Source organism: Streptomyces sp. NPDC059582 (genome assembly GCF_042735715.1).
GTDB lineage: Bacteria > Actinomycetota > Actinomycetes > Streptomycetales > Streptomycetaceae > Streptomyces.
This window is the reverse complement of record NZ_JBHWCC010000022.1, coordinates 1-114426: the sequence shown is the minus strand read 5'-3', so window position 1 is coordinate 114426 and position 114426 is coordinate 1. Positions and strand designations below refer to the sequence as shown.

Annotated in this window: 98 protein-coding genes and 4 pseudogenes (1 of these 102 only partly in view); 46 read left to right on the top strand and 56 right to left on the bottom strand. The window is 70.3% G+C overall.

Features of this window, described 5'->3' with window-relative positions; genetic code table 11:
- On the bottom strand, positions 1-286 hold the 5' end (the start) of the coding sequence (locus ACFV0T_RS20435; RefSeq protein ID WP_385780758.1) for a helix-turn-helix domain-containing protein. Its footprint begins 725 nt before the window's first position; only the first 286 of its 1011 coding nucleotides appear in the window; it begins with the start codon at positions 284-286; the stop codon falls past the left edge of the window.
- A gap of 104 nt (positions 287-390) precedes the next feature.
- Between ACFV0T_RS20435 and ACFV0T_RS20430 the strand changes: the two genes are divergently transcribed.
- Positions 391-1422 carry a saccharopine dehydrogenase family protein gene (locus ACFV0T_RS20430; RefSeq protein ID WP_385780755.1) on the top strand — a complete coding sequence of 344 codons (1032 nt, stop codon included), beginning with the start codon at positions 391-393 and terminating at the stop codon, positions 1420-1422.
- Between the two features lie 190 nt (positions 1423-1612).
- Here ACFV0T_RS20430 and ACFV0T_RS20425 read toward each other — a convergent pair whose 3' ends face one another.
- Complete coding sequence (locus ACFV0T_RS20425; RefSeq protein WP_385780752.1) at positions 1613-2044, bottom strand: response regulator; 432 nt, start codon at positions 2042-2044, stop codon at positions 1613-1615.
- 308 nt (positions 2045-2352) lie between these two features.
- Between ACFV0T_RS20425 and ACFV0T_RS20420 the strand changes: the two genes are divergently transcribed.
- The 8 genes from ACFV0T_RS20420 (at position 2353) to ACFV0T_RS20385 (ending at position 9846) form a co-directional block, all read left to right on the top strand.
- Positions 2353-3897 (top strand): ATP-binding protein, encoded by a 1545-nt coding sequence (locus ACFV0T_RS20420; protein WP_385780819.1) that lies wholly within the window; start codon positions 2353-2355, stop codon positions 3895-3897.
- The gene (locus tag ACFV0T_RS20415; protein WP_385780749.1) at positions 3894-5147 is read left to right on the top strand and encodes a PP2C family protein-serine/threonine phosphatase; all 1254 of its coding nucleotides are present in this window, start codon (positions 3894-3896) and stop codon (positions 5145-5147) included. Before ACFV0T_RS20420 ends, ACFV0T_RS20415 begins: the two co-directional genes overlap by 4 nt.
- Before the next feature lie 76 nt (positions 5148-5223).
- Positions 5224-5571 (top strand): methionine biosynthesis protein MetW, encoded by a 348-nt coding sequence (locus ACFV0T_RS20410; RefSeq protein ID WP_385780746.1) that lies wholly within the window; start codon positions 5224-5226, stop codon positions 5569-5571.
- Between the two features lie 316 nt (positions 5572-5887).
- A complete protein-coding gene (locus tag ACFV0T_RS20405) occupies positions 5888-6859 on the top strand; it encodes an NAD(P)H-dependent flavin oxidoreductase (protein WP_385780744.1) in 972 nt (323 codons plus the stop codon).
- 144 nt (positions 6860-7003) lie between these two features.
- Positions 7004-7663 (top strand): hypothetical protein, encoded by a 660-nt coding sequence (locus ACFV0T_RS20400; RefSeq protein ID WP_385780742.1) that lies wholly within the window; start codon positions 7004-7006, stop codon positions 7661-7663.
- A gap of 337 nt (positions 7664-8000) precedes the next feature.
- Complete coding sequence (locus ACFV0T_RS20395; protein ID WP_385780739.1) at positions 8001-8900, top strand: phosphotransferase family protein; 900 nt, start codon at positions 8001-8003, stop codon at positions 8898-8900.
- Positions 8901-9030: 130 nt separating this feature from the next.
- Positions 9031-9306 (top strand): hypothetical protein, encoded by a 276-nt coding sequence (locus tag ACFV0T_RS20390; protein WP_385780736.1) that lies wholly within the window; start codon positions 9031-9033, stop codon positions 9304-9306.
- 255 nt (positions 9307-9561) lie between these two features.
- Positions 9562-9846, top strand: a complete 285-nt coding sequence (locus ACFV0T_RS20385) for a hypothetical protein (RefSeq protein ID WP_385780733.1) — start codon at positions 9562-9564, stop codon at positions 9844-9846.
- A gap of 648 nt (positions 9847-10494) precedes the next feature.
- On the opposite strand, the gene ACFV0T_RS20380 is transcribed toward ACFV0T_RS20385, so the two are convergent.
- The 7 genes from ACFV0T_RS20380 to ACFV0T_RS20350 form a co-directional block, all read right to left on the bottom strand.
- Positions 10495-11118 carry a hypothetical protein gene (locus ACFV0T_RS20380; RefSeq protein ID WP_385780730.1) on the bottom strand — a complete coding sequence of 208 codons (624 nt, stop codon included), beginning with the start codon at positions 11116-11118 and terminating at the stop codon, positions 10495-10497.
- Positions 11119-11295: 177 nt separating this feature from the next.
- Positions 11296-12366 carry a M48 family metallopeptidase gene (locus ACFV0T_RS20375; RefSeq protein WP_385780727.1) on the bottom strand — a complete coding sequence of 357 codons (1071 nt, stop codon included), beginning with the start codon at positions 12364-12366 and terminating at the stop codon, positions 11296-11298.
- A gap of 343 nt (positions 12367-12709) precedes the next feature.
- On the bottom strand, positions 12710-13093 hold the full coding sequence (locus ACFV0T_RS20370; RefSeq protein ID WP_385780724.1) for a hypothetical protein: 384 nt from the start codon (positions 13091-13093) through the stop codon (positions 12710-12712).
- A 42-nt stretch (positions 13094-13135) separates the two neighbouring features.
- A complete protein-coding gene (locus tag ACFV0T_RS20365; protein WP_385780816.1) occupies positions 13136-13867 on the bottom strand; it encodes a LuxR C-terminal-related transcriptional regulator in 732 nt (243 codons plus the stop codon).
- A gap of 253 nt (positions 13868-14120) precedes the next feature.
- Positions 14121-15005 carry a glyoxalase III HchA gene (gene hchA, locus ACFV0T_RS20360; protein WP_385780721.1) on the bottom strand — a complete coding sequence of 295 codons (885 nt, stop codon included), beginning with the start codon at positions 15003-15005 and terminating at the stop codon, positions 14121-14123.
- Between the two features lie 233 nt (positions 15006-15238).
- Positions 15239-16006, bottom strand: coding sequence for a PIG-L deacetylase family protein (locus ACFV0T_RS20355; RefSeq protein WP_385780813.1), 768 nt, complete (start codon positions 16004-16006; stop codon positions 15239-15241).
- Positions 16007-16177: 171 nt separating this feature from the next.
- A complete protein-coding gene (locus tag ACFV0T_RS20350; RefSeq protein WP_385780719.1) occupies positions 16178-16675 on the bottom strand; it encodes a GNAT family N-acetyltransferase in 498 nt (165 codons plus the stop codon).
- Positions 16676-17225: 550 nt separating this feature from the next.
- Between ACFV0T_RS20350 and ACFV0T_RS20345 the strand changes: the two genes are divergently transcribed.
- From ACFV0T_RS20345 to ACFV0T_RS20335, 3 genes are all read left to right on the top strand, one after another.
- A complete protein-coding gene (locus ACFV0T_RS20345) occupies positions 17226-17459 on the top strand; it encodes a hypothetical protein (RefSeq protein WP_385780717.1) in 234 nt (77 codons plus the stop codon).
- Positions 17460-17620: 161 nt separating this feature from the next.
- Positions 17621-18310, top strand: coding sequence for an alpha/beta hydrolase (locus ACFV0T_RS20340; protein WP_385780715.1), 690 nt, complete (start codon positions 17621-17623; stop codon positions 18308-18310).
- 319 nt (positions 18311-18629) lie between these two features.
- Positions 18630-19496 (top strand): alpha/beta hydrolase, encoded by an 867-nt coding sequence (locus ACFV0T_RS20335; RefSeq protein ID WP_385780712.1) that lies wholly within the window; start codon positions 18630-18632, stop codon positions 19494-19496.
- A 35-nt stretch (positions 19497-19531) separates the two neighbouring features.
- On the opposite strand, the gene ACFV0T_RS20330 is transcribed toward ACFV0T_RS20335, so the two are convergent.
- Both ACFV0T_RS20330 and ACFV0T_RS20325 read right to left on the bottom strand, forming a co-directional pair.
- Positions 19532-20164, bottom strand: a complete 633-nt coding sequence (locus ACFV0T_RS20330) for a DUF1275 family protein (RefSeq protein ID WP_385780709.1) — start codon at positions 20162-20164, stop codon at positions 19532-19534.
- A gap of 349 nt (positions 20165-20513) precedes the next feature.
- The gene (locus ACFV0T_RS20325; RefSeq protein ID WP_385780707.1) at positions 20514-22217 is read right to left on the bottom strand and encodes an NAD-dependent malic enzyme; all 1704 of its coding nucleotides are present in this window, start codon (positions 22215-22217) and stop codon (positions 20514-20516) included.
- A 443-nt stretch (positions 22218-22660) separates the two neighbouring features.
- On the opposite strand from ACFV0T_RS20325, the gene ACFV0T_RS20320 reads away from it, so the two are divergent.
- Positions 22661-23200 (top strand): EF-hand domain-containing protein, encoded by a 540-nt coding sequence (locus ACFV0T_RS20320; protein WP_385780704.1) that lies wholly within the window; start codon positions 22661-22663, stop codon positions 23198-23200.
- 93 nt (positions 23201-23293) lie between these two features.
- On the opposite strand, the gene ACFV0T_RS20315 is transcribed toward ACFV0T_RS20320, so the two are convergent.
- Positions 23294-25066, bottom strand: coding sequence for a coagulation factor 5/8 type domain-containing protein (locus tag ACFV0T_RS20315; protein ID WP_385780701.1), 1773 nt, complete (start codon positions 25064-25066; stop codon positions 23294-23296).
- 294 nt (positions 25067-25360) lie between these two features.
- On the opposite strand from ACFV0T_RS20315, the gene ACFV0T_RS20310 reads away from it, so the two are divergent.
- The 4 genes from ACFV0T_RS20310 (at position 25361) to ACFV0T_RS20295 (ending at position 32065) form a co-directional block, all read left to right on the top strand.
- On the top strand, positions 25361-26506 hold the full coding sequence (locus ACFV0T_RS20310) for a DUF1996 domain-containing protein (protein ID WP_385780698.1): 1146 nt from the start codon (positions 25361-25363) through the stop codon (positions 26504-26506).
- A 242-nt stretch (positions 26507-26748) separates the two neighbouring features.
- A complete protein-coding gene (locus tag ACFV0T_RS20305; protein WP_385780696.1) occupies positions 26749-28503 on the top strand; it encodes a discoidin domain-containing protein in 1755 nt (584 codons plus the stop codon).
- A gap of 26 nt (positions 28504-28529) precedes the next feature.
- On the top strand, positions 28530-30962 hold the full coding sequence (locus ACFV0T_RS20300; RefSeq protein WP_385780693.1) for a glycoside hydrolase family 3 C-terminal domain-containing protein: 2433 nt from the start codon (positions 28530-28532) through the stop codon (positions 30960-30962).
- Between the two features lie 62 nt (positions 30963-31024).
- Entirely contained in the window at positions 31025-32065 is a 1041-nt protein-coding gene (locus ACFV0T_RS20295) for a LacI family DNA-binding transcriptional regulator (RefSeq protein WP_385780691.1), read from the top strand.
- Between the two features lie 18 nt (positions 32066-32083).
- Here ACFV0T_RS20295 and ACFV0T_RS20290 read toward each other — a convergent pair whose 3' ends face one another.
- On the bottom strand, positions 32084-32578 hold the full coding sequence (locus ACFV0T_RS20290) for a hypothetical protein (protein WP_385780689.1): 495 nt from the start codon (positions 32576-32578) through the stop codon (positions 32084-32086).
- 268 nt (positions 32579-32846) lie between these two features.
- On the opposite strand from ACFV0T_RS20290, the gene ACFV0T_RS20285 reads away from it, so the two are divergent.
- On the top strand, positions 32847-34319 hold the full coding sequence (locus ACFV0T_RS20285; protein WP_385780686.1) for an MFS transporter: 1473 nt from the start codon (positions 32847-32849) through the stop codon (positions 34317-34319).
- A gap of 214 nt (positions 34320-34533) precedes the next feature.
- Here the strand turns inward: ACFV0T_RS20285 and ACFV0T_RS20280 are convergent, their stop codons facing one another.
- From ACFV0T_RS20280 to ACFV0T_RS20260, 5 genes are all read right to left on the bottom strand, one after another.
- A complete protein-coding gene (locus tag ACFV0T_RS20280) occupies positions 34534-35478 on the bottom strand; it encodes a DMT family transporter (protein ID WP_385780683.1) in 945 nt (314 codons plus the stop codon).
- A gap of 174 nt (positions 35479-35652) precedes the next feature.
- Complete coding sequence (locus ACFV0T_RS20275) at positions 35653-36207, bottom strand: hypothetical protein (protein ID WP_385780679.1); 555 nt, start codon at positions 36205-36207, stop codon at positions 35653-35655.
- A gap of 810 nt (positions 36208-37017) precedes the next feature.
- Positions 37018-37515 carry a winged helix-turn-helix transcriptional regulator gene (locus ACFV0T_RS20270; RefSeq protein WP_385780676.1) on the bottom strand — a complete coding sequence of 166 codons (498 nt, stop codon included), beginning with the start codon at positions 37513-37515 and terminating at the stop codon, positions 37018-37020.
- Positions 37516-37766: 251 nt separating this feature from the next.
- On the bottom strand, positions 37767-38798 hold the full coding sequence (locus ACFV0T_RS20265) for a DMT family transporter (protein WP_385780673.1): 1032 nt from the start codon (positions 38796-38798) through the stop codon (positions 37767-37769).
- A gap of 68 nt (positions 38799-38866) precedes the next feature.
- Positions 38867-39904, bottom strand: coding sequence for a LysR family transcriptional regulator (locus tag ACFV0T_RS20260; RefSeq protein WP_385780670.1), 1038 nt, complete (start codon positions 39902-39904; stop codon positions 38867-38869).
- Positions 39905-40094: 190 nt separating this feature from the next.
- Between ACFV0T_RS20260 and ACFV0T_RS20255 the strand changes: the two genes are divergently transcribed.
- The 3 genes and pseudogenes from ACFV0T_RS20255 to ACFV0T_RS20245 form a co-directional block, all read left to right on the top strand.
- On the top strand, positions 40095-40763 hold the full coding sequence (locus tag ACFV0T_RS20255; RefSeq protein ID WP_385780667.1) for a class I SAM-dependent methyltransferase: 669 nt from the start codon (positions 40095-40097) through the stop codon (positions 40761-40763).
- Between the two features lie 217 nt (positions 40764-40980).
- Positions 40981-41715: a DsbA family protein gene (locus ACFV0T_RS20250; protein ID WP_385780664.1), complete on the top strand. Its 735-nt coding sequence runs from the start codon at positions 40981-40983 to the stop codon at positions 41713-41715.
- Between the two features lie 38 nt (positions 41716-41753).
- Positions 41754-41909 (top strand): annotated as a pseudogene (locus ACFV0T_RS20245) (MFS transporter); the annotation flags it as partial.
- A 70-nt stretch (positions 41910-41979) separates the two neighbouring features.
- Here ACFV0T_RS20245 and ACFV0T_RS20240 read toward each other — a convergent pair.
- Both ACFV0T_RS20240 and fdhA read right to left on the bottom strand, forming a co-directional pair.
- Positions 41980-42612, bottom strand: coding sequence for a hypothetical protein (locus ACFV0T_RS20240; protein ID WP_385780661.1), 633 nt, complete (start codon positions 42610-42612; stop codon positions 41980-41982).
- Positions 42613-42842: 230 nt separating this feature from the next.
- On the bottom strand, positions 42843-44075 hold the full coding sequence (gene fdhA / locus ACFV0T_RS20235) for a formaldehyde dehydrogenase, glutathione-independent (protein ID WP_385780658.1): 1233 nt from the start codon (positions 44073-44075) through the stop codon (positions 42843-42845).
- A gap of 880 nt (positions 44076-44955) precedes the next feature.
- Between fdhA and ACFV0T_RS20230 the strand changes: the two genes are divergently transcribed.
- Positions 44956-45234 (top strand): hypothetical protein, encoded by a 279-nt coding sequence (locus ACFV0T_RS20230; RefSeq protein WP_385780655.1) that lies wholly within the window; start codon positions 44956-44958, stop codon positions 45232-45234.
- 129 nt (positions 45235-45363) lie between these two features.
- Here ACFV0T_RS20230 and ACFV0T_RS20225 read toward each other — a convergent pair whose 3' ends face one another.
- The 6 genes from ACFV0T_RS20225 to mgrA form a co-directional block, all read right to left on the bottom strand.
- Complete coding sequence (locus ACFV0T_RS20225) at positions 45364-45591, bottom strand: hypothetical protein (protein WP_385780653.1); 228 nt, start codon at positions 45589-45591, stop codon at positions 45364-45366.
- The gene (gene amcB / locus ACFV0T_RS20220) at positions 45575-46669 is read right to left on the bottom strand and encodes a cyclophane-forming radical SAM peptide maturase AmcB (RefSeq protein WP_385780650.1); all 1095 of its coding nucleotides are present in this window, start codon (positions 46667-46669) and stop codon (positions 45575-45577) included. Before amcB ends, ACFV0T_RS20225 begins: the two co-directional genes overlap by 17 nt.
- Positions 46662-49106 (bottom strand): tetratricopeptide repeat protein, encoded by a 2445-nt coding sequence (locus ACFV0T_RS20215; protein ID WP_385780647.1) that lies wholly within the window; start codon positions 49104-49106, stop codon positions 46662-46664. Before ACFV0T_RS20215 ends, amcB begins: the two co-directional genes overlap by 8 nt.
- A 91-nt stretch (positions 49107-49197) precedes the next feature.
- Positions 49198-50757 carry a mucoidy inhibitor MuiA family protein gene (locus tag ACFV0T_RS20210; protein WP_385780644.1) on the bottom strand — a complete coding sequence of 520 codons (1560 nt, stop codon included), beginning with the start codon at positions 50755-50757 and terminating at the stop codon, positions 49198-49200.
- 6 nt (positions 50758-50763) lie between these two features.
- The gene (locus ACFV0T_RS20205) at positions 50764-52863 is read right to left on the bottom strand and encodes a DUF4139 domain-containing protein (protein WP_385780641.1); all 2100 of its coding nucleotides are present in this window, start codon (positions 52861-52863) and stop codon (positions 50764-50766) included.
- Between the two features lie 130 nt (positions 52864-52993).
- Complete coding sequence (gene mgrA / locus ACFV0T_RS20200) at positions 52994-54040, bottom strand: L-glyceraldehyde 3-phosphate reductase (RefSeq protein WP_385780638.1); 1047 nt, start codon at positions 54038-54040, stop codon at positions 52994-52996.
- 353 nt (positions 54041-54393) lie between these two features.
- On the opposite strand from mgrA, the gene ACFV0T_RS20195 reads away from it, so the two are divergent.
- The gene (locus ACFV0T_RS20195; protein ID WP_385780635.1) at positions 54394-54771 is read left to right on the top strand and encodes a formate/nitrite transporter family protein; all 378 of its coding nucleotides are present in this window, start codon (positions 54394-54396) and stop codon (positions 54769-54771) included.
- A 223-nt stretch (positions 54772-54994) separates the two neighbouring features.
- On the opposite strand, the gene ACFV0T_RS20190 is transcribed toward ACFV0T_RS20195, so the two are convergent.
- The 3 genes from ACFV0T_RS20190 to ACFV0T_RS20180 all read right to left on the bottom strand — a co-directional run bounded on the left by ACFV0T_RS20190 (position 54995) and on the right by ACFV0T_RS20180 (position 56804).
- A complete protein-coding gene (locus ACFV0T_RS20190) occupies positions 54995-55717 on the bottom strand; it encodes a Type 1 glutamine amidotransferase-like domain-containing protein (RefSeq protein WP_385780632.1) in 723 nt (240 codons plus the stop codon).
- Positions 55718-55911: 194 nt separating this feature from the next.
- Entirely contained in the window at positions 55912-56172 is a 261-nt protein-coding gene (locus tag ACFV0T_RS20185; protein ID WP_385780629.1) for a hypothetical protein, read from the bottom strand.
- The gene (locus ACFV0T_RS20180) at positions 56169-56804 is read right to left on the bottom strand and encodes an AAA family ATPase (protein ID WP_385780626.1); all 636 of its coding nucleotides are present in this window, start codon (positions 56802-56804) and stop codon (positions 56169-56171) included. Before ACFV0T_RS20180 ends, ACFV0T_RS20185 begins: the two co-directional genes overlap by 4 nt.
- Positions 56805-57033: 229 nt before the next feature.
- Between ACFV0T_RS20180 and ACFV0T_RS20175 the strand changes: the two genes are divergently transcribed.
- Positions 57034-57486: a VOC family protein gene (locus ACFV0T_RS20175; RefSeq protein ID WP_385780623.1), complete on the top strand. Its 453-nt coding sequence runs from the start codon at positions 57034-57036 to the stop codon at positions 57484-57486.
- A 156-nt stretch (positions 57487-57642) separates the two neighbouring features.
- Here ACFV0T_RS20175 and ACFV0T_RS20170 read toward each other — a convergent pair whose 3' ends face one another.
- The gene (locus ACFV0T_RS20170) at positions 57643-58605 is read right to left on the bottom strand and encodes a DUF5996 family protein (RefSeq protein WP_385780621.1); all 963 of its coding nucleotides are present in this window, start codon (positions 58603-58605) and stop codon (positions 57643-57645) included.
- 222 nt (positions 58606-58827) lie between these two features.
- On the opposite strand from ACFV0T_RS20170, the gene ACFV0T_RS20165 reads away from it, so the two are divergent.
- The 5 genes from ACFV0T_RS20165 to ACFV0T_RS20145 all read left to right on the top strand — a co-directional run bounded on the left by ACFV0T_RS20165 (position 58828) and on the right by ACFV0T_RS20145 (position 65424).
- Complete coding sequence (locus ACFV0T_RS20165; RefSeq protein WP_385780618.1) at positions 58828-59055, top strand: hypothetical protein; 228 nt, start codon at positions 58828-58830, stop codon at positions 59053-59055.
- Between the two features lie 55 nt (positions 59056-59110).
- Positions 59111-59869 (top strand): pirin family protein, encoded by a 759-nt coding sequence (locus tag ACFV0T_RS20160; RefSeq protein WP_385780810.1) that lies wholly within the window; start codon positions 59111-59113, stop codon positions 59867-59869.
- A 201-nt stretch (positions 59870-60070) separates the two neighbouring features.
- Positions 60071-60829: a carbonic anhydrase gene (locus ACFV0T_RS20155; protein ID WP_385780616.1), complete on the top strand. Its 759-nt coding sequence runs from the start codon at positions 60071-60073 to the stop codon at positions 60827-60829.
- Between the two features lie 200 nt (positions 60830-61029).
- Positions 61030-61632, top strand: a complete 603-nt coding sequence (gene wrbA, locus ACFV0T_RS20150; RefSeq protein WP_385780613.1) for an NAD(P)H:quinone oxidoreductase — start codon at positions 61030-61032, stop codon at positions 61630-61632.
- A 333-nt stretch (positions 61633-61965) separates the two neighbouring features.
- Complete coding sequence (locus ACFV0T_RS20145) at positions 61966-65424, top strand: phosphodiester glycosidase family protein (RefSeq protein ID WP_385780610.1); 3459 nt, start codon at positions 61966-61968, stop codon at positions 65422-65424.
- Positions 65425-65557: 133 nt separating this feature from the next.
- On the opposite strand, the gene ACFV0T_RS20140 is transcribed toward ACFV0T_RS20145, so the two are convergent.
- From ACFV0T_RS20140 to ACFV0T_RS20130, 3 genes are all read right to left on the bottom strand, one after another.
- The gene (locus ACFV0T_RS20140; RefSeq protein WP_385780607.1) at positions 65558-66505 is read right to left on the bottom strand and encodes a YihY/virulence factor BrkB family protein; all 948 of its coding nucleotides are present in this window, start codon (positions 66503-66505) and stop codon (positions 65558-65560) included.
- Positions 66495-66662: a hypothetical protein gene (locus ACFV0T_RS20135; RefSeq protein ID WP_385780604.1), complete on the bottom strand. Its 168-nt coding sequence runs from the start codon at positions 66660-66662 to the stop codon at positions 66495-66497. Before ACFV0T_RS20135 ends, ACFV0T_RS20140 begins: the two co-directional genes overlap by 11 nt.
- A gap of 171 nt (positions 66663-66833) precedes the next feature.
- On the bottom strand, positions 66834-67013 hold the full coding sequence (locus tag ACFV0T_RS20130; RefSeq protein WP_385780602.1) for a DUF6480 family protein: 180 nt from the start codon (positions 67011-67013) through the stop codon (positions 66834-66836).
- 411 nt (positions 67014-67424) lie between these two features.
- On the opposite strand from ACFV0T_RS20130, the gene ACFV0T_RS20125 reads away from it, so the two are divergent.
- The 4 genes and pseudogenes from ACFV0T_RS20125 to ACFV0T_RS20110 all read left to right on the top strand — a co-directional run bounded on the left by ACFV0T_RS20125 (position 67425) and on the right by ACFV0T_RS20110 (position 70388).
- Positions 67425-68066, top strand: a complete 642-nt coding sequence (locus tag ACFV0T_RS20125) for a superoxide dismutase (RefSeq protein ID WP_385780600.1) — start codon at positions 67425-67427, stop codon at positions 68064-68066.
- Positions 68067-68333: 267 nt separating this feature from the next.
- Positions 68334-68996, top strand: a pseudogene (locus ACFV0T_RS20120) (cytochrome c biogenesis protein CcdA); the annotation flags it as partial.
- 77 nt (positions 68997-69073) lie between these two features.
- Positions 69074-69322: pseudogene (locus ACFV0T_RS20115) on the top strand (cytochrome c biogenesis protein DipZ); the annotation flags it as partial.
- A 322-nt stretch (positions 69323-69644) separates the two neighbouring features.
- Positions 69645-70388, top strand: coding sequence for an alpha/beta family hydrolase (locus ACFV0T_RS20110; protein WP_385780597.1), 744 nt, complete (start codon positions 69645-69647; stop codon positions 70386-70388).
- A gap of 58 nt (positions 70389-70446) precedes the next feature.
- Here the strand turns inward: ACFV0T_RS20110 and ACFV0T_RS20105 are convergent, their stop codons facing one another.
- Entirely contained in the window at positions 70447-71439 is a 993-nt protein-coding gene (locus tag ACFV0T_RS20105) for a LacI family DNA-binding transcriptional regulator (RefSeq protein WP_385780594.1), read from the bottom strand.
- A 123-nt stretch (positions 71440-71562) separates the two neighbouring features.
- On the opposite strand from ACFV0T_RS20105, the gene ACFV0T_RS20100 reads away from it, so the two are divergent.
- A complete protein-coding gene (locus tag ACFV0T_RS20100; protein WP_385780591.1) occupies positions 71563-72387 on the top strand; it encodes a transglutaminase in 825 nt (274 codons plus the stop codon).
- A 263-nt stretch (positions 72388-72650) separates the two neighbouring features.
- On the opposite strand, the gene ACFV0T_RS20095 is transcribed toward ACFV0T_RS20100, so the two are convergent.
- The 7 genes and pseudogenes from ACFV0T_RS20095 to ACFV0T_RS20065 form a co-directional block, all read right to left on the bottom strand.
- The gene (locus ACFV0T_RS20095) at positions 72651-74090 is read right to left on the bottom strand and encodes a 3-hydroxybutyrate oligomer hydrolase family protein (protein WP_385780588.1); all 1440 of its coding nucleotides are present in this window, start codon (positions 74088-74090) and stop codon (positions 72651-72653) included.
- A gap of 268 nt (positions 74091-74358) precedes the next feature.
- The gene (locus ACFV0T_RS20090) at positions 74359-75831 is read right to left on the bottom strand and encodes a PHB depolymerase family esterase (protein WP_385780585.1); all 1473 of its coding nucleotides are present in this window, start codon (positions 75829-75831) and stop codon (positions 74359-74361) included.
- A 332-nt stretch (positions 75832-76163) separates the two neighbouring features.
- A complete protein-coding gene (locus ACFV0T_RS20085; protein ID WP_385780582.1) occupies positions 76164-76688 on the bottom strand; it encodes a MarR family winged helix-turn-helix transcriptional regulator in 525 nt (174 codons plus the stop codon).
- Positions 76689-76955: 267 nt separating this feature from the next.
- Positions 76956-77103, bottom strand: a pseudogene (locus ACFV0T_RS20080) (response regulator transcription factor); the annotation flags it as partial.
- A gap of 83 nt (positions 77104-77186) precedes the next feature.
- Positions 77187-77720 (bottom strand): hypothetical protein, encoded by a 534-nt coding sequence (locus ACFV0T_RS20075; protein ID WP_385780579.1) that lies wholly within the window; start codon positions 77718-77720, stop codon positions 77187-77189.
- Between the two features lie 512 nt (positions 77721-78232).
- On the bottom strand, positions 78233-78643 hold the full coding sequence (locus ACFV0T_RS20070) for an HGxxPAAW family protein (protein WP_385780576.1): 411 nt from the start codon (positions 78641-78643) through the stop codon (positions 78233-78235).
- 854 nt (positions 78644-79497) lie between these two features.
- Entirely contained in the window at positions 79498-79941 is a 444-nt protein-coding gene (locus tag ACFV0T_RS20065; RefSeq protein WP_385780574.1) for a hypothetical protein, read from the bottom strand.
- A gap of 494 nt (positions 79942-80435) precedes the next feature.
- On the opposite strand from ACFV0T_RS20065, the gene ACFV0T_RS20060 reads away from it, so the two are divergent.
- A complete protein-coding gene (locus ACFV0T_RS20060) occupies positions 80436-84188 on the top strand; it encodes a family 78 glycoside hydrolase catalytic domain (RefSeq protein WP_385780572.1) in 3753 nt (1250 codons plus the stop codon).
- 395 nt (positions 84189-84583) lie between these two features.
- Here ACFV0T_RS20060 and ACFV0T_RS20055 read toward each other — a convergent pair whose 3' ends face one another.
- Both ACFV0T_RS20055 and ACFV0T_RS20050 read right to left on the bottom strand, forming a co-directional pair.
- A complete protein-coding gene (locus tag ACFV0T_RS20055; protein ID WP_385780569.1) occupies positions 84584-85258 on the bottom strand; it encodes an alpha/beta fold hydrolase in 675 nt (224 codons plus the stop codon).
- 126 nt (positions 85259-85384) lie between these two features.
- Positions 85385-86386: an NADP-dependent oxidoreductase gene (locus tag ACFV0T_RS20050; RefSeq protein ID WP_385780566.1), complete on the bottom strand. Its 1002-nt coding sequence runs from the start codon at positions 86384-86386 to the stop codon at positions 85385-85387.
- A 100-nt stretch (positions 86387-86486) separates the two neighbouring features.
- Here ACFV0T_RS20050 and ACFV0T_RS20045 point away from each other — a divergent pair, with 100 nt between their 5' ends.
- Positions 86487-87455 (top strand): LysR family transcriptional regulator, encoded by a 969-nt coding sequence (locus ACFV0T_RS20045; RefSeq protein ID WP_385780565.1) that lies wholly within the window; start codon positions 86487-86489, stop codon positions 87453-87455.
- Positions 87456-87693: 238 nt separating this feature from the next.
- Positions 87694-89805, top strand: coding sequence for an N-acetylmuramoyl-L-alanine amidase (locus ACFV0T_RS20040; protein ID WP_385780562.1), 2112 nt, complete (start codon positions 87694-87696; stop codon positions 89803-89805).
- A gap of 230 nt (positions 89806-90035) precedes the next feature.
- On the opposite strand, the gene ACFV0T_RS20035 is transcribed toward ACFV0T_RS20040, so the two are convergent.
- From ACFV0T_RS20035 to ACFV0T_RS20025, 3 genes are all read right to left on the bottom strand, one after another.
- On the bottom strand, positions 90036-90992 hold the full coding sequence (locus tag ACFV0T_RS20035; RefSeq protein ID WP_385780560.1) for an alpha/beta fold hydrolase: 957 nt from the start codon (positions 90990-90992) through the stop codon (positions 90036-90038).
- A gap of 95 nt (positions 90993-91087) precedes the next feature.
- Positions 91088-91495, bottom strand: coding sequence for a hypothetical protein (locus tag ACFV0T_RS20030; RefSeq protein ID WP_385780557.1), 408 nt, complete (start codon positions 91493-91495; stop codon positions 91088-91090).
- 205 nt (positions 91496-91700) lie between these two features.
- Positions 91701-92720 carry a hypothetical protein gene (locus ACFV0T_RS20025; protein WP_385780554.1) on the bottom strand — a complete coding sequence of 340 codons (1020 nt, stop codon included), beginning with the start codon at positions 92718-92720 and terminating at the stop codon, positions 91701-91703.
- Between the two features lie 390 nt (positions 92721-93110).
- Here ACFV0T_RS20025 and ACFV0T_RS20020 point away from each other — a divergent pair, with 390 nt between their 5' ends.
- Positions 93111-93281, top strand: a complete 171-nt coding sequence (locus ACFV0T_RS20020; RefSeq protein ID WP_385780551.1) for a hypothetical protein — start codon at positions 93111-93113, stop codon at positions 93279-93281.
- A gap of 456 nt (positions 93282-93737) precedes the next feature.
- On the opposite strand, the gene ACFV0T_RS20015 is transcribed toward ACFV0T_RS20020, so the two are convergent.
- The 4 genes from ACFV0T_RS20015 to ACFV0T_RS20000 form a co-directional block, all read right to left on the bottom strand.
- Positions 93738-94109: a VOC family protein gene (locus ACFV0T_RS20015; RefSeq protein ID WP_385780549.1), complete on the bottom strand. Its 372-nt coding sequence runs from the start codon at positions 94107-94109 to the stop codon at positions 93738-93740.
- Between the two features lie 615 nt (positions 94110-94724).
- Positions 94725-95447: a hypothetical protein gene (locus ACFV0T_RS20010; RefSeq protein WP_385780546.1), complete on the bottom strand. Its 723-nt coding sequence runs from the start codon at positions 95445-95447 to the stop codon at positions 94725-94727.
- Positions 95448-95890: 443 nt separating this feature from the next.
- A complete protein-coding gene (locus ACFV0T_RS20005) occupies positions 95891-96475 on the bottom strand; it encodes a GNAT family N-acetyltransferase (protein WP_385780543.1) in 585 nt (194 codons plus the stop codon).
- 72 nt (positions 96476-96547) lie between these two features.
- Positions 96548-97243 (bottom strand): metal-dependent phosphohydrolase, encoded by a 696-nt coding sequence (locus tag ACFV0T_RS20000; RefSeq protein ID WP_385780540.1) that lies wholly within the window; start codon positions 97241-97243, stop codon positions 96548-96550.
- Positions 97244-97643: 400 nt separating this feature from the next.
- On the opposite strand from ACFV0T_RS20000, the gene ACFV0T_RS19995 reads away from it, so the two are divergent.
- From ACFV0T_RS19995 to ACFV0T_RS19970, 6 genes are all read left to right on the top strand, one after another.
- Entirely contained in the window at positions 97644-98177 is a 534-nt protein-coding gene (locus tag ACFV0T_RS19995) for a hypothetical protein (protein ID WP_385780538.1), read from the top strand.
- A gap of 136 nt (positions 98178-98313) precedes the next feature.
- On the top strand, positions 98314-99741 hold the full coding sequence (gene rox, locus ACFV0T_RS19990) for a rifampin monooxygenase (RefSeq protein WP_385780535.1): 1428 nt from the start codon (positions 98314-98316) through the stop codon (positions 99739-99741).
- Positions 99742-99882: 141 nt separating this feature from the next.
- Positions 99883-100416, top strand: a complete 534-nt coding sequence (locus tag ACFV0T_RS19985; RefSeq protein WP_385780532.1) for a hypothetical protein — start codon at positions 99883-99885, stop codon at positions 100414-100416.
- Positions 100417-100508: 92 nt separating this feature from the next.
- Complete coding sequence (locus tag ACFV0T_RS19980; protein ID WP_385780529.1) at positions 100509-100964, top strand: MarR family winged helix-turn-helix transcriptional regulator; 456 nt, start codon at positions 100509-100511, stop codon at positions 100962-100964.
- A 62-nt stretch (positions 100965-101026) separates the two neighbouring features.
- Positions 101027-102427: an MFS transporter gene (locus ACFV0T_RS19975; RefSeq protein ID WP_385780807.1), complete on the top strand. Its 1401-nt coding sequence runs from the start codon at positions 101027-101029 to the stop codon at positions 102425-102427.
- Positions 102428-102521: 94 nt separating this feature from the next.
- Entirely contained in the window at positions 102522-103067 is a 546-nt protein-coding gene (locus tag ACFV0T_RS19970; protein ID WP_385780526.1) for a cysteine hydrolase family protein, read from the top strand.
- A gap of 167 nt (positions 103068-103234) precedes the next feature.
- Here ACFV0T_RS19970 and ACFV0T_RS19965 read toward each other — a convergent pair whose 3' ends face one another.
- The 6 genes from ACFV0T_RS19965 to ACFV0T_RS19940 all read right to left on the bottom strand — a co-directional run bounded on the left by ACFV0T_RS19965 (position 103235) and on the right by ACFV0T_RS19940 (position 112300).
- A complete protein-coding gene (locus tag ACFV0T_RS19965) occupies positions 103235-105469 on the bottom strand; it encodes an ABC transporter substrate-binding protein (protein ID WP_385780524.1) in 2235 nt (744 codons plus the stop codon).
- 17 nt (positions 105470-105486) lie between these two features.
- Positions 105487-107637 (bottom strand): bifunctional serine/threonine-protein kinase/ABC transporter substrate-binding protein, encoded by a 2151-nt coding sequence (locus ACFV0T_RS19960; protein WP_385780522.1) that lies wholly within the window; start codon positions 107635-107637, stop codon positions 105487-105489.
- The gene (locus tag ACFV0T_RS19955) at positions 107637-108569 is read right to left on the bottom strand and encodes a hypothetical protein (protein ID WP_385780519.1); all 933 of its coding nucleotides are present in this window, start codon (positions 108567-108569) and stop codon (positions 107637-107639) included. Before ACFV0T_RS19955 ends, ACFV0T_RS19960 begins: the two co-directional genes overlap by 1 nt.
- Positions 108570-109107: 538 nt before the next feature.
- A complete protein-coding gene (locus tag ACFV0T_RS19950) occupies positions 109108-110193 on the bottom strand; it encodes a hypothetical protein (protein WP_385780517.1) in 1086 nt (361 codons plus the stop codon).
- Positions 110194-110517: 324 nt separating this feature from the next.
- Positions 110518-110982, bottom strand: coding sequence for a DUF6924 domain-containing protein (locus tag ACFV0T_RS19945; RefSeq protein ID WP_385780804.1), 465 nt, complete (start codon positions 110980-110982; stop codon positions 110518-110520).
- A 115-nt stretch (positions 110983-111097) separates the two neighbouring features.
- Positions 111098-112300, bottom strand: a complete 1203-nt coding sequence (locus ACFV0T_RS19940; RefSeq protein ID WP_385780514.1) for a PP2C family protein-serine/threonine phosphatase — start codon at positions 112298-112300, stop codon at positions 111098-111100.
- Between the two features lie 381 nt (positions 112301-112681).
- Between ACFV0T_RS19940 and ACFV0T_RS19935 the strand changes: the two genes are divergently transcribed.
- Both ACFV0T_RS19935 and ACFV0T_RS19930 read left to right on the top strand, forming a co-directional pair.
- On the top strand, positions 112682-113431 hold the full coding sequence (locus ACFV0T_RS19935) for an SDR family oxidoreductase (protein ID WP_385780512.1): 750 nt from the start codon (positions 112682-112684) through the stop codon (positions 113429-113431).
- A 156-nt stretch (positions 113432-113587) separates the two neighbouring features.
- A complete protein-coding gene (locus ACFV0T_RS19930) occupies positions 113588-114088 on the top strand; it encodes a DUF937 domain-containing protein (protein ID WP_385780510.1) in 501 nt (166 codons plus the stop codon).
- The last annotated feature ends 338 nt before the right edge of the window (positions 114089-114426 follow it).

Here is a 114426-nt window from a genome sequence, read left to right as displayed (position 1 = left end):
CGCCCCGCTCGTGCGCCGCGCGCACCGCGTCGACCAGGTCGGCGGGCGGTTCCTCGTCGATGTCCGCCCAGGCGGGGACGATCACGGTGTCGGCGTGCCGGAGCCGGTCGAACCCGTCGTCGGGCTCCAGCCGGAACCGGCCGACCCGCACGGCTCCCGTCCCGCAGACCGCGACGTCGTACCAGGGTTCGGCCACGCCGTCGGGAGCGGCGCCGAACACCTCGTACGCCACGGACAGTTCGAAGTGCAGCATGCCGTCGGTGACGGCCAGCGCGACAGTGCTCACGTCCGGAATTGTACGTGGCATGTCGTTCCGGACACTCACGGCGGCGCGTCCGCCCTCGCGAGGATGTCCTCGACGGATCAACCGAAGGCACGGGGAGAGCACTCATGGGATCGGCACACACGGTGGCGGTGTACGGCGCGTACGGACACACCGGGCGGTTCGTGGTGGCACACCTGCTGGAGCGCGGGTTCCGCCCGGTGATCTCCGGCCGTGACGCGGGCAAGCTGGCGGGGCTGGCGGCGTCCCGTCCCGGGCTGGAGGCCCGCCCGGCACCGGTCGGCGATCCGGACGCGCTCGACCGCGCGCTGGCCGGTACGGCGGCCGTGATCAACTGCGCCGGGCCCTTCGCGACCACCGCCGACCCGGTGATCGAGGCCGCCCTGCGCGCGGGGATCCCGTATGTGGACGTGGCGGCCGAGATCGAGGCCGTCCTCGACACGTTCGCGCACCACGCGGACCGCGCCCGCGCCGCGGGGTCGGTGATCGTTCCCGCGATGGCCTTCTACGGCGGCCTCGGCGACCTGTTGGTCACCGCGGCGATGGGCGACTGGACGGCGGCCGACGAGGCGCATATCGCGTACGGGCTGAACAGCTGGCACCCCACGGCCGGAACGCGCGCCGCGGGCCAGGTCTCCCGGGAGCGGCGCAACGGGCGACGCGTCCGCTACACGGGCGGCCGCCTCGAATACCGCGACGACACCCCGCCCACCCTGAAGTGGCCCTTTCCCGAACCGATGGGAACCCGGGCGGTCATCGGCGAGTTCACGATGGCCGACGCCGTCACCGTCCCGAGCCACCTGCGCGTTCCCGAGGTGTGCACGTACATGACCGTCGAGGCGGCCGGCGACGTGTCGACCCCGGACACCCCGGCGCCGACCCCGGCCGACGACCGTGGGAGGTCCGCGCAGACCTTCCTCGTCGACGCCGTCGTGCGTGCCGACGGCACCGAACGGCGTGCCGTCGCGAGCGGGCGGGACATCTACGCCGTCACCGCGCCGCTCGCGGTGGAAGCGGTCGCCCGCATCCTCACGGGCCGGACCAGGACGACCGGCGTCGCCTCCGCGGGCGAGATGTTCGACGCGGCCGACTTCCTGCGCGCGCTGTCCCCACACGTCTCCCTCGACCTGCGGCAGTAAGGGGACGCGCCGTCGGCCTTCGCCGGGTCTCCCGCCGTCGGCCTCCGCCGTGCGTCCCCGCCGCCTCCGCCGTGCGTCCCCGCCGCCTCCGCCGTGTGCCCCCGTGCCGGGTCTTGGCCGGGTCTCCCGCCCGCGCCCGAGCCGCTACGCCGGCGCGTCGCGGCTCACCGGCAGGTCCCCGGGACCCCGCTCACGGGCGCGGCTTGACGGCGACGTCCAGGTAGAAGGCGTCGATGCTGCGTACGGCTTCCTCGAACTGGTCCAGGTTGACTGGCTTGGTCACGTAGGCGTTCGCATGCTGCTGGTACGCCCCCGAGACGTCGTCGGGCGCCGCCGAGGTGGTGAGCACGACCACCGGAATGGTGCGCAGCTGCTCGTCCTCCTTGACGATCGCGAGGAACTCGCGGCCGTTCATGCGCGGCATGTTCAGATCCAGGACGATGAGGTCGGGCCGCGTGTGGGCCGGATCACGCAGGTACTCCAGCGCCTGGACACCGTCGGAGACCTGGGTGAGGTTGCGGGCACCCCGTTCGGTCAGGGCGTCCTGGATCAGCAACGCGTCGGCCACGTCGTCTTCGACCAGCAGGACGTCATAGGGACGGGCGAGGGCGGCGGCTGCCATGTTAAGAGCTCCTGGTCGGCTGGTGAGAGGCGGAAGAATCTGAGGCCGGGGCGGTGGCCGCTCCGGGCCATCGCCATCGAGCTCCCTGGCGGTTCAGTCGCATCTCGAACGCGGCGCGGTCCGGGCGTGCGGGGCGAAGACGGGGCCAGGCATGTCCTCAGCCTAGATGTCGGTCGGAGGAGTCGACAACAGCGGTTGTCCGGCCAGGCTAAAGTGTGCCTGCCGCGCACCCGGTTCGGCTGAGTGTTCGGATCGAGAAGGAGTGCTACCTCGTGCAGAACGCCGCGTCCGCCGACGGGGCCGGCCCGATGGCCGGCTGGACCACCCGGCGTTGGCTGCGCACGGGGGTGGCCGTGACCCTGGCGGTCCTGGCCGTGCTCGGATCGGTGGGGGTGTGGGCAATGCTCCGATCCACCCGCATTTCCGACGAACTGGTCGAAACTCGCAGCCCGGCACTGGTGAACGCGGTGCGCCTGGAAGCGGCGCTCGTCAACCAGGAGACCGGTATCCGGGGGTACGGACTGACCGGACGCACGGAGTTCCTCACGCCGTACACCGACGGCGTGGCGGCGGAGAAGGCCGCCCAGGAGCGGCTGGAGCTCCTGCTGCGCGGCGACGACGAGGACTGGGCCGACCTCACAGCCGTACTGAAGGCCGCGGACACCTGGCAGGACAGGATCGCCCGCCCCGTCTCCGGCGCGTCCGCGCAGGAGGCCCTGGCGCTCTCGACGGAGCGCGCTGAAGAGGGCAAGACCGAGTTCGACGCCGTGCGCAAAGCGCTGCACAGCCAGCAGGCGCGGCTTCAGGACGAGCGCGCCGCCGCCGCCGCCGCGCTGGGCCGCGCCACGACCCTGCGCAACTGGACCCTCGCCGTGGACGCCCTCGTCATCGTGGTGGTTGCGGCCTTCGTCTTCGAGGGACTGCGCCGGGGCGTCACCGGTCCGCTGGAACAGGTGAGTGCCGGAGCGCGCGAGGTGGCACGCGGCAGGTTCGACCAGCGCATCCCGGCCACCGGCCCCTCGGACATCAGGCAACTCGCCGTCGACGTCGACGGGATGCGCACCCGCCTGGTCGAGGAACTCGCCTTCAGCGAGGAATCCCGCCGTCTGCTCGACGAGCAGACGGCCGAACTGAAGCGTTCCAACGCCGAACTCGAACAGTTCGCCTACGTCGCCTCGCACGATCTCCAGGAACCGTTGCGGAAGGTGTCCAGTTTCACCCAGCTGCTGCAACGACGGTACGGCGGCCGGCTGGACGAACGGGCCGACCAGTACATCGGCTTCGCCGTCGACGGCGCCAACCGCATGCAGATCCTCATCAACGACCTCCTCGCCTTCTCCCGCGTGGGTCGTGTGCACAACGACCACGCCCGGGTGGACCTGGAGGAGATCCTGAACCGTACGCTGGAGACGCTCAGCGTGCCGATCGAGGAGACCGGCGCCGAGATCACCCACGACCCCCTGCCCGAGGTGGTCGGCGACGCGACCCAACTCGGCATGCTGTGGCAGAACCTGTTGTCGAACTCCCTGAAGTTCCGCGACCCCGACCGGCGGCCGGTGATCCACATCGGCGTGACGCGCGAGGCCGACGGCTGGGAGTTCGCCGTCAGCGACAACGGCATAGGCATCGGCGCCGAGTTCGCGGACAAGGTCTTCGTCATCTTCCAGCGGCTGCACACCCGCGAGTCCTATCCGGGTACCGGCATCGGCCTGGCCATGTGCAAGAAGGTCGTGGAGTTCCACGACGGTACGATCCGGATCGACCTCGACCACACCCCGGGCACCCGGGTCGTGTTCACCCTTCCCGTTGCGGACATCCCCGACGAGTCTCCCGCGAGAGAGTCGCAGTCATGACGCAACCGGCCCCGCGTGACGAGATGAGTTACGGCATCCTTCTGGTCGAGGACGACGAAGGGGACGCGCTGCTCGTCGAGGAACTGCTCTACGACACCGGTCTGCCGCACTCCCTCCTGCGCAGCAGGACGATGGCCGAGGCGCGCCGGGAGCTGGGCGAGCGGAGTTTCGACTGCGTCCTGCTCGATCTGCACCTGCCCGACATGTCCGGTATGGGAAGCGTCGAGGCCATTCGACAGGTGGATCCGCACGCCGCGGTGATCGTGCTGACGGGTATGGCGGAGTCCCGCGCCGGCGTCGACGCGCTCGCCGCGGGCGCGCAGGACTACCTCGTCAAGGGCAAGGTCGACCATGAACTGCTCCAGCGTGCCGTGCGGTACGCGGTGCAGCGCAAGCAGTCCGAACGGGCCAGCGCCGCCCTCCAGGTCGGGCGCGTGCGGGCGGAGGAGAACGCCCGTCTGGAGCGGGGCCTGCTGCCCGAGCCGATACTCGCCTCGCCGTCGGTGACGGTCACCAGTCGCTACTTTCCCGGTCGGGAGCAGGCGCTGCTGGGCGGTGACTTCCTCGATGTCGTACAGACCGAGGACGGTCAGGTGCACGCGATCGTCGGAGACGTCAGCGGACACGGCCCGGACGCCGCCGCGCTCGGTGTCTGCCTGCGCATCGCGTGGCGCGCGCTGACGCTCGGCGGTCACCGCGGCGCCCAACTCCTTGACCTGCTGGAGCGGATGCACACCGCCGAGCGAACCGGCAGTGACCTCTTCACCACGTGCACGCTCATCACCCTGGAGCCGGCCCGCGGTGTGCTCACACTCCACCTCGTCGGCCATCACGAGCCGCTGATCGTGACCTCCGGCGGCCCACGGGTCCTGGAGTCCGCCCACGGCATCGCGCTCGGCATCATCCCCGGCCTGGGCAACTGGCCCGCCACCACCGTCCCGCTGCCGCCGAGCGGCAGTCTGATCGTGTACACGGACGGCCTGATCGAGGGTTACGCGGGCGGCGACGACTCACGCCTCGGCGTCGAAGGAGTGCTCGCCATCCTCAGCGATACGCACTCCCACGACACCGGCGAACAACTCGACCACCTCATCGCCGAGGCGCGCTCACTCAACGCCGACCGGCACACGGACGACCTGGCCATCCTCCGCCTCGACTGGTCCGACGTGCGTCGCCCCGGAAACGGCACCCGGGTACCCGACCAGAAGAGCACGGAGCCGAGACCCCGCTCGAAGACGGCCGACCGATAGACCCTGACCGCTGGGGCGTCGGCCCGTTCACCGGCGGGGCAGGACGGGCGGAGGGCGCTCGCCGTAGGTTCGGCGGATGACGACCACCGCATCGCAGGAGGCATTCCTGCACGCCTTCCACGCTGAGCATCCGGCGGTGACCGCGCAGGCGTTCGGTGCCGGCCGGGCTCCGGACGGCCGGTCCAGTTACGAGATCCTGTGCGACCGGGTGGCAGGAAGCAGCCGTGTGCTGGACCTCGGTTGCGGCGACGGCCTGCTGCTGGAGTTCCTGGCGCGAAGCGACGGGAGCGTGCGTGCTGGGCGGCGGGGCCAAGGGTGGCGAGGCATACGACCGCTTCATCGGGCTGTTGCGCTCCACGATCGAGGAGTTGCCCGCCTCGCATCGCATTCCGTCGCTGGGGGACCGACGGACCCGCAGCCGTGACGGACTCGACGAGATCCTGGTCCCGGCAGGCTTCGAGGCGGTGGACTGGGAGACGATTCCCATCGATCTGAGAGACCCCGGACGGGCAAGTTCCATGCGCCGTCAAGGTCCACGTTGCGACGACGCGACTGCGCTAGAAGGTCTCGCCGACTCTAGTGGACGGGTGGACGGGTGGACGGGTGGACGGGTGGACGGGTGGACGGGTGGACGGGTGGACGGGTGGACGGGTGGACGGCTGGACGGCTGGACTGGTGGGGGACCGATTGCCTTGTACGCTCCCGTTCCTTCGGCGCGCGGGGGAGAGATGATGTCCACCATGGCATGGGCAACGTCGTTCACCAGGTTGTTCGGGGTGCGGTATCCGATTGCGCTGGCGCCCATGGGCGGTTCGGCCGGCGGTGCGCTGGCCGCGGCTGTCTCGCGCGGCGGCGGGCTGGGGATGCTGGGCGCGGGCGGCGGCGACCCGGAGTGGCTGGCCCGAGAACTGCCGCTTCTCGCGGAGAGCGCGCGGAGTGCAGGCAAGCCGTGGGGTGTCGGCTTCCTGACCTGGGCGATCGATACGAACACCGTCGACCGTGTGCTGGAGCACGAGCCCCGGGCGGTGATGCTGTCCTTCGGTGATCCGAGCCCGTTCGCCGAGCGCATCCGCGCAGCGGGCGCGGCACTGATCATTCAGGTCACCGACCTGGAGGAGGCCCGGCAGGCGGTGGACCTGGGCGCCGATGTCATCGTGGCGCAGGGCACGGAGAGCGGAGGGCACGGTGCCCGCAGCGGGCGGTCCACCTTGCCGTTCGTACCGGTCGTAGTCGACCTGGCTGCCGGGGTACCCGTGCTGGCGGCCGGCGGGATCGCCGACGGGCGCGGTGTGGCCGCGGTCCTGGCCCTGGGGGCCGCCGGGGCGCTCCTCGGCACTCGCTTCCAGGCCACGACCGAGGCACTCGTCGATCCCTCGGTCACCAAGGCGATCCTGACGGGACGTGCGCAGGACACCGAACGCAGCCGGGTGCTGGACATCGCCCGAAGCTCCCGATGGCCGTCGCGCTGGACCGCGCGCACCCTCGGCCACCCCTTCCTCGACCAGTGGCGGGGCCGAGAGGCCGAACTCGCCGCCGACCCCCAGGCTCAGCGGGACTATCGCGATGCCGTGGCCCGCGGCGACGTCCCTCCGCTGCCGGTGTGGGCCGGCGAGGCCGTCGACCTCATCGACGACCTGCCCTCAGCCGCCGATCTCGTCGCCGCCCTGGCCGAGCAGGCGGAGAGGGCCCTGGCCGGAGCCGGCAGGATGTAGACGCGGCTGGGCGCCGGTTCGTGGGACGGGGACGGATGACGTGGATCGTCAAGCAGCGTTCACAGACCGCATTCACCTGTGCCTGCGCGGTGGACCGAGGTCTTCTTCGGGGCGGCTGGTCGAGGCGAGGATCATGGTCTCGTGATGAAGTGGACGAAGGAGACGCCCCCGGCCGGCCGGCCCGAGCATGAGCCGGAACTCTCGGCCCACCAGCGGGCGATGCGCAACCGGCTTCTCGCGGCCCCTGTGGTGCCCGCGTCCGAACCCTGGCGGCCCGTCTTCGAGTACGACTACGGCGTCCCTGTCGGCGGACTGCTCGGCATCGGCTTCGCGACGGACCCCGATACCGACCACGATCTGGTGATGGTCGTCTCGCACGACGGGCACGGTCTCTTCGACGCCCTCACCGGCGAGAAGATCGTCAGGGACCGCGACCCCGCTCCCGAGGACAGCACCCCCGACGCAGTCGCCGACCTGTCCTGCCCCGGGCTGGGGCCGATCACCGGAAGCCGCGTACGCATCGCCGGGCTCTTCGGCGGCGGGCTGCACACCACCACCGAAGACGGCTGGACCCTGGACGTCGTCCCCCCGGCCTGGCCGAACGATCGGGTCCTGCTGTCCAGCGACGGCGGGCTCCCGCATTCCGGCCCGCACGGAGAGGAGTGGTGGCACATCTTCCACTCGAACTACTCCACATTCCGCGCAGCCGGCTTCTCCCCCTCCGGCCGAACGATCGCCGTAGCGACCAGCAGCGACCTCTCCCTGTGGACCCGCAGTACGGACGACCGCCACGCCGACGGCTGAGACATGATCCGCCACACCGCCCGTACGGGCCATGGGGCAGCCGGCCAAGTCCGCTGGTACTGACGTGGCCGCACACCGCACGTACCCCGACGCGGTGTGCCCGCCGGAATGGGACAGACACCACGAAGCCCTGTGCACAGGTTCCGCCACCTCGCGGGAAAGGTCTGTGAACACGGTCTGTGAACACGGCTTGAGGTGGGCCATCAAGCCGTGTTCACAGCCCCTTCTCCGTCCCTGAAGGGAGGCGACCGCGCCTTTGTGGGTCTGGCAGGCGACGGCGCGGCCACCACCCGATGAACACCGCCGGCCTCATGGGATCGATTGATAAGGTCGACACATGACCCGTCGCAGCCGCGACCGCGTCGCAGACGTCCGCAGCGTCGTGGTTACGCACATGCCCGACTATCGGATCGTGTCCGTTGTGCCGCTTGGCGAGGGCCTGGACAACCTGGCGTACGAGGTCAACGGTGAGCTGATCGTGCGCTTCAGCAAGGAGCCCGACCTGGCGCGGCGGACCGCCCTGGTGGTCCAGGAGGCCCGCGTGCTCGCCGCCGTCGCCGACATCTCGCCGCTGCCCGTCCCGGAACCGACGTTCACGGCCGCGGAGCAGGGATGTCTGGCCTACCACAAGCTACCCGGCGCGCCACTGTTGGATATGCCGCGGCATCAGCGATCGGCCCACGGCACGTCGATCGCCGCCACGCTCGGCGAGCTGCTCACTGCGCTGCATGCTGTTCCGATCGATCGGGTGGCCGATCTGGTGGACGCGGACCACGAGCCGCTGGCCGAGTGGCGACATCAGACCGCGGCGAACTATGCGACGGTAGCCGGGCAGGTACCGGCGGAGTGCCGCCGGGCGGTCGAGGCGTTCTTGGATGCCGCACCACCGCACGATGGATGCACCCCGACGTTCTCCCACAACGATCTGGGGATCGAACACGTTCTCATCGACCCGGTCACATGGACGGTGACCGGCATCATCGACTGGAGCGATGCAGCCGTCGTCGACCCGGCCTACGACTTCGGGCTGCTCTACCGCGATCTCGGCCCTGCCGCCACCCGCGCCGCCATCCGCAGCTATCGAACCGACGCCGACGACCTCGCCGCTCTCAGCGAGCGCGCCGTGTTCTACGCCAGGTGCAGTGTCTTCGAGGACCTCGCACACGGCATCGAGACGGAACAAGGCAAGTACGTCGACAAGAGCCTTGCCGCGATGGAATGGCTGTTTCGGCCATAGCCGCCTCATCTCGGCCGAGCGGCTGTGGACATCAACCCCCGTGCGGGTACCGGCGCCCGTCATGCAGCCCCATTGGAGCGCATTCCTTACCCCGTGTGAGAGTGAGGCGCATGGGTTTCAACGAGGCACCGTGGAGGACCGGTTCGTGCGAGCCGTGGGGAAGGGAATGGCCTCGATCGGCCTGCACGGCAGACGGCCGGACGACGCAGAGACGGATTCGTACGGCGCTGCCAAGTACGACGGCGTGGAGGTCGTCTTCCACGGCGACGACGTCAACGGGTCGCAGCCGACCGACCACGACACCGACTTCGTTCACGTAGACAAGTGGGGCGATCTTCCGCGGGCAGCGAAACTCGCTGCCCACCTCGGCGGCACCGTGCTGGGAGACGCTCAGCTCGGCTGGTGAAGGGCGCGGCTCTGCCCGGTGGCGGCCCGGTATGCGGAGACGAAGAAGTCGCCCTTGTCCCTTGGGCTGTTCTCCACGTCGATGCCTCCTCGTGGCAGGCGGGCCAGGGCCGTGTGTCCGGGCCGGCGGCCGCCGTTCGGATCACCCGAGGCGGCCCTTCAGGTGATTGCCGGACGCCTCATGAGCCAGGCAGCCGTCGCAGGGGTACGACGTCTCGGCAGAGGACGAATCCAGAAAGCCGTAAGGAGCTTGGCGATGTACGCAGCAGTGCGGCGGTACGAAGGGGTGACCGATCCGGCCGAGGCCGCACGTCTCGTGAACGAGGGGTTCGTGCCGCTCATGCGCCAGGTCTCCGGCTTCGTGGCCTACTACTGGATCGATACCGGGGACGGAGCGCTGGTCTCGACCAGCGTCTTCCAGGACCAGGCCGGTGCCGAGGAATCGATCTCAAGGGCTGCGGACTTCGTGCGGGACAACCTTGCGTCACTGCTCCCCAACCCTCCCCAGGTCATGGTCGGTGAGGTGGTGGCTTCCGCATGACAGCGTTCGGACCGGCCACATGAGACGGCCTCCAAGGCTGTACCGGTCCGCAGTGCCCACGTGGTCACCCGTCCACAGCCGCTGAGGGCGCGGGCGGAGGTCTCCGGATTTCCGCAGCTTGCGAGGATGAGATCGACCGGCGGCGCGGGGTGCGCGGCCGCCACGGCACGTACACCGTCGTCGGGGTCGGCGAGCAACCTGCAACACCACATCGCCGTCGACGGTCGGTTGGTTCTCGCACGGCAGGAGTCGTACGGGGTGGTCGTCGTCCTTCGAGAGCAGGTCGATGACGTCCGCAGGCAGGTGCGGGCTGTCGGCGGCGCTGCGTCGTAGCCGGATCACGTCCCCCCTGTGGAAGGGGCCGCCTACTGTGTCGAGAAGGAGGTCCGTGTACGCCGGGTCCTCGCGACAGGCCTCCACCCTGGCCACTTGACGGACTTGTCGTCAGCGTCGTGGCGCAGTCGGCTGCGGGTGCCCTCGGAAAGCAAGGCCCACTGACGGCAGGCGGCCCGAAGAAGGTCCGCGTCCGGGTCGTCGGCCGCTTTGGCTTCCTCGCAGAGCAGCCTGGTCAGTACCTCGACCGGCGCCGCGGGATTCCGCCCGATCGCGGAAATGGTCTGTGCACCGCGACACGGCGGCCGTGTGCGGTCATTCGAACGCTACGACAAGGCGGACGCCGTCATCACCGAAGCGGCCTGCCAGAGCCTTCATCACCGCGAAGACATGTGACCAGTGAGTCTCAGGCCCCAGGACGGCGCCGACCGTCAACGGCTCGTACATACAGGTCAGTTCGCCGGTGGTCCACTCCACGCGCCCCGTCGCGTCGTGCAAGTCCGTCGGCGGCTCGCCCACGGCGGAAAAGGCTTCCGACGGCCACGGCTCGGATACGAGGCGTTGATGCAGTAGCGAGGGGAGCGATTTCGTGTGCCAGGTGAGGCGTCCGATGAAGTGGTCAGGTGCGGTCGTGAGGTCGAGTGACGCAACCTCCGCCCACGTGATCCAGCTTGGGCTGTGCAGGTCGCCCGCTTCGACCCAGGGAGCCAGCTGCGAGCGCATTCCGCTCGACAGATCGGCGGGCAGGCCACGGCCCGGTGCGAGCGGTCGAAAGCCCGCGTGGTTGCGTACTCCGAAGAGACAGCCGAAGGCCGCGTAGTCGGTCTCGGCATACAGCGGCCAGAGATCCATGGCGGCCGTCCACGGCTCGCCGTCGTAGTAGTCGCTACCGGCGCCGGGGTGACGAAACTCGATGCCGCCATGAATGTCCGTACTCACGGCGCCGCACCCTAGCAGTGCTCTCCAGGACTGGGAGCCGCACACCTGCGCCGGCTGTGTCCCCGAAGGCGCCGGGCAGGTGCCTGGACAGAACGCGCTGAAGGCCTTCTCGACCGTGCATTGCTCGCTCGCACCATGGCGACCTGCCTGATCAGCCCTTCTGCGCACTGCGGCCGTTCAGCGTGCCAGAGGGACGCAATCCTGTATCACCTTGCGTGCCACTGCCTGCTTGGGAAGCCGGAGTTCCTCTTCGATGCGGTTTCGGTCGGGCTCTTCGAGGGTGATCGTCGCGTGGTGGATCGGGGCGCGGGACAGTCGAGCGACGCGCAGGGTGTCGGAAGGGATGTCGGCAGTGCCGCCGACGGCCCCGGAGTTCTCGGGTTCGGACGTCTGTCCACTGCCCCGCTGTTCGCGCAGAGTCTCGACGAAGCGGGCGACCTCGTCCCAGAGTTCCTCCTGCGCGGCTGTCACGGAGCGCTTGCCTGTCAACGACCGTGCCTTGATGGCCAGGCGATGTACTTCCCGGGTCACCGCGTCTGCCAGGTGCCGGTCCCGCAGCGCGGCGATGGCTGCCTCGGTGGAAGCCGTACGGGCGGCCACGTCGTCCGCCTCGAACACCGCGTGCCGAGTGACCGGACGGGTGAGCCGCAGCAGCAGGCGGGCGGTCGCGGCCGTGGTCACCCTCGAGATCCACAGCACCCACTGACCCCTCCGGGTACGGGCGTTGAAGCACCGTGCGCCCGTGATCACGGCATCCGCGTGCGGGTTGTGAGCAGAGGCATTCGCCGTGATGTAGGTGTCGCTTCTGGCTCGCAGCGTCCAGGATCCTGCGGTCAGCGACTTGAGTGCGGTACCGACGAAGGCGTCGTTACGAAGGTCGTGGCCGCCGAGGTGCCCCATGGCGTGGGCGACGGCAGCAAGGGGCTGCCGGCCGGGCTGGGCCGCCCAGAGCGGGAGACCGAGGACAAGGCACCGCTTCCGGCGTACCCCGTAGTGGGTGACGGTCACGGAGAATTCCGGACTGAGCTGGATCGCGTCGAAACGTCGTACTCCGGCCGCGTCCGCCACGCGGTCGAGCAGCGCGAAAAGGACCGGCGCGTCCGCGTGCCGAAGCGTGGGCAGGTCAGGGTCCAACCTGCCGGGGCGCGGGCGCAGCGGAAGAGCCAGGGCCAGAAGCGCCACACCCAACAGGGGCTGTATGACCGTGCGAAGCCCGAGCACGATCAGCAGCACGGCCCCGATCGACATTCCCGCCGTAACGAGATGGACCGTGCCGGCGACGGCGTACGCGGCTACTGTCGCGCATCTGAGCAGGGCAGGGCTTTCGGGTGGAGTCTGACGGTCACTGTCCATGGGTCCCCCATTTTTTACGTTGGGCGCTCGGTGTCGCCCAGCGTGCGTCGAGTTGACCAGTACGGCGGACGACCGACAAGCCGGTTGAGCAACATCTGAGCTCTGCCCGGGCACCCGCGTGCGCCTTCCCCTGAGATCTCTCACAGGGATACGAACTGATCGCGACAGCACACCGGTTGAAGTCCGGAACACGGATCCGCCATCGCCAGTCGGCGCCCGGCGACCCGGCTCCATCCGGTCAGCGATCGACCACCCAGGTCGTGTCCGTCGGCCAGGATCCTTCGCCGACGATGTCCGCGACGATCCGGAACGCCTCGTCGAGCGGCACGGTGTCCTCGTCCGGATACTCGTCGCGCTGTCCGTTGGAAAGGACGAATCCCGTACTCACGCCTTCGGTGCCAGGGCCAGGGTCCACGGCATGTTCGCCCGCGTCGCCTTCGCCTTCGAGCAACGACACCGCCGCGCGCTCGGTGTCGGTCACGAAGGTCGGCCAACGGCCGGAAGAACTGGACAGCCACGTCTCACATCGGCCGGCGGAGATTCTCGCCCGCAGGGTCTCCACCACCGTCCCGGGCGACATCGGCTCCCCGTTGCCGTCATCGGTCACCCACGACTCGATCACGACGACCTCATGGCCGAGTCCAGGTTCTCCCCGTCCCCCACGTCACGCTGCGGGCCGGATGAGGCCGGACTCGTAGGCGAAGGTCACCGCCTGCACGCGGGCGCGGGCGCCGATCTTGGCGAGGACGTTGCTGACGTGGGTCTTGACGGTGGTCGTGGCGATGGACAGCCACTCGGCGATCTCGGCGTTGGACCAACCGGAGGCGACCGCGATGAGGACGTCGCGTTCGCGTCCGGTGAGGTTGTCGAGCCCGGTGTCTCGACGAGGAGGCCGGGTGGCGCGTTCTTGGCGGACCGTGTCGATGAGCGCGCGCGTCAGAGCGGGAGTGATGACCGCGTCCCCGGCGGCCACGACGCGGAGGGCGGCGGTCAGCTCGTTCGGGGCGGCGTCGTCGAGGAGGAACCCGTCGGCTCCGGCGCGCAGGGTGGCGTAGGCGTGCGCTTCTTGACCGGCCGGAGTCAGAACCAGTACGCGCGGAGTGGAACTGTCCGCTTTTGCCGGTGCCGGTGCCGGTGCCGGTGCGAATGCGACTGCGGGGGAGTGAGGGAGGCGTGAGGGTCGTGCGATGCGCCGGATGGTGTCGAGGGTGTCCGTCCCGGACAGGTGGCCATCGTCCAGGAGGACGACGTCGGGGCGGAGCAGGGTGCTCGCACGGACCGCTTCGCCCCCACCCGCCACTTCTCCGACGACGGTCAGATCGGGCTCGGCCGACAGGAGCATGCGCAGGGCGAGGCGTTGGAGGGATTGGTCGTTGACGACGAGTACGGAGACCATGCCTGTCTTCTCCATGCTGATCGGGGTGCCGAGGGAGAGGAGCGGAGGTGCTGAGTGAACGAAACTGTTTCGTTCACATCGTAGTCGCAGCACTCCGGCAACGCTGCACCTTTGTGGACCGCATGGCGCGCCGCCGTGCCCGCCGGACCCGCGGCGCGCCGGACTGGTGACGGGCGGAGCCGTGACCCGGTAGTTCCGTGACCCGTCACACCCGTCGGATCCGGCCGGACAGGCCCTGTCCGCAGCCCTATCCCTATCCGCGAGCGGTCCGGACCGCTTCGATGAGCGCGTCGGCCGCCAGCAGGCCGAGACTGTTGGAGGCGAGGGGGCTGTCGCCCGTGAGGAGCTTCCGGTCCCGGTGCGTCCTGCCGGTCATGTCATCGTTGACGACGTTCAATCCCTGTTCTGTCAACAGACCGGCGACGAGCCACGGCAGGCGGCCGGGGAGATAGCCGATCTCGAGGTTGGGTCCCTCGTCGAGTGAGTCCGGGAAGACGCATACCGAGTACCCCTTGAACGGCGACTCCTCCTTGCCCAGCGAGGCGGCGAGCAGTGAGGCCGGGCCATGGCACAAGGTGATGACGAACTTGTCGTTCGACAGGGCCCAGTCGAGCGTCTCACTGACAGCCTGGCTGGTGGGCAGGCCTACGACCGCCCCGTGTCCGCCGGGAATGAAGACGGCGATGTACTCCGAATCGTCCCCCAGGCGGTTGGCGACGACATCGGCAAGGTCCATGGGGTTCTTCAGCTTCGGCCTGATGGACGCGAAGGTCGCCTGAACTGCCTCGTCCTCTTCCGGCATGGCCCACATCTCGAGCTTCGCGGGGTAGCCCCCCACGGTGGCGACATCGACGTCGAAGCCCGCTTCCATCAGGTGGTGAAGCGGAAGCAGCATCTCGACCGGATGGTTTCCGGTGGAGAACATGGTGCCGTTCTCCACCAGTACGTAGCGCTCCGCGGCCGCGATCATGAGCACCTTCCACCGTCCCCCGGCGTAGGCGCCCTTGTGCTGCACCCCGTCGAAATCGGTCCTCGGGGAGGTGTACTGGCTGAGCGAATACGGTGACGGGAAGAACGCGTTGTCCTCGGCCGGATCCGGCGTGGGGTCCCTGCTCAAACCTTCTGCGGCAGATGGCATGCCGACGACCTGCTTTCGTCACCGACTGAAAGTCTCGAAGTCTCGCTCAGTGGTCATGAGCCGGGTCATGAGCCGGCTCATGAGCCGGGTGTGCGGGCTGGAAGAGGGCGCAGCACGCGGCCACTCTGGGGTGATTCATGACGATGCTATCGCGGCCGGCTCGACCCGGCAGGTGGACCAGGAGCGGACCCCACCCTCCGCCATGCCGAAGAAGACGCCGGATCGTGGGATCTTCACCGCAGCCCACCCGGCGTGGGTCTGGGGTCGAGGTGAGTGAAGTACTCGATCGAGATGACCCGGTCTCGTCGATCGGCCGGGAGGCGGGAGAGGATGCCGGGCAAGGACCGTTCCCTGGCCGTTTCGCTGCGGTGGGCCAGGATGGCGTCCCACTTCTGCTGGATCCAGGCACTCACGTCGACCGTCGCGGTGACGAAGTCGTCCGGCACGCTGAGCACCCGCTTGCCGACCTGGGCCAGCAGGGGAGCCAGCTCGCCGATGCCGGAATGCGGATGCGTGGCCAGGTACAGAGCCGTGGACTGCCAGGGGTCGCCCGCATCCGGGTAGAGGTGTTCGAGTCCCGCGGCGTGAACCGCGATCATGGTCGCCTGGTGGGTGCGGACGTGATCGGGATGGCCCGTCAGCTGGCCGTACGCGTCATGAGTGACGACGATCTCGGGCCGGACCTCGCGGATGTGCCCGACGAGCAGTTCCACGACCGCGTCGAACGGCGCGTCGCACAACCGCGGCCGGCCGGGGGCCGACTCGGGGACACGGGCGTCGGCGAACCCGAGCATCCGCGGACGCCCGGCCCCCAGGACCGCCAGGGCGTCTGCCAGCTCGGCGGCCCGATGGGTGTCCGGGCCCCAGGTGGCGGTGACGACGGCGGTGCGCGCGCCCGCGGCCGCGTGCCGCGCGAGGACACCGCCGGCCAGGAGGGATTCGTCGTCCGGGTGGGCGAACACCCCGAGCAGGGACGGCCGGACCGAAGGGTGGGACGGGATCACGATGGGGGAGCCTTCCTGCCCGCACTCGCAAGGTGCGTCTTGTGCGGTCCGCAGCCGGCTCACGCGCCGACTCTCGCTGCTTGCGGCGCGCGCCATGGGGGAGCCGCCTTCTCCGGTGCGGCGGAGCGCGCCTGTCGTCTAGGCGCGGCCGGTTGTCGTCGATCGCGGTCAGCAGGTTCGCCGGTATTCAACCTGGTCCACGGGGTTGCCGTCGCCGTAGTCGTAGGCGCGTGTGGCGCCGGATTCGGCGAAGCCGCACTTGGTGTAGAAGCGGCGGGACTGCGGGGTGTCGCGCAGCGTCCACAGGTGTACCTGAGTGAATCCGTCGCTGCGAAGCCGCCGCAGTGACTCGGCCAGCAGCGCGGCGGCGACGCCGCTGCCCCAGCCGTCCGGATGGCAGTAGAAGCTGAAGATCTCCGCGAACTCCGCCCCGGCCTCGGACGGGCGCAGCAGGGACAGGGCCAGCGGGCGGCCGTCCAGTACGGCGAGCAGAATCGTGCCCGTGCCCTCCGAGATCCGCTCGTGCCACCTCGTGCGCCTGCTCGCGACGGCCCGCGCGGCGAACTCCGTTGAGAAGAACGGGGCGTGGGACGCCTCCCAGGACGCGGCGTGGATCTCGCCGAGCACGTCGCCGTCCTCCGGCCGGGCACAACGAACCTCGATCATGCGATCACCCTAGCCGCAGCTTCTTGCGGGCCGCCTCGACTCGGCATGCCGGGACGACCTCACCTCCCGGTGATCGCGCCGGCCACCCCGAGGCCGACCGTCGGGGGCCGCGGCCACAGGAACTCGCGCCCTGGAACCAGGAGTCGTAGGGGCCGCGTCTCGATCTTCGGCGCAGGGCCGGGCAGTGGTACGCGACGGAGGGGGAACCAGAGTGCAGCCGCGGATCCGACGTCGCGTCGCTGTGTCGGCGTGGGCCGCGACGGCCGTTTGCGCGGTTCAGGCCCTCACCGGCTGCTTCGCTCGGCAGGGGAACCATGAGCCGCCCGCGCCCGGTATCGCGGCATCCGAGGTCACCGTGGTTCGTGGTGACGCGACGTACCCCTTGACCATCAAGATCACAGGCTGGGAGGTGCGGCCCCATCCTCAGGTCCCCGACCGGGGCGCGGCGGTGCACTTCAGCTATCGCGCGACCTTCACGGACCACTTGCCGGAACCCGCTGTGGAAGTCGCTGCGTGCGCGGTGACCTCAGCGGATGTCGTGCTGGGGTGCATGCCCATCGGCATCTACCAAGAAGAGCCCCGGATAGAGGAGTCCCGGATACAGGACGCCGACACCTGGATGGGCCCCGCCTCCGAGCTGACCCCGGGCCTGTCCGGCACGGCCCGTGTCGTTCTCCTCCCCGACCAGCTCGTCCCTGACGAGAAGGCCGGCGATCCCAAGGACAGTGACGGCTACGTCCCGCCCCGCATCCCGATACCAGGCGACCGGCTGCGCACCAGCTGAACCGCCGCTGGAGAACTGCTGCTCACCGTTCCCTACCGGGCCGCGGTACCGAGTCGCTAAGGCCCCCGCTCCCACGGGTTCGGTGTGCGGTGGCGGTCGGCGGGTGACCCGCCTAGCGTGGCCGAGGGGCCGGGCTCCGCCGAGAGAAATGGTGCGACCTCATGTCCGACAAGCCTTCCATCGTGCTGGTCCACGGTTTCTGGGGCGGAGCGGCGCACTGGGCCAAGGTGATCACCGAACTCCACGGGCGCGGATTCGGCTCGCTGCACGCGGTGGAGAACCCGCTGACCTCGCTGGCGGAGGACGCCGAACGCACCCGTAAGATGGTGCGGCAGATCGACGGACCCGTGCTGCTGGTCGGGCACTCCTACGGTGGCGCCGTCATCACCGAGGCCGGGGACCTGCCGAACGTGGCCGGACTGGTCTATGTCGCCGCCTTCGCCCCGGACGCGGGGGAGAGCGCCGGGCAGATCAGCCAGGAGGCGCCTCCGGCCGCTTTCGAGAACATCGTCGCGGACTCCGACGGCTACCTGTGGATCAAGCAGGACAAGTTCCACGAGAGCTTCGCCCAGGACCTGTCGCCGGAAGAGGCGCTCGTCATGGCGGTGACACAGAAGGCCCCGCTGGGGTCGACGTTCGGTGACAACGTCACGGCCCCTGCCTGGCGTGTGAAGCCGTCCTGGTACCAGGTCTCCACGGGCGACCGCATGATCCACCCGGACAACGAACGCCGCATGGCCCAGCGCATGAACGCTCGCGAGGTCATCGAACTGGACGCCGGACACGCCTCCTTGGCGTCCCAGCCCGGTCCGGTGACCGACCTGATCGAAGAAGCCGCCAACGCCCTTTGAGGCAGAGCGGGGCGTTCACCACGGGCAGCGCCGTGACAGCCGCCACCGGTCATCACGATGTGGCCGGTCGTGGTGGCCGGACGTCGTCGGCGACAGTCGAAGGTCCGACCGTCGCCGGGTGCCGAACGAGGAACGCAGACGGGCCGTGGCCGGCACAGCACCGCGCGAAGAGCTCGTCGGGCCGATGCGACGACCAGGCATTAGTGTGAATGGGTGAGCCGGGGCGTGTCGACGGCGAAAGCGCTGTGCCCATTCATACGGTGCGTCGCTCTCTCGCTGTGCACAGCATGCGTCCCCCAGCGGAGCAAGGAGACTTCACATGAAGGCATCCACTACGCGGCGGCGGTTCATCCCGATAGCGGCGGTGGTGGCGGCCACGGCCACCATGGCGACCATGGCCGCGGCGTCCCCACCTGACGGCACCACGAGGGCCGGGCACGCGGCTGCCGAGTCGGTGGCCCGGCAGAACACGAAGCCCACGGTGGTACTGGTGCACGGAGCCTGGGCGGACGCCTCGAGCTGGAACGGCGAGGTGAAGATCCTGCAGAAGGCGGGCTACACCGTCCGTGCCATCGGGAACCCGCTGGAGGACCTGACGACCGACGCGCAAACCGTCAAGGACTTCCTCAAGAGCATCCGTGGGCCGATCGTGCTGGTGGGGCACTCCTACGGCGGTTCCGTGATCACGAACGCCGCGGACGGGGTGAGCAACGTCAAGGCACTCGTGTACGTCGACGCGGCCGCGCCGGCGGTGGGCGAGACCACCGCACAACTCAGCGGCTCGACGTCCGTCCTGGGCGGTCCGCCGTCCAAGCTGTACGACGCCGTGCCGTACGCGAACGCTCCTGCCAAGGCGTCCGCCCTGTACCTCAAGAAGGACGTCTTCGTCACGAAGTTCGCCGGCAGCGTGCCGCGCGAGCAGGCGATCAACCTGTGGGCAACGCAGCGGGCGGCGACCACGGTGGCCTTCAACACCCCCTCCAAGGCGGCGGCGTGGAAGACGATCCCGTCCTGGTACTTCATCAGCAGCGGGGACCGGATCATCACGCCGGAGTCGGAGAAGAAGATGGCGAAGCGCGCGGGGTCGAAGGTGACCGTCTTCCCCGGCGGTTCGCATCTGACCCTGGTGTCCAATCCCGGCGCCGTGAGCAAGGTCATCGAGTCGGCGATCGCGTCGGTGAGGTGAGGAGAGGTGACGTAGCGCAGTGGGTGCCCACCGGCTCACCGGTGGGCACCTGGCTGCGGACCTCGGTGCATCGGGAAGGCCAGGGCGGCGGCGGCCGTCGCGACGACCACGACGGCCGGACCGAGGCGCAGGTCGAGGAACAGGGCTCCCGATGTCGTCAACGCCCCCAGCACCAGCATGATGACCAGCCCCGCACGAAAGGACGCGTAGCGGGTGCTGCCGTCGGCCGCGTCCTGGGCGATGCTGGTCAACGTGCCGGTGACGAAGGTCGTGGTCACCCCGGAGGCGGGCTCGTAGCGTTTGGCGGCCGCCGTCTGGGCTCCCATCGCCGCCGCTGACGCCGCGAGCATGACGAGCCGAAGAGCGCTGCCAGGGTGCGGACTTACGCAGACCATGACCAACAGCGCGACGTTGAGGGCGACCACGGCCCACAACACGCCGACGATGCCACGCCAGTTCGGGACGGGCCGCTTCGGTGCGACCCGGGAGGCCGTGTACACGGCGAGCAGGAACGCCCCCAGAGTCGTGGCCGTCCCCGAGAGGAGCGCACCGTACGCAGGCTGGGAGGTCAGCCCGGCCAGCACGAGGCTTCCCGTCATGTTCGCGGTGAACACAGCGCCGAGCTGTGAGAAGGCAAAGGCGTCGCCGGCACCGGCAGCGTAGGACATCAGTGCCGACACCGTGGCCAGGCGCCCCCCGCCGGGGGTCGAGGACGCGGATGGCACGAGCGTCACTGAGGCTGCCTTCGCCGGCTCCGGGCCGGGGAGCCCCCATGCGGTGCCGGTGCGGACAACGAAGCCTCCCTCGACGAAGGTATGCGCCCATGTACGCATGGTTCTGCTCCGTGTCCCCGCGCGAGCGCGGCCGTCCGAGTGACGGGGAAGCCGTCCGAGTGACGGGGCGTAACAGGGAGGGACGGGGCTGACCATCGCTCCGCGCACCCTCGTCGGCGAGTCCGGCGTGCCAGAACTGCCCGGACAGACAAGCAGGGAGTCCGGACGGTCGGCGCGGCGGCGGTCAGACCGCGCTGATCGGGCGGTAGACCGGCTCCCACATCGCCTGCCTTACGCGCTCGTCGATGGTGTCGTCCACCGGTTCCCCGGCCACCCCGTCCGCGGCAGCGGCCCGGGCGACGGCTACGGCGACCGCCGTGGAGGTGCGGCGCAGGTCGTCGGTGAGCGGCAGGATGGGCTCGCCGGGCGTCCTGGGATCGGCCTGCCCGGCGACGGCGTGCGCCGCGGCGACGAGCATGGCGTCGGTGACGCGGGTGGCCCGGGCCACGACGGCGCCGAGGCCCAGGCCGGGGAAGACCAGGGCGTTGTTCGCCTGTCCGATCCGGTAGGTGACTCCGTCGCGGGTGACGGGATCGAACGGACTGCCGGTGGCGATGAGCGCGCGGCCGTCCGTCCACTCCAGGAGGTCGGCCGGGACCGCCTCGGACAGCCGGGTCGGGTTGGACATCGGCAGGATGATGGGGCGCTCGACATGCGCCGCCATCTCGCGGACGACCGTTTCGTCGAACGCGCCGCCCCGGCCGGAGGTGCCGATCAGGACGGTGGGCCGGACCCGCCGGACCACCTCCGCCAGCGGGATGCCGCCCACTTCCGCGTCCTCATGCCAGTCGGCGACCTCCTCGGCGGGCCGGGCGTACGGCGCTTGGAAATCCCGGACCCCGTCCTGGCCGTCGGTGATCAGCCCGTAGCGGTCCACGGCCCAGAATCGTCGTACGGCCTCCTCGCGCGACAGACCGTCGGCGGCCATGGCGTCACGGAGCTGGTCGGCGATGCCGATACCGGCCGTGCCCGCGCCGAACACCACCACACGATGGTCGCGCAGCGCCGACCCACTGACCCGTACCCCGGACAGGACGGCGGCGAGGTTGACCGCCCCGGTGCCCTGGACGTCGTCGTTGAAGACGAACTGCCGGTGGCGCCAGCGGTCCAGAATCCGGCGCGCGTTGGAGGTGCCGAAGTCCTCGAAGTGGAGCATCGCTTCGGGGAAGAGCTTCGCAGCCGTCGTGACGTAGGAGTCGACGAAGGCGTCGTAGGTCGCCGTGTCGACACGGGGGTGGCGGTTGCCGAGGTACAGCGGATCGGCGAGAAGCCGCTCGCGGTTGGTGCCGACGTCGAGTACGACGGCGAGCACCCGGGTGGGGTCGATGCCCGCGGCGGCGGTGTACACCGCGAGCTTGCCCACCGAGATGTCGATGCCGCCGACGCCCCAGTCACCGATCCCGAGGATGGCCTCTCCGTCGGTCGCCACGACGAGGTCGACGTCGGAGCCGGTCTTTCCGGAGGAGTGCAGCGCGCGTTCCATGTCCTCGGGCGCGTCGACCGATAGGTAGATACCGCGTGGCCGCCGGAACTCGTTGCTGTACTGCTCGATCGCGGTGCCGATGGTCGGCGTGTAGACGATCGGCAGCATCTCGGAGATGTGGTCGCCGACGAGCCGGTAGAACAGGACCTCGTTGCGGTCGTGCAGGGCGGTCAGGTAGACGTTCTTGGCCAGGTCGCTGGTCTGGGCCGTGTACTGGCCGTAGGCACGGTCGGCCTGCTGGTCCAGGGTGAGGACCTGCGGCGGGATCATGCCGACGAGGTCCAGATCCTCACGCTCGCCGACGCTGAAGGCCGTTCCCCGGTTGAGGCGGGGATCGGACAGCACGGCCCGGCCGCGCGCGGTCGTCTCATATCTGTTGAGCTGCGCGTTCCACCGAGTGGTCATCTCACTCCCCGGTCGGCGAAAAACGGGAGGGCCCGGCCCGGCGAGGACTCTTCCCCATCGGAAGCCGGAGGACGCCGGTAGCCGGAGGAGGCCGGAGAGCACCGGAAGCCGGAGGGTGGAGACCCGTCCTGCCGCTCTTCCAGACTGCACCGAGCATTCACCTGCGTCCAACGCAGACGCCGCCGGTGCCGAGGGCGTCAACAGCCAGGTCTTGTCTGGTGCGACGCCGGCCGGGCTCCAGGGCGGGCAACCGGTGTCGCGGGGGGTCCGGCGACATCAGGACTTCCCGCACCTCTGGTGAGGCCCGCCCACGGGTGATCGTTCGCGCACATGTGCCCGTGGGAGCGGGGGCGCGCCTCCGCCTACAGTTGCACGCTGTACGCCGCCTCGTGGGGCGGTCGCCGGCAGTCCATGGTTCGGTTCGGCGTCGAGGGAGGCCGCTCGTGGCCAGTGCGTTTCAGGAGCGCAAGCTCAAGGGGATGTTCGCCGCGTTCGACGCGGACAGCGACGGCTATCTGCGCGAGGAGGACTTCAGGGCGCTCGTGGCCCGTTGGAGCCGACTGCCGGGAGTGGGTCCCGGGACGGAACTGCGTGCCCGGGTGGAGGCACTCCTGATGGGCTGGTGGGCGGCGCTGCTCGAAGCAGGCGACGCCAACGGTGACGGAGCGGTCGACATGGGCGAGCTGCTCTCCCTCGTCGACAAGCTGCCCGCCATGACCGCGGACGTCACCGCGACCGCCGAGACCGTCTTCGACGCGGTGGACGCCAACGGCGACGGCCGTATCTCCCCGGAGGAACACCGCAGGCTCGTCGAGACCTGGAACGGCCGGCCGGTGGACATGACCGGCGTCTTCGAACTGCTCGACCTGAACGGTGACGGCCACCTCAGCCGCGAGGAGTTCGCGCTGCTCTGGCGCCAGTTCTGGACCAGCGACGACCCGGTGGAACCCGGCAACTGGCTCTGCGGCCGATTCCCCGGCTAGGTGTGCCGTCCCGGCAGGTTGGTGACGCGGCCGGCTGGGGCGTGCCCGCCCGAGTGCGGCCCCGTCCGTGGCAGGACGGAGCCGCACCCCGGTTCACGGGTAGGACACGACCGTGGACGGTGTGGTCGAGGTGCCCGAGGTCGGCGCCCCGGTGTCGTTGATGACACGCTCGTACTGGCCGTTGCCGCCGAGGGAGACGACCAGGAGGTTGTGGAACTTCACGCCCGAACGGTTCGGGGCGGCGAAGCCGTGGTGCTGGAGGATCGTCGGGGCCACGTTGTAGTAGCAGTAGCTGCCCAGGCCCCAGCCCTCGTGCGCGGTCACGCCGTCACCGACCCGGTAGGCGGCGTACCCCTTCACCGAGCCGTTCTGGATCGCGGCCTGGTTGGGGGCGTCGTACGCCTTCTCGTTCTGGAAGAAGATCGTGCGGCCGCGCTGGCCGAACCACTGCACGTCGTACTTGTTGAAGTGCTCCACGAACAGGCCCGTGGCCAGTACGTCGTCGCCGTTGACGACGACACCGTAGTCGGCCCGGTTGGTCTCCCAGCCGACGCCGGCCCCGTGGTCGGCGCGCCACACCCAGGTGTGGTCGACGATGGTGTGCCGGTTGTTGATCACCATGCTGGTGGTGGCCTTGCCCGCGCCGGCCCCGCCGATACGGACGAACACGTCCTGGACTGTGGTGGGGTTGGCGGAGTGGTCCCGTGACGCGCCCGTCGGCCCGACTTCCAACAGGGTCGCCGAGTTGACGGGTCCGGCGTCGATCAGGAAGCCCGCCAGGCGTACGCCGTCGACGTCGGCGACCTTGAGCGCCGTGACGCCGTTGTCCGGGATGAGCGTGGCGTACCCCAGACCGAGGACGACCGTGTCCGCGCGGTTGACCTGGAGTGGCTGGTCCAGGTGGTAGATGCCCGGCGTCAGCAGGAGGTGCAGCCCTTGCGTGAGCGCCTGGTTGAGGGTCGCCGCGGTGACGCCCGGCTTGGCGACGTAGAACTGCGACAGCGGCAGGGAGGTGCCCCGAGGCGTGCCGTTGCCCCAGGTGACCCCGCGGGCGTTGGTGCGCTTCTCCGGCAGGAAGACACGGAACTCGGTGCCGCTCACGTACAGGAAGGGCTTCTCGCGGGATACCGGCGTGGTGTCGAGCGTGGTGTACGGCGGGTTCGGGAAGCCCTGTGCGGGCGCGCCCTGGACACCCGAGAACACCATGTTCCAGACGCCGTTGAGCCAGCTGCCGATGACACTGTCGCGGGTGTACCACTGCTGCTGCGAGTACGGTCCGACCTGGCCGTCTATGCGGCTGTCGGCGATGTACCCCCCACTCGCCCAACCGTAGCCGGACGGCGCGAGGTTGAGACCGCCGCGCACGTGCATGCGCCGGAAGGGCGCCGCCTGCGCGACCGCCCACCGGTTGGTGCCGTTCGCCGGGACCAGGGCCAGGTTCTCGGCCGAACGCCAGAAATTCTGCGTCGCGTTGCCGTTGAACCAGCCCGCGTCGACCGTCACGTCCCCGTTGATGGTCGTGTCGTCGGGGGAGAGGCCGAGGCCCGCGATCGAGGTGTAGAAGCCGAGTTGGGCGTTGAGACCGCTGTAGGTGCCGGGCTTGAACAGCAGCGCGTATCGGCCGGTGCCGAACTGGGCCGACTCCTGGCGCCGGAACACGTCGTCCAGTCTGGCCTGGATGTTGGGCGTCGACGAATCGAAGATCAGGACGTTCGGACCGAGGTCGCCACCGCCGGGCAGGGCGAGCGGACTCCTGCGGGGGGAGGCGGCCGTCGCCGGCGCCGAGAGGCCCGCCACGGCGGAGGCTGCCGCCGCCGCGGCGCCGAGGACGGTTCTGCGGCCGACGGAAGGGGGGTGGGGAGTCATGCGCGGCTCTCCTGGTTCAGGAAGTGAACGGAGTGGGGGTGAGGGAGCGCTCTCTCGCCTTTGGATGCTTCAGGCGGTGTGAACCATGCGTCAAGAGATGTGACCGAAGTTTCGATCGATTTCGCTGATCGACCGTCATATTTCGTCACACGCCTTCGAGAAGTGTGCGCGGCCGAGCTCTGATCCCCGTGTCGGATCCCTTGACACCTCGCGTCACCGCCTCAACACTCCAGCAGTGGGAGAGCGCTCTCCCGTGTTCCTTCGTCCACCCCCACCTCCGTTCAGGAGCTTTCCATGCCACGGAGATCGAAGATCGTTTCGGGGGCGCTGATCGCGAGTGCCCTGCTGCTGACCTCGCTGGGCCTCGCCGGAGTGGCGCAGTCGTCCACCGATACCCAGACCGGCCAGACTGGCCAGACCGGCCAGACCGGCCAGACTGGCCAGACTGGCCAGACCGGCCAGACCAGCCAGACCGGCTTGGCCGGCCACACCGGCCACTCCATGGCGGCATCGACCGCCTTCTCGCCCGAGGACCCCGACGGCGACGGCTACATCCTCGCGAACCCGCCGGTCACCGGCGTCACCCCGTCGACCCAGAACCCGCCGCACCGCTACTTCCACGAGTTCCAGGCCAACTGCGCGGTCAGCCACACCAGGCCGGACGACCCCATCGTCTACCCGCAGCAGTCCGGCAAGTCGCACGACCACACGTTCATGGGCAACACCACGACGAACGCGAACAGCACCACCGCCTCGCTCGACGCGGGCACCACCGCCTGCAACGCACCGGGAGACCGGTCGGGCTACTGGATGCCGACGCTGTTCAACGGTGACCAGCCCGTCCGGCCGGTCGGCCCGCAGGTCATCTACTACAAGACCGGCGTCACCGACTACACCAGCGTCCGGCCCTTCCCGAAGGGCTTGCGGTTCCTCGTCGGCAGTCCGACGCAGACCGCCGACGAGTTCCGTCACCACCCCGGCTTCGTCGAGGGCTGGGAGTGCGGCGACAGCTTCTTCAACGTCGACATCCCCGTCAGCTGCCCTGCCCGCCCTGATGTGCAGCTCAACATTCGCTTCCAGGCGCCCAGTTGCTGGGACGGCAAGTACCTCGACACTCCCGACCACAAGAGCCACATGGCCTATCCGGTGGTCAAGCCCGGCACCAACGACAACATGTGCCCGGCCGACCATCCCGTCGCGGTCCCGATGATCGAGTTCAAGATGGCGTTCCCGGTCAACGGGGACATGTCGAGGGTCAGGCTGGCCAGCGGAGCCGGGCACTCGTTCCACTACGACTTCTTCAACGCCTGGGACAACGCCACGCTCAAGGCCCTGGTCGACCACTGCGTCGTCGGCGGCCTCCAGTGCAACGCGCGCGGCTACGACGAGACACACCCCGAGGCGGGCGCGGCCCTCAACGAGCACTACGAACTCCCCTGAGCCTGCTGACGCGCCTGGGCTGCCTGTGCCCGTCGAGGCGCCTGGGCCCCTGAGACCCCCGCGGTCTCCGAATCACTGAGCCCCCTTGGGCCTCCGGTGCCTCCGAGTTCCCGAGCCGTGGGGCCTCCGGGGCTTCCGGGGCCTCTGAGCCCCATGACCTCCCTGCGTCCCCTCGCGAGTCCCGCGCTTCCCCTGAGCCCCACCTTCCGAAGCGTCACCCGCCGCCTATCGGAGCAACCACCATGACTCCACCACCCCGCACCCGCACCCGCCGCCTCGCGGCCCCCCTCATCGCGGGCGTCCTGACCGTCGGCGCCCTCACCGCCCTGCCCGCGGCCCAGGCCCACGCCGCCGGCAGCGTCGTCAAGGTCACCGGCAGCCAGGGCGCCTGGCAGCTGACCGTGGACGGGCAGCCGTACCAGATCAAGGGTCTGACCTGGGGCCCGTCCGTAGCGGACGCCGGCAGATACCTGCCCGACCTGAAGTCCATGGGCGTCAACACCATCCGCACCTGGGGCACGGACGCCACCAGTAAGCCGCTCTTCGACTCCGCCGCCGCCAACGGCATCAAAGTGATCGCGGGCTTCTGGCTACAGCCCGGCGGCGGTCCGGGCAGCGGCGGTTGCGTCAACTACCTGACGGACACCGCGTACAAGAGCCAGGTGCTCAACGAGTTCCCCCAATGGGTCCAGACGTACAAGGACAACCCCGGCGTGCTCATGTGGGACGTCGGCAACGAGTCGGTGCTCGGGCTCCAGAACTGCTACTCCGGTGCGGAGCTGGAGAAACAGCGCGACGCCTACACCACGCTCGTCAACGACATCACCAAGAAGATCCACGCCGTCGACCCGAACCACCCGGTGACCTCGACCGACGCCTGGGTCGGGGCCTGGCCGTACTACAAGAGGAACGCGCCCGACCTGGACCTGTACGCCGTGAATGCCTACAACGCGGTCTGTGACATCAAGGCCGCCTGGCAGCAAGGGGGTTACACCAAGCCTTACATCGTCACCGAGACCGGGCCGGCCGGCGAGTGGGAGGTGCCCGACGACGCCAACGGCGTACCGCTCGAACCCGCCGACCGGGCCAAGGCCGACGGATACACCCGGGCCTGGGGCTGTGTCACCGGACACCAGGGGGTCGCGCTCGGCGCCACGATGTTCCACTACGGCACCGAGTACGACTTCGGCGGCATCTGGTTCAACCTGCTGCCCGCGGGTCAGAGGCGGCTGTCGTACTACGCGGTGAAGCGGGCCTACGGCGGCGACACCTCACGTGACAACACCCCACCCGTCATCACCGACCTGACCGTCGAGGGCGACGCGGGCAAGGTGCAGGCCGGGCGTGACCTCGTCCTCTCGGTCAGGGCGACCGACCCCGAGGGCGACCGGATCTCCTACGAGGTCCTCGACAACAGCATGTACATCGACCAGAGCAAGAACCTGACCCCGCTGCCCTTCACGGACCTCGGCGGCGGTCGTCTCAAGGTCAGCGCGCCCGACCGCCCCGGTGTCTGGAAGGTCTACGTCAAGGCGACGGACGGACGGGGCAACGTCGGTGTCCAGACCCGCTCCGTCAGGGTCGTTCCGCCCGTTCCCGCCGGCACCGACGTGGCCCGGGGCAAACCGGCCACCGCCTCGTCCTACCAGGCGAGTTACGGCGACTGTCCCTGCCCCGCCGCCAACGCGACGGACGGCAACCCCGCCACCCGCTGGGCCAGCGACTGGAGCGACCCCCAGTGGGTGCAGGTCGACCTCGGCGCCCGCACCACGTTCCGGCACGTCCAGCTGTTCTGGGAGGCCTCGTACGCCAAGGCCTACACCGTCCAGACCTCCGACGACGGCCAGAACTGGCAGACCGTGCGCACCGTGTCCGACGGCAACGGCGGCATCGACGACTTCGACGTCTCCGGGACCGGCCGCTACGTCCGCGTCAACGGAACGGCTCGGGGCACCGGCTGGGGCTACTCGCTGTACGAGTTCGGAATCTACAACTGACGATCCGTCGAGAAGGGGAGGGGAGGATGGCCGACGAGCATGAACTCGACCGGCTGATCGACAAGCTGACCCTGCGGGCCAAGGCCCGGCTGCTGACCGGGGCCACCACCTGGCGCACGGTTGCCGAACCAGCCATCGGTCTGCGGGAGTTGGTGTTGTCGGACGGCCCGGCCGGCGTACGGGGTCAGTCGTGGGACGAGCGGCACACGGCCGTGCTGCTGCCCTCGGCCTCCGCGCTCGCCGCCGGCTGGGACGAGCAGCTGGTCGAGGAACTCGGCGGCCTCCTCGCCTCCGAGGCGCGGCGCAAGGGCGTGGACGTGGTCCTCGCGCCCAACCTCAACCTGCACCGCAGCCCGCTCGGGGGACGGCACTTCGAGTGTTTCTCGGAGGACCCCGAACTGGCCGGCCGGATGGGCGCCGCCCTCGTGCGCGGGATCCAGGCGCACGGGGTGGCGGCCACGGCGAAGCACTACGTGGCCAACGACTCGGAGACGGAGCGGCTGACCGTCGACGTGCGCGTCGACGAGCGGACGCTGCGGGAGGTGTACTTGGCACCCTTCGAGGCGGCGGTCGCGGCGGGCGTCCGGCTGGTGATGGCCGGATACAACCGGGTCGACGGCACCACCATGACCGCCCACGCGCTGCTGACCCACCCGCTGAAGGACGAGTGGGGGTTCGACGGGCTCGTCGTCTCCGACTGGGGCGCCGTGCGCGACACACAGGACACCGCTCGCGCCGGACTGGACCTGGTGATGCCGGGCCCGGAGGGCGCCTGGGGCGAGGCACTGGTGCGGGCCGTGCGGCAGGGGAGGGTGGCCGAGAGCGCGGTCGACGACAAAGTACGACGGCTGCTGCGGCTGGCCGCCCGCTGCGGCGCCCTCGGGGAACGCCGTCCCCACGGGCCGGCGCTCCGCTCGCGGGAGGCCCGCTCCCTGGCACGGCGCGCGGTCGCCGCGGGCGCCGTCCTGCTGGTCAATCGCGATGTCCTGCCGCTGGAACCCGACCACCTCTCCACCGTCGCCGTCATCGGCACCCCGGCCACCCGGACCCGCACCCAGGGTGGCGGCAGCGCCGGTGTCTTTCCCCAGGGTGAGGTCTCGCTCCTCGACGGGATCAGGGCCGGCCTGCGCGGCCGGGCCCGGGTCGTCGACGTCCCGGGTCCCGCACCGGACGGACCGCCCCCGCCGCTCGACACCACCCTGTGCGCCGACCCGCGCTCCGGCGTCCCGGGCGTGCTGCTGCGCGTACTGGACGCCGCCGGACGCGAACTGCACGCCGAACACCGGCGAGGCGGGCGGCAGTTGGAGCCTCCTCTCGTGCCCGAGGCGCACACCGTCGAGATCAGCGCCCGGCTGCACCCCAGGGTGTCCGGCCCCTGGACGCTCGGGATCGCCGGCTTCGGCCGGCTCGCTGTCCACCTCGACGGCCGTGCCCTGCTGGACGGCGTGTTCGACAAGGACACCGACGACCCGGCGATCGTCCACGTCACCCCTCCGATGCGCCTGGCCACGGCCGAGCTGACCGTCGGTACCGACCCGCTGCTGGTCGCGCGCCGCGAGCTCGCCCCCGCCACCGGCCGGGCCCTCGTCGTCGGCGCGGCCCCGCCCGCCCCCGACCCGGCCGACGCGATCGCCGCCGCGGCGCGCGCGGCCCGGGCGGCGGACGCGGCCGTCGTGGTCGTCGGCACCACGCAGGACGGCGAGTGCGAGGGCCACGACCGGACCTCACTCTCCCTGGGCCCGCACCAGGACGCGCTCGTGCGCGCCGTGGCCCGCGCCAACCCGCGCACCGTGGCCGTCGTCAACAGCGGCGGACCCGTCGAGATGCCCTGGCGCGACGACGTCGGCGCGCTGCTGCTCGCCTGGTTCCCCGGGCAGGAGGCGGGCGGTGGCCTGGCCGACGTACTGCTGGGCCGGACCGAACCCGGCGGGCGGCTCCCCACCACCTGGCCGGCCACCCTCGTTGACGCCCCCGTGACCGACACCCGGCCCGTCGACGGGCGCCTGGAGTACGGCGAGGGTCTGCACGTCGGGCACCGGGCCTGGCTGCGCGGCCGGCGTACCCCGGCCTACTGGTTCGGGCACGGGCTGGGGTACACGACCTGGGCGTACGAGGAGATCACCGGGCCCGCGGAGATCCTCGCGGGCGACTCCTTCACGGTGCGCGTCCGGCTGCGCAACACCGGCGTCCGCGCGGGCCGGGAGGTCGTCCAGGTGTACCTCGCCCGGCCGGGCGCCGCCGTGGAGTACCCCGAGCGATGGCTCGCGGGATACGCGGCCGAGCGGGCCCGCCCCGGTGAGACGGTCACCGCCGCCGTCGAGATCCCGGCGCGGAGTCTGCGCCACTGGGCGGTCGAGACAGGCGGGTGGCGTACGGAACCGGGGCCGTGCCGGGTGCTCGCCGGACGCTCCGCGGGTGATCTGCCCCTTGCCCTGGAGGTGGTGGTGCGGCCCCGGTAGGACCCGAGCGCGTCTGGAGAGCGCTCTATGCCGTTACGGGACAGGCCCGTTAGGGTGCGGGCATGAGCAGACAGGCCCCGACGCTGGAGGACGTCGCCCGCGAGGCCGGCGTCTCCCGGGCGACCGTGTCCCGAGTCGTCAACGGCGTGCGGAACGTGGACCCGGTCATACAGGAAATGGTCCGCCAGGCCATCGAGCGGACGGGCTACGCCCCCAACCGGGCGGCCCGTTCCCTGGTGACCCGGCGCGCCGAGACCGTCGCACTGGTGGTGTCCGGGGCCGGGGACACCTCGGACGCGGGCCAGGACGCCTTCGCCGCCCGGGTGTTCGCGGACCCGTTCTTCGGACGGGTGGTCGGCGGAGTCGTCGGCTTCCTGCGCCCCCGCTCCATGCACCCGGTGCTGATGTTCGCCGAGTCCCCCGCCGCCCGCGAGGAGGTGCTGACCTATCTGCGCCAGGGCCGTGCCGACGGCGCGCTCGTGGTCTCCACGCACGCCGACGACCCGCTGCCCGCGCTGCTCGCCGACGCCGGGCTCCCCGCCGTGCTCTTCGCCCGCCCCTCGCGGCCGGTGCCGCTCAGTTACGTCGACCTGGCCCACTGGCACGGCGGACGCCTCGCCGCCGAGCACCTGCTGGCCCGCGGCCACCGCCGGCCCGCCACGGTCTGCGGCCCCTTGGACGTGTCGGCGAGCCAGGAGCGGCTGGCCGGTTTCCGCGACACGCTCGCCCGGCACGGCCACCCCTACGTACCGGTCGCCGAGGGCGGCTTCACCCTGGACAGCGGAGTCGCCGCCATGTCCGACCTGCTGGCCCGGCACCCCGACGTGGACGCGGTGTTCGCGGCCAACGACCTCATGGCGCAGGGCGTCTGCCAGTTGCTGCGGGAGCGCGGACAGCGGGTGCCGGAGGACGTCGCCGTCGTCGGCTTCGACGACTCCAGCGTCGCGATCACCTGCCGCCCCCAGCTGACCACCGTCCGCCAGCCCGTCGAGGAGATGGCCGCACGGATGGCCCGCCTGCTCGACGAACACATCCACGGCCTGCGCACCGACGCGACGTCGGTCGTCTTCGACCCGGAACTGGTGGTGCGCGAGTCGGCGTAGCGCGACAGTCTCGAACGGTCAGCGGCGAGGTGTGCGCACCGCTGGTTCGAGCATCCTGTCGAGGACGCCTACGGTCACCACGGCGTACGCCACATGCGGGACGATGTCCGACACCCAGCCCGAGAGGCCCCAGGTCCGAGCATCAGTCACGCCCAGCACCGTCATCGGTCCATTGGTGCCGATCAGGGCTCCGACGGCGGCGACGACGTACTGACACGGCAGGGGTGGGTTCCACCCGGCCGCACGTGCGACACCGAGCACGCCACCCATTCCCAGCCCGGCGGCGAATCCGGTCAGGGGCGCGAGGCCCGCGATCCGGTTGGTCAGCGCCTCGCCCTCGCCGGGTATCCGCACGTGCAACTTCGCTGCCAGCTTGCGCAGGGTCGCCTCAGGTGTACTGCTGGCGGGCCTGGCGCGCATCGCCATATCGGTGTAGCTGACGATGTCGAGCGCGGTACTGCCGGCGGCTCCAGCCGCGACGCCGTAGAGCAGTGGCCGTGTCAGGGGCAGCATCAATCGCCCTCCAGTCAGTCCCGCAACGGATGGGTTCCCGCCCCGGACCTACGGTGCCTAGACCACTCCATGGTCTCACCCCCGCGGGAACGTCGCAGGACGCGACCGGCGGCATGGCGATCGTCGTCGGTGGGTCCTGGGGGTGCGACGGGCTGGGCTGTTCAGGTGTGATCGGGGTGTCGGCCGGGCCGCGGACCGCGTACGGGTCGCGATCCGTTGCACGCTGGTGTCCAACTGCCTTTTTGCGCGCCCCGGCCTGGTGAGGACCATGACCACCGAGACCACCGGCACGACGAGTCTCTCCGACAAGGTCCGGCCGTTGGGCGAAGCGCTCGACGGGGCCGGCATGTCACGCCTTCACGTCTTGTTCTGGCTGCTCGCCGGGCTGGGCGTCATGCTCGACGGCTTCGACTTCTTCGTCATCGGCGTCGCCAATCCGCTGGTCTCCCACGACTTCCAGGTGAGCGCGGCTCAGCAGGGCCTGCTCTCGGCGGCTGCCATCGTGGGCTCGGTCTTCGGCGCCGCGCTGCTGGGTCCGCTCGGCGACCGCGTCGGGCGGCGCCGTATCTTCCGGGTCGACCTGTGGATGTTCGTGGTCTTCTCCCTGCTGTGCGCGGTCGCGTGGGACATCTGGTCCCTGATGGCGTTCCGCTTCGTCCTCGGTATCGCGGTGGGCCTGGACTACCCGATCGCCGCGAGCTACCTGGCGGAGATCCTGCCCTCCAAGAACCGCGGCCGATGGCTGGTGGCCGCGTTCAGCCTCCAGGCGGTGGGCATCCTGCTGGGGGCGGTGGCCGGAGTGGTGATCCTCGAGATCTGGCCGCAGCCCGGCTCCTGGCGGATCCTCCTGGGATTCGGGGCGGTGCCCGCCCTGGTCATCATCTGGCTGCGCCGCAGAGTGCCGGAGAGCCCTCGCTGGCTCGCTCAGAACGGGCGGGACCAGGAGGCACGCGAGGTCGGCCAGGCGCTGGTCGGCGCCCCGGTCGTGGTGACCGACGCCGACCGGGCACGGATGGAGGCGCCGCCCGAGGGACTGCGGGCGTTCATCCAGCCGCGACTGTTCTCCGCGCGCTGGCGCAAGCGCACCATTTTCGCCGCGGTTCCGTGGTTCCTGATGGACATCGCCACCTACGGGGTGGGCATCTTCACCCCGACCCTGCTGGCGGGGCTCTCACTGGCCGGCGCGAACACCACGTTCATCGCCGACGACATCGCCTCGACCACCGGCACAGCCCTGCTGGACATCTTCCTGGCCATCGGCTTCGCGCTGGCGATCGTGTTGGTGGACCGGGTCGGGCGGGTACCTCTGCAGCTCACCGGATTCGCCGTGATGGCCTGCGCGCTGTGTGTCCTGGCCGTGGCCGACCAGCTCCCGGGAGGCGCCGGCGCCCACCTCGGCATGGTCGCCGTCGGCTTCGCGCTGTTCAACACGTTCATGAACCTCGGGCCCAACGCCACCACGTTCACGCTGCCCGCCGAGGTCTACCCGTCCGAGATGCGCACCGCGGGCCACGGCTTCGCCGCCGGGTGCGGAAAACTCGGTGCCGCCCTGGGGACCTTCCTCTTCCCCGTACTGCTGTCCAGCGTCGGAGAGAGCGCGCTGCTGTACGGGGTGGCCGTGATCTGCGCCCTGGGCTTCGTGATCACCTTCGCCTTCCGGGTCGAGACGCGCGGCCGTTCCCTCGACGAGTTGTCCGGCGCCCAGGTCGCCGCGGTCGCACCTCGTGTGTCCCCGCCGTGATCCGGCCGACCACCCGTCACGGCTGACCCTCCGCCGACCGCCCCCGCTACGGCTCGAGAGGAAAGAGCGGCATGGTGGAGGGCGGCGGGACAAGTACCGGGGCCGCCTTGACGTCGACAGGTCCGGCCGCTTCGGGTCGCGCTCTTGACCGGTGCCTCGATGGCTCGATCGTCTCGGTGAGTCCCCGTGACGTCCAACGGGCGGATGGCCGCCGTCAGTTCGGTCCGTCCGGTGTCTCGCGCCGATTCGGCGCCGGGTTGGTCGAGGCGCGTACGGCGCCGGCGCTGGCCGTCACGACGAGGAGGACGGCCAGGACCTCCGGCGCCGCGAGGTCCTGGTCCAGGACGAGGTATCCGGCCGTCGCGGCGACCGCGGGGGCCAGGCTCATCAGAACGGCGAAGGTGGCCTTGTGGAGGCGCCGGAGGGCCAGCAGTTCCAAGGTGTAGGGAAACACGGACGACAGCAGAGCGACGGCGGCACCGAGGCCCAGGGACACCGGCTGGACCAGCGTGCTCCCCGCGGCGGCCACTCCCGCGGGCAGGCTCGTCAAGGCGCCGACGCCCATGGCCAGCGCGAGCCCGTCGGCCTTGGGGAAACGGCTGCCGGTGCGGGCGGAGAGCACGATGTACGCGGCCCACATCGCCGCCGCGCCCAGGGCGAAGGCGCTGCCCGCGAGGTTGAGTCCGTCGAGACCGCCTCGGCCCAGCAGGGCCACACCCGTCAGTGCCAGTGCCGCCCACAGCCAGCCGCTCGCGCGCCGCGCTGTCACCACCGACAGCACCAGCGGGCCCAGTACCTCCAAAGTGACCGCGGCGCCCAGCGGGATCCGGGCGATCGCCTGGTAGAACAACGTGTTCATCCCGGCCAGTGCCACACCGAAGGCCATGACGACGGCCCAGTCCGACCGCCGGTAGCCACGGACCACGGGTCGGCACACGACCAGGAGCACCACGGCCGAGAGGGTCAGGCGCAAGGACACCACCCCGGACGCCCCCGCCCGGGGAAACAGCAGGCTCGCCACCGCGGCGCCGAACTGCTGGGCGAAGACGCCGCCGATCACCAGACCGACCGCCCCCGCCTGCCCGCGGCCTCGCGCATCGGCGACCGGGTCGCGGTGCAGGACACGGGACGAGGTATCGGGCGAGCGCACATCGGTCATGACCACGACGCTAAGGGCCGTTCGGCGGCGATCACCTGGTGGGGTGGGGGTGGGGGTGTGCGTGAGGTGTCGGACGGCGTCCGACCAGAGGAGACGGGCGCCCGCCGTCATGGACACGGGCGCCCGCCTGTATGGACACGGGCGCCCGTCGGCACGGACTCGGGCCTTCGGGCATCAGGCCTTGAGGCGTGCCCGGTCGCCCATCACCACGACGGGGTGGTCGGCCGGATCGAGGGTGCGCAACAGGGTCTTCATGCCGGACTCCGGAACGGTGACACAGGCCGACGTGCCGTCACCGTGGTCCAGGTGCAGCCATATCCCGCCGCCCTTCTCCACTCCTTCCGGCCGGGTCCAGTCGAAGGGCGGAACGCCCCTGAGCCGGTTGTAGTTGATGGCTATGACGTAGTCGAAGTCATGAGCGTGGGCATCCTCCGGGTTCAGCGTGGCCGCGTAGGCGTTGTCGTCGTACCAGTACCGCAGGCGACTGCCCGGATCCTTGAGCGAGCCTCCGGCGTCGGTCAGGCTGAACACACCGACGGGACTGCGCTCGTCCTCCAGCTGATGGTCTGTCGTCCAGCCCATCCTGCCGTTGTGCGCGGGCCAACTGCCCGTCTTCTTCCAGGCGGTGCCCTGCTTCTCGTAGAGCACGACGAGGCTGTCGGGTGAGTCGCGACGGTCGCCGTAGACGACCACCGCCTGGCGGGAACTGGCCGGCACCTGCTGCCACATCCGGTCTCCGACGCCCGGAAGACGTGTGCCGGCTGCTGTGCGGGGGGAGCCGGACGCCCCGGGGTTGCTGTTTCCCGGCGCCCCGCCCGGGCTGGTCCGCTCCGTCATGTCACCGCACGCGGTGAACGCGGCCAGCAGGACGCCGCAGGCGACAGCCGCGGATATGGCATGACGCGCACCGCCGCGCCGCGCCGGAAGAGCAGAGGACCGGGTATCAGTGGGTGTCCGCATGGTATGGATCCTCCGGCGGGACGAAGCCGACGCGCATCCGCTCGCAGGCATCCGGCCTAACGGCGGTCGTGTGCCCGACGAGCCGTCACCCTGTCGGTCGGCTCGTGTGCGGCCGGCCCGTACCCGAGAGGCGACGGTGGCGCCGACCCGCGCCCGCGTGGGGGCACAGGGCGCCCTGGGCGCCGTGCGTACCACTTCCTGATTCCGCGTCACGACGGACGGATCCGCGGGATCGAGGCGCCGAGGTACTGACAGGCGAGCAAGGCCACCCCCAGGTCCGTACGGCACTTGTGGCACCGATCGCCGCATGGTCTGAAGGCTGGGGATGCCCTCGTCGCCACTGAGCTCCGGGTCTCCGCCACGGACCGCGCCCACACATCGTGGCCGGCCGCCGAGGCGTCCGCCCCTGCCTTCGACGCCACGAGAGACTGTCGCTTCACGACCTCGGTGTCACCCACGGCCATGGACCCACCGTACGCCGGTGCCGGCGGCCGGGCAGGGCGAGCCCCGGAGGGTGAGGAAGAACGCGACCGCCGGCGTCCTGACCGCCGCGCCGGGAGCGGGGCGGACGGTGTGACGTCATGCCGTCCTGCGGCGGGGTGTGTCGATGGGGGTGGCGGCTTCGATGGGGTCGGCGGCGCGTGACTGGACTATGAGGATGTCGTCGGGTGTGAGCTCCCTGCCGTCCTCGGCGGTGAGCCTCAGCGGCAGGGGTTGCCGGCCGGTGCGGGCGTCGATGACGCGGTTGACCGGTTCGTCGTCCTCGAACAGATGCTTCTGCCCCCACTGGCGCAGTGCCGCGAGGACGGTGTGGAAGTCGCGCCCCTTCTCGGTGAGGACGTAGTCCCGCGAGTTGCCGAGCGCCGACTCGTGGACCTCGAACATCCCGACGGACACCAGCTTCTGCAGTCGTGCGGTCAGGACGTTGGTGGCGAGCCCGATGTGATTGCTGAAGTCGGTGAACCGGGTGATGCCGTGCATGGCGTCACGCAGGATCTGGAGTGTCCAGGTGTCGCCGACCTCGTACAGGGACCGGTCGATGGGGCATGCGGACGTGCCCAGGTCTCGGTGTTTCACCGGTGCCTCCCCGATGCAGTTACTTGCGATTCTAAAGCGCTCGCCGTACGGGGGGCCTGTGGGCGAGCGGTCCTGGGGTGCTGCCCTCCTCACTGGGGGACGCAGCAGCGCTCCCGGACCGGGCTCGAACTCGGCGAGGTGCTCACGGAGCTCTGAGGGGGCCGGGGCCAGGTGTCCCGGTGAGCCTCCAAGCTTGTGTCCGCGGTCAGATCTGCCCGCGCGTGGAACCACGGATCGGTTCGTCGCCGCGTTCAGTCGGACCCGGTCCTCACGTCTGCCGGGGGAGAGAGCCGGGACCGGCCGGGACCGGCGCTCCGGGACAGCCGGACGCCGGGCTTCGCGACGGGGCCGGCCGTGGGCTCCGTAGGGTGCGGCTTCGCGGGCTCGGCAGCCGGGCCGTGACCCTCGCGGGTCGCGGCGGGGGAGCGGCGGTTGATCAGTACCACCCCGCTGATGATGACGAAGCCGCCCACCACTTCGAGGAGACGCGGGATCTCGGACAGCCATACGAAGGAGACGACGATCGCGACGGGCGGCACCAGGTACAGCGCGGCGGTGGAAACGGTGAGCGGCAGCCGGGCCACGGCGTAGCCCCAGAGGACGAACCCCACGGCGGAGGGCAGCAGGCCGAGATAGGCCGCGGAGGCGAGCGCCCCGGACGGGGCGGCCGCGAGAGCGTGCAGGGTCGCCGGAAGCAGCGGCAGGGCAAGGGCGGTGCCCGCCGCCATCGCGTACGTGGCGACCTCCAGGCCGCTGTAGCGGCGCAGCAGGGGCTTGGAGACGCAGTGGTAGACGCCCTGCACGACGGCGGCGGCCAGCACCACGAGTGCGCCGGTGGAGAACCCCGTCGAACCGCCGCCGAGCGCGACGAGCACACAGCCGCCGATGGCGACGCCGCTACCGGCGACCACCCGGCCTGTTACCGGCTCGGACAGGAACGCCCTGCCCAGCAGGATGCTGCAGACCGGCGCTATGGCGATCAGCATGCTGGCGGTGCCCGCCGGGACGTGGACCTCGCCCCAGTTGAGCAGCACCTGGTAGGCCGTCATGCCGGTGGCGCCGGCGAGGGCGATCAGCGGCAGATCGCGTGGCCGAGGGCGCCGGACGCCCAGGAACGGCGCGATGACCAGCAGGGCGGCGGCGGCGACGGACAGCCGCATCAAGGACAGCGCCGCCACCCCCAGGCCGTCGACCCCGACGCGGATGGCCGGAAACGCCGAGGCCCAGAGCACCACGACGGCCGATAGGGCGAGGAAGCTGCGGGAGCCGATTCGTGTGTTCACACCACAACGGTGCGTGCGACGAAGATAAAGGTCCAGTTACTTTTACTTGCTGGAACAGAAAGTCCGACTTAATAGTGCCCTGCCGCGTCCCGCTGGGCTCCCGCCAGTCCAGTCGCCACGGTACCTGTCGCCACGGTGCCTGTCGCCACGGTGCCGGGGGCTGCGTGCCCCTGCTCCGCGGCCACCGTGCGGGCCGTCTCCAGCAGGAGTTCTGTCAGGTGGAGGATGTCGGGACGCCGTGATGTGCCGGTGCGGTTGACGGTGTAGACGGTGCGGGTCACGGGGTGAAGGAGGGGGTGCAGGCTGATGGGCCCCGGTGTCGAGTCCGGGATGGTCATATGAGGCAGCAGGGCCGCGCCCGCCCCCGCGGCGACCAGCGCCGCGAGTACGGAGAAGTCGCTGCTGCGTGAGCGGCAGGCGGGGACGAATCCCGCCGCGCCGCATGCGCGCTGGACCATCTCGTAGCAGGAGCTCTCCGCGCCCGGTGTGAGCCAGGGGCTGTCGGACAGCCGTGCCAGGTCGACGGTCTCACCAGGAGCGATTCCCATGCGGGCCGCGTGATCCGGGTGCAGTGCGAGCAGGACGGGTTCCTCCAGGAGCTTGGTCTGCTCGCAGCCGGCGGGGAAGTCGCGGGGCAGGACCGTGTACCCGTGGACGACCGCCAGGTCCACCTCCCGGCGACGCAGCGCCTCCAGAGCGTGGTCCGGTTCCTGCTCGACGAGTTCCAGCGCCGGCGTGGCGCCCGCACCCTCCCCGGCGGCGAGGATGCGCGCCCAGACCGGCGCGATCAGTTTGCGCGCGGCGGAGGAGAAGGCGGCGACGCGGACCGTGCCGCGACCGCCGCCGCGCAGGGCCTCCAGGTCGGATTCTGCCGCGGCCAGGTCGCTCAGCACGATCTCGGCGTGGGACACCAGCAGCTCGCCGACGGGAGTCAGGTGCAGGGTGCGCCCCCGTTTCTCCACGACGGGCATGCCCACTTCGCGTTCCAGCGCCGCCAGTTGCTGGGAGATGGCGGGGGCGCTCAGATACAGCGCCTGGGCCGCGGCGGCGACCGTGCCGTGGGTGGCCAGGTACTGCAGGACCCGGAGTCGTCTCACATCCAGCATAAAGACTTCCTTACGCAACGCCGCTGAACAATAAAGCATAGCTCTGCCATGGCCGTGCCGCCCGAGAGGTCGCGTGCACTCCCGCGGGCACGCCTGCCAGCGGGACGACAAGCGCGTACGCGGGCGCCCGGACGGTCTTCAAGGCGCCGAAGGCGAACTTCTGCCGGGCCCCTGCCCTAAAGTCGCCCAGGTGACTGAGCCTCTCTACCTGACCGCGGTCCGGGAGTCGTACGACACGGTCGCGGCCAGCTACGCGGAACTCGTCAAAACCCCCGCGGAACTGGATCCGTTGTCACGTGCGATGCTGTCCGCGTTCGCCGAGGCCGTGCGGGCGGCGGACCGTGGGCCGGTCGCGGACCTGGGGTGCGGGCCGGGCAAGGTCACCGCGTACCTGGCCGGCCTGGGGGTGCCGGCCTTCGGCGTCGATCTGTCCCCGCGGATGATCGAGCTGGCCCGGCAGACCTGTCCGAGCCTGCACTTCACCGTGGGCTCCATGACAGCGCTGGCGATCCGGGACGGCGAACTCGGCGGCATCCTGGCCTACTACTCCACCCATCACACGCCGCCGGAGTTGCTGCCGGTTGTGTTCGCCGAGTTCCGACGTACGCTCGCCCCCGGCGGCGTCCTGATGATGGCCGGCCATGTGGGAGACGATGCGTGCCTGCGCCCGACGCGGGCATACGGCGGCCACCCGGTGTCCTACGAGTCCCACTTGCAGCCGCCGGACCGGATCGTCGCTCTCCTCGGCCAAGCCGGGCTCGACGTCACCTCACAGCTGCTGGAGGAGCCTGCCGAGGGCGCGCGGCGGACGATCGCCACGTTTCTGGCCCGGAAGCCCGAACGCCCCGCCTCGACGTAGCCGACCGCTGATCGCCGACTGCCGACTGCCGACTGCCGACTGCCGACTGCCGACTGTCGACTGCCGGTCGCCGGCGGCTCGGCTTCTTCCGGCAGGCGCCGAGCCGCAGTCGAGCCTCGGTCCGCGAGGTTCGCCGCAGTCACCCGCGACGAATGCCGTGTGCGTCCGCCGTACCGATGATCTATGGTCGCCCTGTTCTCTGGGGAGGGGATGACGCATGGTGCGTGGGGGGGGGGGGCGGTGGGTGCTGTGCGCGGCCGTGGTGCTGACGCTGGCGGGGTGTGGACAGCGCGCGCTGGAGGCCGAGCCTCAGTTCTCGCGGGCCGAGGAACTGCCGGAAAGGCTCGGCAAGGACGGCACCACCATTTTGGTGGGGGATCCGGACGCGAAGATGACCGTGCATCTGTACGAGGATCCACGCTGTCCGGTCTGTGAGGAGTTCGAGACCAACGGCGGCGCTTTCGAGCTGCGGGGCGCGATGCTCGACCGGCGGGCGAGAACCGAGTACACCCTGGCCTCCTTCCTGGACGACAGGCTCGGCGGCGGTGGGTCGAAGAGGGCGGTCAACGCACTGCGCGCCGCGCTGGAGCAGGGCAAGTTCCTCGAGTACCACGAGGTGCTCTACGCCAACCAGCCCGAGGAGAGCGACGACGGCTTCACCGAGGCCTATCTGCTGGAACTGGCCGACAGGGTGGAGGGCCTGCGCGGTCCGGCGTTCGACGGGGCCGTGAAGAGCATGAAGTACCGCGCCTTCGTGGCCGCCTCCGAGGAGACGTACGAGAGGGCCGGGGGAGCCGGTGACGCCGAAGGGCCGGGCACACCCACCGCGGTGATCGACGGCAAGCGGATCCCCGTGGAGTACAACGGCGTTCTCTTCGACGGCGACACCTTCGCCGAACTGCTGCGACAGATCTACGACCAGCCCTGGAAGTGGGAAGACACCCGTCTGTGAATCATCGGGCCGTGGCCGGTCCGGCATCACACCGCGACGGTGTCCTGATCCTTGCCCGGGCCCGCTTCGCCGCGTCGGGTGCCGCTACCCTGCCGGCGCTTTTCCCGACGGCCGTCCGCTGCGCCGCGATGGGCATCGGCTTCAACATCGCGGTCGCGGCCTTCGGCGGCGCCACCCCGCTCGTCACGGTCGCGGCCTCGGCGGCGCCACCGCGCTCGTCACGGAGGTGCTGGTCAACGCGCCCGCTCTGGGCCGTGGTGCCCGCTACGGGCAGGACTCCCCGAACTTGACCGCCGTGAAGGCGACCTGCTGACCGTTCAGTGTCGTGCCCGCCGCGGGGGACTGGGTGCACACCTGCCAGTTCGACTCGACCAGCACCCAACGGTCGTCCGCCGAAGCGTCCTTGACCGTGATCGACGTGCCCGCGTCCAGCGCGCCTCGAGCCGCCTTCACCGACCTGCCCGCGAAGTCCGGCATCCTGCCGCCTGCCACCGACGGCGCCTTCTCGTCCTTCTTCGGGCACGTCTCGTCCAACTTCACCGCCCCGAAGTCCAGTTCCGTGTCCACCGCGGAGGACGTGCCGGCCTGCACGCTCTGGGAGCACACCTTCCAGTCCCGGTCGAGGATCTGGTTGCGATCCCGGCCGAGCGCGTCATGTGAGGTCAGTGCGTAGAAGCCCTGTTCCTGCGCCGTATCCTGCGCGGACTGCAGGCCCATACCCACGAAGTCCGGCACCGTCTTCTTCTCGTGCGCGGTCGGACCCCCGCCTTTCCCCGCCCCCGCGCTGCCCGACGCCGTGGCACCACCGCCGGACTTGGCGTCGTCGGCGGGCTGACAGGCGGCGAGGGCGCCGACGACGGTGCAGGCCAGAACGACACCGATGATGCGGGTACGCAAGGATTCCCCCCGAGTGATACCGGTTCAGGCGGAACACGCTAGACCGCATGCGGCTGAAGTGTGGACGCCGTCACGAAGCCGTGACACGACTGCGTGAGCAGTCGATGGGCGCGCGCTTCGGCAACGTGTCCATCGGCACCCTTCGAGCCCGGTGACACCACCCCATGTCGTTCCTACGGCAGGGGAGGCAGTCATGCCGGGCTCGGAGGTCCAGTTCAGGGGGCCAGGTGTCAGACGGGCTGTACGCCGTCCAGCGCCCCGTGCGGATTGATGACGTACTTGCGGCTGGCGCCCTGGTCGAACTCGGCGTAACCGCGAGGCGCGTCCTCCAGACTGATCACGGTCGCGTTCACCGCCTTGGCGATGTGCACCTTGTCGTGCAGGATCGCGTTCATCAGCCCGCGGTGGTACTGCATCACCGGGCACTGCCCCGTGGTGAAGGCAAGGCTCTTGGCCCAGCCGAGCCCCAGCCGAACCTTCAACGTCCCGCTCCGGGCGTCGTCGTCGATGCCGCCGGGGTCCTCCGTCACGTACAGTCCGGGGATTCCGACGGCGCCTCCCGCGCGCGTGATGCTCATCACCGAGTTGAGCACGGTGGCGGGTGCCTCCTGGGCGTCCGGGCCGTGCGCCCGCGCCTCGAAGCCGACCGCGTCGACGGCCGCGTCGACCTCGGGTTCGCCCAGCAGCTCCGCGATCTGCTCGCCCACGTCGCCGCGCGACACGTCGACCGTCTCGCAGCCGAAGCTCCTCGCCTGGGCGAGGCGTTCCTGGTTGAGGTCGCCGACGATGACGACGGCCGCGCCCAGTAGCTGCGCCGACGCCGCCGTGGCCAGACCGACCGGGCCCGCACCGGCGACGTACACCGTGGAGCCGACGCCGGCACCCGCGGTGACCGCGCCATGGAAGCCGGTCGGGAAGATGTCCGACAGCATGGTCAGATCCAGGAGCTTCTCGCGCGCCTGGTCCGGGTCCGGGAACTTCAGCAGGTTGAAGTCCGCGTACGGGATCATGACGTACTCGGCCTGACCGCCGACCCAGCCGCCCATGTCGACGTAGCCGTACGCCGCCCCCGGCCGGGCCGGGTTCACGTTCAGGCAGATGCCCGTCTTGCGTTCCTTACAGTTGCGGCATCGCCCGCAGGCGATGTTGAACGGTACGGAGACGACGTCCCCGACGTCGATGAACTCGACATCCGGGCCCCGCTCCACCACCTCTCCGGTGATCTCGTGTCCGAGGACCAACCCCTCCGGCGCGGTGGTACGCCCCCGCACCATGTGTTGGTCGCTGCCACATATGTTGGTGGCGAGGATCTTGAGGATGACCCCGTGCCGGCACTTACGGCCGATGTTCGCGGGTGCCACTCCCGGGCCGTCCTGCAGTTCGAGCGTCGGATAGTCGATGGTCCTGACCTCAACCGCACCCGGCTTGAGATACGCCACTGCCTGGTTCCCGCTACCGCTCATGCGTGATCGCCGTCCCTTCGGCCCCCGTGTCTTCGGATGCCAGCGGCTGTGCGCAGGGCAGAGTCTGCTACCGGCCGCGCGTTCCGGCCACCCTCCGCGCGTCGTCCATCTCGCGCCGCCCAAGGGTGGCCGTCATGACCATCAACTTCCAGCCTACGCCGTCGTTCGCCATGCACATCTCCGACGACGAGCCCGGCCGGACTCGTCGTTCGCCATGCACATCTCCGACGACGAGCCCGGCCGGACGGCGGCCGGCGATCGTACCGACCTCTTGACGATCGTGCCATCGGAGCGCTCTCCGTGCCCGGAGAGTGACCGGACGCCGCGATGTGTAGTCGCCGTGAAGTGCGCCGCTCCGGACTTCGGAACGCCCGTGATCGGGGTGGGCGTCCCGCCGTTACGGCCTCTCGGCACGGCGGGACGCCCGTGGTCTCGGCGTACTCCGCGACGAGGCCCGGCCGGAACGACCATCCACGGCGGCGCGTGTCAAGGCTGGCTGTGCGAAAACCCGTCGGCTCCCCGGGCCGACTCGAACTGCTCGACGAGGATGGCCACTTCGCCGCGGTGGACGTCCGGAACCGCCCGATCGCCGTCACGACCACATGAGTTCAGGGAGAGGCCCATCCTGAGCCGACCGGTCCACTCCTGGCCGCCTCGGGCCGCCACTGCGGCGTGGGTACGTCATCCGTGCGGGCCGCCCAGGGATTTGTCGCATCCGGTGGGCGGACGGGCTCCGCCCGCATCGCGTCACGGGTGTCACCCGGCCGTTGCCGCATACGGAGTCATCGGTCGTGACGCCCTGTGTGTCGGCCGCCGACGAGCCGCGACTGCGCCTACGTTCTGGGGCGTGATCTCTGCCCTTCGCGTGAAAGGCGATGTTGTGAAGCGAACCATGCGCACCTGTGCCCTTGCCGCTCTGACCGTTCTGGCCGCCGCCGGTGGCCTGTCCGCCGCCGCGTCCCCGGCACTGGCCGCGCCCGCCGACGGCGACACCCACTACGTCTTCATCGTGGGCGGCAACGACGCCCAGTACGCGCAGGACGACGTCTTCGACGCGGGCCGTGACAACACTGTCGGCTCCAACGACGGCTCCGCCACGCCCGCCACGGGCGTCGCCCTCGGCACCATGTCGGCGCTGGACCTTGCCAACAGCCTCTAGGGGCACGTACAAAACACCTTATTTCGGGTACGGCGGAGCGGCGCGGCGACTGCGGAACGGGCGTCCGTACTGGTACGGACGCCCGGGAAGCACGCACCTACCCGAACGCGGCGACGACCGCGAGGCGGCCTACTCGGACTCGGCTTTCTCCTCCTCGTCGTCCTGGCTGTCCCTCCCGCTGCCGTCGTGCCAGGGGTCGTCGGTGGCCGAGATCAGGACGTCCGCCCGCGACGCCACGTCCATGGGAGGGACCGGCGACGGATCGAGGCCGCCGGGAGCCAGCAGCGACGCCAGAGCGGCTCGGTGGGCTTCGACGCGCTGGGACAGGGTTTCACCGGCTTCAGGTGTGTCCGACACTGCGGATCAGTCCCTCCATGAGTCGTTTCCTGCTGTTGCGGCAGTACGCGGTTTCCGTGACGTCGAAGCGTCCGGTCTCGAAGTACTTGTTGGCCGGCTGACCGCCGAGGCAGTACGCGAAGTGGTCGCACGTCGACCGGCAGGCCGTCAGGCCCCGCATGGCCTCGGCCACCCAGGAGGCCCGCGGCGCGAGCCGTACCAGGTCGGTGAGGTCGGTGTCCGTCACGTTGCCCACGGTGAAAGGGCCGTGGCGCCGGGAGGAGAACCCCGCCAGGTCCGGCCCCAGCACCGTCACCTCGCCGTCCCAGCCGACCATGGGCAGGGGGTCGTGGCGGGCCAGCGTACGATGCCCGGCCGTCTCGGTGAGCGCCGCCGCGACATAGCGCAGGGCGTGCTCGAACTCCCTTATCCGCAGGCGACGGTCGGTCCTCCAACGGCGGGCGAGAGCGGACCAGAAGTCGGTGACCCGGCCGTCGTCGACCTGACCCGCCTCCTGGACTCCCTTGCGTTCCACGATGTTGACGCCGAGGGATCGGCAGCCGAGTGCCACGAACCATTCGTACAGCTCCGCCGCGCTGCCGGGATCGGGGTCCTCGACCACGGCGATCGCCCCGAAGGGAACGCGGTGGGCGCGCAGTGCGGCGACACCGCGCAGGGCGAGGTCGAAGCTCTCCCGTCCGGCGCGGGTGGTCCGGGCGCGGTTGGCCTCCCGCGGGCCGTCCAGACTGACGGTCACGCTGATCCGGTGGCGCGTGAACACCTCGCACCAGGTGTCGTCGATGAGGGTGGCGTTGGTCTGGAGGGCGTGTGTGACACGCCCTTCGTCGTCCCGGAATCGGCCGAGCAGTTCCGTCAGGCGCGTGACGCCGAGGGCGAGTGGCTCCCCACCGTGCCAGACGACGCGTACCGGATGCTCGGCCGACCACGTGGTCACCGCGCGCGCCACGGCGTCGGCCACCTCCACGGACATCATCTGGCGCGCCGACCGGTCCGGGAGATAGCAGTACGAGCAGTCGAGGTTGCACAAGGTGATGGGCTGAAGGAAGACGATCGACGCGGTGTCGGCCAGCTCAGTCATCGCTTGTCTCCGCCCCGGAGTTTTCGGCCGTCCCGCCCAGGGCCGTGATCCGTCGCGTCGCCGCCAGGGCGGCGTCCTCGGAGCCGGTCCGCCGGTACAGCCCGACCGACCTCCGCCAGGCCCGTACCGCCTCTTCGGTGTCGCCCGTCGCGAGTACGGCGGCGGCGTAAAGGTCCAGCGAGCGGGCCTGTCCATAGGCGTCGAAGAAGACGTCACGGAGCGTCTCCAGGGCCTGTGCGTGGCACGCGACGGCCTCCTGGGGACGGCCCGCCGACCGAAGAGTGCTTCCCAGATCGTTGAGGACGACGGCCTCGCGGTACTGCTCGCGCTGTTGCCTGAGCGCGTCCAGAGCTTGCGTGTGCTGTGCGATCGCCTCCGGGAATCTGCCCAGTGCGCTGAGAGCGAGGGCGACATCGTTGCGTGTGGACGCCGCACGCTCGGTCTGGCCCAGCGTCTGGAAGAAGTCCATGCACCGCACGTGCTCGTCGAGTGCGGCGTCCGGCCGTCCCAGACCACGCAGGGCGCGCCCCCGGTTGTTGGTGGAGACAGCCTCCATGATCGTGTCGCCGAGGGAGCGGGACGCCTCCCGGGCCGCGTCGAGGTGCGTGAGGGCCTTGTCGAAGTGGCCCGTCCTGAACCGCAGCACTCCCAGGCCGTTCTGGGTCATGGCGGCGGTGCGCAGGGCGCCGGACGCGCGCAGCAGCGTGTCCGCCTCGCGGAACGCTTCCAGGGCCTCGTCGAAACGGCGCTCCTCCATCAGGGCGTTGCCCAGGTTGTACCGTGCGGTGCCCTGTTCCCGTACGGTGCCGAGCTCGCGGAACAGGTCCAGGGCACGCCGGTGCGCGGCGATCGAGTCGTCGCCCCGCCGCAGATAGCGAAGTGCCATCCCGAGATTGTCGTGCGCCATGCCCTCGAGGAGCCGGTCACCGAGCAGTCGGGCGCCCTTGACGGCGTGCTGGTAGACCTCGGCGGCGTCGTCGAAGTGGCGCCGCCAGGCCAGGTAGTGGCACAGGCTCAGGGCGAAGCGCACTCCGGTCTCGGCGTGCTCCGGATCGGCGGCCCACTGGGAGGCCCCCACCAGTCCCTCGCGCTCCGTGTCCAGCCATCGCAGGGCCTCGTCCCGGTCGGTGAACTCACCCCCGCGGGGCTGCTCGGCGAGCGGCCGGAGGAAGGAGTGACTGTCCGCGACGCGCCGCTGGTACCGGCTGAGCAGCCGGGCTCGCGCCGCGTGGCCTTCCGCGAGGGCGACGGCGTCCTCACGCGACCGGAAGACACCGTAGGCGCGCACCAGGTCGTGCATGCGCCAGCGGCCACGGCTGCTGCCGGTCTCGATCAGGTGGGCCCGCACGAGGACGTCCAGGGACGGAGGGTCGGGTGGCGATCCGACGAGCGCGCGGAGTGCTTCCGGCCCGGCCTCGGGACCGGGCGCGAGGGCGATCAGACGGAACAACCGTGCCGGACGGTCGTCCAGTCGGCGGTACGACATGTCGAAGGCCGCTCGCATCGCTCGCTCACCGTCGTCCAGGTAGTCGATGCGGGTCGCCGTGCCGGCGAGTTCGTCCGCGAGCTCCTCGACCGGCTTGCCCGGGTCGTTGACGAGGAGCGCGGCGGCGATGTGGAGGGCGAGCGGAAGGTATCCGCACAGGCCGCTCAGCCGAAGGGCCTGGTGAGGGTCTCGTGCGATGCGGGTGTCGGCCGGATCCGCTGCCGCGAGCGCCGTCTCCAGCGCCTGCACGGCATGCTGGGGGGAGAGCACCCCCAGCCGCAGCAACTGCGTGCCGAGTTGTGACAGGACATCGCGGGAGGTGACCAGCACACGGTGGCACGAGTGGCCCGGCAGGAGTGGCCTCACCTGCGAAGGGTGGGAGGCGTTGTCCACGACCACCAACAGCGCGCCCTGTGTCTCGCCGACCTCCGCCAGCACCGAGCGGTACAGTCCGGCACGCGCGTCGGCACTGGTCGGCATGTGGTCCCTGGGGACACCGAGCGCCAGCAGAAGCTGTTCCAGCGCCTGCTCCGGGGCCACCGGGACGTCGTCGTAGCCGTGCAGGTCGAGGAAGACCACTCCGGCGGGGAAGAAGCCCAGGCGTTGCGCCGTGTGCGCGGCCTGGAGGGCGAGCGCGGTCTTGCCGACGCCGCCGAGCCCGGTGACCGAGGACACGAGGACCGCACCACGGGCCGGTTCGGCGGGGTCCAGAGCGGTCAGCAGCGTGCGCAGTTCACGGTCGCGTCCGACGAACGCCCGTACCGGGCCGGGGAGCGACCGCAACGCCGGCGTGCCCGGGGCGCGGTGATAGTGGTGTTCCACCTTCTTGGCCACCACGTCGCCGTGGAACCGCCCGGAGCGGAAGTCGAGCAGGTCCGCTCCTGCGGTGGTGCCGAATCCCTCTTCACCGCTCCCGGCGCCGTCCTCACCGCGGTCAGTCCCCGTTCCCATGCGTCCATGATGCGCTCAAGGACATCGTCGGCACACCGGCCGGCGAGCACGGAACCGTTTCCGGACGCGGGAGTTGACCCGGTCCGCGCGCTCACAGACCGGTGACTTTGGCGCTCGCCGACACCTCGTAGGCCAGGGTGACCGTACGGCGGCCGCCGGGCGGGAGTGTGATGTCCCAGCGGGCGATGCCTTCGGTGTCGACCGCGTCGGGTGCGGGGGAGCAGTCGTCCTTGCGCAGCCGGATCTCCACCGCCGAGACCTCGGAGACCGGGACGCGCTCCCGGAGGACCACCGTCCGTTCGTCGTTCTCCCCGGGCGCGGAGAACCGGGACAGGTGCAGCCGGACCGTGTGGGTCACCACGGTGCGCTGGGTGATGCCGACGGAGTCGCGGGACTCCTCGGCATGGCGGACCACCCGGAAGTCGTCGCAGCTGCCGAAGGCGAGTTCCACGGGGGCTGCGGGAGCGGTGAACTCCAGCGTGCCCCGGCCGCTGAACCCGCTGCCCCGGACCAGGTCCACGGGTCCGGCCAGCAGCGCGTGGCCGGACTGGTTGTCGAACCGCAGCAGTTGGGTGACCAGCGGGGACAGTTCGGGCGAGCAGGCGTACTCGCTCCTGGCGACCGTGGTGAAAGCGGAGACCGGCACCCGGTGGGCGCGCCCGTCGCCGGGCACGGAGACCGGCGCGGGGGAGTGCAGCACCCGAGCCTCGCCGCCGTCGGCGACGCCGGGCAGGCCGAGCACCGGGACCGGGCCGAGGTCCCCGATCTCCTGTTCCCGCAGTTCGACGTCGACCGTACGGCGCTCCGCGGCGGAGCGGTCCTTGAGCGTCAACCGGTCCTCTCCCAGCCGCGGCGGTTCGGTGGCCAGCGCCGACCGGGCCGTCGACAACGTCAGCCGTACGTCCGTCCAGTCCTCGCCGGTGCGCTGCCAGACCACGGCGTCGGTCTCCAGGGTCAGCGCGCCCCCGTCGAGGACGGCCCGGTAGGCGGGTCGCCACAGCGCACACGGGGTGAGGTGACCGAGACGCAGCCGGGCCGGGCCGGCCGCCGCGGCCTCCACGGTCAGCTCGACATGGGCGAGCAGTTCGACCGGCTCCTCCTCGGCGAGATCCATGGCCCGCCGCACCTCGCCGAGTTCGGTGGCGACCGCGGTCAACCGGTCCTGGACAGTGCGCAGTTCCTCGCCGTACGTGTCGCGTTCGCCGTCCAGCCGGTCCAGTTCGCGGGTCCAGCGGGGCGCCTCGGTCTCCCCGGCCCCGGCCCCTTCGCCGATGTCCCGCAGCAGGTCGGCGGCCAGCCGGGCGAGGAGGTCGAGGCGGGCGCGCAGACGATCGCGGCGCTGTTCCAGTGCGACCTGTTCCTCTTCGAGGGTGCGCAGGCGGCGACGGAGGACGGAGTCGTCGTCGGAGGGCAGCGGCCCGCGCGGAGTCCAGTTGCGCACGATCCGTACGTCGAGCACGGTCGCCGGGTGATCGGCGGTCAGCTCGGCATGAAGGGTGCGGTCGACGGCCAGCGCGCTGACCGGCCCGAGGAGCAGCCGCTGCACTCCGGCCCGGAGGTCGAGCACGGCGGTCCGCTCGATGTGGGCGCGGTCCTCCAGACAGGTGACAGCGGTGACGGGGAGAGCGATCGGCTTCGGGGCCGTGGACATGATGTGTCAGCTCCTGCGGTTGCCGTCGACCAGGGCCTTGCCGGCCGGGATGCGTATCTCGTAGCCGCCGTCGAGGGCGGCGGTGCCGCCGCCGGGCAGCTCCACCCGCCAGACGCGGCTGCCCGGAGCGTGCTGATCGGGGCCCGTGTCGTCCTCGGGTGCCGTCCAGTCCGCCCGTTCCACGATCCGGACGTCCGCCTCGGAGGTGGCCGGCACCCGCTCGCGGACCTCGACGGTGACGGGCCTCGCGAGCCCGTTGGCCAGTTCCACATGGACGCGGTGGTCGAGCACGGTGGTGCCGTTGCGCAGTCCGGTGGTCGACTCGAGCAGGTTCGCACGGCGGGTGACGCGGACGCCCTCGGCCGGTCCGAGTCCCACCCGGCGCACACCGCCGGGGGCGAGCGTGGGCAGTGCGGCGGTCAGCAGGAACTCGTCGTCGACGGTGACCTCCACCGGGCCGGCCAGCAGCGCCTGGTCGGTGGCGTTGGACATGACCAACGTCGCGTACACGGTCTGCTCCACGGCCGGTACGCAGACGTACTCGGTGCGCAGGCCGACCGGGATCTCGCCGACGGTGACGGTGTGCCAGGTGCCGTCCGACGGTACGTCGGCGCGGGCGGTGGCGTCGAAGCGGTGGTCGAAGGAACCGGCCGACTCGCGGGGCCGCACGGCGTGTCCGGGCAGCGGCAGCGCGGCGACCGCTTCACCGCGGCGACGGTACTCGGCGGCCACCGGGTCGAAGGACGGGCCGGGGAACAGGAGACCTCTGCGGTCGCTCCGCGCGTCGGGTCCGCTCAGGACGAGGGCCGCGTAGTCGAGTTCGGCGTCGCTCGGCTGCGGCGGACCGGCAACGGGTGCCGGAGGCGGCGGTGGCCCCCCGGCGGCGGGCGCCGGTGCCGATGGCGGGCCGGCGAGGGCGGGAGCGCCGGGCGGCACGGCGGCGGGTCCCGCGAAGGAGCCGCCGCGGGCGAGCGACCGGGTCGGCCGCGCGAGATCGGGCATGGGGCCGCCGACGGCCTTCGGGAAGGCGCCGACCGCGGGGGGCGCGGGGGGCGGACCGCCGTAGCCCTGCGGCATCGGCGGGGGCGGGGGCAGGGGCGGTGGAACGGGACCCGGCGCGGAGCCGCCCGCGGCAACCGCCGACCCGGCACCTGGCCCGCCGGCCACGCCCCCGCCGGTCGTCGCGGGAGGAGGGCCTGACGCGTCGTACCCGGCGAACAGGTCGGCGAGCCCCGCGGGCGGTTCGCGCCAGCCGGACGGGGTGGGGGTGGGTTGACGGCGTCCGATCCGCATCGAACGAAGCCTCGGCAGGTCGGTGCGGCGCCGCAGGTCGGCGGTGGCCAGCGCGATGCGCACGCCGGTCCAGTCCTCTCCGGTGCGCTGAGCGACCGAGGCGCGCAGCACCAGACGGCCGCTGCCGTCACCCTGCCGGTAACCGAGACGGTAGGCCGGTACCCAGACGGCGCCCGGCACCCCGTACTCGATCTCGAGCTCCGCCTCACCCGTGCCGTCGAGGGTCAGGACGGCGCAGACCGACGTCTCCACACGGGCTGAGGGTGCGTCGCTGGAGGCGCGGGTGAGCCTGTCGGTGGCGATCTCCCATTCGTGCTCGACGTGGCTCAGCGCCGCCTCGAGCTCGACGAGACGCGTGTGCAGGGTCGTCAACCGCCCGTCGACGAAGTCGGCCAGCTCCAGCCAGGCGTCGACCGGGGTACGGCGGTGCGGGTCGTCTCGCCTGCGGGCCGGAGGCACCGGGTGCAGCGCCGTGACTTCCTGGACCAGGCTCAGCTGCCGGTCCCTGCGCTGCCGTGCCGCCGCGCACGCGTCGCGCAACCGCTCGGCCTCGCGCCGCAGTTCGTCGTGCGTGCCGGTGTCGGACGGCTCGGCGTCGACCTCCACCCGGGCCTCCACGACACGTACCCCGGAAGCGCCCGTGACCCGGGCCCGCAGTGAGCCCGGGTCCAGTGAGCGCGGCAGACCCGGCACCCGCACCCGGCCGTCCGCCGGCACCCGGCCCCGGGCCAGCCGACGGCAGAGCGCACCTTGCGCGTACACCACGACCGAATCGAGGGCCGATTCCCAACTCCGCGCATTCTCACCTGTCATGAGCCCCCCCGCTGTGTCCATGCTGGGCACAGCCTACGCCCGGCGGCGCACGTCCCCTTCGAGACTAAGGCCGGTGGGGCGCCGTACCCGCGGCCCAGGCGCCCTACCCGCGTCAGGGGTTCACGGGCGGTCAGTCGAGGCTGCCCGTGCGGGCCTGCTGCCACAGGTCGACGCTGCCTTCGATGATCGCGTGCTTGTCGATGTCCGCGAGTTCCTCGTCGGTGAAGGAGAGGTTGTCGAGGGCGGCGACGTTCTGCTCCAGCTGCTCGACGCGGGACGCGCCGATGACGAGAGAGGTGACGCGTTCGTCGCGCAGTGCCCAGGCGAGCGCCATCTGGGCCAGGCTCTGGCCCCGGCGGGCGGCGATGTCGTTGAGGGCGCGGAGTCGGGGCAGGGTGTCCTCGTCGAGCCAGCTCGTGCTGAAGGACTTGTCCTGGGTGGCGCGGGACCCCTCGGGGATGCCGTCGAGGTACCGGCCGGTGAGCAGTCCCTGGGCCAGCGCGGTGAAGCCGATGACGCCGAAGCCCTCGTCGGCGGCGGCGTCGAGCAGGCCCTCGGTCTCGATCCACCGGTTGAGCATGTTGTACGACGGCTGGTGGATCAGCAGAGGCGTGCCCAGCTCGCGGAGGATCGCCGCGGCCTGCCGGGAGCGTTCGGCGTCGTAGGAGGAGATGCCGACGTAGAGCGCCTTGCCCTGACGCACCGCGGTGTCCAGCGCGGTCATGGTCTCTTCCAGCGGGGTGGAGGCGTCCAGCCGGTGGGAGTAGAAGATGTCGACGTACTCCAGGCCCATGCGCTGGAGGGACTGGTCGAGCGAGGCGAGGACGTACTTGCGCGAGCCGCCGCCCTGGCCGTAGGGGCCCGGCCACATGTCCCAGCCGGCCTTGGTGGAGATCACCATCTCGTCCCGGTAGGGCGCCAGGTCCTGCCGCATGATCTTGCCGAAGTTGATCTCGGCGGCACCGTACGGCGGCCCGTAGTTGTTGGCCAGGTCGTGGTGGGTGATCCCGAGGTCGAAGGCGCGCAGCGCGATCTGGCGCTGGGCCTCGAACGGCTTGTCGTCGCCGAAGTTGTGCCAGTAGCCCAACGACAGGACCGGCAGGTCGAGCCCGGAGCGTCCGGTGCGCCGGTACTGCATGGTGCCGTCGTAACGGTTGGCGTCCGCGACGTGGTGCATGAGGGATCTCCGTGACGCTGAGGGCGGTATGCCCTGATGAGGGGTGCTCCTTCATCCTGGCGCGCCGTCCGAGGGTAAGTCCAATAGGAGCGGCTCATGACACTGAGCGCCGCGGCTTCTTATTGAGCTGTGGAGCCTGCCCGTGCGTGGTCGGTCACGTATGGAACAGTTCCTGAACGACTTCTTCACGCGGTGGGCGATCCGCGACCGGACTTGGCTCGGTCGTCGAAGACTTTGCTGGTGATTGAAGGTTCATTGACTGTGACTTACGTCGAATTGGTATTGGTATCGGCATTTCCATTCCGGCTTCCGTGATGTGAAGGTCAACCCTATTTATCCCAGAGTGTAAGGCGGTGGAGTCGGGCACCGCCCTGTTCTTCCGCGGGGTGCTCCGCACCTTCCTGGTCTGCCTCGGCGTGGGGATGGCGGCGCGGACCAGGTCCGACGGCGCCAAGCTCGTGCTGATCTTCTGGGCTCTGCTCGCGTTCGTCGGCTCGGGCTTCGAGCACGTCGTGGCCAACATGACGTACTACTCGCTCGGCATGTTGGAGCACGTGCCGGGCGCGACAGCCGCCGGCTTCGCCCGCAACCTGCTGCGGGTGGGACTTGGCAACCTCGGCGGCGGCGGCCTGCTCGTCGGCGCGGCCCACGGCTTCATGGGCCGCGGTACGCCGAAGAAGCCCGTCGACGATCCCACCACCGTCGAAGCGCCGGAGACGGTCTCCGTCTGAGCCGTGCTGAACTCGGGGGCGCGGACAGGCCCCGGCCTCAGACACCGGCTCCCCACCAGCCGCGGGCGTCGGGCGAGCGATGTCTGCCGGCGCGCCCGCGCAAGCTACGCTCCGACACCACGCCGGGACGCCCGACGCTGCCCCGTCGGGATGCTGCCTCGTAGGGACGGCCTCGGCGTAGCCCCGGAGTTCCGGGGCGAGAGGGGCCCGCGGCGAAGAGGCGTCACCGACCCTCGGCGAGCAAGCGGCACGGCAGGGCCCGCTCCTTCGCTCCGCGCTCCCCGTCCGGCTCGACCCGGTACAGGTGGGCCCGTGGCGTGCGACTCACGGCCTCGGTCAGGAGGCCGTCCGTGAAGAGGGCGCCGACGCCGTCCTCCAGCGCCCATCCGGGGGCGAGGGCACCCGTGGCGACAGCCGCTCGGTAGGAGGAGCGGCGGCCCGGTTCGGTGTCGTAGTGCGGGCAGACCGAGCCGGACAACAGGCCCAGCCCGTCGGGCAGAAACGTCAGCGGTCCGAAGGAATCGGTATGCGACCCTTCGGCCCAACAGTTGGCGCCGGCGCTGATGCCGCACAGGAGGGTGCCGCGGTCGTAGGCCTCGCGCAGCAACCGGTCCACTCCGTGCACACGCCAGACCGCCAGCAGGTTCGCCGTGTTGCCGCCGCCTACGTACACGACATCCTGCGACAGCAGTAACGTACGCAGGGCGTCGTCGTCGAGCTCTCTGCGGAACAACGGCAGGACACCGGGCTCGCAGTCGCGCGACCGGAACGCGGCGAGGAACCGTTCGAGGTAGGCCGGGGCGTCCCCACTGGCCGTGGGGACGAAGCACACCTTGGGCCGGGGAGCGCGTGCGTGACCGAGCACCCAGTCGTCCAGCAGGCCGTCGTCGTCCGTGGAGAAGCCGCCCCCGAGCAGAGCCAGACGACGCACGGGAACGACAGCCACGGGAACGCCTCCTCGGCACACGAGCCCACGACCACGAGAGTGGACGGTGCCACGAACAATGCCGGGCCGCCGACTGCCTCCGCAATCGCAGGGCACGGACGGCCTCGGGCTGAGGTCGAGGAGAAACGCTGAGAAACGCTGAGAAACGCTGAGAAACGAAGGGAATCGAGGTGAGGGGAAGGCCCCGTGGACCGTCAGGTGCGGCTGTCCGCGCCGGACGACGACCTCGGGGGAGTGAACACTGTCAGGAGGTGCAGGGCGGTCGTGCAGGTGGTGGCCAGCAGGGCGATCGCCGGTGCCGTCCAGCGGTCCAGGTTGCGCAGGACTTCCGGTTCGAGCTCGATGGTGATGCGGACGAATCTGCTGTTGAGCGTGGTGACTTTGGCGGTGCGAGGTGCCGGTTCCGCCTGGTCGCGTTGCAGGGCCGCGCGGTAGTTGTTCTTGCGCTGGTTCATGCGGCTTCCTGACGCTTGAGGAGTTCGTTGGCGAGATCCATGTAGGCCGTTCCCTGGACACGGACCGGGCCGCCGAAGGACTGGGAGTACAAGTCCAGCCGGGCGATCTGGGTGTCGAGTACGTCGAAGCCGCGTTCCGCGAGCACTTCCCGGGCGTCGGCGTCGGGACCGGTGCGGGTGGCGTCGGGGCGGTTGGTGCGGTTGAGCAGCACGGCGGTACGCGCCGGCCGGGCACGAAGCGACTGTACGTCGGCCATCTCGGTCTGGATCGGGGCCATCCGGTCCAGTTCGATCGGCGCCGGGGTGACGGGCACGATCCATTCGTTGGCGTGGCGCATGACGCTGCGGGAGATACGGGCGTGGTCCTCCATCTGCGGTGCGTCGTGCACCACGGTCTGGCGCCCACCGAGGAAGTCGTCGATGCGGTCATGCACGTCGCCCACCGGAAGGGCGATCACGGGGAAGGGGAAGCCGCCGGCGAGTTCACTCCAGCGCAGGGCGGAACCGGCCGGGTCGCCGTCGACGAGCAGTGGGGGCAACCCCAGCTCGTACAGGGCATGAGCCAGCCAGACAGCACTGGTGGTCTTCCCGACTCCGGGCTTCAGGTTGACGAACGCACAGCTCAGCAGCACGTTCGTCAGGGTATTGAGCCAGTGCCGTCCATATCGTCCGGCGCGCGGACGGGGCGTCAGTTTCACCCGCGGGGCCGCAGCCGGCGGGGCGGGCACCGTGACGACCGGGACCCGCCACCGACTGGGACTGAGCGGCGGAGTAGCTCCCCTCCCTGCCGTGTCTATCCGTCCGCACGGACGACTCTTCGCCATCATCAGAGGAGGTGTCCGCCTCGCTTGGAGCTTCCTCATGCACCATGACGGCCTTCCCGCCCCCGATACGGGGCTCGTCCTGACCCACTTCCTGACCGTGGCCGACGTAGCTCGTTCCCGGGCCTTCTATACGGACGTTCTGGGCGGCGAGGTCGTGCTCGCCGAGAATCCCTGCATCGTCCGCCTCGCCAATGGGTGGATCATCATGAATCCCGGTGGTGGCCCCACCCCGGACAAACCCGACGTCACCCTGCGACCACCCACCGACCTGAACACCGCCACCAGCTTCCTGAACATCCGTGTCGCCGACATTCAGACGTGTTACCGCGAGTGGAGCGCCAAGGGCGCCCGGTTCCTCACCCCTCCCATCGACCGCAAGGCCGAGGTGCGGTGCTATCTGCGCGACCCGGACGGCTATCTCATCGAAGTAGGACAGGCCACCGGCATGCTCCACGGCACCTTCGCGGATCCGCCCGCGGGGACACGCTGAACGGCGTGCACCTGAGCCGCCATTGACTTTGATTGCGACTTCGACTTCGACGGGCTGTTCTCGACGTGGGCTGACGTGGGCTGACGTGGGCTGACGTGGGCTGACGTGGGCTGACGTGGCCGAGCAACGGCGACGAATACGCCGCAATCACCGTTCCTACCGGGACCGTTCCGACATGTGCCGCTGTTCCTCCCACCGTCGAGGGTCCGTTTCCAGCTCGTCCCGGTCCCAGTCGCCGCATCGTGCGGCGGCCGCGTAGGTGGACTGAAGGAACTCCATCAGGACGGAGTCAGGGTCACCGGAGGTGCGTACGGCCTCGTACGGCAGGATGAACTGGCTGTATTCCCCGCTGTAGAACGCGTCGGCCGGGGATACCGGGGACTTCGCGAAGCCGTCCGGTTCTGGATAGCCGTAGGAGTAGAACGCGCCCTCCTCGCCGCCGCCCGGCCAGAAACCACAGCTGCTCAACTCCCGTGAGTAACTCTCGACCATCACCCAGTCACCACAGCTCGGCACACCGCCGGGGTGCGGGGGAGCCGAGCGCCCGGAGAACCGTGTGCACGCCAGATCCATGGCTCCCCAGAAGAAGTGCACCGGACTGACCTTGCCGACGAAGTGCGCGCGGAACTCACCCATGACGCGGTCGGCCTGGAGCAGTTGTCGCCAGAACAGATGGGCGGCGGTGGCATCGTAGGAGGTATGCCGATGATCCTCGGCGAAGGGGATCGCTTGCTCCACTTCGTTCGGGCGCGACTGGATGACCACATCTATGCCCAGGTCGTGCAGCGCGCGCATGGTCTCGTCGTAGAACCGGGCCACCGACTTGGGCTCCATGCTCACGGAGCGGGTGGCGCCGCCACTGTCGCGGATCCGCATCTGGTGGTCGACAAAGTCGAACTCGATATCGAAAGCGCCGAACTGGTGAGGGATCGCCGAGGTCCCCAATCCGCGCGGAGTGACATAGAGCGTCGCCTGCCACCAGTGGTTGAGGAGGGGAGCGTAAGCGAGACGTACCTTGCCCACGATCTGGATCCACATGTGCAGGGTGTCCCGGGTTTCGACCCAGTCGGTCACCCGCAATGTCGGCCACGCCTGATCCTTCGATCGCTGAATTGCCATGTCCGTATCTCCCACTGCGCGTCGCGCCGTCGGGACCATGGGGAGTCCGGGGAACCGCTTTCGCGGTCCTACCGGCCTGAGGCCCGGAGGGGGAGGCCGTCAATCGTGAGGCCGCCGTCCGGTCTCCCTGCCGCAGGGCACCATCTCCATCATGCGCTCTTGCCGTTGTTCACGCGCGGCAACTCGGGTCGCGACTGGCGAAGCGTCAGGGTGCCCTTTAGCGTGGAGCTGTCGATCGGCGCCACGGGAGGCTCAGTGGATGATCTCCAGTACAAGATGATCATGGCGTTGAACGCCGCCGACATCGGCGCACCTCTTTGTGAGCAGGTGGCCGGGATCTGCGCCGAGATCGCGGATCAGCACTGCGCTCAGCTTCATGTCGACGGTCGTACGTCCGGTGACGCCGTGCCCGAGATCCCGATGCCGGTGGCGTCGAGGAGCAAGTTGTGACCGGCCCCACGGGTACGGCGACGGGTACGGAGGGGGAGCCGCGGTGACCTCGGCCATGCAACCGACTGTCGATGTGCGACGCAGTGACGATCGCTTCAAAACAGAGCTGTCGTGGCTCGACTCGAAGCACTCGTTCTCTTTTTCGCGCCACTTCGATCCCCAGAACACTCATCACGGCGTACTGCTGGTGAACAACGACGACATCGTCACCGCGGGAACCGGATTCGAGACGCATCCACACCAGGACATGGAAATCGTCACCTGGGTGCTGCAGGGGTCTTTGGTGCATCAGGACTCCACCGGACACTCCGGATTGATCTATCCCGGCCTGGCTCAACGGATGAGCGCGGGCACGGGAATCCTGCATTCGGAGAAGAACGACTCGTGGCGTCTGGAGGGCGGCAGCACCCATGCCGACCCTGTGCACTTCGTGCAGATGTGGGTGGTGCCTGACGAGGCGGGAATCACTCCCGGATACGAGCAGGTGGAGATCGACGCCGACGTGTTGGACAGCGGCCTGACCACCGTCGCCTCCGGCATGGACAAGCACTCCGACTCCTCCGCCATCCGCATCCGGAACAAGTACGCCGCACTGCACGCCGCGCGGATTCCCGCGACCGGCTCCGTCACGCTGCCCGAGGCGCCCTTCCTCCACCTGTTCGTGGCACGGGGGGACGTCACGCTGGAAGGTGAGGGGGCGCTGGCCGAAGGTGATTCGGTGCGCTTCACGGCGACCGGCGGGCAGAAGGTCTTCGCCGAACAGCCCGCGGAGATCCTCGTGTGGGAGATGCACGCCAGTGTCAGGGACTGGTAGTCGAGTCGCTGTCCGAGGCCGACCGGTCCGCTGAGTCCGGCCTCCCGGCCCCCGGCGGGCGGCCGGTCGCTCAAGGCGTCGGCCGAGCCGGGCGTTGTAGGCCGTGGGTGGCGAATCGGCCGGCGCCCGCTCGCGCCTGCCGACAGGCCGCCCGCACCATGCCGAACAATCCCCCTCGTGGCACACGAAGGGGAACGACCCATGGACACAGCGGGATTCTCGGGCCGCAGGGCGCTGCTGGCCGGCGCGGTCGCGAGCGCCACGACGGTGCTTGCGGGCTGCTCCTCGACCAGCGCCGCCACATCGGCGACCAGCGCCACGCCGGAGGCGATGACCAGCAGCACGTCGAAAGCCGGGCAGCTGACGCCCGCGGCGGCGTTCGCGAGACTGGTGGAAGGCAACAAGCGCTGGGTGAACGGAGACCTCCAGCATCCTGACCGGGACCCGAACCGGCGTGAGTTCGTGGCCCAGCAACAGGAGCCGTTCGGGTCGATCCTGTCGTGCATCGACTCCCGAGTGCCGCCTGAGCTACTTTTCGACACCGGGCTCGGGGACCTCTTCGTGATGCGCACGGGCGGGGAGGCGATCGAGCCGGTGGTCACCGGTTCTGTGGAGTACGGACCCATGACGAGTGGGACCCCGCTCATCGTCGTTCTCGGTCATCAGCGCTGCGGGGCGGTCGAGGCCGCGTACAAGTCCCTTCGTGACGACAAGCCACTGCCCGGCAGCCTGCAGGCGATCGTCAAGGCTCTGCAACCGGCCTACGAGGAGGCGGTCCGCCAAGGAGGGGACGACCCGGTGGAGACCATGGCCCGCGCCCAGGTCGAGCTGACCGCGAACGATCTGCGCACCAACCAGGATCTCGCCCCGCTCGTGAGCAAGGGCGCCCTCGCCGTGGTCGGTGCCTACTACTCACTCGACACCGGCAAGGTGGAGGTCCTGACCGGCGCCCCTTCCTGACCGAGCGGAGATCGCACTCCGGCTGAAAGCCCCACGGCGGACGGGTCACCGGTTCGCCGACGGCGTCGAGCGGTGGCCAGGGCGTCAGCGACGGGTGGCGAACGCGCTCTCCGTACACGGGGGATGAAGTCGGGCAAAGCCGGAAAAAGGATCTAAGGGTTGATATCTTCTCCGTGGTCCATCAGGAACGGGAGCAAACTGTGAGTGTTCGTGTTGCGGTGATCTACTACAGCGCCACCGGAAACGTCCACCAGCTCGCCCAATCGGTGGCGAACGGTGCCGCGAGCACTGGAGCGGAGGTGCGGCTACGGCGCGTTCACGAACTCGCGCCCGACACCGCGATCAACGGGAATCCCGCCTGGCGTACGCACGTCGACGCGACCAAGGACTCCGTACAGGAGGCGACCTTGGCCGACCTCGAATGGGCGACCGCCTACGCCTTCGGCACGCCGACCCGCTTCGGCAACGCATCGGCCCAGTTGAAGGAGTTCATCGACAGGACCGGCGGTCTGTGGCAGGCCGGAGTGTTCCACAACAAGCCGGCCACGAGCTTCACCTCGGCCATGAACCGCCATGGTGGGCAGGAGTCGACGGTGCTGTCCCTGAACAACGTCTTCTATCACTGGGGCTGCATCATCGTGCCGCCCGGGTACACGGATCCGCTGCTCTACGCGGCGGGCGGTAACCCTTACGGAACCAGTTGGCCGAGCGGTGGCGGGGAGGGTCCCGATCAGGCGACGCTCGCCGCGGCCGACTACCAGGGAAGGCACCTGGCGGACATCGCGGAGCGACTTCGCGGCTGAGCCGAGAACTCCCGCGGCGGGCGACAGGCGGCAGGGGTGTATCCGAGCGCGCGGTGGCGGCCGCCGTGACGCTGACCCGACGCATCACGGAGTCAAGGGGGCACGGTCGGGATCCGTCGGCGCCGGGCGCACGCTCGATGCCGCAGCCCCAGGTCAACGGCCTCTGGGCGCTCCGCGTCCGACGGTGAACGTGACTTGAATGGATTCGTCTGGGGTGGCATCTGATGGTCATCTGTGCCACTCGGAATGGAAACGTGTGGTCCGCCCTGCGGGTGTGCGGTGTTTGTGCATGTCGGTGACCCACCGGCGTGCATGTCCGTAGGAAAGCACGTAATGACACTTCAGACGAACAAAACGAAGAGAACCATGGGGGTCGGCTTCCGCCGTACCGCCGTGGCGACCGCGGTGGCGATGGCGCTCGCCGGTGCCGTGACCGGAGCGGGAACCGCGTTCGGTTCCGCCGAGGACACGTCCGCAGACAGCCAGACGGCGGGCCGGAACTGGCTCCCGGACACACCGGAGAACTGGCCGACGGTGGTGGACTACACCCGTACGCCGGCCGAGACCGTCACCCGCGGTCTGCAGCACTACAGCGAGACGTACGACACCGTCGGCGGCCGCCAGCACATCCAGGTGCTCGCGGCCGACCTCGGTGACTCGAACCTCCGGGTCGGCATGGTCCAGGCCGGTGACACCATCACCAACCCGGCTGACGAGACCCCGTCGTCCATGGCGCACCGCACGCACGCGGTGGCCGGCGTCAACGGCGACTACTTCGAGATCCACGCCAGCGGACGCCCGCTCGGCGGCATCATGACCAACGGGCGACTGCTGAAGAGCCCCAAGCCGGGCTTCGCCTCCCAGTTGGGCATCAAGCCCGACGGCACCATGGTGATGGGCCCGGAGACCTTCTCCGGCACGATCACCGCCGGTTCCGCGACCCGCGCGCTCTCCTCGGTGAACACCGTGAACGACGTGGCGTCCGGCGGGATCACCGAGGTCACCCCCGACCTCGGCGAGACCCCGGGTCTGTCCAAGCCGTCCACCCTGGTGCTCGGCCACGTCGCCGACGGCGGCTTCGTCGTCGACAGCGTGCAGACCGGCGTCACCACCGTGCCGCGGCTCTCCGACGACCAGCGCGGTCTGCTCGGTGCCGGTGACGGCGGGCAGTGGCTGTCCGACAACCTGCACACCGGCGACACGGTGGGCATCGCGACCCACCTTGCCCCCGACAACGATGTCACCCAGCTGATCAGCGGCGTCGACACGCTGGTGAAGGACGGCAAGGTCTACAAGGACCCGACCGGCACCCCGCCGGGCGGAGCCAACCCGGAGACCGCCGTCGGCGTCACCAAGGACGGCAAGCACGCCGTCGTCGTCGCCGTCGACGGCCACGGCGGAGCCTCCACCGCCTTCGGCGTGACCCGCGACGAGGTCGCCGGCTACATGGTCGCCCACGGCGCCTACAGCGCGATGCTGTTCGACGGTGGCGGTTCCACCGGCATGGTCAGCCGCGCACCCGGCGCCGACCAGGCCGAGGTCGTCAACACGCCTTCCGACCTGCCCGGCAACACCGAGCGTCCGGTCGCCAACGGCATCTTCTTCTACTCCACCGCCAAGGAGTCCGGACCGGCCGTCAAGGTCGTGGTGAACGGCGGCAAGACGGTCACCACCGTCGCCGGCGGCTCCATCCCGCTCCCTGTGCACTCCCTCGACCGGTTCGCCAATCCGTCGGCCGGCCAGGTCCGCGTCGAGGTCGTGCCCTCGTCCCTGGCCTCGTACGAGGACGGCAAGCTCACCCCGCACCGCGCGGGTGAGGGCCGGATCGTCGCCTTCAACGGCAAGGCCTGGACGTCCGAGAAGCTCGAGGTCGTCAGCAAGCTCGAGACCCTCACGGTCTCGCCCGACAAGGCCGACCTCGACAACGGCGCCACCCAGCAGCTCACTCTGACCGGCACCGTCAAGGGCGGCGGCGAGGTGCAGATCCCCGCCGAGGCCGCCAAGTGGAAGGTCACCCCGGACAAGCTGGGCGACGTCGACTCGCACGGCCTGTTCACCGCGAGCACCGACAACGGCGGTCTCGCCGAGGCGAGCGCGCAGGTCGCCGGAGCCACCGGCACCACCTCGATCGCCGTGGGCAGCGTCAGCAAGGTCATCGACCCGGTGACCAGCCTCGACAACTGGCGGCTGAGCAACAACACCACCGGCAAGCCCGCCGCCCTGGTCGCCGACCCGGGCGTCGTCCCGCCGGGCTCCACCGAGTCCGGCTCGCTGCGGCTCGACTACTCGATGCCGGCCGCGTCCGGCGTCAAGCAGCTGGTGCTCTCGCCCCGGGTCACCCTGAAGACCGACACCAACAACGGCCAGGTCCCCACCGCCATCGGCGTGTGGATCAAGGGTGACGGCAACGGCATCGAGCTCGCCGAGAAGTACATCGGCGTCAACGGCTCGTCCACCACGCTCTACCCGACGTACGTCACCTGGAAGGACTGGCACCTGGCGGTCGCGCAGCTGCCGGCGGGTATGCAGTTCCCGCTGACCATCAGCTTCATCGACTTCCTGGCGATCAGCCCGAGCACCGCCTACAGCGGCTCGCTCAACGTCGCGGGCCTGCAGGCGCTGTACTCGCCGCGACCGGTCACGGCGCCCGAGTACCACGCGATCCCGCAGAACCCGAAGTGGCTCTCTTACGAGGAGGACTCCGCCGACTTCGACAAGCGCGGCACGACCCTGCTCGCCGGCGACGACGCGCACCTGCTCGCGAACGACCCGGGCTCGGTCAGCAGCAACGTGATGGACTCCATCGCCAAGCGCCTGCCCACCCTGAGCCCGCAGGCCCGGCCGGACGCCGCCCAGTTCCTCGGCGACATGCCCGACGACGGCAAGCTGGTGGACCTGCAGTTCGCCAAGTCCAAGATGGACGCCCTCGGCATCCCCGCGCGCGACATCGTCGGCAACCACGAGATCACCCAGGGCGCCGACTCCGAGAACGGCAACTTCAGCGACACCTTCGGCGACACGCACTACACCTACACCCAGGGTGCGGCGCGGATGATCGTCACCGACAACTCGCACGGCAGCCTGCAGTCCTCGGACCCGTTCCAGAACCCCGCGGGCGTGCAGTACCCGTGGCTGGTCCAGCAGCTGACGGACACCACGGCCAAGGACGTGCTGGTCATCACCCACATGCCGGCCTACGACCCGCACCCGGCCGCGAACAGCCAGTTCACGGACCGCTGGGAGGCGCGGATGTACCTGCGGCTGGTGCAGCGCTTCCAGGAGACGCACCCGAAGCAGCACGTGATCATGATGTACGGTCACGCCCGCGGTTTCGCCGAGCAGATCCTCAACCCCGAGGGCGAGCAGGTGACCACCGCCGAGGGCGGCATCCCGCAGTTCACCTTCGCGGACCTCGGCATGCCCGCCTACGCCCCGGCCGAACAGGGTGGCATCTACCACTTCGGTCTGATCCGGATCGGCAACGACGGTGACCTGCAGTACAGCGTCGAGCCCGCTCTCGCCTCGATCAAGGTCACGGGCCCCAAGGACCCGATCGCTCGCGGCGACCGCGTCACCCTGACCGCGACCGGCGACCAGATCGCCGGCGACAACATCGCACCGCTCACCATCCCGATCGCGGCGCCGGCCTCCCACGTCTGGAGTTCCAGCAACCCGAAGGTCGCCTCGGTGGACCCCTCCACCGGCGCCCTGACCGCCCACCGCTCCGGAACCGTCACCATCTCGGTGACCTCCGGCGGCATCACGGGCGACGCCCAGGTCATCGTTCAGTGACCTGACCCGGTAAGGCGGGGTGTCCGGGACGACCGGGCACCCCGTCGGCGTTTCGAGGGACGACCGGTTCGGCGGCCTTCCTCAAGGGGCCGCCGGCCGAGCTGGACCGCATCGGCGCGTACGGAGTTCACGGCTACGGTCCGTCGGAGGGGTGAGCGGAATCGGTGTGCTCCGACGCCGCCGCTTCCTTGCTGAGTTCGGCGGTGAACTGGGCGCCGGTGAGCAGAGCCAGGTTGGACAGCCACAGCCAGATCAGGAAGACCACGACGCCCGCGAGGGACCCGTAGAGCCTGCTGTAGGTGCTCAGGGCGGAGGCGTAGACGGCGAAACCCGCGGAGACGGCGAGCCACAGGCTGGCCGCCAGGGCGCCGCCCGGCAGACTGCGCCTGCGCGCCGGTACCGGTCCGGTGTGGAAGACGACGACGACCAACAGCCCCACCAGGCAGAGCAGAAGGGGCCAGCGCAGCACCCCCCACGCCCAGGCGGCCACCACGTCGAGCCCGATCAGGCGGCCTACGGCCTCGGCGACCGGACCGGTCAGCAGCAGCAACAGGGCGCTGAAGAGGAGCAGCCCCAGCAGCGCGAGAGCGGTGAGCACGATGCGGTGGGCCTTGCGCCAAGGGGAGCGGCGGTCGGTCACGTGGTGCATCCGGTTCAGGGCGCGGCGGAAGACGGCGAGGTAACTGCACGCGGACCACAGCGCGCTCACGGTGCAGGCGCAGAGCAGCGTCCAGGCGGCCGAGTCGTCGTGCAGCGTGCGGGTCAGCACGTTGTGCAGCTCGATCCCCGATTGTCCGGGGGCGTAGGTGGTCACCTGGGTGATGAATTCCGCGGCCGTTTCCGGGCTGATCAGGCTGAAGGCGATGACGATGACCAGCAGGGAGGGCAGCACGGCCAGGATGGAGTAGTAGGTGAGGGCGGCCGCGTAGTCGGAAATGTCGTCGCGCCACATGGACACCGGTGTGCGGCGCAGAACGGGCCACCAGTGGGGGGACGGCCGGATACGGCCGCGGGTCGGCGCGAGCGCGGCCAGGGCAGGCGGACGGCGGTCGGCCGAGGCGGACTGGGACTCAGCGGACATGCGACCTACCGCGCGGGCTCGTACCGATCTGGACATGGGTGTGCATGGTACGGGGGCTTGTGGCGGACTCGGCCTGCGCGGCGAGCGCGGTGTGTGCGGGAGGGGTGACCTGCGCGAAGCGGAACCGTCCGGGTGCCGATCCGACTGAGTCGACCACGGTTCGCTCCTTTCGGTGGACCCGCGCGGTGCCGGTCCAACCCTTCGGCGTCGGAGTTCCGACTGGAAGGCGAGGAGCCTCGCCGCCGCGGGGATAGGGGTGACGAGGCTCCCTCGTGCGTGTGCCCCGGCTGATGCGGCTCAGTCCCTCTCCGCCGGTTGTGCGTACGACTCATAGATCGATCATGCGCACCACGAAGAAGGCGGCGATGAGTGCGCAGCCGATCACGATGAGGGACAGCCAGACGTACGGGTGTTCCCAAACGCCGCCGTCCGGTCGCTCGACGTGGGCTTCGGCGGTCGATCCTTCGGCGGGGGGTGTCTCACCGGGAGGGTGCAGTGGTTCCGTCATCGTTCCACCTCTCATGCTGGGTCGATTTCTGGACGCCCGCGCCCGACGTCGTCCGGGCGGCGCGCTCCAGGCAGGGGACGCGCATCCCGGACGACGACGTCGTGCGGTGGGAGCCGGGCGATGCCGTAGATCCGTAGGAATCTACTCATACTGCTCTATTCGGTTCTGGCGTCGTGATCGGATGCAGCTGGACGACGATGTGGCCGTCCCGGCGCCGCCCTGATCGCGGAGGTGCGGCCGAACGGCTCGTGTGTCCCGGGTCGAGGAGAAGCGGACGGCGGGGCTGGCGCAGGCGCCCTCCCGGGGCGACACGGCCCGCAGTCCTAGGTCCGATGCCTGATCGATACGACGGCTTACTGCTGTTAGCGTGCAGCTGCACATCATTCGCAATTATGTCGGAGGACGTTGGACATGCCGGTGTACACGCTCCCGGAGCTTCCGTACGACTACGCGGCGCTCGCCCCGGTCATCAGCCCCGAGATCATCGAGCTGCATCACGACAAGCACCACGCGGCCTACGTGAAGGGCGCGAACGACACGCTGGAGCAACTCGCGGATGCGCGGGACAAGGAGTCGTGGGGCTCGATCAACGGGCTGGAGAAGAACCTGGCCTTCCACCTCTCCGGGCACATCCTGCACAGCATCTACTGGCACAACATGACCGGCGACGGTGGCGGCGAGCCACTGGCGGCGGACGGGGTGGGTGAGCTGGCGGACGCCATCGCCGAGTCGTTCGGCTCCTACGCGGGTTTCAAGGCGCAGCTCACCAAGGCCGCCGCGACCACCCAGGGCTCGGGCTGGGGTGTGCTCGCCTACGAGCCGCTCAGCGGGCGTCTGATCGTCGAGCAGGTCTACGACCATCAGGGCAACGTCTGCCAGGGCTCCACCCCGATCCTGGTCTTCGACGCCTGGGAGCACGCCTTCTACCTCCAGTACAAGAACCAGAAGGTCGACTTCATCGACGCCATGTGGGCCGTCGTCAACTGGCAGGACGTGGCGAGGCGTTACGCAGCCGCCAAGGAGCGCGGCGACAGCCTGCTCCTCGCGCCGTGACACCGTAGCCACGAGCGCTCGGACGCCCTGCCCGTGAGCGTCTTCTCACCCGTCACCGGCAGGCGGCACAACGTGGGGCTCCTCCAGGCGAATTGCCGGGGGAGCTCCTTCGCCGCTGTGGCTGACGCTCGGCCGTGGGGCAGGCAGGGGCTCGCGCCGTCGGCCCGCGAGCGGTCGGCGCGCCGGACCAATCCGCAGGGGCGAACAGCTTCGGACCATGAGTGAGCGGGCCGCAACGGCCGGACTTCACTTCGGAGGCTGCATCGCGTGATCAACGTGGTTCTGACCGGACTGCTCGGCGGGCTGATCACCGCCGTGTCCCCATGCGTCCTCCCCGTGTTGCCCGTCGTGTTCCTGGCGGGAGGTCCTGGCACCGACACCCCACCGGAGCGGGCGGGCAGAGCTTCTTCGGCCGCGTCCGCCGAAGGCCGGGAGTCGGGCGCTCCGGCCCCCGCCGAGGGCCGGGAGGGACCCTGTGTCCCAGCCGCCGCCGAGGGCGGGGGCATCCGCGTCGGGACGCGGCCCGCACCGCCGGCCCGACGGCGCGATCGCAGGCCCTGCGCCGTGGTCGCGGGGCTGGTGCTCAGCTTCAGCTTCTTCACCCTGCTCGGCGTGACGACCATCTCGGCGCTGGGTCTGCCGAAGGACATCCCGCGCTACGTGGGGCTCGTCCTCCTGGTGCTCATCGGGCTCGGCCTGGTCTTCCCCGCCGTGGAGCGTGTGCTGGAAAAGCCGTTCGCGCGCATCCCGCAGCGGCAGGTCGACAAGGACGGGAGCGCCTTCGTCCTGGGGCTGGGCCTCGGACTGCTGTACGCGCCGTGTGCCGGTCCCGTGCCGGCGGCGATCACGGTGGCGGGTACCCGTGGTGAACTCGGCGTCGACGTCGGCGCGTTGACCGTCTCCTTCGCGATCGGCACGGCACTTCCCCTGCTGGTCTTCGCGCTGGCGGGTCGCAGGGTGGCCGAACGGGTCGGCGCCTTCCGCAAGCCGTCGACGGCAAGGCGGCGATCTGCCGCTTCCCGGCCACGATTCTCCTCAACAGGCTTTCCCTGGCGGGCACCTGGACCGCCGGCTACGAGCACTTCACCGCGGGCGCCGGCGCCCGCCTCGCGTTCACGTACCGGGCCAAGAACGTCAATCTGGTCCTCGCCGGCAAGGGCTCGGTCACCGTGCTGGTCGACGGCAAGGGCGCCAGGACCCCGCACATCGACGGGACACCCACCATGCACCGTCTCGTAGACGACGAGGCCGCGCGTCAGGCCCGGCCGGAGAGCCGCGTCACTCCCGGAATCCAGGCATTCGCGTTCACGTTCGGACAGGTCCGTCAGCTACCGCCCCCGTCAGCTACCGTCTGTCAGTTCTCGCCCGAGACCCAGCCTCCTTCTTGTCCCGCTCGTGTCCCGCTCATGTCCTCGGTGACGGCGCGTCGGCGGTGGGTGCCCATGCCAGTGGTGATGTCTGACATCGTCATGCACAGCAGTGCCGGGGCGCGGCCGAGCCGTCGCCTGAGCAACGACGGCTCCCCAGGGGGCCGTCGGTGTGAGGGACTGCGCGCGTCGGAAGAGAACGAGGGATGACATGCCCGGATACCCGGTTGCCGGCTCGGAGCCGAGAGCCGCCCTCGTGGTGCGGCACCGCCCGGAGACGGTGCGTGCCGCGGTGTTCACGCTGCACGGGGGACGTCCGGACGGCCGGCAGGTCTCCCGGCCCTGGCACCTCGAGGCGCTGCGGATGCGTCCGGTGCTGCGCGCCGCGGCGGAGGGGCTTCCCCTGCACCATGTGCTGCTGGGGCAGGTGCGCTACCGCTACCGCGGCTGGAACGGCGGCGACCCGGTCGAAGACGCCTTCGCGGCACTGTCGTCCCTCGGCGTGCTGAGCGGGGACGTCCCCGTCGTCCTGGTGGGGCATTCGATGGGCGCACGCACCGCGCTGCGGGCGGCGGCCCATCCCGCGGTCCGTGGCGTACTCGCGCTCGCTCCCTGGGTGCCGCCCGGTGAACCGGTGAACCATCTGCGGGGCAAAAGCGTCGTCGTCCTCCACGGCGACCGGGACCGGGTCACCCGGGCTGCCGATTCGGCCGACTTCGTGTTCCGCGCACGTGACGCGGGCGCCCGGTCCGGCATCGTCCTCATCGGCCACGGCGATCACGCGATGCTGCGCCGCTCGCGCACCTGGCACCGGTTGACCGCCCAGGTCGTGGGGGATCTGATGCGTTCCGACGCCAGGTGCGGGGGTATCGCCGCGACGAGCTTCGCGGCCACCGTTCCCCTCGTCCTCGCCCAGTGGAACCGACGCGGCGCCGCCCCGGCGGCACCACGGTGAGGGGCCTGGCCGCCGGACGGTCCGCCGGGCAGTCCGCCGGCCGGACAGCTCGGCGGACTCAGGTCGACGCCCGGGCCACGAAATCGGCTGACACATACGCCGTGCGCGGGTCGCTCCGCCCGTCGATCTGCTCGAGCAGGAGAAGGGCCGCGATCCGTCCGACTTCGTGTGCCGGGTAGCGGATCGTGGTCAGGCGGGGCCGGACGAGCGTCGCGAAGTCGATGTCGTCGTGCCCCACCAGGGCCACATCGCCCGGGATGTCGAGGCCCAGTCGGTCGGCCATGTCCATCGCGCCGACCGCCGTGACGTCGTTCACGCACAGCACCGCCTCCGGCGGACGCCGGGAGCGCATGAGGTGCCGGAATCCCTGTGCCCCCGCCGCGCGCGTGTGCTCACCGTGGACGATGTGCTCCTGCGAGACCCGGAGTCCCGCGGCGGCGGCATGAGTTCTGATGCGGTCCAGCCGGGGATCCCCGCCGGTGGCGTCACGAGGCCCGGCGACGACACCGATGCGGCGGCGTCCGGAGTCGGCCACGTGCCGTATCGCTTCCCGGACGGCGTCTTCCGCGTCGGGAGTCACGAGGTCGACCTCCCCGAACGCGATGTCCGCACTGACGACAACAGGAACCGCCGCACTGCGGAGCGCCTCGAAGGCCTGGGTGGAAAGCCGGAACGGCGTCATGATCACGCCGGCGAAACGCTGTTGCATCGCCTCTCGCAGGAGCGCCTGTTCCTCGGCGAGTTGAGCCCCCGTGTTGCACACGACGACGTGATACTCCCGCCCCCGCAGCTCGTCCTGTAAGGAACGCGCGAGCAGTGCGTAGAAGGGGTTGGAGATGTCGGGGACGATCAGAGCGACCATCATGGACCTGCCGGTACGCAGGCTGCGGGCGACCGGGTTGAGACTGAACCCGAGCCGGTCGATGGCCGATTGAACCGATCTGCGGGTCTCCTCCGTCACGGGACGCTTCCCGCTCAGCACGTACGAAACCGTCGCCGATGACACTCCCGCAGCCCGCGCGACATCGTGCATGGTCACTCGCTGCTGCATGGTGGCACGCTCCTTCATCGACCACGACTCTACGGGCGCCCACTCCGACGAGAGGAACAACTTCGCTCACCGGTTGAGTCAAAGGCGTCACAAAGCGACCACGGCTGCCTACACTCGGTGGCTATGGCTGACCTCGTAATCGATTACCTTCATCCTGGACCGTTCACCACCATCGACCCAGGTCAGTTCTGGCTCCTCCAGGGCATGACCGATGATCCGTTGGCGATATGTGCCGCCGCGCAGGCCCTGGTCGTCCTGCCGGGTGAAGCGTCGGCACTCGGTGTTCCCGGGCGCAGGTCGGAGGAACAGAGCATCCGGCCTGTCCGCGATCTCATGGCGATCCTGGCCAAGCGCCTGCCCGAACCCCTTCACCACCCGCGGTCGCCCGCCGCGAGAGTGGTCGGAACGAGCCGTCACTCGGCCACTCTCGCCTGTGCGCTGTTGCAGTCCAAGGGCTATGCCGCCCGGGCCAGATGCGGCTTCAGCACCCGACTCGGCCAGGGAGTGCTCGAAGACCAATGGACCACGGAGTTCTGGAGTTCCGGTGAGCAACGCTGGATCCGCGTGAACCCTGGCCGGCCGCACCACGGCCGCACGGCCGAAGTCCTTTCGGCACAGTCGTTCCTGACGGGTGGTGAGGTGTGGCAACGCTTCCGGAGCGGACACCTCGACACGCCGGCGTTCGGAGCCGACGGGGACGACTTCACACGCAACTCCGCCAGGATCGGAGCGAGTACGGTCCGTGATCTGGCGGCGCTCTGCCAGCTGGAGATGCTTCCCGGGGACACCTGGGGCCGTATGGCGGAAGCCCGCCAAGGCCGCATGTCCGTCGCCTACGACAACCTGATCGACGTCGTCGCCGCCGTGTGCGCCCGAGGAGAGGCAGCGGACTTGGCTCGCCTCTTTCGCGCCCCGGACCTCGCTGTTCCCCCGCATCTGATCGGCTGATCCAGCAGACCGCCAGTGAGTGTCCGGAACTGCTGGAGCCCATCGAACGACCCAGCCGTGACCCGCACACCGACGCCGTCCGCGGGGCCGACGGCGGGGTGGCCCTCTCTTTGCCGACATCGAATGCCGGGCCGCGCCGTGGACATCTTCGTACCGCCTCCGCGGACCGCGAGTTGTGGCCGGTACCGGTCCAGCGTCGAGGGCAGAACCTGACGGGCCCAGTCCGAGGTGTCCGCCGCTCCCGCCCCCAGACGCGAGACACGCTATCCCAGGCGGCAGTCGGTGAGCAGCGTCGCGGGATCCGCCTCCGCCGGGCGCTCGACGGTGTGGTCCGCCGGAGGGCGGCCCTTGCCGCTCAGCCACCGTTCCAATGCGGTGAAGGCCGAGCGATGGCAGGGGACCATCGGTCGGAGTTTGCCGGGGAAGACGTCGACGAGGGAGTCCGTGTGCGTACCGTCCGCGATGCGGTAGTAGCGCAGCAGGGCGCCCCGTCCGGCTCCGTGCACCATACGGGCGTAGACGTCGGAGTCCTGGCTGATGGGCAGCAGCACGTCGAGAGTGCCTTGCAGCGTGACGAGCGGCTTGCCGATACGCCCGGTCAGGGCGATGCGGTCGACGGCACGGTGGACCGAGGGCGGCCGGGTGGCGTAGTCGTAGTCGGCGTCGCAGCCCGGGGTGCCCGGGGCGCAGAACGGGGCGCCCGCCTCGGTCGCACCGTCGAAGCCGGGGTCGACTTCCTCGCGGTAGATGCGTTGCGTCAGATCCCAGTAGACCTGGTGGTGGTACGGCCACAGGAACTCGGAGCCCACCGGGTAACCGGCCTTGTGCATGGCCTCCAGGGCCTCTGCGGCGCCGGGGCCGTCGGCGGCGTACACGGGATAGTCGCGCAGCGCGGGTGGAAGGAAAGTGAGCAGGCCGGGGCCGTCGGAGCGCCACAGGGTGCCTTCCCAGTCCACTCCGCCGTCGTACAGCTCGGGGTGGTTCTCCAACTGCCATCGCACCAGGTAGCCGCCGTTGGACAGGCCCGTGGCGATGGTGCGGGCGGGCGGCCGGTGGTACCGCTGCGTGACGACGGCGCGGGCGGCCCGAGTGAGCTGGGTCAGGCGCGTGTTCCACTCGGCGATGGCATCACCGGGCCTGCGCCCGTCGCGGTAGAAGGTGAGCCCGGTATTGCCCTTGTCGGTGGCGGCGAAGGCGTAGCCGCGCGAGAGCACCCAGTCGGAGATCGCACGGTCGTTGGCGTACTGCTCGCGGTTGCCCGGCGTCCCGGAGACCACCAGACCGCCGTTCCAGTGGTCGGGCAGCCGGATGACGAACTGGGCGTCGTGGTTCCAGCCGTGGTTGGTGTCGGTGGTCGACGAGTCGGGGAAGTAGCCGTCGATCTGGATGCCCGGCACACCGCTCGGTGTGGCCAGGTCCAGGGGGGTGAGACCCGCGAAGTCGGCCGGGTCGGTGTGGCCGGAGGCCACCGTGCCGGCTGTGGTCAGCTCGTCCAGGCAGTCGGCCTGCTGGTGGGCCGCGCCCGGTACGCGCACCAGGGCGCGGCCGGCGCAGTGACCGCCGTCCGGTGTTCCTTGCGCGCCCGCGGCCGGTGAGGCCGCGGGGAGCAGCGAACAGACGGCCGCGAGCGACAGTGCTCCGAGGGCGGCGCGCCGCCTGAGCCGTCTGCGCGGTGGGGTGGTGACCGTGCGCGGTGGGAGCATCCGATGCCTCCGAGTCGAGTTCTGGGTCGAGTTCTGGGTCGAGTTCTGGGTCGAGTTCTGGGTCGGGTTCCGGGTCGAAATTCCGGGTCGGGTTCCGAGGCGGGTTTCAAGTCGGGTTTCAAGTCGAGCGGTGGACAGGCCGGAGGCTAGAGGCACGGTGACCGCGGGGAACATGTGTGGGCCCACCATGGCTGCGGCCCGGACAGAAGGGTCGGACACCATGGCGGGCCGTTGCACCTCACCGATTGCGACGGGTGCGGGTGTGCGATCAGGGGCAGCCGCTGTCGGCGATGGTGTAGTAGCCGGTGGGCGACTCTTTCAGGGTGTGGGTGACGAAGGTGTTGTACAGGCCCATGTTCTGGTTGGAGCCCTTGGCGTAGGTGTAGCCGCCACTGGTGGCGGCTCGTCCTGCCTGCACGTGGGCGTAGTTGCTGCCGGTGTGACAGGCGGCCACGCTGCCGCTGGTGGTGGCCGTGACCGTCCCGGAGCGGGATCCCGCCGTGCCACCGGCGTCCCGGGCGGCGACCGTGTAGGAGTGCGAGGTACCCGCGCCGAGGCCGGTGTCCGTGTACGACGTGCCGCTCGGCGTCGCGACGGGGTTGCCGTCGCGGTGGACGACGTAGTCCGCCGCACCGGTCACCGCGTTCCAGCTCAAGCCGATGCTGGTGTCCGTGACAGCGGTCGCTCTCAGCCCGGTGGGCGCGGGCAGCGAACCCGGGCCGGAGCCGTCGAGACCGAAGAACCGGGCGATCCAGTGGCTGGAGCAGATCGAGTCCAGGAAGTACGGAGCTCCGGTGGCGCCGCACTGTTCGCTGCCGGTGCCGGGATCGACCGGGGTGCCGTGGTTGATGCCGGGGACGCGGTCGACCTCGACGGCCACCGCGCCGTCGGAGGCCACGTACTCGTCGTGCTGGGTCGCGTCGGGCCCGATGGCGGAGGTACGGGTGGGGGTCTGGGACAGCCCGTGCAGTGCCGTCCACTGGTCGCGAAGCTCGGTGGCGTTGCGCGGCACGACCGTGGTGTCCTGGTCGCCGTACCAGATGGCGGTGCGCGGCCACGGCCCGGTGTACGAGGGGTTAGCGTCGCGTACCCGTTGGGCCCACTGGCTCGGGCTGAGGTCCACCCCGGGGCTCATGCACGTGTAGGGGCTGTTGTCCTTCGTGCAGTTGTAGGGCAGGCCGGCGACGACCGCGCCGGCGGAGAAGACATCGGGATAGGTGGCGAGCATGACGGCGGTCATGGCACCGCCCGCGGACAGGCCGGTGACGAAAAGACGTTGAGGATCCGCCCCGTACGCGGAGACGGCGTAGTCGGCCATCTGCCGGATCGAGAGCGTCTCGCCCTGGCCGCGCTGGTTGTCGGTGCTCTGGAACCAGTTGAAGCATTTGTTGAGGTTGTTCGAGGAGGTGGTCTCCGCGAGCACCAGCACGAACTTGTCACGGTCGGCGACCTGGACCAGTCCGGAGTTGTCCGCGTAGACCTGAGCGCTCTGTGTGCACCCGTGCAGCGCGACGATCACGGGCGGGTTCGCCGGCAGCGACGCCGGCCGGTACACGTACATGTTCAACGCGCCCGGATTCGACCCGAAGCCGGTCACACGCGTGAGCGTGACCGCGGCGTCCGCGGTGTCCACCGGACCGGCGAGAGCGGCACCGAGTACGAGCGCGACGACGGCGAGGAGGCGAGGCACGAGGCGGCCCCACCGGTGCGACGGCCGTTTCCGAGAGTGCGGGGGGTGCATGGGCGGCTCCTTAACCGGATGGCTGCCCGGTGCTCCTGAGGTCGCCGGCGCGTCGCTGCACGCCGGCTACACCGGGCGTGGCGGAACCGTAGGGTCTGGTGCGCGGCGGTGACATGGCGCAGGGAACCACAGTCGGGTGCGCACCAGTTGGCCTCACGCGGATTGTGTGGCCGTCGTCCCCTCTGCTACGAGCTGTTCCGGCCGTCCTCACGTAATCGCCCAGGTGTTGCCCAGCCACCCGATAGTCCTGCCGCCGCCCACGAACGGGGCGTCCAGCCACTCTCCGGGGTCGCCCTGTTCGTCCGCGGCCGTCCGGGCCCGCACCTACGGGGTCATGAGCTGCCGCTCGAAGGAGAGGAACGCGGATCCGGCTCGGACGGCTCACCGTTCTCGCGCATCTCGTCGGTCGAGGTCCGCAGGATCTCGGTCGCGCGCGTCAGCCAGTCGGAGAGCACCGCGATGTCGTCCGGTGTGTACTGTGCGAACAGCTCGGCGAACTTGAGGTAGTTGGGCTCGTACACCTCGTAGAGCCGCTGGAGAGCGGTGGGGTCGACGACGACACGGACGCGCCTGCGGTCGGCGGGGTCGTTGTGACGGTGTGCGTATCCGGCCCGTTCGAGGCGAGTGATGACGCCCGTGATGGCTCCGGTCGTCAGGTTGGCGCGTTCGGCGAGAGCGCCCGCGGTAAGCGGCTGGTCGGCGGCTTCGATGATGAATCCGAGGCAGGTCAGGTCGGTGACGTTGAGGCCGAGGCGCTGGGCGACGTCGTGCTGCGCGAGGATGCCGAGAGCGATGAGGCGATCCATCTGGGCGTGCGCCTGCTCCGCCGTGGCGCCGGGGCGCACCTTGCCATGCATCAAAACCCCTTATGATCCGAAATATGCACCGCCAAACGATAAGCGTGCGGCAACCTGAGGCTATCCCCAGCGGGAGCCCGCGACCGCGATCCCGCCCCGCGGGGGCGCGATCGGCGGTGCCTGTGGCTCCACAGCCGCGGTGAGAACGTCCGGCGCCACTTCAGGCCGCCCCCCGAGGCGATCGCCGAACTCACCGGCCCGCTGCCACCCGGCGACAGCAGACGGTGAGCGAGCATCCTTTCGCAGGGAGTCCACTCGCCACGACGGTGCCACCAGGCCCGCCGCGTAGGCCAGGATGACCGGTTGCACCCGGGTGCGGGCGTTTGGCGAGCAGCCGGGTGAGATAGGTCTTGGCGGTCGCGACGCTGATGCAGAGCTGCTCGGCGATCTCGGCATTGGACAGGCCCCTGCCGACTTCTCTGCACCAAGAGGACGTGCGTGCCGATGCTGGTGGCGTCAGCCGTCAGCCGTCAGCCGTCAGCCGTCAGCCGAGAGCCGTCAGCCGTCAGCCGGCTTGAGGTCGATTACGACTATCTTGTCCATCCGGTAGCTGTCGAGGTCTGGGTTGTGCCACGACTCGCCTGCACGAATCTGGTGGAACCTGAACGTCGCGTTGGTTTCGTTGGCTCCGACGATGCAGCGCACCGGACCTGGGTGGTCCAGTCTGGTGATGAGCTGGCGGAACTCCATGGCGAATGTGATCCCGTGAAGGAGCAGGATTCGCTGATCGTGCTCCGAGATCTGCGGAGCGGCGTCGGTGATCCGGACATCGACGGGGACGTAGTCCTCCAGGTGGAAGGAGCTGTCGGCCGACTCCCAATCGGTGAGGTGTCCGAAGAACGATGGAGCGCCGCCCGCATCGCCCGCCGACTTGGCCCAGGTGAGCACCTCTCCACGGCGGGTGATCCCTTCCGCAAGCAGGCCACGCAGGCCAGGAGCAAGGCCGCCGGGCGGCGTCAGGATTGCGCTACCGGCGAGCACGAGTGCCTCGGCCGCGGCATCGTTCATCGTCAGCGACAGCATGTGGCTCATGATCGCAGTCAACGGCTGAACGCATTGTGGAATTAGCGGCCCGTGAACGCTCTGAGGTCCTCAGCCGTCGCTGTCCTTGACGCCTCCTCGCCGGCCCCGCTCATCCAGGCCGGGTAGATCAACGCAGTGCGACCTCGTGGAAAGGAGAGAGCCTCGGCCTCGCCTGAGTAGACCGCCACCAGCGAGTCGGCTCCGCGCCAGCATGCGACGGACACGCCCATCACTTCGCGCACCGGCTCGTACCTGTCCAGCACGATGCCAGCGACATGGTCACCGGTGACCTTGACGATCTGCTGTGCGTTCGTGCACCGCTCTTCGCCGAAGCCGGGTGGCTGTCCGCCGGGCCTTTGAGTACGCGACAGCTGCCGTCCGCATTCAGGTGGAGCTAGATGGTGAACCCGCCGTCGAGCCCTCGGCTCCCGCACCGCCTCCACCAGCACTCGGCGTCGCGGCTTGCTTCCCTGGCGGGTGTGGCCGTATGCGCTGTCCCCTGACCTCCTCCGGTTCAGAGATCAGACATCAGAGGCGGCGTTTTCCGCGGGCCGCCCCGTTTCCAGAGCTGTATGCACGGATGCGGGTTCGGGTGCGGGTTCAGGGATGACAGTGGAGGAGACGGTCCTGCCGGTGCGGCCGGCCAGTCGGCAGCCCATGCATCCGGGATGGCCCCGATGAGCGCTGAGATCCCGTACGCGCCACGACCACTGGCTCTGCGGGCGGGGGCCGCTGGGCTTGCCCCAACCGGCCAGGTGGAGAAGCCAGGTGATGAGCACGGCCACGGCGATCACCAGGAGACCGCTCACTGCGACCGCGAGCGAGACGGTGACGACGGCGGCACCCAGGACCGCGAATCCGATCACTGCGACGACCGTGCCGGTCCACCCGGCCACGGTGTGGCCGAGATCTACATCTCCGTGTGCGCTCATGGATGATCCTTCGGTTCGAAATTTAACTTAGCACCTAAGTTATTTAGATGCTAAGAGATTCTTGCCATGGATCGCAAGGCGCCTCTGAGCCGGTCCGTCGAACCAGCACGCGGGTGCTGTCGCGCGCGTGGATGGCCACGACCCGCTCGCCACGTACGGCACAGCAGCGGCGGTGCGTGGCGACGACCCGCTCGCCACGTACGGCACAGCAGTGGCGGTCCGCGGGTGTGGCTTCCGCCGCGACGCCAAGGACAGGACCCAGCCGCCTGTGTGCAGGGCGACGACGCGGGGCTCCGCGGGACCCCCAGCGGCTACAGGACCCGGCCGTCGATCGGCACGGTGACTCGAGGATCTGCCCCCGTCGACCGCCCCTCCGCCGACGGGGGTGACGGCCGGGTCATGGGGAGGTGCGGCTGCCACGCCGTCGATACGCATGCCGTGGCTGCGGTCCGCACCCGCACCGTCCGGCAGATCGCCACTGCGCTACGTCCGTCGGCCCATCCGGGAGCCGCTGTGAGGCCGGCCGCCACGCCGTGCACGCTCACCTCCCTCCGCGCGACGAGACGGCAGAGATGGACTACGACGCAGCGTAGGAAGCCGGTGCGGGCCGTCTCCCGGCGAACTCCTTTGTGCCCGTGGACGGTTGGGCCTGCGCGGTGATCGACGCGGTCGCCCGGGCCGCCTGGCGTGGCCAGGATGGCCTGACACCGCGGGCCTGGTTGTCGGTGACCGCCGGCGGGATGCCGCACCGCATGAACGATCACGGCCTGCGTCCCGGCGTTTCCGGATCTGACGCGGCCCAGGAGTGACGGAGGCCGGGCAGATGATTCACGTACGAGGACTGCTGTGACCGCTCAGGTGGACTGCGGCAGCCGACTCGCCAGGTCGCGGGCGCCGGCCTTGTACGCGGGCGGGAACGTGAGTTTCAGTCCTTGGTCGCCACCGGCGACGCTCAGTACGGTCTTGAGGCCCAGGCCGAGCAGTGCGCTGCTCGGTGGCTCGACCGTCAGCAGTTGCCGCGGCAGGTCCATCACCGGCTGCCTGCCCGGCTTGCCCCCGAGCGGATCCGGGGCGAAGAACAGCAGGCGCTGCCGGGTCAGGGCGAAGTACAGCGGACGCGGCTGAGCGACGGCTATGAGGGAACCCCCGCTGAGCACCGCGGCCAAGGTCGTGGTCAGCATGCGTCGTTTCACCGAGACCGAGCCGACCTTGGCGAGACCGACGCAGTCGATCTCGTCGCCGGACGCGAGGAGGGGCACCGTCACGTCGGACACCTGACGTGTGCGTCTGCTGTTCATGCTGTGCGCGCTTCCTCGAGTTGGTGATCCGGCCGGATTCGGTCTTGTGTTCCGGACGGCTCATCAACGCATGGCGGGACACGACGGAAACAGACACCAGACTCATCCATTGCCCAGACTTGGACTGTCGATGACCTGGTCAGCAGATCACCTGGCTGCCTCGGCGCGGTACGGACGCACTCCGTCGCGGACCTCCGGTGCTCGGTGCTCGGTGATCCGGGGAGTGCGGTGACCGGTGCACGGTCAACTGGCGCCATTCGGCTGCCCGTTCGGGCCCAGGGCACCGCCTCGATCACGCCACCGTGCGGGCGTACCGAACCTATTGACCACTCACGGCAACTCTCATATGTTGCGACCGCATCAACGATTTGAAACGTTTCAATCCCATCCTCCCCATCCGTGCGCGCTCCCACCCGCGCCCCCGAACGGCCACCCCCGTCCGCCCCGCAGTTGAGCCGTCCTGCTTCGCCCGACCCGTGTGAAGGAGTACTCCGTTGGCCAGTCACATCACCCCCCACGGCCCCGACTCGCCCACGTCCCACCACCGCCCCCCGCTCAGCCGACGTCACTTTCTCGGTACCGGATCGGCACTGGCCGCGGGCGTCCTCGCCGCGGGGGCCGTCGGAGCGTTCTCGGGCCGGGCGCAGGCGGCCACCGGCGCACCGCGCATGCGGCCCGTCGGCCTCTCCCCGGCCCACTGGATCTGGTATCCGGAAGGCGATCCGGGCGCCGATGCCCCCTCCGGACACCGCTACTTCCGTACCAGATTCACGGTCGCCCCGGGCGATGTGACCGACGCGCAGCTCGTGGTCACGGGCGACGACTCGGTCGACGTATGGCTCAACGGGAGGCCCCTCGCGGGATCACCCAGAGGCGTCGACTCCTGGCGCAGTGCCCTGTATGTGGACCTGAGGTCCGCTGTGACGGCGGGTACCAACACCCTCGCGCTGGCCTGCCGTAACGGGGGTGGCCGCGCGGGGGTCATCGGGCGCGTACGTGTCCTGACCGCCGGCGGCACGACGGACCTCGTCACCGACGGCAGCTGGTCGGCGGGCAAGGACGTGCCCGAAGGATGGGAGCGGGCCGGCTTCGGTGACAGCGGCTGGCCCGGCGCCCGGGACCTCGGCGCCTACGGGGTCGCACCCTGGTACACCGCTGTCGCCGCCCCCGACCTCGCGGCCGCGTCGCCCCTGAGCGTTGCGGGCCGCACCGTGGAGCACCACGCCACCCCGCTCGGGCTCGACACCGCGCGGCCGCGGTTCGGCTGGAAGCTCGACTCGACGCAGCGGCAGCAACTGCAGGCCGGCTACCAGGTCCAGGTCTCGTCCACGGCCGCCGGTAGCGGCGACATGTGGGACAGCGGGCGCGTCCCGTCCGACCAGCAGATCGACATCGCCTACGCCGGCCGGGACCTGACGAGCCTGACCCGCTATTTCTGGCGCGTGCGTGTCTGGGACACCCAGGGACGGCTGGGCGCGTGGAGCACGCCGCAGTGGTTCGAGACCGGACTGCTGGCGCCCGCCGACGAGTGGCGTGCCGCGTTCATCGGCCGCCCGGCGGGCCCGGATCTGGCGGGTGCGAACTGGATCTGGTACCCCGAGGGTGACCCCGCGGCGGGGCGTCCCGTCGAGAACCGATACTTCCGGCGCACCTTCACGCTGACGAACCCGTCCGCCGCCGCGACCTTGGTCGTCACCGGCGATGACACCGTGGACGTATGGATCAACGGGACCCTGGTGAGCGCCTCACCACGCGTGACCGACTCGTGGAAGAGCGCCGCCCTGGTCGATGTCACCGCCCACCTCACGACCGGCAGCAACACGATCGCGATCGCGAGCCGCAACACGACCGAGTCCCCGGCCGGGCTCATCGCCAAGCTGACGGTGACCGGTGGCCCGACCGTCGTCACCGACGCGTCGTGGATGTCGTACCAGAGCGCGCCGTCCGACTGGGAGGCACCCGGATACGACGACGGCGACTGGCCCGCGGCGCAGGTGGTCGCTTCGTACGGCGGTGGTCCGTGGGGATCCGGGGTGCGCGTCGTCCGGCCGGCGCCGCTCCTGCGCAAGAGCTTCACCGTGGGCAAACGGGTGGCCTCCGCCCGGCTGCTGACCACCGCGCTGGGCCTGCACGAGACCCGGCTCAACGGGACGAAGGTCGGCCAGGACGTGCTGGCTCCCGGATGGACCGACTACACCAAACGCGTGCAGTACAAGGTCTTCGACGTCACCGCCCAGATCCGACGCGGATCCAACGTGCTCGGCGCCTGGCTGGGCAACGGCTGGTACTCCGGCAGCCTGGGATTCGCCGGCAGCCAGCGGTACGGCACTCAGCCGTGGTACGCCGCGCAGTTGCTCATCACCTTCACCGACGGCACCACCCAGTGGGTGACGACGGACGACAGTTGGAAGGCGAGCACGGGTGCGATCACCGCGGACGACCTGTACCACGGGGAAAGCTATGACGCGCGACTGCACATCGACGGTTGGGACGCTGTCGGCTTCGACGACAGCGGCTGGGCCGGCGCCGTCGTCCACGAGGGGACCACGCCGCACCTGATCGCCCAGGTCGACGATGGCGTCACCGTCCAGCACGAGTTCCGTGCCGTGGAGATCACGCAGCCGCGGCCAGGTGTGTGGATCTTCGATCTGGGACAGAACTTCGCCGGCTGGAACCGCGTCGCGCTGCGCGGCGAAGCCGGTACCACGGTCAGCATCCGGCACGGCGAGGTACTCAACCCCGACGGCACGCTCTACATCACCAACCTGCGAGCCGCCCAGGCCACCGACCGGTTCACCCTCGCCGGCACCGGCGGGGTCGAGACGTACGAGCCCAGGTTCACCGTTCACGGCTACCGGTACGTCGAGCTCAGCGGCGTGCCGAGTGGCTTCAGCCCGGACGACGGCACCGTCACGGGTCGCGCGGTGTGGACCCATGCCGCGCAGCCGGGGACGTTCCGCGCCTCGGACGCATTGGTCAATCAGCTTCAGCACAACATCGTCTGGGGCGAACGCAGCAACATGCTCTCGATCCCGACCGACTGCCCCCAGCGGGACGAGCGCCTGGGATGGACCGGCGACATCGCCGCCTTCTGCGCGACGTCCACCTTCAACCTGCACACCCACGCCCTCCTCGCCAAGTTCGCCGACGACCTGACGGACGCTCAGCAGGCAGACGGCGCCTTCACCGATGTCGCGCCCGCGGTGATCAGCGGCTCCGGCACGGCCGGTTGGGGAGACGCGGGAACGATCGTCCCGTACACGCTGTGGCAGCGGTACGGCGACCTCACCGTCGTCGACCAGCACTTTCCGGCCATGGCGAGATGGGTCGACTATCTGCGCGGCACCGCCGGAAGCGACCTGATACGCAACCGGCAGACCTTCGGCGACTGGCTCAACGTCAACGACAACACGGCGCAGGACCTCATCTGCACGGCCTACTTCTCCTGGTCGGCGCGCCTGGTCTCGCGCATGGCGGCGGCCACCGGCCGTGCGGCCGAGGCCACGACCTACGGGCGGCTCGCCGACCAGGTGGCGGCGGCCTTCACCGCGCGCTTCGTCACCGACGACGGAACCGTCCGCGGCGACACCCAGACCGGTTACGTGCTGGCCCTGGCCTTCGAGTTGCTGCCCGCATCCATGGTCCAGCCGGCCGCGGACAAGCTGGCCGCCAAGGTCACCGCAACGAACGGGCACCTCAGCGTCGGCTTCCTCGGCGTCGAGAACCTGCTGCCCGTGCTGGCGGACCACGGGCACGTCGACACCGCGTACCAGATCCTGTTGCAGCGCGGCTTCCCCGGCTGGGGTTACATGATCGACAACGGTGCCACCACGATCTGGGAGCGCTGGGACGGTATCCGTACCGACGGCTCGTTCAACGACCCGGGCATGAACTCGTTCAACCACTACGGTCTGGGTTCGGTCGGCGACTTCCTCTACCGCCATGTCGGGGGTCTCGGCCCCGGGAGTCCCGGCTACGCCTCCCTGCGTATCGCACCGCAGCCCGGCGGCGGCCTGACCTCCGCCGACAGCACCTACGACACGCCCTTCGGCAGCGCGGCGAGCAGCTGGTCGATCTCCGGCGGACGACTCGAACTGCGCGTCACCGTGCCCGTCAACACCTTCGCCGCCGTGACCGTGCCCACCTCACGGCCGGAGTCGATCGTCGCCCCGGCCCAGGCCGTCCCGGCAGGCGTGGCGAGCTACCACCTGCCGGCCGGAAGCTACACCTTCAGCGCGGCGAACTGACGGCGATCGGGCGGGGAGGACGAGGGTGCGGCAGGGGGTGAGGGCGAGTACGGGTGCGGGGCGTTCGTGCCCCGGACTCGCCCCCGCCCATCAGCGGCCCGTACTCGCCCGCGCCCCGTCCGTAGTTCCTTCGCGGCCCGGACTCGCCCCCACCCATCCGTAGCCCGTCCGTAGTTCGTCCGTAGCCCGTCCTCGGTCCGTCCGCGTGCGGAGGGAATCCGCGTGGTGTCTGTGGGAACGGGGATGCACCTCCACGGCTCGCCTGTCGTCGGCACCTCGTGGACCGCACGTCGCTCGTCAAGCAGCACCCCCCATTTGCCGGGCGAGGCCACCCGCCGGCTCGCGCTTCAGGGCTTCAGGGCTTCAGGGCCTCAGGGCCTCAGGGCCTCAGGGCCTCAGGGCAGGTACGCGATCAGCCGGTCCACAAGGGCGACCGGCTGCGACAGCAGGGCGAGGTGACCGCCGGGGATCTCGTCCACGTCGAGCCCGAGGCGGTCGCGGGCCACTCGGCGCTGGAACTCCAGGGGGAAGAACCGGTCCTCGGCCGCGGCAACGACGCGTGTGGTCACGTCTGGCCACTTCTCGATGTCGCAGGGCTGGCTGAACACGATGTCGGCCTCGGGCCCCTGATGTGCCTCACCGGCGGCGACGACCTCGGCCGGTACGTCGTGGAGGAAGTAGATGTCCAGGTCGACCTCCGTGGTGTACCCACCTGCTTCCGCCGCCGTCACGCGGGCCGCCGACGATCCGGTGTTGTCCCACCACTGTCCGGGAGTCTCGCCCGGCAGCGGGATCATCGCGTTGACCAGCACCAACAGACGCACCGGTACGCGAGCGCAAACCATCGGGGCGACGAACCCGCCCATCGACTGGGCCACCAGCACGACGTCATCGTGATCGCCGATCGCGGCGGTCACCACGTCGGTGTACTCGGGCAGACCCGCGGCCGCGTCCGCGCCGGGCAGGTCGACAGCGACCACCTCGTGCCCCCTGGTCCGCAGCTCGGACACCACACGATGCCAGTACCAGGCCGCACCCCCGGCCCCTGGAATCAAGACGAACAGACTCATTCCTCGCCCTCCGCTTCCTTCTTCGGCCCTTGAGACCCTTGGCGACGGCGAGAATCATCGGTCGCCTCCGTGACGGCACCCGATTCGTCGGACAGGGCAGGGCCTGTGGCACCAGGCGCGGGGGACTCACTTCGCCCGCACGATGATCTTGCCGGTGTTCTCGCCGCGCAGCATCCCCAGGAACGTGTCCACGATGTGCTCGAACCCGTCGACCACCGTCTCGTCCAGAGCGAGCCGGCCACTCTGCAGATGGGGTACCGCGAACTCGTACAACTCCTCCTGCAGGTCACGGTAGTTCCTGACCAGGAAGCCCTCCATGCGGATGCTCTTCTCCACGATGTCCGCGTGATCGAAGCGTGGCGGCGGCGCGTCGGGGTTGTTGTACTGGCTGATCGTGCCGATGCGGACGACCCGCCCGAACTCGCGCAGCGCGCCCACCGCCGCGGCCAGCTGCTCGCCGCCGACGTTGTCGACGAACACGTCGATGCCGTCCGGTGCGACCTTGCCGAGCAGGCCGGCCGCGGGACCGTCGTGGTAGTCGAACACGGCGTCATAGCCGACCTCCCGGGTGAGGTGGTCGGCCTTCGCCGCCGAGCCCGCACTGCCCACGAGCCGGCCGGCGCCGAGCAGCCGGGCGAACCGTCCGGTCGCCGTGCCGACCCCGCCCGCTGCGGCCGACACGAACAGATCCTCACCCTCGCGCAGCCGGGCGATCCGGGTCAGCCCCACATAAGCGGTCAGGCCGGTGCCACCGAGGAGGCTCAGGTACGCGGTCAGGGGTACCCCGTCGAAGTGGGGCAGCCGCCGGATCTCCTCGGGCGTGACCACCGCGTGCGTACGCCAGCCCTGCCGGTGGAACACGATCTCGCCTTCGGTGAGCAGAGGTGTGCGCGAGGCGATGACCCGCCCCAGGGTACGGCCCTCCAGCGGAGCGTCGAGCGCGAAGCCGCCGGGTACGCCGTCCATCATCTCGCGGTGATAGGGGTCGACGGACCAGTAGAGGTTCTCCACGAGTGCGCTGCCGGGTGCGGGAGCGGGGATCGGGGCCTCGACGAAGGCGAAGTCCTCCGCGGTCGGGAAGCCGTGCGGACGGGCGGTCTGCTGCACAGTGAGGGCGGTCTCGTTCATGTCCGGACCGTAGGGCGGGAATGCCCCTGGCGGGCAGACGGTTGGGCTCATGCGACGCACCGTTCCATGAGCACTTCTCATACGTTGAGGTGAGCGCCCCGTGGCCCGCACGACCGACTCCGATCTCGCCCCGCACGCACTGCGCGTCCTGGTGACGGTCGCGGACACCTGCGGCTTCTCGGCCGCGGCCGAGGCCCTTGGGATGACCCAGTCCGCGGTCTCCCACTCGGTGCGCGGCAGCGAGCGCAAGATCGGCGCCGTCCTCTTCGAACGAGGCCGCAGCGGCGCCCGCCCCACCCCTGCCGGCGAGAAGGCCGTGGCGTACGCCCGCCGCATCCTGCGCCTGCTGGACTTGCTGGCAGCCGAGGCGCGCGGTGCGGCCCGGTCCGACGCGGTGGAGGGGCCGTTGCGCATCGCGGCCTTCCGTAGCGCGGCCCTCCACCTGCTGCCGCCCGTGCTTCAGCGGCTGCGCGCCCGGCATCCCGGGATCGAGCCGCGAGTGCGGATCGTTCGCGAGGTGGGGCCCGGCACCGCGGGCGAAGTGGCCGACGGAAGAGCCGACATAGCCGTCGCCACGCTGAGTGGCTCCGTGCCGCTCGCCCCGGGTCTGGTGGCGAGCGGGCTCTTCGAGGAGCCGTATGCCCTGGTGCACGCGGCGGGGCACGGCGCCCCGCGTACGCTGCCGCTGGTCGACTGGGCCGAGAACTGCGGCTCCTACACGCGCGATTGGTGGGCGGCACAGGACTGGATCCCGGCGGCGACCGTCGAGGCCGAGGACGATGGAGCGGTGCTCTCCTTTGTGAGCGCAGGTCACGGCATGGCGATCATGCCCGCACTCTCCTTGGTCGGAGCACCGAACTCGGTCGCAGTCACCGATCTCGGCCCCCGTCGTCCGACACGTCAGGTCGGCTATGTGACCACCTCCGAGTTGGCTGGATCCGCCACCGTGCGCGCCTTGGTGAGGGAACTGCGGGGCGCGGGAGTTGCGCCGAACGAGACATCACCCGCCACGACGCCGTGGCCGGGTGCGGCGTCCGGAGCTCGGTGGTCAGAGGTAACCACCCTGTGAGCAAGTTGAGTTCGGCCGTGTAGATTCCCTCTCTCCGGGCCCAGGCCGGCTGAGTGTGTGCTGCCTTTCTGCGGGCCCGTCATGTCTTGATCCGACTGTGCATGGGGTGGGCTGCGTGAAGCGGCGTGTGGTGTGGGGGGCGGTCGCTGTGGCGACCGCGGTGTCAGCGGGAGTGCTCGTCGTCCAGACACGGGACGATTCCGATTCCGGGGCGGATGCGAAGGCAGGAGGGGGGCCGGTGGTCACCCATGTGCGGTCGACCGCTCTGCGCCCCGACGGCGCCGGCGGTGTCTCGCTGAGCCGACCCGACGTGGAGCAGTTCAGCATGCTGAGGCTGTCCTGGGACGATCCGAGCGCGCATGTCCAAGGCGCGGTCCAGGCCCGGGCCCGCACCACCAGCTCCCACAAGTGGTCCTCCTGGGTGACGCTCGAGGCTGACGGCGGGGGCGGAGAGGACGAGGCCCCCAAGGGCATGCGGGGAGCCACGGGAGCGGCCTGGTTCGGTCCGTCGGACGGGGTGGAGATCAAGGTCGCCGCCGACGGCACGCTGCCCGGCGGGCTGCGGCTGGACGTGGTCGATCCCGGCACCTCCTCCACCCGGACGGAAATCGAACCGGCGGCCTTCGTCATGGACGGGGAGAGCCCCGAACCCACTGACACACCCACCGAAGCAGTCGACTCCCCGACGCCGTCGGAGCAGACGTCCGAACCGGCGGTCACACCCTCCACGACCCCGAGCGAAACGTCCGCCACCCCCACCCCCACGAAGACTCCCCCCTCGACCAGCGGTACTCCTACCGGGTCGACGGCGCCCACGGCGTCACCGGGCACGACGGCGGGCCCGGCCTCCACCGTGCCCCAGCCTCCCGTGGTCAGCCGGGCGGTCTGGGGAGCGGACGAGTCCCTCAACAACGAGGCTCCCGAGTACGGGACGACCATCAACGCCGTCTTCGTCCACCACACCGCCCAGACCAACAACTACTCCTGCGCCGACTCCCCGGCCATCGTCCGCGGTCTGCGCGCCCTGCATCTGAACGAGCACTGGAAGGACATCGGCTACAACTTCGTCGTCGACAAGTGCGGCACGATCTTCGAAGGGCGTAAGGGCGGCATCGACCGGCCCGTCATCGGTGCGCAGGCCGAGGGGTTCAACACCAACACCACCGGCATCGCCGTGATCGGCACGTACACGAGCGAGGATGCCCCCAGCGCCGCTAAGGCATCGATAGCGCGTCTCGCGGCCTGGAAGCTCGGCCAGTACAAGAGGGACCCCCTGGGGAAGGTCACCCTGACGGCGGGCAAGGCCAACGGCAAGTTCGCCCTCGGCCAGTCGGCGCTCTTCAACCGGATCTCCGGCCACCGTGACGCCTACGCGACGGAGTGCCCCGGCACGGCTCTGTACAACCAGTTGCCGACCCTGCGCGCCTGGGCCGCCGGCCCCGTCGCCGGACTCGCGATCAAGTCGGTCACCGGCGCGAGCCTGTCAGGCAGTACTTACCTGACCAAGGGAGCGCTCACCGTCAACTGGGCCGCCACCACACCGGCTTCCTTCATCACGAAGTACGAGGTCCTCGTCGACGGCAGGAGCACGGTCACCAAGACCGGCGCCACGACCTCCGCGGCCGTCACCCTCGCCGCCGGCAGCCACACGGTGCAGGTCCGCGCGACCCACCAGTCCGGCAAGACCAGCACCTCGCCGAGCGTCGCGGTGACGGCGGAGACCACCCCGCCCGTGTTCACCACCAAGCCGACGCTGTCCCTGCGCACGGGAACCGTGGACACCGGCGCCGTCCCGGTCACCCTCGCCTGGAAGGCCACCGACACCGCGGGCCTGAAGGAGGTCCGCCTGACCGCCCCCACGGCGAAGACCTACGGGCCCACCACGACCAGTGCCCCGCTGACCGCCAAGTCCGGCGCCACCACCACCTTCGGCCTCACCGCTCAGGACCTGGCGGGCAACACCGCCGCCACCACGGCATCGGCCGGCCCGGTGATCGTCCAGGAGACGTCCGCCACCAGGACCGGCACCTGGACCAAGAAGACGTCCACCAGCTACCTCGGCGGCGCCTCGCTGAGCAGCGCCGCCAAGAACGCCTCGATGAGCTGGACGTTCACCGGCCGCTCGGTGGCCTGGATCGTCTCGCGGGCCGCCACCTCGGGACAGGCCGTCATCTACGTCGACGGAACCAAGACCGCGACCGTCGACCTGAAGTCGGCCACCACGGCCTACCGCAACGCCATCTGGACCAAGAACTGGTCCTCCGCCGGCAAACACACCATCAAGGTCGTGGTCAGCGCGACGAGCGGGCGCCCCACCGTCACCACCGACGGCATCGCCTACCTGCGATAGAAGCCAGGAGACAGCGATACACCCACTGGCCGGGCAAGCCACTGGGGCTCGTGCCCATCTCGTCGGTCGGGCACGAGCCCCTTCGGGGTCTGGGGAACCGAATCAGTCGCGGGAACCCGCCGGTTGTCCTCAGGCACATGCACGGCACGAGGGCGAGGACGAGGACGAGGGCGAGGACGAGGACGAGGGCGAGGCGACGACGGCAGGTGCGGCGCGTGAGCGAACCGGGTTCAACGGCAGGACGTGAGGAACTCGATCAGCGCCGCGTTCACCTCGACCGGGCGTTCCTGCTGTGTCCAGTGTCCGCAGCCCTCCAGTTCGAGGGGCTCGCGCCACAGGTCGGGCATCCGCTCGGGAAGGCTCGCGATGAGTTCGGGTGTGCCGGGGAAGGCGGGTACGGGGTCGCGGTCGCCGTAGATGTACAGGGCGGGAGGGGTGATGACGGCGCCTTCCCAAGGAGCGGTCAGTTCCCAGTTGCGGTCGAGGTTGCGGTACCAGTTGAGAGCTCCGGTGAAGCCCTTGGAGAAGCTCTCGGTGAGTGCGTCGAGATCGGCCTCGGTGAACCATTGCGGCAGCACCTCAGGGTCCGGCATGGTCGCGAGCCAGCCCTGCTCGAGGTCGACCAACGGCTGTTTGACCTCCCCGGGGGCCTCGCCGGCGGCGGAGTAGAAGAACTTGCGCAACGCGGTCCGCGTGTCCTTCGCGAACTCGGCGTCGGCGACCCCGGGACGGTTGAAGTAGTTCCAGTAGAAGCGGCCGCCGAATCTCCTGTCTATGGCGGCCAGCGGAGGCTCCGTGCCCCGGAAGGGGGGTGGCACGCTCAGGCCGGCCACCCCGAGCACCATGTCCGGCCGCAGCAGAGCCGTGTGCCAGGCGACAGGCGCGCCCCAGTCGTGCCCGACGACGTACGCCTGGTCCTCGCCCAGGGCCCGGACCAGGCCGACGACGTCGCCGACCAGGTGCATGATGCTGTACGCGTCGACGTCGTCGGGATGGTCACTGCGCCCGTATCCACGCTGGTCGGGGGCGACCACCCGGAAGCCCGCCTCGGCCAGGGGACCGAACTGGTGGTGCCAGGAATGCCATGACTCGGGGAAGCCGTGCAGGAGCACCACCAGGGGGCCTTCGCCCTCCTCGGCGATGTGCAGCCGAATCCCGTTCGCGTCGACCATTCGATGCTGGACCATGTACACGAGCGTACGTGTCGTGATCATCACTGGCGGTTCCGCTGTTCGGCGATTCCGGCTCAGAGCCCACACGTGGCGGAGCCGGTCCTCGACCGTCAGCTTGTTCCGCGCCCGCGGTCCGGGTCGTACGTCGGTGATGGTCTGTTCCGGACGGCGTCCGACCGGCTGATGATCCGGCGGAGTTCGCGGGCGCTTCGAGGGGAGATGGCTCGCGTCACGGTGTCGAGGAGGACGCGGGCTTCGAGGGGGTCACCACAGCAGTCCCAGTCGAGGTTGTGCTGGTCGTAGTCGTCCCACAGTTGGCGCTCTGGAAGGCGGACGTAGTCCTTCCACAGGCGCAGGGCGGTGCGGACGTCTCCTGGATTCAGATACGTGCGGGCGCGTTCGAGATCGTTGATCTCGGATTGCGCGCGTGAGGACAGGCCGTCGATGACTGGCTTCGCGTCCCGCGCCCGGTGGCGGGAGACGCCGGCCCGGACGTGCCCCGGCCGACTACGCGGCATGGACCTTTCGGTTTGTTGTCATGCCGTGCATGCTGCCACGATCTCGACGGGTGACTCCAGCGGATTTCCTCGGCCGGGGCCTCGCCGGACGTGTGGGCGACGTGCGTTCGCACGGCCCTGCCCCGCCGGAGCGCCGAGACCCTGTCGGTCTGACTCCCGGGCGGCCGACGACGTGGGCAGAACCGTCCGCCGCGAGAAGACGGGCTCAGCAGTATCCGCCGTACAGGAAGTCTCGACGGCCGGGTTCGCCGAGGTCCAGCGGAAGGTCGACGTGGCTCGGGAGCTCGTCGAGTTCGGAGTTGGGGACGATGAATTCCCTGCCGGTGTATTTCTGCAGTACCGACTGCTCGGCTGCGGGTTTGCAGACGAAGGGATCGGCGTAGGTGTTGTAGCCGAGTCCGGTACCGGTGTTGAGGAAGCCCACGTCCTGGCACTGGAACAGCACGCCGCGTAGGGCGGAGGCATTCCTGGGCCCCGTGTACCGGGTGTTGAAGTTGTCGAAGCAGGACTTCGACTCGCCGGTCGTGTACGGGGAGGGGCCGGCGGCTGTCAGCGCGTCGAGGAAGGACCTGTTGCAGCCGATGGCCGCCGAGGGGTCTTCCCCCTCGAGCAGGGCGTCCCGTCGGCAGCCGGTCACGTCCTGGAACGCATGGACGACATCCTGGTGCGGGCCGAGTCGGGAGTAGGTGTGGACGAGGCGGGTCTGGGACGCGAGCGGGTAGGCGCCGGTGTTGCCGAACTCTTCGTCCAGCAGCCGGAACCATGTCTCGAAGCTCGGTACCTGTGCGCGGACGCCGGGCGGAACGGTGTAGACAGCGAGATCCGTGGGGGTGGACCAGGTGTCGAGGCCCGGGTAGCCGACGTACGACAGGACCCCGATGCCCACCTTCGACGGGATGTCGCCGTAGTCCCGGCGCAGTTCCAGGTAGCGCTCGAGGTTGGTGTTGGAGCCGGCCCAGGCGTACCAGAAGCCGCTGGGGTAGAGCGACGTGCTGCCGCGGGCGTGGGTGGTACCGAACAGCGAGGGCGAGACGCACCGGACCTTCCGTGCCAGCCAGGCGGCTCTGTACTCGTCGGGCGTGGAAATACAGTCCGTCCTGCCGCCGCGCGGTGCGAGACCGGAGTCCGAGAGCGCGGACGGCGCGGTCACGAGCACCAGGGCAGCGGCGGCGAAGGCGAGAAACGGTCTCCTGCCTCTGCCGCCTCTCGAACGCTTGAGGTCCATGATTCCTCCTGGGATCGGCTGGTCGTCACCTGCGGGGTGGCCCTGCACGGCACGGCCTTCCGCCGTCAGCCCCTCGCCGAGGCGGCGGTGTCGGGCCGAGCATCGCAACGCAGTCCGGCGGGAAGCCGGAGAACTTGCCGGGCCGCCTGCTCCGACGCGCCCCCGGCGGACATGTGACTCGGCCGGACGGGCGATCGGTGCACGCCGGGGTTGGTTCGGAACGGTTTAGGCCCGAGCTTCGCGTCGGCGATCGCCGTGGTGGCGCACCGACCGAGGTGGCGGCGGCGAAGATCACTCGTTTGACCGTATGAACGGATCTCACCCGTACACCGGAAGGGCGAAGCAATCATGTTGATGCGTCGGCGGACGACCCCGGACAGTGCGCTTCGCGTGCTCGATGTCGAGCGGGCGGAGGCCGCTCCGGTGGAGCACTACGCCCCACTGGTCCGCCTCGTCTACGTCACTCTGCCCCGGCGTCCTGGCCGTCACCGGCGGGTCCTGGCGGCCCATGGGCTCGTGCAACGGGCCCTGCCGCGCCGCGGACTGGTCGTACCGGGCTAGCGGCGGGCAGCGGCCGGGCGGGCCAGCGGGGCTGACGAGTACGACGCGTTGCGGACCCGTGTACTGAGGGCGGCGCTGTCGGAGGACGCGCGGCGTGGCCGGCTGTCCCGCGCGTGGGTACGGCGGCCGGGACGCCCGGTGCTGCCGAAAGTCACGCCGAACTATCGAAAGCCGGGTGGGATGACGACGCTCGGCGCCGTCGACGCTCCGGGCGGCGCGTCGAGCCCACCGCCCAAGGGCCCGAGTGGTGACCGGACAGGACACCGGTACCGGCTGAGTGTGTTGGGCGGTTGGTGTCGGGGCCGGCCGACGCCAGTGCCGAGACGACGGCCGAGGTGCCGCCGTGCTCTCCGGCGGGGTTGCCGGTGCTCCTCGACGTTGCCCGGCCTGCGATCGTCGACTGCTGCCCGAAACCGTCTGCCCGAAACCGTCGTCAAGGGAAGGGATGCCGGCGTTCTAGCCGATCAGGGTTTTCTTCGGGCGTACCACGCAGAATTCGTTTCCCTCCGGATCGGCCAGCACGGTCCAGGACTCATTCCCGTCCTGCCCGACGTCCGCCCGACGGGCGCCGAGCGCGAGGATGCGCTCGATCTCGGTCTCCCGGTCCTGCGCGGTGGACGTCAGGTCGAGGTGCAGGCGGTTCTTGACGACCTTCTGATCCGTCACCGGCATGAAGCAGATGCCGACTGCCGCGGTCTCGTCCGGCCCGATCACGACCTCTCGCTCCCGCTCGGACAGAATCCGCCATCCCAGCACCTCGGCCCAGAACCCGGCCAGCGCGGGCAGATCATGCGCGTCGATGACGATGTGATGCAGCGATACAGGCATGTTGGCCAGTGTGCCCCCACAACTGCTGGCTCGGACCTGCGTTGTTGTCGGTCGTGCTCGATGTCCGTCCGTCGGGACTGCCGCGGCCTCGTCCTGTTCGGCGACGGAACGTGAGCGGTGTCGGCCGGTGTCACACCTGTGGGATCGGCGGTGTCCCGGCAACACCGACGACGTCGCCCTGCTCGTCCTACGCCTTCCGCCTGCCGATCAGCGAGCGCGATAGCCGCTATGACAGGACACTGGCCTGGGGCCATGAGCTGTCGGCAACCGTGCAGTGCCTTGCACCACGGCAGAGCACGGTATGCCGCCGGACCGCTCGCGCCGGCCCGGACGCCCCGACCCGGTCCGGCCCATGGGCAGGACACGAATGTCCGCAGGCGACGGAAACAGACAACCTTGGGATTGCGCTCAGCGGGCGGTGTGGCCGCCATTGAATGCCGGACCGAGCCGCCCGGGTCGCCGCGGCGGCCCGCACCGCTCCCCGGCACGAACCCGTCGACGCTTGAACCGGCTCTCCGACCAGGCGGGGCACCCGGTGCCCCACCCGGGGCGTCCCCCGATCCCGCCCAGCCGCTCCGTGGTGCCGTACGCCGCCAACGCCTGCGCACCCGGTCGTCAGTAGTGGTGTCGGTCGTCGTGGTCGGGCGTGGGGTGGGCCGCCGGGTCGGCACCGAGTTGGGGGAGCAGGTCGCTGAGCGGGGTGCCCTGGGCCCAGCGTTGGAGCGCTGGGCCGTCGAGGAGGAGGGTGTTCTCCTGACGGTGTGCCCATCGGACGTCCCGGGTCTGGAAGATGCCCCGGTGTACCACGAGGTGACGCAGCGGCTCGGAGCTGTCCCGGTGTGCGTGCGGGGGTGGTGGGTCCTCGTCGGGCAGAGGTTCGGCCACTGGTCGGAAGGCCACGTGGAGTTGGTGGCCGTCTGCGGTGCGGGCGCGCAGACGTGGCCGGTCCGGCGCGGGCAGCAGGCGTACCCGCCAGCCGTCGCGCCGCAGCATCCGTGCCACCGCCAGTGCGAGGCCCTGGGTGTCGAGCGCGAGCAGTTCCTCGGGGGTGTATCGGCCACGGCGTCGGCGAGCGTTCGGGCGTCGTCGCCGGATCCCGATCGAGGCGGCGACGGCCATGAGAGTGATCGCGGTGACGGGGACGCCGATGCCGGCGGTGCGGTAGCCCGCGGTGAGTGCGGCGGTCACCGCGCACACCGCCGACACCACTCCGGTGAGGGCGGGCAGGACGTCACGGAACCGGGGACCGTCGAGGTCCTGAACTCGCGCGGGGCGCGAGACGAGCCGTTTGGGTGGGCGTGGTGATGAAGGGCGGATCGTCCACGACAGGCGTGCCACCGTGTCAGCCCCCCATGCTTCTCCACTACCGGTGCTGTACGCATACCCAGCGCGCGGCCGGGCCGCTCGGCCGACGGAGGTATTCCGGCCACACTTACCGGCGCACGGGAGCGTCGGACGGCGCGTGGAACGTCGGTGACGGTGGCCAGAGGGGTTGCTGGGGGCTGAGCACCCTCGGCTTCAAGGGCGTTCACGTACTCGATGGTGACTTGGAGGTGCGGCCGGAAGGCTGCCCCCGGGCGCGGCCGCACGCATGGGGGCCGGCGCGGGCACGGGGGCGGCCGCGGAGGAGACGGAGTCGGTCACCCTCGACTGGCCGGGCGGGCGCCGAGACGCTGCGGTGGGAACCGATGCAGCCGTTGTTGCCGGTCCTGTCCTGGCGGCGGCCACTCTCACGGGCGGCGGCCGCCAGGAGAAGACTCCCGGATGCCCATAGCCCCTGTTCAGCCTGCTTGTTGAGCGCGCTCGGCTGTCCCTGTCCGCCACTGGTCCGCCGTCATCCGCCAGACGACGACAGTCCCCACCTCGCCCGGGGCGGTGGGACCCCCCTCAGGTGCTTGTACGCGTTCGACCTCGGTGAATCCCAAGCGGCGGGCGATGGCTCCGCTGGCCGGGTTGGCGGCATCGTGATGGATCTCGATCCGGTCGATGCCTGGCAGTTGGAAGCCCTGGCGGACAAGAGCCCCCGCGGCCATCGTGGCCAGACCCCGTCCGGTCCACTGAGGGTGAAGCCAGTAGCCGATGTCGAGTCCGCCCGCACCGATGCGGCGCATGAGGCCACAACTGCCGATCACCGTGTTGCCAGATGTGATCGCGAAGCCGAAGGCTTGTCCGGTCTCCCACTCCTCCTGGTTTCGGGCGAGGAAATCGGAGGTGTTCTGCCGGCTGTAGTCGGCTGCCCAGGGCATCCACGGCACCAGGTGGTCCAGCGACTCGTAGGTCGCCCGATAGAGGGCGTCGACATCGCTCATGCGCCACCGGCGCAGTTCAACCTGGTCAGAACGGAGACTTTCGGCAGGCTCTTCCATGCACCGGATGTTCTCTCGTTCCCAACGGACTGACAAACGTATTAGCGGTTGCCCGTTCCGTCCGGACCGACATCAACGGGTCGGTCCGTGCCCTCCGGCCGCTGCTGCGGCGGGCCCGCGCCCCCCGGCCACCGCTGCGGCGGCAACCCGCTCCACGGCCGGCCGCCAGTGGGCCAGTCCCGGCACCCGCAGACCGATGACCTTGCCCGCGTCGTCGGCGCGGCGCAGTGCCACCGCGGCCTCGAAGTCGGGGTCGGCCTCGAAGGCGGCGACCTCCGCCTCGGTCATGGCACCGCCCTGGCAGCCGAGGGTGCGGGCGCTCTCGGGGGAGAGCGTGAGCTGCGGGTCGGTGGCGGCGAGATACCGCTTCGCCGGGATGTGCAGGGCGACGAGTCGCGCGGTGCGCGGCCCCAGCAGGGCCGCGACGGCCGCCCCCGCGTGCTCTCCGTGGCCGGCCTCGTCGCCGGGCAGCAGGTGGTGGCCGATGTCGTGCACGAGTCCGGCCACCTGCAGTTCTTCGTCGTCCGGGTGTCGTTGCGCGAGGACCGCAGCGACCTGGAGACCGTGGTCGAGAATGTCCACCGGATCACCGGACCTGTCAGGGGTGTCCCAACTGTCCTCGCAGTCGGCGAGCAGAGCCATGAGCCCGTCCACGGAGTCCACAGGGACCATGGAGTCCACAGGGACCATGGAGTCCACAGGGACCACGGAGTCCACAGGGACCATGGAGTCCACGTGGCCTTGAGGGGTCGTGGGGTAGTCGTTCATGCCGTCAGGCTGATGCACTCGACGGTACGGGAGGTGGACCCGAGGTGACACGCAGGTGCGGCCGGGCCGTCGGCACGCGACGGGCGAACGCGCCGTGATGACCGCCGGGAGCCGAGCGGACGCCACGGTGCCGGAGATGGTCAGCGCTGTGCCAAGCGGTACCGGAGATTCGTCCAGTGATCATCGTTGACGGTCTCTAGGATCACGTCCTGGGGTGTCGATGCCGAAGATGGGGCGGGTTCGATTCGTCGCGGCCGCGGGTCTTGCGATGACGGTGATGACGGTGATGACGACGGGCGGGTGCAGCGCCGGGGAACCGCTCGGCAAGAGGGCCTCGCCGACCCCCAGTGCGACGGCCGCACCGCGAATCACGAAAGCAGCGGCGCCCTCCGGGCCAGGCATGCCGGAGGCGTCGGCGCGGGTCACCCTCGACGACGGCAAGTTGCTCGAACGCTTCCGCAAGCACGGAGTGCCCCCGGGTTACGAGGATCCGCCCGACGACATCCTCGCGGTCATCCTGCGAGGAGCCGACGGTTCCGGCCATCTGGGCTGGATGACGGACGAGGAGACGTACTGCTTCGCCTCGACCCGCGCCGGCGGAGCGTCCACCACGCGGTGCGGGCGGCTCCCCGACCGGCACGCCCCGCACATCGCGGCCGGCCCGAATCTCCAGGGCTACGCCATGGACGAGAATTACAACTACTACACAGCCCTCGTCCTCGACGGGCAGGGTCACTTCGCCTTCACGAGCCCCAGCGAGAGTTTCGGACCGGTGCACCAGGCCAAGGTGGTCTTTCCTTCTGGAAGAACGGCGTCCCTCCTCGTCTACGAAGTCCGTACCGTGAGTCTCGACGCCGCCGCCGAGATCTGCGACGAGGGCCGAACCCACTGTTTCCAGGCGATAGCCACGATGGGAGACCCGGACAGCCCCTGACACTCGCTCCAGTTCGCGCCCGCGCGCCGGAAGGAAGTCCGCAGCCGACCCGGCCCGGGCCGTCCGCGGACCGTGACGCTGCCCGACCCACGACACACCGACACTGCGGCCATCGACGCCGAGGCCCTGGGATTCCATGATTGACGTGATCGTGGTCGGCTGCGGGCCGACCGGTTCGATGCTGGCCGCCGAGTTGCGGCTGCACGGTGTGCGCGCGGTCGTGCTGGAGAGGGAGGCGGAGCCGGCCAAGCAGGTCCGTTCGCTCGGTCTGCATGCCCGCAGTGTCGAGGTGATGGACCAGCGCGGTCTGCTGGAGCGGTTCCTCGCGCACGGCGAACGGCACCCACTGCGTAGTTCCTTCGCCGGCATCACGAAACCGCGGCCGGACCGGCTGGACACCGCGCACGCGTACGTCTTCGGCATCCCGCAGACCATCACCGAACGGCTGCTGACGGAGCGCGCGACCGAGCTCGGCGCCGAGATCCGGCGTGGCTGTCGGCTGGTCGGGCTGAGTCAGGACGACCACGGGGTGACCGCCGAGCTGGCCGACGGCACCCGACTGCGTTCGCGCTACCTCGTCGGCTGCGACGGCGGCCGCAGCACCGTGCGCAAGCTGCTCGGCGTCGGCTTCCCCGGTGAGCCCGCCGGAGTCGAGTGGCTGCTGAGCGAGGTGGAGGTGGCCGTTCCGTCGGAGACGCTGAACAGCGTGGCTGCCGAGCTCCGCACGACGCGCCTGCGGTTCGGCCCCGCAGCCCACGAGGACGGGGCGTACCGCTTCGTCGTGCGCGCCGCGGAAGTGGCCGCGGACCGCACGGTCCCCCCGACCTTCGAGGAGTTCAGGCATCGGCTGAGGGAGATCGCGGGCACCGACTTCGGCGTGCACTCACCGCGCTTCGTGTCCCGTTTCGGGGACGCCACCCGGCTGGCGGAGCGCTACCGGGTCGGCCGGGTGCTGCTGGCCGGCGACGCGGCACACATCCACCCACCGATCGGCGGGCAGGGGCTCAACCTCGGCGTCCAGGACGCGTTCAACCTCGGCTGGAAGCTCGCCGCCGAGGTGAACGGCTGGGCTCCGGATGCACTGCTGGACACCTATCACACCGAACGCCGCCCGGTGGCCGCCGATGTGCTGGACATCACCCGCGCACAGATGGAACTGCTCTCCCCCGAGCCCGGCCCGCGGGCGGTGCGCCGGCTGCTGTCGGAACTGATGGACTTCGAGGACGTCAACCGCCACCTGATCGAGAAGGCCACGGCGATCGCGGTCCGCTACGACTTCGGCGAGGGACACCAACTGCTCGGCCGCCGCCTGCGCGACGTGAGGCTCGGGCACGGTCGCCTCTACGAACTCATGCACCGCGGCCGCGGACTACTGCTCGACCAGACCGGCCGCCTCTCCGTGGCCGGCTGGGCGGACCGGGTCGACCACGTCGTCGACGTCAGCGAGGAACTCGACCCGCCCGCGGTCCTGTTGCGCCCCGACGGGCACGTGGCATGGGTCGGCGACGACCGACACGACCTGCTCGGTCACCTCCCCACCTGGTTCGGCACGGCCGCCGGCTGACCGCCCGGCCGCGGTCCGACGCTTCGCAACCTTGGTCGTGATCTCCAAGGCTCCGGCCGCAGTTCCGCGACGGGGGCAGTTGGGTGCGCCTCCTCACCCGTGCCAGTCTGCGGAGAACGTTCGTCTGCGGGAGGGGCTGTGGTGGGTGTCAGCGACTTGGTGCGTGCGGAGTTGGATCGGCATCCGTGGGACGCCCTGAGGTGTGGCTGCGGTGAGACCGCCGAGCACGTGCCGATGATGTTCGAGGTGATCATCGAAGCCGAGACACCACGCGACATGATCGGGTACACCCTCGACGACCACCTCGAGCTCGGTACGAATCTCGTCGAGGCCTCCGTACCCGCGGTCAGCGTGATCCTCGCCGCGCTGGCGGGGGAACTGTCGTCCATGGCCCGACGGCATTTCCTGATCACCTTGTGGCGCATGGTGAGCGGCGAGTCCTGCGACTCGGAAGTGTCTCTCGGGCGTACGCGGCTGGGTGACGAGTGTCGTACCCGGTGCCGTGAAGGTCTGTGGGTCGTCGGGCAGGTCGGTCTTACCGGTGGGGCCGACGACGCCGAGACGGCTGCGGACATTTTTGAGCTGGTGGACCCGGACGAGGCGAGGTCGGTGTTCTATCAGTCGCTCCTGCGGCGCCGTATGAAGGCGAAGACGAAGCGCCGACCGGTGATCTGACGCCGATGCCTCGCGCAGCTGGGTGCGGTGGTCACGTGGCGGCGAGCTCCGGGTATTTGCACAGTCCAAGCTGCGCAAGTTAACCTGTAGGTATGAACGAGATCGCTGACACCACCGGCGTGTCCGAATCGGCCGTGCGCGCGGCACGCGAAGTCCGTGTGGTGTTCAGCAGGCTCCGGCGCCGCATGCGCGAGAGCTATGACCCCGGTGACCTCACGCCGTCGCAGACGTCCGTCCTCAGCCGGCTGGACAAGGACGGCGAGGCGTCGGTCAGCGACCTGGCGGCCGCCGAACGCGTGCGGCACCAGTCCGTCGCCTCCACCGTCGCCGTACTGGAGGAACGCGGCCTCGTCGCCCGGCGTCCGGACCCCGGGGACGGTCGGCGGCAGCTGGTCTTCGTCACGCCGAGCGGTCACGCCTTCCTGGAGGACCGCCGCCGCGCCGGCGAGGGCTGGCTCACCCGCGCCCTGGAGGACCAGTGCACGGAGGCCGAACGGCAGACCCTCATCCAGGCGACAGCCGTACTGGAGCGGATCGTGCGGTCGTGAGCGGCAAGGTGACCCGCGGACCGCGCCGGCTGCGCCCCGGCTCGGCCGGGACGTCGGGCGAGATGTTCGACCGGCGGCTGCTGGCTCCGATGATGCTGGGCTCGGCACTCAACCCGATCAACTCCTCCATCATCTCCGTCTCGCTCGTACCGATCGGTGCCGCCTTCGGCGCACCCCCCTCCCGGACGGCATGGCTGATCTCCGCCCTCTACCTGGCCACCTCCATAGGCCAGCCTGTCGTGGGCCGGCTGATCGACCTCTTCGGGCCGCGCCGCCTGTTCCTGGCCGGGACGGCGCTCACGGGCGTCGCCGGCGTCGTCGGCATGCTCGCACCCGACCTCGGCGTGCTCATCGCCGCACGCGTACTCCTCGGCTTCGGCACCTGCTCCGGCTATCCGGCCGCCATGTACCTCATCCGCAGCGAGGCCCGACGCACCGGACAGGAGAGCCCCGCCGCGGTCCTCACCGCGCTCGCCGTCACCACCCAGACCATCGCCGTCATCGGCCCCAGCCTCGGCGGCCTGCTGATCGGTGTCGGCGGGTGGCGCGCCACCCTGGCCGTCAACATCCCGCTCGCTCTCGCCGGGCTCTACCTCGGCGTCCGCCGACTGCCCGCGACCCCCGCCACCCGCCGCGGCGCGGACCGCCACCCCGTCGCCGCCCTGGACCTGCCCGGCATGGCGCTCTTCGCCACGGCCCTGGTCTGCCTGCTGCTGTTCCTCATGAACCCCGGCGGCGGCCACTGGTACCTCCCGGCGCTGACCGTCGCCGCGGCAGCCGCCTTCACCTGGCGCGAGCTGCGAACGGGGCAGCCCTTCATCGACATACGCGTGCTCGGCGGCAACCTGCCGCTCCTGGCCACGTACGCCCGGGCCCTGCTCGCCTACATCGTCAGCTACGCGTTCCTGTACGGATACACCCAGTGGATGGAGGAGGGCCGAGGACTGTCCGCCTCACAGGCCGGACTGGTCCAACTCCCGCTCTTCGCCACCGCCCTCGTGGTGTCCACCCTCACCGGCCGCCACCAGGCGATCCGCGGCAAGCTCCTGGTCGGCGCCGTCGGCCAGACAGCCGCGTGCTCCCTGTTGCTGTTCCTGCACGCCGACAGCGCCCTGTGGCTCCTCCTGGGCGTCGCCGTCGTGCTCGGCGTCCCGCAGGGCCTGAACAGCCTCGCCCTGCAGAACTCCGTCTTCCACCAGGCCGACCCCGACCGCATGGGTTCCTCCGCCGGTCTCCTGCGCACCTTCGGCTACCTCGGCGCCATCATCGCCTCCGCCGCCGACGGCGCCTTCTTCGGACAGCGTGCCGACACCGGCGGCCTGCACGAACTCGCCTGGCTCATGCTCGCCGTCAGCGGCCTCTTCCTCGGCGTGACCGTCGCCGACCGCTCCCTGCGCCGCGTCGGGGCCGCGGGTGACGACGCCACGAGCACCGGGCCCCAACCCCAGGAAGCCGGCCGGTGACGGGGACTTCCGGGCTCCACCCGACAGGACCCGCCCCGCGGTGACCTGCCGTACACCGCGACCCGACCCACGCCGCACCACGTGAGGACCGACCGTGACCAACCCCGCCCTGCTCGTGATGGACGTCCAGCGGGCCATCACCGAGCGCGTCCCCGACCCCGACTACACACCGCGCCTCGCCCGCGCGGTCACCGCGGCACGGGCCGCCGGTGTCCCCGTGGTGTACGTCGTCGGCTTCCGCCCCGGTCACCCCGAGACCAGGTCCAGCCGCATGTTCAGCGCCCTGCCCGAAGGCGCCTTCACCGAGGGCGACCCCGGAGCCGCCATCCACCCCGACGTCGCGCCCCGCCCCGGCGAGAGCATCGTCACCAAGAAGCGCGTCAGCGCCTTCGCCGGCAGCGACCTCGATCTCGTCCTGCGCGGCGGCGGCATCGACCACCTCGTCCTGACCGGCCTCGCCACCAGCGGTGTCGTCCTGTCCACCCTCCGCCAGGCCGCCGACCTCGACTTCCGTCTCACCGTCCTCGCCGACGGCTGCGGCGACGCCGACCCCGAGGTCCACCGGGTGCTGACCGAGAAGGTCTTCCCACGGCAGGCCGACGTCACCACCGTCGACGCCTGGATCTCCGGCCTCGGCTGACGGCCCGACACCTCACGGACAACGCCGTAGGGCGCTTCACCCGCCGGCCGTCCGCGCTGCCCCCTGGACGAGGTGGCCACCGGGGACCGGCGCCGGAGTGCTGCCCGCCGGGACGGTTCATGGGGATGTCCGTGGCCGGACCCCGTGGTGGACCGGGGGCGAGCCGGTCAGCTCACCTGGTCGTACCGGCCGAGGAAGCGGAACTCCCCGTCCTCGACCTGGTAGAGAAACGTCGTGTTGTCGGGTGTGAGGCTGTGGGTGAGGTCCTGGGTGAAGCGGATGGGCTTGGCCACGCCGTCGTAGGTGAGTTTGAAGAGGCGCTCGGCGACCTGCCCGGGGGTGACGCCCTCGCCGCCCAGCGCGTCCAGGGAGGCGGCGATCAGGCCCACGGCGTCGTAGGCCTCGGCGGCCCAGCGCGCGGGAGGTACGCCGTAGCGTGCGCGGTACGCGGCGGTGAAGTCCTTGGCGGCCTTGGTGCCGGACGCCTGCGGTTCGCTGTAGGGCGCCTCGAACACCCAGCCTTCGGCCGCCTCGCGCGCGGCCTTCGGGAAGGCCGCGCGCATGACGGGTTCGAAGGTCACGCGGGGCCCGGTGAAGCCCGCGGTGGCCAGAGCGCGGGCGCAGGCCGCCGCACGGGACGGCGAGGTGCCGGCGTAGACGACAGCCTCCGGGTGCGCGGCCAGCGCGGCGGCGACGGCCGGGCGGACGTCGTCCGCGTCGGACGCCAGTGGGTGGACGGTGCTGGTGCCCGCGCTCGGCGGTGTCTCGCGCAGGTTGCGGGCGATGTCGGCGGCCCACCCGCCCGCGGCCAGATCCTGGACGACGGCGGTGCGCTCGACCTTGTGGACCCAGGTCAGGTAGGCGAGCACCGGAATCGTCCGGTAGGTGGTCGGGGCCGTGGTGACGCCGAGGGTGCGGATCGTGGCCGAGGACAGTCCTGTCGCGTCGTAGTCGACCGAGACGGGCAGGACCGGCATGGACGCGGTCCCGTAGAGGGGAACCGCGGCGCGGGCGGCGGCGACGGTGGTGGGGCCGATCACCCCGCACAGAGAGCTGTCGGCGAGCAGCCGGCGGGCTCCCTCCTCGGCCCGTGCGGCCTCGCCGCGATCGTCGTACGTGGTGAGCGCGAGCCGGAAGCGGGTGTCGTCGCGGGCGTTGTGGCCGGCCACCGCGAGCCGGGCGCCGCGTTCCTGCGCCTGCCCCACCTCGTGCTGAGCACCTGTCAGCGCGGCCTGCAGGCCGATGACATGGGTGGGCAGGTCTTGGCTCGCGCCGCCGTGCGCTCCGCCCTCGTCCTTGGCCAGCAGGACCGCGGCGCCGGTGCCGGACGCGGCGAGTACCGCGGCCGCCGTGCCGCCGATGGCGAGGAACCGGCGACGGGAGGGCCCACGCTCGGCGCCGACGTTGGTCTGTTCCGCGGCAGTGCGGGTGGTCTGCCGGTGCGGGGGGTCCAGTGCGCGGGTGGAGCGCTCGGTCACCAGGCGCAGCGCCGCGGACGGCAGCCAGTCGGCCGGCCGGTCCGCGGTGCCGGTGGACTCCGGGTCCGAGGCGTTGTGTTCCTCGGGTCCGGTCGTCGTTCCCTCCGCCCGGTCGGCAGCTCTCAGGGTGTGGGCGAGTTCGGCGGCTTTGGGGCGTTCGGCGGGGTCCTTGGCCAGGCGCCGGGCGATCGCCGTGCGCAGCAGGGGTGGCAGCCGGTCGAGGCCGGTCGCGTCGGGCGCCTCGTGCACGGTGCGGTACAGGACGGCGGCCGGGTCGCCGGTGCCGAAGGGCCGTAGCCCGGTGGCCGCGTAGGCCAGCACGCAGCCGAGGGCGAACAGGTCGCTCGCCGGGGCGGCCTCGCCACCCGTGCGGATCTGCTCGGGGGCGAGGTAGCCGGGGGTGCCGATCAGCGCGCCGGGTTCGGTCAGCGCCGTGGCACCGTGGGCCTGGGCGATACCGAAGTCGATCAGCCGGGGACCGTCGAGGGCGAGCAGTACGTTGCCGGGTTTGACGTCCCGGTGCACCAGGCCGGCGGCGTGCACCTCGTTCAGCGCCTCCGCCAGCCGGGCGCCGAGCGCGGCGACGGCGTGCGGCGGCAGCGGGCCGTGTCCGTCGACCAGTTCGGCCAGCGAGGGACCGGGCACGAACGCCGTGGCCAGCCAAGGCTCGCGGGCCTCGGCATCGGCGGCGGTCACCGGTACCAGCCAGCGGCCGGTGAACCCGCGCGCCAGCCGCGCCTCGCGACGGAACCGCTCCCGGAAGGCCCGCTCGGCGGCGTACTCGGCACGGATGACCTTCAGGGCGACCAGGGTTCCGGCAGGGGTGCGAGCCAGGTAGACCACACCCATGCCCCCCGCGCCGAGCCGGGCGAGCAGCCGGTGCCCGCCCAGTTCGTCCGGGTCCTGTGCGTGCAACGGCCGCATCGGCGCCCTCTCCGGTGTCAGGTTCCGGAGATGTCCAGTGCGCCCCCATAGGCGAACCGGCCGTCCGTGACGCGGAACCGGTGCAGTTGCCGCGCCTTCAGCTGCTTGTCCTCGTCGAAGGCGTACGTCCCGGCCACCCCGGTGAACCGGGCCTCGGCGACAGCCCGGGTGACCCGCTCGTGGGACGGCCGCCCGCCGTCGCTCGGGGCGAGGGCGCTGAGCCGGTCGGCCAGCAGGCGCGTCACGTCGTACGCCTCGGCCGCCCAGGGCCCTGGCGCGCTGTCGTACCGCGTGCGGTAGGCGGCGGCGAAGTCGCGTACCGGCGCGGCGTCCGGACCGATGTACGACGTCAGCGCCTGCCAACCCTCGGCCGCCCGGCCCGCCCGGGAGACGAATGCCGTGGTGGCCGAGGCGGGATCGACGAAGCGGGGCCCGGCGAAGTTCCGCTCGGCAAGCGTGCGGGCGACGGCGGCGGCGCGTTCGGGTGTGCCGACGTAGAAGAATCCGTCGACGCCGTGGCCGATCATGTCGTCGGCGACGGGTTCCAGAGCGCTCGTGCTCGCGAGGGCGGGTACCACGCGCAGGTAGAGCGCCAGCCGGCCGCGCGCGGCGCTCTGGGCCACGATCACGGACTCCATGCCGGCCAGTCTCCCCGCCCGGTCGCCCAACATGCCCAGGGTCTTCACGCCGGCCGCGCCGAGCGAGGTCACGGTCGTGAAAGCGCCGTACGCGGACAGGCAGGCAGCACGGAAATAGGCGTGCGGGACGGTGCTGGCGAGCGCCGTCTTCGCGGCACTGGTCGACAGCTCCGACACCGTCAACAGCGGCATCCTGGCACCGTCGTAGACCTCCAGCGCGGCCTGCGTCGAGGTGTAGTCCGTGGGTCCGAGCACGGCCACCACGTCGGCGGCGCCGGTCAGCCGCCGCGCTGCCCGCACCGCTCGGGCGGCCTCACCCCGGTCGTCCTCGGTCCGCAGGGCGAGGGTGAAGGGCTTGCTCCTACGGGCGTTGAACCGCTCCACCGCCAGCCGTGCGCCGTGCTCCTGCGCACGCCCGGTCTCCCGCTGCGGGCCCGTGAGATCCGCGTGCAGTCCGATGACCCACGGGCCGCCCGCGTTCTGCGCCTGCGGGGAGTTCCGGTCGTCGCGCAGCGCCGCCCAGAGCGCGGTGCCGCCGCCCGCGAGGAGCAGTGCCGCGCCCCCGCCCAGGGCCAGGATCCGGCGACGGCCCGGAGCCCGCGACTCGGACAGCTCCGACACGACGGTGGGCTCGACGCCCGGCAGGGCGAGCATCTCCGCCGACCGTTCGGCGATCATCCTCACCACCGGGTCGGGCAGCCAGTCGACGGTGCCGGCGGGGGCGTCCTCCACCAGTGCGGCGTCCACCTCGGCGGCCGACGGCCGCTGTTCGGGGTCCTTGGCCAGACAGCGTTCGAGCAGCGCCCGCAACTCGGCGTCCGCCACACCGTCCAGTACGGGTGTGTCGTGCACGGTGCGGTACAGCAGCGCATCCGGCGCGCCGGTGCCGAACGGCGGCCGGCCGGTCGCCGCGTACGCCAGTACGCAGCCCAGCGAGAAGACGTCGCTCGCCGCTCCCACCTGCCGCGCCCGCGCCTGCTCGGGGGCGAGGTAGCCGGGGGTGCCGACCACCATGTCCTGTGAGGTCAGCTCCGTCTCGTCGGCCGCCGTCGGGCGCGCGATGCCGAAGTCGATGAGCCGGGGACCGTCGAGGGCGAGCAGGACGTTGCCCGGTTTGACGTCCCGGTGCACCAGGCCCGCCTCGTGCACGGCGGTCAGGGCGCGCGCCAGTACCTTGCCCAGCACCCGCACCGCACGGTCCGGCAGCGGGCCGCAGGCCGCGACCGCCTCGGCCAGGGAGGGGCCGGGCACGAACGCGGTGGCCAGCCACGGCGCCGCCGCCGCTGTGTCGGCGCCGAGCACCCGCACCACCCAGGGGCTGTCGACCTGCCCGGCGGAGGTGGCCTCGCGGCGGAAACGGGCCCGGAACTCCGCCTCGTCGGCGTACTCGGGCTGGATCACCTTCACCGCGGCCAGATCGCCGGCTTCCGTGCGGGCGAGGTAGACCACGCCCATGCCGCCGGCGCCCAGCCGCCCCAGCAGCCGGCTCCCGCCCAGATGCGAGGGGTCGGTGGGAAGCAGCCGCTCCATCACTCGCCTCCCTCGGCGTCCTTGACGCCGGGACTCTCGGCGGAGGGTGTCGGATCCGGGGGTGGTGAGGCCGAACCGGCCTCGGTGGGGCTTCCGATCGCCGCCTGCACCCGCACCAGCATCCTGGACGCCACCTCCACCTCGCGCAGGGACTGCTGTCGCCCTCCGCATACGGAGGCGCTGATCACGACCGAGCCGAAGAGCGCTTGTGTCCACGAGTAGGCGTACGGGCCGCCCCGGGTGTCGCTCACGCATCGGCCCGACTCCGACAGGGAGTCGTCGCTGGTCATGTTGCCGCTCTCACCCCACGCGACGGCCGTGGAGGCGAGATCGGTCAGCCGCTCGCCGGGCCGCAGGGTCTGCTCGGGGCAGCCGACCGCCTCCTCCAGCATCCCGGCCTCCTCCCAGGCCGCGTCCAGTGCCGTGCGGTGCACCGTGACCGTGGTCGACAGCCGCACCGCCGCCTTCGCGCCGTCGGCGGGCACTTCGAAGTGGCGGGTCAGGGTGGCCAGGATGTCCCGCGGCAGTTCCTGCCGCTGCCATGCGCAGTCCGCGCCCAGCACCGCCCAGGTGTGCGGGTCGCTCTCGTACGGCGTCGCCCGCGTCACCCCCGAACCGACCAGCTCAGGATCGGCGATCATCTTCCGTACGAACGCCTCCGCCTCGTCCATGGTGTGCGGCTGCTTCGCCGGGTCCGCCTGCGCCGTCGGCGACACCGCGGGTAACGCGCCCGCTCCGGTGCCCGCGTCCGTGTCGGTGCCCGCCCCTGTGGACGCTTCGGTCCGCGCACCGCTGCCGCTTCGGCCCGCACCCGGGCTCGACTCCCGCGACGTCTCCCCGCCCGGCGCGCCGCCGCCGTCCGTACAGCCGGCCAGCAGCGCCGCGCACACTGTCACGATCCCGCACACCGACCGGGCTCTCGCATACGTCACGGTCCCTCCTCCCACGTCGAGTTCTCACCTTGCGCAGTGCTTCGCTCGCGGTGCTCCGGTCACAGCGCCCCCGCGTGACTGCCGCTCTGTACGCCGTTTACGCGTGGGCTTCGGGTGCGCCGGGTTCGTCGTGTCATCGGCCGCCCCGTGCCTGTACCGATGCCACGCCGACACCGCACGGTTCCTCCAACGCCCTTGATTCTCAAGGTAGTTCATAACGTGCTCCGGACGGTCCACTTCGCTTGGTGTGATCCTGTGGGATGCGGCTTGTGCGGCGGCCGAGCTTGCCGAGCGGTCGGCGCCGGACGGTTCGCGGGAGGTCTTCCGGCGGGTGGCGCCTTGGACACCGGCACGCCCGGGCCGCCGCCGCACTCACGCTGGCTGGTGGCTGGTGGCTGGTGGCTGGTGGCTGGTGGCTGGTGGCTGGTGGCGTCAGCGGCGCCGGGCGATGGGCACTGACGGCCCGCGCGTGTCGGTGCCGGCAGCGCCCGCGTCGTCCGTCAGGTGGGCGACTTGAGCGAGCCTCCTGATCCGTGACTCATCCCGACGGGAGTGCGTCTGCTCGGCCTGAGCCGCCGCGTGCCCACTGTGCGGCCTGGACGGTGCCCGCCTCGATGTCCTGCTGGGGCAACCGAAGTCCGAGCGCGGTTTCCAGGGCGTGGAAGTACAACTCGAACTCGTTGGTCAATTCGGGGTGATCGAGTTCGGCGCGGCGGACGGCCTGGTTGAGGAAGTCGAGTTGGCCGCCCCGGTAGTAGGGGGCGCGACCCCGGTCGTACCAGATCAGCTCCAGTACACCCCAGTCGTCGTCGACGCGGTGACCCTCGCGTGTGTAGTCGAAGGTGTAGATGGCCTTCGCGGCGCAGGCGCTCAGCCGCACGGTCTCGGTGACCCCGAGTCGGGCGAGAGCCGCGCTGTCGGCCCGGACACCGGGTGGCGTCTCGTGGTACATCAGGAAGGCCCAGTCGCCCGCCTGCCCGAAGCAGAAGCTCTCCCAGACGATCGCCCCGTGGTCACGGGCGGTGCCGTCCATGCTGCGCAGGTCCGACAGGCGGGTCCCGGCGGCCGTCTGACCGGGATCGGCGCCGTGGAGCACGGCGATCCGTTCGGCGCTGATGTCCTCGCCGCGGAAGAACGCGAGGTTGGTGTAGGGATCCTGGTCGCGCCAGGTGCCGGCGATCCAGGCGAGGCGTTCCAGCGGGTCGCGTCGGCACGGCTGTACCGTCCGCGCGCCGTCCGTGCCGCCGCCGCGGAATCTGCCGCCCCAAGCCGGATTGATCCCGTCCAGCATCTCGGCCTGTCCGGTGACGAGATTGGTGACCGCGCCTTGGCCGGGGGAGTGGGCCACGATGTGCTCCGCGAGGTCGCCGACCGCTTCCTCGGCGGCGAAGTACAACACCTGGTCGAGGTCCTGGGTCGCGAAGATCTCCCGATGGGGGCCGCGGTAGCCGCGCGCGGTGCCATCCTCGCCCACGACGAGGTAGAGGCCACCGGGATCGCCCGCGCGCTGTACGTACTGGTCGGGTGATGTGCCGATGGGCGGGAGCATCACGTCGTCGAGCAGGTCAGAGTCTGCCGCTATCCGATACCAGGCGCGCTTGAGTGCGTTCTCCGTTATCCGCATGGGCGTCAGTATGCGGCGAGCCACTGACACGACCTGGTCCGCGCCTGAACGCCCACGACGGGTCACGTGTTCTGCGGTCCTGCCGTCCAACGATGCCCAGAACGCGTTCCGCCACCCGGCAGGCGTTCCTGGACGGGCACTTCCCCGTGCCCTACAGCGCGGAGAAGATCACGGACGCGATGATCGATCTCGTCGACTCCGGCGCGACTCCGCTCCGCCTCCCGCTCGGTCCCGACACCTACGCGGATGTCCGCGCCGCCCTCACGCCGCGCCGTCAGGTGCTCACCCGTAGCGGCACGCGGTCCAGTTGGGGAGTCTCGTCCGTCAGACGGCGAACCCCCGGAAGATGCCCTGAGGGTCCCCCTCGGCCGCTTCCTTGAAATCGCCGAAGGACAGATTGGCGATCATCAGGTTCGCGTGTATCTCGTGGACCCCGACGGGGACGGTACGGAACTCGCCTCCGTCCGCCTCGAATTCCTCGTCGCTGTCGCACTCTTCCCTGGTCAGTACGGCCACCGCCAGCAATGTGCCGGGGCCGTCACGCATGGAGTCGCGGTCGGCGAGGAACACGACGGTCAACTCGTCATCGGCGGACGCCGTGGAGAGGAGCTGAGCCGGTGTGCATCCCACCCACTTCGGGTCGTCGGCGATGTGCACGTACGGCTCGAAGTCTCCGTCTCCCCAGGGCCTCATCAGCTCCGTCCTCACAGCGGCCCATGCCGGTTCGTCGCTGTAATCGGTCCTGATGACCAGTGCCGCGTCCCGATCGCGCCCTGCCAACCACTCCATATGGTCACTCACGTAGCAGCCCCCATCCTCGTGGGTCACCGCCCACGCCTCCGTGCGGAGGTTACGCGAGGCCACTGACACACTCGAGAAGGCTGCCCTGTCGGCGGCGGCCGGGTCATAGGCGGATCACGACCACGGCGGTGTCGTCGGTGGCGGAGTTGAGGTCGATCAGTGCTTCCGCCAGCGCCTCGACGTCGCTGTCGCGATGGCGAGTGAGGTGGTCGGCGAGGCGTTGCATGCCCTCGTCGATGTCCTCTCCGCGGCGTTCGATCAGCCCGTCGGTGTACAGGACGAGGGTGGCGCCGTCGCTGTAGGTGGCGGTGGCCTGGGGCCGGGGCGCGTGGTCGAGGGCCGCGCCCAGCGGGGGGTCGGTCGCCTGGTCCAGGAAACGCACGGTTCCGTCGGGGTCGGCCAGGGCCGGGGGCGGATGACCCGCGCTGCTGTACGTGATGCGGTGGTCGGCCCAGGCGATGACGGTCTGCACCGCGGTGGTGGACAGGGCGCCGTCGACGTCACGGGCGTACATGTCGAGTCCGTCGAGTGCCGTCGCGGGGCCGTCCACGACGCGGATGGCGGCGCTGAGGGCGCTGCGCAGCTGGCCCATGACACCGGCGGCGGAAAGCCCGTGGCCGACCACGTCGCCGACGGCGACGGCGTAGTCGCCGCTGGGGAGTTGCGTCACGTCGTACCAGTCGCCGCAGACGTTGAGGGTGTGGACCGCGGGACGGTAGCGGACCGCTGCCCGGTGATGGGCGAGGGCCTGTGGCGCGGGCAGCATCGCCTCCTGGAGCGCGATGGCGACCTGACGTTCGCGGGCGTTGGCCTGGCGCAGTCGCTCGTTGACCTGCTGCAGCTCGCGCGAACGGGCGTAGAGCTCGAGCTCCATCTGACGGTGCTGGTAGTCGCCTTCGCCGCTGCCGGCGTGGACGAGACCGGTGATCTCCTCGAGCCGGTGCACGATCAGCGCGACCTGTCCTTCGGAGTCCAGGACGGGTGCGTTGACCGGGCTCCAGTAGCGCTCCGCGAACACGCCCGGCCGGTCCGGCTCCTCCAGGTCGTGACGGATGGGGCCGGCGACGTCCTGGGCGCGGCTCTCCAGCACGCGGCGCAGTGACGCCTCCAGGTCGGCCAGCCCCGATTCGTCCTCCTGCGGGAAGGCGTCGAAGACGTACTGCCCCAGCAGCTCCTCACGGGTGCGGCCGACCAGCTCCTGATAGGACTGGTTCGCGTCGAGAATGCTGAAGCCAGGTGTGATGACCAGCATCGCGCTGGGTGACGCCTCGAAGATGGCGTAATAGTCGATCCCCGGCACTTTCACGGTACGTCCCGGAACGTTGGCGATCGAGTCCGCTGTTCGCGCCCCGCCTTCATTATCCTGTCGGGCCCCACGGGTCGCCTGTCGGCCCTCCGCAGGCCGTCAGCCCGTAGGCGTGGTGGACGCTGTCGCGAAGCAACGTCGGTTACGGGTGCCCACTGCGCGCTTCTGCCCGGCGCCCCGCTCGCGGGCCGCGGACTTCCGGGCGGAAGGCTCGCCGGGCGCGGACGAAAGGTGGATGAGGAGCAGGATTGTGCAAGGACGAGCGAGGATAGTTCTACTGTTTTCGCAGCTCAGAGCGATTCAATGGGATGACGAGTTCTTCCGCGGAGCAGGAACATGCCTGTCCGATCGCGGACCCCACCACATCGCCAGGAGTGCAGCATGAAGACCGTTCTGATCACCGGTACCTCTTCCGGGTACGGGCGTGAGACCGCCCTCCACTTCCACTCGCAGGGGTGGAACGTCATCGCCACGATGCGGACGCCGCGCGCGGGTGTCCTGCCCGAGTCGGACCGGCTGCGCGTCATCGAGCTGGACGTGACGAGTCCCGAGTCCATCGCCGCCGCACTGGAGGCGGCGGGGAGCGTCGACGCGCTGGTCAACAACGCGGGCGTCCCCTCGATCAGCGTGTTCGAGGACGTCCCCATGGCCCGCGTGCGGGACGTCTTCGAGACCAACACGTTCGGCGCGATGGCGATGACGCAGGCGGTGCTGCCCCAGTTCCGCGAGCGTGGATCGGGTGTGGTGGTCAACGTGACCTCCAGCGTGGTGCTGGGCCACATGCCGCTCTCGGCCGTCTACAAGGCGAGCAAGATGGCCGTCGAGGGGTTCACCGCGTCCCTCGCGCTCGAGCTCGCGCCCTTCGGCGTGCAGGCGAAGACGGTCCAGCCGGGCGCCTGCCTGACGACGAACTTCGCGGGCAAGGCGACGAACGGCGTGCCGATGCAGGAACTGGTCTCGGCGCCGTATGCGCCGTTCGTGGAGAAGGCGATGGGTGACTTCATGGGCCAGGACCTGTTCACGACGGAGAGCGATGTCGCGGAGACGGTCTGGCGGGCCGTCCACGACACGACCGGGCAGCTGCGGTTCCCGGCCGGCCCCGACGCCGTCCGGCTCGCCCAGGCGAAGTGAACCAGACGCTGTTCGACAACACCCTCGACAGCATCGGGGTTGGACGCATCGGCCCGCACGCCGTGGTGCCGCGCGTGTTCAGCCTGCGTACGGCGCGGCGTCAGGGCGTGACATTGCATCCGTCACGTCTGGTCGGGGTCGCTCGTTGCATCGGACATGAGCGAACCTTCATTCCAGGACGACGTGCTGCACGAGCTCGGCGATGACAGGCTGACCGAGATCGCTGCTCTGCTCGGCACCGACGCCACCGGCGCACGCGAGACGATCGAGGTCACGGTGGGCGCCATGGCCGCCGACCTTCAACAAAAGGCCGACGTGGAGGACGATGAGGTCCGCCAGGCTGTCGCGGAGGTCGCCGAGCCCCCGCTCCAAGGCGTAGCCACGTTCGGTGGAGGCCTGTTGGGCGGCGGGTTGATGGCCGGGGTGCTCGCCAAACTGAGCAAGCCCGTCGCCGCGGCCGTCTCCAAGAAGACCGGCATCCCCGCGGCCACCGTCAGCCGGGTCATCGAACTGCTGATCCCGGTACTGATGGCCGTTTTCGCCAAGCGGGCGGCCGGCGGAAAGGGTACGGCCGCAGGAGCGGGTGGCGCGCCGAGCGCGGGCGGCGGGCTCGGTGACCTGCTGGGCCAGATCCTCGGCGGTGGCAAGAGGAAGTAGACGAATCGGTCTCGAGCTGTCGGAGGGTTCCGGCGACGGAGCGCCGGAACCCTCCGTACCCACGATGGCTGCGTCGCCGTCGCCTTCGCCTCGCTGTCGCCCCCGGCCGAGGTCTTGGCCCGATACCGGTCGGCCGAGGCGGCTTACCGGCGCCCGGTCATACCGCGGAGCGGAAGGGGCGGCAGCATGCGCTAAGCTTGATCCTGAGTTGGTCGCCGTAACTCAAGGCGGCTTGCGTTGCGTTGGTGGTCCAAGGAAAGACGCCCCGCTTCCTGCGGGGAAATGCAGGTGCAAGGCCTGCCCGGCGCTCCATCACAGGGCCCGTTCACGCACTTTGT

What these genes read in the sequence shown, in the direction of transcription:
- ACFV0T_RS20430 (WP_385780755.1), top strand. Translation starts at nt 391, where the DNA reads ATGGGATCGGCACACACGGTGGCGGTGTACGGCGCGTACGGACACACC.
- ACFV0T_RS20425 (WP_385780752.1), bottom strand. Translation starts at nt 2,044, where the DNA reads ATGGCAGCCGCCGCCCTCGCCCGTCCCTATGACGTCCTGCTGGTCGAA.
- ACFV0T_RS20420 (WP_385780819.1), top strand. Translation starts at nt 2,353, where the DNA reads ATGGCCGGCTGGACCACCCGGCGTTGGCTGCGCACGGGGGTGGCCGTG.
- ACFV0T_RS20415 (WP_385780749.1), top strand. Translation starts at nt 3,894, where the DNA reads ATGACGCAACCGGCCCCGCGTGACGAGATGAGTTACGGCATCCTTCTG.
- ACFV0T_RS20410 (WP_385780746.1), top strand. Translation starts at nt 5,224, where the DNA reads ATGACGACCACCGCATCGCAGGAGGCATTCCTGCACGCCTTCCACGCT.
- ACFV0T_RS20405 (WP_385780744.1), top strand. Translation starts at nt 5,888, where the DNA reads ATGGCATGGGCAACGTCGTTCACCAGGTTGTTCGGGGTGCGGTATCCG.
- ACFV0T_RS20400 (WP_385780742.1), top strand. Translation starts at nt 7,004, where the DNA reads ATGAAGTGGACGAAGGAGACGCCCCCGGCCGGCCGGCCCGAGCATGAG.
- ACFV0T_RS20395 (WP_385780739.1), top strand. Translation starts at nt 8,001, where the DNA reads ATGACCCGTCGCAGCCGCGACCGCGTCGCAGACGTCCGCAGCGTCGTG.
- ACFV0T_RS20385 (WP_385780733.1), top strand. Translation starts at nt 9,562, where the DNA reads ATGTACGCAGCAGTGCGGCGGTACGAAGGGGTGACCGATCCGGCCGAG.
- ACFV0T_RS20375 (WP_385780727.1), bottom strand. Translation starts at nt 12,366, where the DNA reads ATGTCGATCGGGGCCGTGCTGCTGATCGTGCTCGGGCTTCGCACGGTC.
- ACFV0T_RS20365 (WP_385780816.1), bottom strand. Translation starts at nt 13,867, where the DNA reads ATGGTCTCCGTACTCGTCGTCAACGACCAATCCCTCCAACGCCTCGCC.
- hchA (WP_385780721.1), bottom strand. Translation starts at nt 15,005, where the DNA reads ATGCCATCTGCCGCAGAAGGTTTGAGCAGGGACCCCACGCCGGATCCG.
- ACFV0T_RS20350 (WP_385780719.1), bottom strand. Translation starts at nt 16,675, where the DNA reads ATGATCGAGGTTCGTTGTGCCCGGCCGGAGGACGGCGACGTGCTCGGC.
- ACFV0T_RS20345 (WP_385780717.1), top strand. Translation starts at nt 17,226, where the DNA reads ATGCCCATCGGCATCTACCAAGAAGAGCCCCGGATAGAGGAGTCCCGG.
- ACFV0T_RS20340 (WP_385780715.1), top strand. Translation starts at nt 17,621, where the DNA reads ATGTCCGACAAGCCTTCCATCGTGCTGGTCCACGGTTTCTGGGGCGGA.
- ACFV0T_RS20335 (WP_385780712.1), top strand. Translation starts at nt 18,630, where the DNA reads ATGAAGGCATCCACTACGCGGCGGCGGTTCATCCCGATAGCGGCGGTG.
- ACFV0T_RS20330 (WP_385780709.1), bottom strand. Translation starts at nt 20,164, where the DNA reads ATGTCCTACGCTGCCGGTGCCGGCGACGCCTTTGCCTTCTCACAGCTC.
- ACFV0T_RS20325 (WP_385780707.1), bottom strand. Translation starts at nt 22,217, where the DNA reads ATGACCACTCGGTGGAACGCGCAGCTCAACAGATATGAGACGACCGCG.
- ACFV0T_RS20315 (WP_385780701.1), bottom strand. Translation starts at nt 25,066, where the DNA reads ATGACTCCCCACCCCCCTTCCGTCGGCCGCAGAACCGTCCTCGGCGCC.
- ACFV0T_RS20310 (WP_385780698.1), top strand. Translation starts at nt 25,361, where the DNA reads ATGCCACGGAGATCGAAGATCGTTTCGGGGGCGCTGATCGCGAGTGCC.
- ACFV0T_RS20305 (WP_385780696.1), top strand. Translation starts at nt 26,749, where the DNA reads ATGACTCCACCACCCCGCACCCGCACCCGCCGCCTCGCGGCCCCCCTC.
- ACFV0T_RS20300 (WP_385780693.1), top strand. Translation starts at nt 28,530, where the DNA reads ATGGCCGACGAGCATGAACTCGACCGGCTGATCGACAAGCTGACCCTG.
- ACFV0T_RS20295 (WP_385780691.1), top strand. Translation starts at nt 31,025, where the DNA reads ATGAGCAGACAGGCCCCGACGCTGGAGGACGTCGCCCGCGAGGCCGGC.
- ACFV0T_RS20290 (WP_385780689.1), bottom strand. Translation starts at nt 32,578, where the DNA reads ATGCTGCCCCTGACACGGCCACTGCTCTACGGCGTCGCGGCTGGAGCC.
- ACFV0T_RS20285 (WP_385780686.1), top strand. Translation starts at nt 32,847, where the DNA reads ATGACCACCGAGACCACCGGCACGACGAGTCTCTCCGACAAGGTCCGG.
- ACFV0T_RS20280 (WP_385780683.1), bottom strand. Translation starts at nt 35,478, where the DNA reads ATGACCGATGTGCGCTCGCCCGATACCTCGTCCCGTGTCCTGCACCGC.
- ACFV0T_RS20275 (WP_385780679.1), bottom strand. Translation starts at nt 36,207, where the DNA reads ATGTGGCAGCAGGTGCCGGCCAGTTCCCGCCAGGCGGTGGTCGTCTAC.
- ACFV0T_RS20260 (WP_385780670.1), bottom strand. Translation starts at nt 39,904, where the DNA reads ATGCTGGATGTGAGACGACTCCGGGTCCTGCAGTACCTGGCCACCCAC.
- ACFV0T_RS20250 (WP_385780664.1), top strand. Translation starts at nt 40,981, where the DNA reads ATGGTGCGTGGGGGGGGGGGGCGGTGGGTGCTGTGCGCGGCCGTGGTG.
- fdhA (WP_385780658.1), bottom strand. Translation starts at nt 44,075, where the DNA reads ATGAGCGGTAGCGGGAACCAGGCAGTGGCGTATCTCAAGCCGGGTGCG.
- amcB (WP_385780650.1), bottom strand. Translation starts at nt 46,669, where the DNA reads ATGACTGAGCTGGCCGACACCGCGTCGATCGTCTTCCTTCAGCCCATC.
- ACFV0T_RS20215 (WP_385780647.1), bottom strand. Translation starts at nt 49,106, where the DNA reads ATGGGAACGGGGACTGACCGCGGTGAGGACGGCGCCGGGAGCGGTGAA.
- ACFV0T_RS20210 (WP_385780644.1), bottom strand. Translation starts at nt 50,757, where the DNA reads ATGTCCACGGCCCCGAAGCCGATCGCTCTCCCCGTCACCGCTGTCACC.
- ACFV0T_RS20205 (WP_385780641.1), bottom strand. Translation starts at nt 52,863, where the DNA reads ATGACAGGTGAGAATGCGCGGAGTTGGGAATCGGCCCTCGATTCGGTC.
- mgrA (WP_385780638.1), bottom strand. Translation starts at nt 54,040, where the DNA reads ATGCACCACGTCGCGGACGCCAACCGTTACGACGGCACCATGCAGTAC.
- ACFV0T_RS20185 (WP_385780629.1), bottom strand. Translation starts at nt 56,172, where the DNA reads ATGAACCAGCGCAAGAACAACTACCGCGCGGCCCTGCAACGCGACCAG.
- ACFV0T_RS20175 (WP_385780623.1), top strand. Translation starts at nt 57,034, where the DNA reads ATGCACCATGACGGCCTTCCCGCCCCCGATACGGGGCTCGTCCTGACC.
- ACFV0T_RS20170 (WP_385780621.1), bottom strand. Translation starts at nt 58,605, where the DNA reads ATGGCAATTCAGCGATCGAAGGATCAGGCGTGGCCGACATTGCGGGTG.
- ACFV0T_RS20160 (WP_385780810.1), top strand. Translation starts at nt 59,111, where the DNA reads ATGCAACCGACTGTCGATGTGCGACGCAGTGACGATCGCTTCAAAACA.
- ACFV0T_RS20155 (WP_385780616.1), top strand. Translation starts at nt 60,071, where the DNA reads ATGGACACAGCGGGATTCTCGGGCCGCAGGGCGCTGCTGGCCGGCGCG.
- ACFV0T_RS20145 (WP_385780610.1), top strand. Translation starts at nt 61,966, where the DNA reads ATGACACTTCAGACGAACAAAACGAAGAGAACCATGGGGGTCGGCTTC.
- ACFV0T_RS20140 (WP_385780607.1), bottom strand. Translation starts at nt 66,505, where the DNA reads ATGTCCGCTGAGTCCCAGTCCGCCTCGGCCGACCGCCGTCCGCCTGCC.
- ACFV0T_RS20130 (WP_385780602.1), bottom strand. Translation starts at nt 67,013, where the DNA reads ATGACGGAACCACTGCACCCTCCCGGTGAGACACCCCCCGCCGAAGGA.
- ACFV0T_RS20125 (WP_385780600.1), top strand. Translation starts at nt 67,425, where the DNA reads ATGCCGGTGTACACGCTCCCGGAGCTTCCGTACGACTACGCGGCGCTC.
- ACFV0T_RS20110 (WP_385780597.1), top strand. Translation starts at nt 69,645, where the DNA reads ATGCCCGGATACCCGGTTGCCGGCTCGGAGCCGAGAGCCGCCCTCGTG.
- ACFV0T_RS20105 (WP_385780594.1), bottom strand. Translation starts at nt 71,439, where the DNA reads ATGCAGCAGCGAGTGACCATGCACGATGTCGCGCGGGCTGCGGGAGTG.
- ACFV0T_RS20100 (WP_385780591.1), top strand. Translation starts at nt 71,563, where the DNA reads ATGGCTGACCTCGTAATCGATTACCTTCATCCTGGACCGTTCACCACC.
- ACFV0T_RS20095 (WP_385780588.1), bottom strand. Translation starts at nt 74,090, where the DNA reads ATGCTCCCACCGCGCACGGTCACCACCCCACCGCGCAGACGGCTCAGG.
- ACFV0T_RS20090 (WP_385780585.1), bottom strand. Translation starts at nt 75,831, where the DNA reads ATGCACCCCCCGCACTCTCGGAAACGGCCGTCGCACCGGTGGGGCCGC.
- ACFV0T_RS20085 (WP_385780582.1), bottom strand. Translation starts at nt 76,688, where the DNA reads ATGCATGGCAAGGTGCGCCCCGGCGCCACGGCGGAGCAGGCGCACGCC.
- ACFV0T_RS20075 (WP_385780579.1), bottom strand. Translation starts at nt 77,720, where the DNA reads ATGAGCCACATGCTGTCGCTGACGATGAACGATGCCGCGGCCGAGGCA.
- ACFV0T_RS20070 (WP_385780576.1), bottom strand. Translation starts at nt 78,643, where the DNA reads ATGAGCGCACACGGAGATGTAGATCTCGGCCACACCGTGGCCGGGTGG.
- ACFV0T_RS20065 (WP_385780574.1), bottom strand. Translation starts at nt 79,941, where the DNA reads ATGAACAGCAGACGCACACGTCAGGTGTCCGACGTGACGGTGCCCCTC.
- ACFV0T_RS20055 (WP_385780569.1), bottom strand. Translation starts at nt 85,258, where the DNA reads ATGAGTCTGTTCGTCTTGATTCCAGGGGCCGGGGGTGCGGCCTGGTAC.
- ACFV0T_RS20050 (WP_385780566.1), bottom strand. Translation starts at nt 86,386, where the DNA reads ATGAACGAGACCGCCCTCACTGTGCAGCAGACCGCCCGTCCGCACGGC.
- ACFV0T_RS20035 (WP_385780560.1), bottom strand. Translation starts at nt 90,992, where the DNA reads ATGGTCCAGCATCGAATGGTCGACGCGAACGGGATTCGGCTGCACATC.
- ACFV0T_RS20030 (WP_385780557.1), bottom strand. Translation starts at nt 91,495, where the DNA reads ATGCCGCGTAGTCGGCCGGGGCACGTCCGGGCCGGCGTCTCCCGCCAC.
- ACFV0T_RS20025 (WP_385780554.1), bottom strand. Translation starts at nt 92,720, where the DNA reads ATGGACCTCAAGCGTTCGAGAGGCGGCAGAGGCAGGAGACCGTTTCTC.
- ACFV0T_RS20015 (WP_385780549.1), bottom strand. Translation starts at nt 94,109, where the DNA reads ATGCCTGTATCGCTGCATCACATCGTCATCGACGCGCATGATCTGCCC.
- ACFV0T_RS20005 (WP_385780543.1), bottom strand. Translation starts at nt 96,475, where the DNA reads ATGGAAGAGCCTGCCGAAAGTCTCCGTTCTGACCAGGTTGAACTGCGC.
- ACFV0T_RS20000 (WP_385780540.1), bottom strand. Translation starts at nt 97,243, where the DNA reads ATGAACGACTACCCCACGACCCCTCAAGGCCACGTGGACTCCATGGTC.
- ACFV0T_RS19995 (WP_385780538.1), top strand. Translation starts at nt 97,644, where the DNA reads ATGCCGGAGGCGTCGGCGCGGGTCACCCTCGACGACGGCAAGTTGCTC.
- rox (WP_385780535.1), top strand. Translation starts at nt 98,314, where the DNA reads ATGATTGACGTGATCGTGGTCGGCTGCGGGCCGACCGGTTCGATGCTG.
- ACFV0T_RS19980 (WP_385780529.1), top strand. Translation starts at nt 100,509, where the DNA reads ATGAACGAGATCGCTGACACCACCGGCGTGTCCGAATCGGCCGTGCGC.
- ACFV0T_RS19975 (WP_385780807.1), top strand. Translation starts at nt 101,027, where the DNA reads ATGTTCGACCGGCGGCTGCTGGCTCCGATGATGCTGGGCTCGGCACTC.
- ACFV0T_RS19965 (WP_385780524.1), bottom strand. Translation starts at nt 105,469, where the DNA reads ATGCGGCCGTTGCACGCACAGGACCCGGACGAACTGGGCGGGCACCGG.
- ACFV0T_RS19960 (WP_385780522.1), bottom strand. Translation starts at nt 107,637, where the DNA reads ATGGAGCGGCTGCTTCCCACCGACCCCTCGCATCTGGGCGGGAGCCGG.
- ACFV0T_RS19950 (WP_385780517.1), bottom strand. Translation starts at nt 110,193, where the DNA reads ATGCGGATAACGGAGAACGCACTCAAGCGCGCCTGGTATCGGATAGCG.
- ACFV0T_RS19945 (WP_385780804.1), bottom strand. Translation starts at nt 110,982, where the DNA reads ATGGAGTGGTTGGCAGGGCGCGATCGGGACGCGGCACTGGTCATCAGG.
- ACFV0T_RS19935 (WP_385780512.1), top strand. Translation starts at nt 112,682, where the DNA reads ATGAAGACCGTTCTGATCACCGGTACCTCTTCCGGGTACGGGCGTGAG.
- ACFV0T_RS19930 (WP_385780510.1), top strand. Translation starts at nt 113,588, where the DNA reads ATGAGCGAACCTTCATTCCAGGACGACGTGCTGCACGAGCTCGGCGAT.